Below are 96,234 nucleotides of genomic sequence, written 5' to 3' on the forward strand. Positions count from 1 at the left end.
CCGTTCCCCCCTGACAACCGCCCCCTGGCCCGAAAGTTGCAGCACAGGACCCCGCAAACACTCCTTTATGGACATGCGAGGGCCACCATGGATTGCAAATACCTGTACATCGACAACATAAAAATCAACTTCGTGCGCCGCACGATCGAAATCGACAACAAGGTCGTTGACGTCACGCCGCGCGAATTCGACGTCGTCGAATTCCTGCTCGACAACATGAACAAGATCGTGCCGCGGCAGGCAATCCAGGAAGCCGTGTGGGGCCGCGAGCTCGGCGTGTCGTCACGCACGCTCGACACCCATATCTCGCGGATCCGTTCGAAGCTGCAGCTCGAACACGACAAGAACCTGCGAATCATCCCGATCTACGCGGTCGGCTATCGGCTGGTGCTGTTCGGTGCGGCGATGACGCACGTCGAACGCCACGACGCGGCGCCGATGCTGCGCACCGCGCCGCAACCCGCGATGGCCGCCGACTACGCGTAACGCTTCACCCGCGCGCCGCCCGTTCGCGGCACGCCGGTCACGCTTGCCCCACCGCGCTGCGCGGATTCGCAGCCCCTCGCGGCCTGCCAGCCGGACGCGGCCTGCACGCCGCCCGGCCCGCCAGCCAGTCGCGCCCCAACCGCCGCCTCCGGGCGGCGGTTGCTTTCGAGGCCAGCCGTCGCGTCGCCCACTTCGGCGCACTCGGACGCACTCCACCGCACTTCGTCGCGCTTCGTAGCGCCTCGCTCCCGCCGCCTCCGCACGATGTGCGCGACTACGGATTCCGGCGCGGCACACGGCCATCGCCGTCCCTACAATCGACGCAGCAGCCGCGCGCCCCCGGCGCCGCCGGCATCAGAACAACCCGTCGAACCAACGCCGAATCCGCCCCGATCCCGCCGTGCCTGCGCTGTTCCTGACGAATGCCGACGCCGGCGACGCCGCGAACCGGGCCATGCCCGCCGCTTCCCCGCCGTCCGCCGCCGTGCCGGCCGCGGTCGCGCTCGACGCGTCGCCCTACCTGCCGCGCCTGTCCGCCGCCGCCGCGCGCGGGCTGTCGCATGCGTACGGCGCGACCGGCGCCGTCCCGGTCACGCTCGGCGAGCACGCGTACGAGGTGCGCTGGCGCGTCGACGCCGAGCCGGCCGCCGATGCGCACGCGTACCGCTTCGTCGTCGGCCCGGCCGCCGGCACGCTGTGGATCGACCCGGTCGCGGAAACCGAATGGCTCGGCGACGCGGCCGACCCCGCGGTCCCGGCCGTGATCCGCGCGGCGCTGCTCGCCGACCTGTGCGCGCCGCTCGCTGCGGTGCTGCAGGCAGCGACCCGGCAGCGCGTGGCATTGCTGCCGCCCGACGGCGCACCGGCCTGGGATGCAGCGCCGGCCGCGCTGCGGTTCGAGCTGCGACGCGCCGACGCCGCGTGGCGCTGCCACGGCGCGCTGCTGTTCGACGCGCCGGACGCGCTGGCCGTGTTCTTCGCGACCGCGCCGGCCGCGCTCGCCGACGCGCGCGCGACCTACGCGAGCCTGCCCGTGCCGCTCGTGTTCGAAATCGGCCGCACCGAGCTGACGACGGCCGAGCTGGCCGACGTCGTCGGCGGCGACATCATCGCGATCGAGCGCTGGCAGGCGCACGAGCAGAACCTGCTGTGCGTCGCGCGGCTGCCGGCCGCGCCGGCGTGGGAGATCACCGGACGGCCGTCGGGCAACCGGCTCACAGTCGAACGAATCAGGGAGATGCCTTTGGAACCGACCCGCACCGACTCCGCCCCGCCGACGACGCACGACGCGCCGCCCGGCGACGCGCCACGCTCGCTCGACGGCCTCGCGGTCGACCTGCGCTTCGAGCTGCCGCCCACGTCGATGCCGCTGGGCGAACTGAGCGCGCTGCAGCCGGGCGCCGTGATCGAGCTGCAGCAAGGGATCAACCAGAGCGTGATCCATCTCGTCGCGAACGGGATGCTGATCGGCACCGGCCACCTGATCGCGGTCGGCCAGAAGCTCGGCGTGCGCGTCGTCACGCTGACGCAACCCGCGCCGCGCGAGCGCTGAACGATGGGCAACCTGCCGAATCCGGTCGCGCTGATCGCGGTGATCGCCGCGCTCGGCATCGCGCCGTTCGCGGCGCTGATGGTGACGAGCTACACGAAGCTGGTGGTCGTGCTCGGCCTGCTGCGCTCCGCGCTCGGGATCCAGCAGGTGCCGCCGAACCTCGTGCTGAACGGCATCGCACTGATCCTGTCGCTGTTCATCATGGCGCCCGTCGGAATGTCGATCCGCGATGCGCTGCAGGCGCGCCACTTCGATGCGTCGGGGCAGTTGTCGACCTCGGACATCGGCGCGCTCGCCGATGCCGCGCTGCCGCCGATCAAGGATTTCCTCGTGTCGCATACGCGGCAGCGCGACCGCGAATTCTTCGTGCGCACCGCGACGTCGGTCTGGCCGAAGAACCGCGCGGACGGCATCAAGGACGACGACCTGCTCGTGCTGGTGCCAAGCTTCACGCTCGCCGAGCTGACGAAGGCGTTCCAGATCGGCTTCGTGATCTACATCGTGTTCATCGTCGTCGACCTGCTGGTCGCGAACATCCTGCTGGCGCTCGGGATGCAGATGATCTCGCCGACCACGATCTCGGTGCCGTTCAAGCTGCTGTTGTTCGTCGCGCTCGACGGCTGGTCGCTGCTCGTGCACGGGCTCGTGCTGTCGTACCGCGTGGCGGGGGCGGGATGAACGCGCGCCGCCTGCGCACCGCCGCCGCGTGCCTGTGCGCGCTGGCCCTGCTCGCGCTCGCGTGCCTGCCACCGCGCGTCGCGCAGGCAGCCGGCGGCGCCGGTTTCGCGCAACTGGCGCGCGCCTGCGCGCCGAACGTCGATCCCGCGACGCTCGCCGCGCTCGTGCGTACCGAGTCGGGCTTCAATCCGTATGCGATCGGCGTGGTCGGCGGGCACCTGACGCGCCAGCCCGCGTCGCTCGACGAGGCGCGCGCGACCGCGCGCGAACTGTCGTCGCGCGGCTTCAGCTACAGCGTCGGCCTCGCGCAGGTCAACGAACGCAATTTCGCGAAATACGGGCTCGACGAAGCGACGATGTTCGAGCCGTGCCGCAACCTGCAGGCCGGCGGCGCGATCCTGACCGAGTGCTTCGCGCGCTCGTCGGGCCCCGGCCGCGCGACGCAGGCCGCGTTGCGCGCGGCGCTGTCGTGCTACTACAGCGGCAACTTCACGACCGGCTTCTCGAGCGGCTACGTGAGCCGCGTCGTCGCGAGCGCGCAGCGCAATGCGCGCGAAGGCGGCGTCGAACCGATCCCCGTCGTGACCGACACGCCGCCGCCGGAACGCCAGCGGCGCATGGCCGCGGCCGCCACGACGCCGCCCGAACGCGCGCGCCGCCTGCCGTCGCCCGCCGCGTCCGCCGATGCGCCGTCGTGCCATGCGCGTCCGGTGGTGATGATGTGCCGCGGGCTGCCGGCGAACCAGGCGAAGCGGCTGTGCGTGCGGTGTCTCGATCAGTAAGCAGGCCCGTACCCTCGTTCCCGCCGCCTCGCGTCGGCGCCGTTCGTAGCGACGACCCGGCGGCACGCGCGCATCGGCGGCGCGCTACGAAACGCGCTGCGTCACCGCGGCGCATGCCTTTCTACACTCCAAGCTTGACCGTAATGGCATCGTAATGCGCGCCCCGTCGAGCGCGGCGCGACCGGGAGGAGTTTGATGCTGGATATCGACGGCGTCGGCATGGGCGCCAACTGGATGGCGTTCCTCGAGCGCACGCTCGAAGCCGAACGCGCGAAAGCGGCAAGCCAGGCCGCTCAGCAATCGGGCGACCCGTCGAAACAGCAGACCGCCACGCCCCCGCCGCCGCCGATCACGGTGCAGGTCACGCCCGATACGGACCCGTCGAAGCCGACCAATGCCGAAATCGCGTCCGCGACCTCGCTGATCAGGAGCCTCGCCGAACAGTACCGGCCCAAGCCGCCCGACATCACGGTCGACGATCCGCTGACCCAAGCCGCGCAGACCGCGATCCAGGGCGCGCAGACGCAATACGACAACGCGCTGCAGGACGAGCAGGACAAGCAGACCGCGCTGACCCACGCGAAGAACGATCCGTCCACGACGAAGGACGCGCTCGCCAGCGCGCAAACCGCCTACGACAACGCGCACCAGGCCACCGCGAAAGCGGAAAAGGAACTGGACGTCACGACCGACGCCGGCTACATGATCGCGTACGCGCAGCAGGCCGATCACGACAACGAAGCGCTCGATCCGAAACGGGCGGGCTCCGCGCAGGCCGACGCGAACGCGGCGCTCGACCGGCTGAAGGCGGCCGTCCCGGGCATCGACGATCCGGCCAAGGTGTCGCCGCGGGACGACTGGACGCCGCAGCAGAAGCAGGCCTACGACGCGTGGCAGAAGGCGGACGCGAAGCTGTCCGAAGCGAAGGCGCTTCACAACGCCGACATCGCGAATTCGAACCTCGCGTTCGCCCAGTTGCAGTCGTATGGGTCGAACGGCGATTACGCGGATGCGATGGATGCCGGCATCGCGCGTATCAACAAGCAGCTCGCGCCGCTCGATCGCGTGATCGACGTGCCGCCGGCGCTGAAGCCCGACGAGGCCCGGACGCAACTGACGCAGAGCGCCGACGACGCGAACTATGCGAACGCATGCCTGAATGCGGCGACCGACGCGGCGAAGGTCGCCGACATCCAGGGCACGTACAACGCGGTGTCCGGCAAGTACGGGCCGACCGTGATGAGCACGACGGTCGCCGCGCAGCAGGACCTGCTGAACCATGCGCAGGCCAGCGCGCGCGTGAGCGGCGGGTATCTGCAGATGCTGTATGCGAATCGCCAGGTCGACGAACAGCAGAAGAACTACGACGCCACGCAAAAGAGCGCGACGCAATGGCGCCGCGACCATCCCGGCGTCAAGCTGATGGACCCGCGCGCCGATCTCGGCGTCGAAGACGCGGCCACGCAGCTGTGGAAGGCGAAGGATGCCGCGAGCCTCGCGCACGACGGCTATGTCGCCGCGTACGGCAACGCGCTCGCGATCCACTACGACGATATCGCCGCCGGCGTGCAGAATCGGTACGACCACCGGACGATGTGCATCGCGAACGATCCGACGCCGCTCGAGATCAAGGGCCTGAAAACGATCGCGTCCGCGCTGCATCAGGCAGACGAGCGGATGACCGCGTCCGTCAACGAGCGCGCGACGAAGCAGGCGCTCACCGATGCACAGGCGAAGCAGCAGGACCTGAAGATCAAGGTCGACGGGCTGCAGGCCCAGTACGACCAGTGGAACCGCGATCACGGCATCGGGCCGACGCCGAGCGTGTTTTCCATCGCGACACCGCAGGGAACGCCGAAGAACATCCCGTTGACGGCGCCGGTGCCGTTCGTCGTCAATCAATACGCGAAGCCGCTTGCCGATGCGCTCGCGGAACTCGATCAGGCGAACCGGGACGTCCAGCACGCGCAACTGCGCAGCGAAACGTTCCATCAGCAGGTGCTGTTCAACGAATTCGACGCGCATCTCGACGAGCGGCTGCGCAATCCGAAGACCGAATCCGATCAGAAGGACTACGCGAAGGCGCTGTCCGACTTCTTCGGCGCGCACCGCAGCGAGCTGTCGCAGTCGCTGCTCGACAAGGCCGGCGACGCGACGCGGCGCGGCACGCGGATCGACTTCGGCCTGCTGGACCCCACGGAGCAGCGCAACCTCGTCGGCGTCGCGATCGGGCTGTCGCCGGACCGCGCGACCGGCGACCCGCATGCCGCGCAGTTCAGCGACGGCAAGAAGCTCGAATCGATCGACAAGGTTCGCGACGAACTGCTGAAGGTGGGCGGCGGCAAAGGCACGCGCGTCAACGTGATGCCGATCGTCTATGCGTCGAAGGACGCCGGCCTGGTCACGAGCGCGATCTTCAAGGTCACGAACGAGAACGGCGACACGCACTACGTCGACGATCAGGGCGCGAAATACTCGAGCATCGACAACTTCATCGACGACAACTCGCTGTCGTCGGACGGCACGCTCGACATCGCGACCGGCTACGACGCGAACGGCACCGCGCGGATCGACCCGCACAACACCGCGCACGACGACAGCTGGTGGGAAAGCGTGATGCACACGTTCGGTTCCGGCGACGTGAACCTCGGGATGCTGCTCGGCGGGATCGCGCTCGAAGTCGGCGGCGGCCTGCTCGACGCGACGGTATTCGGCGCGCCGCTCGGCGTCGCGCTCAACGTGGCCGGCACCGGGCTGATCTATACGTCGGCGGCGGCAGCCGTCGCGAACTCCGGCTACGACCTCGCCAATCGCATCCAGCACGATCGCACGATCAGCCCGCTCGATGCGGAAGCGCGCGCCGATTACCTGAACCTGGTGCCGGCCGGCGTCGGCGGCGTCGGCAAGATCGCCACGCTGCTGAACGATTCGAAGGGGCTCGCGACCTTCGTGCGGCGCGCGACGACGGTCACCGGTCTCGGCGGCGCGGCGGAAGCCGGCGTGCAGTTCGTGCACGATGCGGTGACGGGTCATACGGACCGGCTCGCCGGCGATGCGTCGTCGTTCATACTGAATCTCGGCCTCGCGCAAGGTCACCAGAAGCTCAAGGCCGTGACGACCGGCATCGTGCGGCGTACCGGCGGCTTCGGCGGCCGCGACCTGAACAACCAGGCCGTGCAGATCGGCGACCAGACCGTGCGCATCGGCCAGAGCCGCTACACGGCGACGAACACGCTGCGGCTCGGCCGTACGCGCGCGACCATCGACGGCCGCAGCGTGACCGTGGCCGGCGACGGCACGCTGATGGTCGGCAAGCGCGTGCTGACCTACGAAGGCGTGCCGATCCGCGTATTGAGCCGCGCGAATGCGGTGAATACCGGCGCACGCGGCAAGACCGGCACCACCGCGTTCGTCGACCACGAAGGCCGCATCACGATCGCGGAACGCGTCGACGGCTCGTGGCGCACCCTCGAGCGCACGCGCTTCAACCGCTATGGTACCGATGGCCGCATCACGGCCGGCCGGGACGGCAGCCTGACGCTGTCCGACGGCATCGAGCTGCGCGCGCCGAGCCAGGTCGGCACGCCGCGCGGCGCGGGCCCGGCGCCCGCCACGCCGACGGCCGCGCCGCCGCACGACGATGGCGCCCGCACGAACGCGGCACGCGCGACCCCGTCCACGCTGCGCGCGGCAGCGGACCCGACGGCGGCCGTGGCCGAGCCGGCCGCCGCGACGTCGCGCGCGACCGCGCAGGCAGGCCGCTCGTCCGCGCAGGTGCGCGAACGCGCCGCCGAGAACGACCAGGATGCACGCACCGCATCGCGCGCGGATCGCCGCAGCGGCGACGCGCGGACGATCCAGTACCGGCGGGTCGCCGATCCGGCCGAAACCGGCGCCGGCGGGCCGCTCGAACCGCTGACGTTTCGCCAGCGCGTCGCCTGGACCGTCCTCCATGCGATCGAATCCTCCCCGCTCGCGCCGGGCTTCGCCGCCCGCGAGGCGGACGTCGCGGTCGCGCCCGGCGGGCCGCGCGTCGAGCAGCACAGCTATGGCGGGCGCACGCTGTTCGTCGTGCGCAACGGCCGCCCGGACGCGCCGCTGACACGCCCGGACGGCACGCCGTTGTCCGGCCACGAACTCGCGCTCGACGCGCGCCACGGGCTGCCGGCGCCGTCCCGGCTCGACGAACCGATCGTGCTCGTCGCGGAAGGCGCGGAGGCCGGGCTGGCCCCCGAACTCGCGAACGTCTGGAACCGTCCGGTATTCGTCGCACCGCGCGGCGCGCTCGCGGCGGACGGCACGATCCGCGCGACCAGCGGCTTCCTGCGCTTCGATCCCGCGCCGCATCCGGAGGTCGCGCTCGGGCCGCTGCGGGCGGACGGCCTGCAGGTATTCCATGCGGACAGCGGCAAGCCGGTGGACCTGAACGAACATCTTGGCGCGCTGCTCGGCTTCGGCGCGCACAAGGGCGGCTTCGCGCTCGGCCGGGATGCGGTCGTCGCCCTCTACGAGGATTTCAGCACGCGCGCCGAACAGCAGGCCAGCGCCGGCGCCGAACGCGCGGCGCTCGCGTTGCTGCGGCGTCGCTACGATCTCCCGACCGTCGCGATGGACGGCCCGTTTTCGCACGCCGGCCGCGTCGCGGTGCTGTACCAGCCGCGCGGCGGGCTGCATACCGGCGATGCCGGGCGCGGCCTGCTGCCGACGACGCTCGACCCCGAATCGCTGCAGACCCTGCGCACGCTGCGCGACGCGATTCAGCAGGACCGGCTCTACTTCGATCCGCAAGGCGTGTATCGCGACGGCCGGCTGCTGCTCGCGGATCCCGGCCCGATCGAGACCCACAGCGACGCGTATCGTCAGACCCTCGCGGACGTCGACGATCAGATCACGCTGCTCGAACGCGGGATCGAGCGCGGCGACGTGAAGCTCAAGCGCCCGGACGTGCAGATGCGTGCCGGCGGCGCGCCGCTGCCGAACCAGGTCAGCGCGTTCGCCGAACAGTCGGGCACGCTCGCGCAGCAGATGCGCCTGCTCGGCAGCGACCGTTCGCGCGTGAACGCCGCCGGCAAGCGTCCGGGCGGCGGCCGCTACACGCGCAAGGCGCTCGAAGCCGAGGCGAGCCGGCAGCTCAATGCATTCGAGGCCCGCTACGACGTCGATCTCGGCAGTCGCGCCGACGCGCATCCGCGCGATGCGGGCGATCCGCCGAACGACCACGGCGGCCGCGACAAGCCGCGCGACGACGCGCCGCGCTCGATGCGCGAGATCCAGGCGCAGCGCGTCGCGTGGTCGCGCGCGCACGTCGAGCGCAACGCGTCGCCGTTCGGCGCCGCGACGCCGGCGCTCGACGCGCTGGGGCTCAGGCGGCGCGGCCTCGTGTCGATGGATGAAGCCGACCGTCTCGCGATCGTCCATGCCGACACGCAGCCCGACGGCACGCTGCTCGGCCCCGACGGCCGGCCGATCGATCCGCACGGCTTCTCGCTGCTGTCGGATGCGCCGTACGCCGGCCAGCGCGTGGTGATCCTGGCCGCGCGGCACGCGAACGAAGGCGCGGCCGCGCAACTGGCGAACCTGTGGCAACGCCCCGTCTACGCGGTGCATCCGGACGCCGTTGGCGCAGACGGCGGACTGACCGACCTGTCCGGCATGAACCGCTACGTGCCGGCCGCTTACGAGCAGCCGGCGCTCGGCGAGCTGTCGGTCACCGGCGGCCAGCTGCACGTCGCGGGCGATCCCGCGCGCACCGTCGATCCCGCCGACCATCTCGGCCCGCTCGTCGGCTCGGGGCTCTACAAGACGGTATTCGACGGCGGCACGGGCCAGGCGATCGGCTTCTTCCGCGACACGTCGCCGGACGGCGTGGAAGTCGCGCACGAGGAAATCGGCGCCGAACAGGGCGGCCTGCGTGAACTGAAACGGCTCGATCTGCCCGTCAGCACGGTCGACGGACCGTTCTCGCACCTGGGCCGGGTCGGCGTCGTGTACAAGCCGGCGGCACTGCTGAGCAGCGCCGCGATGGAAAAAGGGCTCGGCCTGCCCGGCGTGGTCCGGCGCAGCGGTCTCGACGATCTCGCGAACATTCGCAACGTCACGCAGCGGCACGGGCTGCTGTACGACTTCCAGGTGCTGTTCGGCCGCCATGGCGAAGTGCTGCTGCACGACCCCGGCCAGGTACTGCACAAGGCGGACCCGGAAGGCGACGTCGTCGAGCGGATCGACGGCGTCATCGACACGATCCAGCGCGGCATTGCGACGGGCCGCATTCGCCTCGCCCATCCCGCCTACGCCGAAAGCGGCGCGTACGCGCAACGCCCGGGCATGCTCGGGCGCGTCGTGCAGCGGTTCCGCGGCCGCGTGCTGCTGATGCGCGCGCACGCGATCGCGCGACAGTCGCCGACCTTCCGCGCGCAGATGCGGCTGGCCCGCAGCGACGGCTGGACGATCCGCGTCGGTACGCCGGGCGGCGGTCATTACGCGGACGCGGACACGCGCACGATCGTACTCGACGGCAATACGCGCCGCGCCGGCACGCTCGTATTCGTGTGGGGCCACGAACTGCAGCACAGCGTCGATCTCGCGACCGGCGCGCTGGCCGCCGAGCACGCCAGCCCCGAAGCCGCCGTGGCCGCGCTGCTGAAGTCGGATGCGCGCGCGGAGGTCAACGCGTACACGATCCGCAACGAAATCCTCGCCGCCGGCGGGCCCGACATCGCGACCCACGCGACGTTGCCCGACGCGCTCGCCCGGGCGACCGAGCATGTGCTGACGAGCCGCGACCCGGCCGCGCTCGACGCTCTCGCGGACACGTTCGGCGACATGCGCACGTCGACGCCCGGCAATCCGACCTATCGCGAGTACTACGGCGAACAGGTTCGCGCGGCGGCCGGACGCCCCGTCGCGGCACGGCTCGCCGGGCCGGCACGCGCCCGCCATGCGGTCGACGGCAACGCGATGAAGCACGCACGCGCGTGGCTCGACGCGCGCGACATGCGCACGCTGACGCGCGCCGAAGGCCAGCACGCGCCCACGCTCGGACACCTGGTGCAGCAGACCGGCACCGACACGGCGCTGCTGATCGCGCGGGCCGGCCAGCCGACGCCCGACGCGCCGCCGACGTTCGTCGCGACGGCGCACGTCGATGCGAATGGCGCGATCCGGCGCCTGCGCTTTCTCGGCAACGCGCTGAACGCCGAGGAGCGACAGGCGCTGAAGCAGGCGCTGTCGAGCGCGATGGAACGCAGCGATCCGGCCGGCACCGCCGCCGCGCGGCGCGCGTTCGATTTCCATGCGTCGCCCGTCACGCACCGCGAACTGGTCGCGCTCGGCGGCCCGGCGAAGGTCAAGCCCGCGCGTGAAGGCGAGACGGTCGAATTCACGCGGCACGGGCGCGTGCGCGACGCGTACGTCGATGCGATCGACGCGCTGTCGAATGCGCCGCATTTCGCACGCGCGAAACAGGCCGTCGCGGCGGCCGGCCACGCCGACACGATCTACGTCGTCGACAAGGCGACCGGCAAGATCGCCGGTCATGCGCGCTACGACTCGGCCACCGGTGTCTGGCAATACCGGGAAAACGCCCCGCATGCACGGACTCACGTGACGGAGCGGCCGCTCGCCGCCGCGTATCCGCAGCGCGGCCGCATCCGGTTGCGGCCGAACGGCAAACTGCACGGCGTGCCGCTCACGCGGGCCCGCACGCGCGGCATGACGTTCTTCGTCAGCAGCGTCGAACCGGCCACGCTGGCGCGGGTCGGCGACCGCTTCGACGCGCCGCGACCACCGAAGAAGGACAAGACGGAAGTCCTGCCGCGCCGCGGCCTGCACTATGGCGGCCATGTGGCGATCAGCGGCATGCACGGCCTGCGGCGCCGCTTCGCGTCGCTGACCGGCACGGGCGCCGCGATCGCACTGCGCCGCGCCCGCGCGATCGCGACGCTCGGCCGCGCATCGCCAGCCACGCGCCCGCTGCCCGCCGGCGGCACGCGCACGCCCGCGACCACCGCGCTGGCGCCGGCGCCCCGCGCGTTCGAAGCCGGGCTGCTGCCCGCCGCGTCCGGTCATGCGCTGGATTTCAGCGGTCACAACGTCGTGCACCTGCTCAGTCTCGCGAAAGCGCGCGGCCTCGTGCCCGGCAAGCATTTCATCTACGTGTATGGCGGCGGCGAGCGCATCGCGTACCGGCTCGGCAAGCCGCGCGCGGTGATCACGGCCAACGCGCAAGGCGAACTGACCTGGCATGACAACTGGCGCAAGCCCGACAGCCCCGGCGTGCCGCTCGACGCGTCGCCGATCGGCGGCGGCCCGTACGGCGGCGATACCCATCTGCTGCTGACCGAACTCGCGCCGGATGCGCTTGCGGAGCACGCGCGCGGCACCCGGCTCAAGACGCTCGAGACCCGCCTCGCAACCGTCGACGCATGGGCGAAAGACCCGTCGCCGCACATGTCCGACGCGCGGCGCGACTGGGGCGCGACCGAGGCGCGGCGGCTGCGGTCGCAACGCCACGCGGCGCTGCAGTCGATCCGCCGCGCGAACGCCGCGGCCGCGCGCAACGGGCAAGCGGCATCCGGCCATCCGGTGCTCGACGTGCGCACCTATCAGCCGTCGCTCGTCAGCACGACGCAGGTCGAATCGCTGCAGCGCTATGGCGACGGCAACGCGTCGGCCCTGCTCGCGCACTACGACCGGATCGACGCGCTCGTGCAGCACGCGCGCGATCCGCGCGCCGCGCCGCTCGAACTCGACGATGCGGTCAACGGCGTGCCGCCCGCGATCATGGCCGACGCCCAGGCGTTGCGCGACACCGGCATGCCGCTGTACGTCGCGCGCGACTGGTCGGGCGGCGGCTCGCGCTATGCGCCGATCCCGCTCAGAAGAAAGGTGCTGAGCCGTTTCAGCACCGCGCTCGCGACCGATCGCGCGCTGCGCCGGCGCCTCCTCGCCGCCGATCCCGCGTACCAGCAGCGCGTGGTGCCGATGAGCCGCGCGTTCCGGCTCTCCGACGATCCCGCGAAATTCGTCGCGCAGATCGAGCGGCACGGCGGCGTGATGCCGGCCGTGACGATCGTGATCGACCCGCACACGCTCGCGGCCACGCGCGGCGCGAAGCACGACCCCGCCGTCGTGCACGACGCGAAGTCGATCGGCGACCACAAGGACGCGACGATCGACTACTGGACCGGCACGATCACCGGTGCGAACGGCAAGTCGATGCGTATCGACGACCTGGCCGAGCAGTACGTGCACAACTGGCTCGATGCGTCGTCGAAGGCCGGCTTCCTGCTGCGCTTCGAAATGGCGCCGGCGCGGGCGCTGGTGTCGTCCGTCGACCACCGGCATCAGCCCGGCTCCAACACCGGCTATCACGACCACGCGCGGCTCGGCGCGCTGCTCGAATCGTGGAACCGGACGCACCTCGGCCAGCCCGCGCCGCACGTGATGGTGACGTTCCACGGCTGGGATACGGTGCCGGAGCCCGCGTCCGGCGCGAGCCACCTGGAACTCGCGAAATCGCTGCTCGACCATCCGGCGCTGCCGTGGGTGCACGTCGGCCTGTCGTACGCGACGCATGGCTCGGACTTCGTCGCGAACCAGGAACTGACGACCGCGCTCGCGACGCTGCTCGTCGAGCGCGCCAGGGCCAACGACCCGACGCTCGCGCGACTGCACGGCGCCGACGCGCTGACGCGCGTATACGACCGCGTCGACCGCACGACGCTGATGAACCAGCACGGCCTGCTGCTCGCGGAAGTCGACCGCATCGGCCGGGCGCGCGGCATGTCGCCCGCGCGGCTCGCGGCGTTGCGCCAGCAACTGTACGAAGGCAACACCACGCAACTGCTGCATCGCGCCCGCTATGCGACGTCGCGCTTCGCGGCGGACCGATGGGCCGCCGACCCGCGCCGCGCGCCCGCGGCCAGCGACGCCGCCCGGATGTTCACCGAACGATGGCTCACCGACGTCGGCGCGCGGCTCGCGGCGCCGGAACAGATCGTCACGACGGACGGCGGCGGCGCCGGTGTCGAACCGCTGCAGGCCTGGCGCGAAACCGTCCTCGCGCCCGCGCTCGTCGCGGCCGATACGCAGCCGATCAGCGAAAGCCGGCTCGTCAGCGCGCAGACGAACGAGCCGATGCGTCCCGACGATCCGCTCGCCGCGGCCGCGGAACTGCATGCGCTGCGCCTGCATCAGCCGGACAGCTGGATCGCCGCGCTGCTGAACCGCAAGAACCTGCTGTCGATCGCGATCGGCGCGGGGGCCGGCTTCGCGGTCCATCACTTCGGCCTGACGCCGGACAAGTTCAAGCAGGCCGCGAACGCGGCGTTCGTCGGCGTGCGGACCGGCCGGCTCGTGCAGGCCGTGCACCAGGACACCGTGCGCGCGCTGCAAAGCGGCGACCCGCGGCTGTTCGATCGCGTGATCGACCGCTTCGTCGACGGCCTGAACAATCAGCTCGACGCGCACCAGATGCATGCCGAGCAGCGCAACGCGTCGCTGATCCTGCTCGCCGAGAGCGCGCGGGCGAAGATTCATCTCCAGCTGGAATTGCACAAGGCCGCGTCGCTGCCGGCGGACAAGACGCTGGAATACACGAAGATGATCGCCAACGACATGCTCCAGCAGATGCAGGGCGTGCTCGCGGGCACCTCGATCCAGCAGCTGCATTACGGCAATCCGCGCCGCTTCATGGGCAAGGCCGGACGCGCCGCCGCGATCGCCGGCTATGCGAGCCTCGGCGAGCTGTCGCTGCATGCGCTGCTGCAGAATCCGTCGGTGGTGCCGGCGCTGGGCGCGGCCGGCGCGCTGCTCGGCATCACGTATACCGGCCTCGTGCAGGGCAGCGCGTTCGCGCACCTGAGCATCGAACGGCGTAGCCGCGTCGTGCGGGGCATCGACCTGATGTCGGATCTCGCGAGCATCGCCGGCGGTGCGATCGCGCCATTCGTCGGCCCGCATCCCGCGATCCAGTCGGACTTGCCGATCGCGATTTCGTCGCTGTCGTCCGCGACGCTGCTCGCGCTCGCGCGCATCGACACGCATTTCCCGAACCTGCCGAAGCGGCTCACCGGCTCGATTCCGACGTCGCTCATGGTCGCGCCGATCCTGATCTATGTCGGCAAGTGGATCTACACCGCGTTCGAGGACGACGACGGCAAGGCGCCGCCATCCGGCACGCAGCAGCCGGGCGGCGGGGCGACCCAGCACGCCGTCGCGCCGTCGTCGGCCGCCACGCCGGGACACCCGGCGCCCGCCACGCATGCGGCGCAGCCGAGCGCGCCGCCGTCGCCTTCGGCGAGCGCCGCCTCGCCGTCCCGACCGCAACCGTCGCCAGGCACGCCGTCGAACCCGCCGTCGCCGTCGAACGCTCCGCAGCCCTACATCGTCGTCGACGGCGATTCGCTATGGGTGATCGCGGACCAGCATCGCCAGTCGCTGCTGGACGCCGCGCACGTATCGCGTGCCGACCAGCAGGCGATGACACGCGGCGAACAGGATGCGCGTGCGCTGAAAGAAATCCTGCAGCTCAATCCGTCGGCCGCGCGCGATGCCACGCACTTGCCGGTCGGCACGCCGCTGGTGGTCGGATGACGGTCGGCCCGCCGCGCGTCACGGCGGCGGGCACGACGATGCCGTCACGCCGCGCGCTGCGCCTCCAGCCACGCCTGGAACATCAGCACCGTCCACAGCTGGTGCTGCCAGTTCATCCGGCCCGTCTGGTGCTGGCGCCACAGCCGCTCGACCGCCGCCGCATCGAAGAAGCCTTCTTCGCGCAGGCGCGACGGCCGCAGCAGCGCCTCGGCCCAGTCGCGCAGCGCGCCGCGCAGCCAGTGGTCGACGGGCGCGCAAAAGCCCTGCTTCGGCCGGTCGATCAGCGCGGACGGCACGTACCGGTCGAGCAGCCGGCGCAGCAGCGCCTTCGACTGCCCTTCGGGCAAGCGCACCGACGCCGGCACGCGCCACGCGAATTCGACGACGTGATGATCGAGGAACGGCATGCGCGTCTCGAGGCTCACGGCCATCGCCGCGCGATCGACCTTCGCGAGGATGTCGGTCGGCAGGTACGTGAGCGTGTCGATCGCCATCGCCTGCTCGGCGAAGCTCAGATGCGCGGGCCACGCGGACACCGTGTCGAGCGGCGTCGGCGGCTCCTGCCCCGACAGCGCGAGGCGCTCCGGATGATGCACCGACGACATCAGCAGCCGGTACAGCCCGATGCGGCTTTCGGCCGTCATCACATGGCCGAGCTTGTGCAGGCGATCGCCGATGCGCGACGTCGATTCGCGCGCCTCCACGCCGCCGCCCCACGCGCCCTGCGCGACGGCCGCCAGCTGGTCCGCGTGGTCGGGCCGCAGCGCGTGCAACGCGGCGGCGATCCGCGCGCGCACGGCGCCCGGCACGCGATGCAGCTTGCGCCACAGGCGCGGCGTCAGGAAATAGCGCGTGTAGCCGCCGAACAGCTCGTCGCCGCCGTCGCCGGACAGGCTCACCTTCACGTGCCGGCGCGTCAGTTCGGAGACGAGAAAGGTCGGGATCTGCGACGCATCGGAGAACGGCTCGTCGTAGATCGACGGCAGCTTCGGCACGACGCCGAGCGCATGGTCGGCGGTCACGTAAAGCTCGGTATGGCGCGTGCCGAGATGGCGCGCGACGGCCTTCGCGTAACCGGCTTCGTCGTAGCCGGCCTCGTGGAAGCCGATCGTAAACGTGTCGACCGGCGTCGCCGATTGCGCCTGCATCAGCGCGACGATCGCCGACGAATCGACGCCGCCCGACAGGAACGCGCCGAGCGGCACGTCGGCCTCCATCTGCCGCGCGACGGCCTGCCGCAGGATCGCGTCGAGCTGGCCGACGGCTTCGTCGGGGGTGCCTTCGAACGGCTGCGCGCGGCCCGCCTCGATCGCCTGTTCGAGCGTCCAGTACGCGCGCAGGCGCGGCGTGTCGCGCGCATGTTCGAACTGGATGTACGTGCCGGGCGGCAGCTTGCGGATGCCGCGATAGATCGTGTAAGGCGCGGGCACGCTCGACTGGCGCAGGTACAGGCACAGCGCGTCGCGGTCGACCGTGCCGTCGAAGCCCGGGTAGCCGCGCAATGCCTTCAGCTCGGACGCGAACACCAGCGCGTCGCCGATCCGGCCGTAGTAGAGCGGCTTCTCGCCGATCCGGTCGCGTGCGAGCGTCAGCACCCGCGACGCGCGATTCCACAGCGCGAACGCGAACATGCCGGTCGCGCGGCGCAACGTGGCCTCGACGCCCCACGCGACGATCGCCGCGATCAGCACCTCGCTGTCGGAGTGGCCGCGCCACGCCGGTGCGCGCCCCGCACGCTCGAGCTCCGCGCGCAGTTCGCGATGGTTGTAGATTTCGCCGTTGAAGACGAGGACGTAGCGGCCGCACGCGGAAGCCATCGGCTGCCGGCCGTGCACCGACAGGTCGACGATCGCGAGCCGCCGGTGGCCGAGCGCGATGCCGGCTTCCGGGTCGACCCAGATCCCCTGCCCGTCCGGCCCGCGATGCGCGAGGCTCGCCGTCATTCGCGCGAGCGTGCCGCGCGCTGTCTCCTCATCGAAGGCGACGCTATTCAGAAAGCCGTCGATTCCGCACATTGATTTGTCTGCCCCTGTTGACCAGTTCCGTCACGCACCGCGCAACCTCGCGGCCCGCCGTCGGGCATGACGGTCGAGCCATATTACGAAGAAATAAATCAGCAATAATTCACCAGTGAATGTCGGCACCGTCCGGAAAAAAATGGACGTCAAGTGCCGCGTGCGGATGGTCGCGCAAGGGGCCATATCGAATCCGGTGAGTTGGCCGGCAAGCGTTGCGGATGAAAAAAGGGCCGTATGCCGACGGCAACGCCGCCACGCCACGCCGCCGTCAACCGGCGCCGGTCGCCCATTTCAGCAACTGCGCGACCTCGCGGAAATGCTGAGGCTGGATCGTGCCGTTCTCGGGCGTCGTCTCGTACAGCGCCTGCGCGAGCCCGACGTTCGCGAGCGTCGGGCGCAGCGCGTCGCGGGCGAGCCGCACGATCCGCTCGGCCGCGTCGCCCTCGCCGCGCGCGAGTACCCACGGCAGCGAGCCCATCCCGCCGTAGTAGAGCGCGACCGCGACGCGCGGCGAATAGACGACCACCGACGCGTAGCCGATCCGGTCGGGCAGCGACGCAAACTGCACTTCGCGCGCGAGCTGGCGGCGCTTCGCCTGGATGTGCGGATCGCCTTCGTCCTCCTTGTGCTCGCGCCGCACTTCGTCGATCGACATCTTCATCTTCTGGTTGAACTCGTGCCGCTGGTGCACGATGTCGATCAACGCCATCACGATGTAGATCAGCGCGGCCCAGCCGAACAGCAGCATCAGCAGCTTCACGATCAGCGCGAGGATCGAGACCGGCCGCGTGAAGCCCGACTGCACCGACGGATCGAGCGACTCGACGATCAGCCAGCCGAGCGTCGCGACGAGCAGCGCCGTCTTCAGCAACATCTTCGCGAGATTGACGAGGTTGCGCAGCGACCACAGGTTCTTCATCCCCTCGGCCGGGTTGAGCCGCGACAACTGCGGCACGAGGCGGCTCCACGCCATCACGCCGCCCACCTGCACGAAGCCCGCGAGCAACCCCGCCAGCAGCCCGGCCGCGACGATCTGCGCGGACAGCATCGCCCAGTCGCGCGCGGCGCCGTCGATCAGCACCGCGAGCCGCGCGGCCGGATCGGCCGCGCCGACCGCGTCGAACACGAGCCGGAACAGCGCCTGCAACCGCGCGAACAGCGAACCGATGCCCACCGCGAGCGCCACGCACACGCCGACGAAGAACGCCGACGACACCGTTTCCGCGCTTTTCGGCACGTCGCCTTTCTCGCGCGCCTCGCGCAGGCGCTTCGCGGTCGGCTTCTGGTCCTTTTCGGCCATGTCGGCTCCCGCGCGCTCAGCCGCCGCCGTGTGCGGCGAACAACGCGCGCAGCAGCGCCATCAACCCGCTGTCGGGGCTCAGCAGCGCATGCAGCGACGCGTACACCACCGGCAGGAACAGGATCATCATCAGCATCGCGAGCGCGCTCTTCAGCGGCTGCGAGAACACGAAGATGTTGAGCTGCGGCACCGCGCGCCCGACCAGCCCGACGCCGAGCTCGACGAGCACCAGCACGATCGTGACCGGCGCGGCGAGCTTCACCATCCATTCGAAGATCGTGTCGGTCTGCCGCACGATGAAGGTCTGCAGCATCGACGAGAAATCGGGGCCGAGCGAGCCGATCGGCCACCAGGCGTACGACTGCGCGAACAGTTGCACGAGCACCTGCAGCCCGCCGGCTGTCACGAACAGCGCGATCGCGACGAAATTCAGGAATCCGGAAGTCGGGCCGCCCTCGTGGCCACCCATCGGATCGAAGAACGCGGCGCTGCCGCTGCCGGTCTGAAAATCGATCAGGTAGCCGACGCCCTGGATCGCGAACAGCACCGCGCTGAACGCGCCCGCGAGCAGCATGCCGACCATCGCCTCTTTCGCGACCAGCAGGCACCACATCAGGAACGGCAGCGCGGCCACCTGCGCGGCATCGATCGTCGGCGCGACGAACGCGGCGATCACGACCGCGATCCCGTTGCGCACGAGGCCCGTGATGATCTGCTCGTTGAACACCGGCACGATCAGCATGACCGGCAACAGACGCGGCATCACGTAGAGCAGCGGCCGCAGCATGCCGGCGACGTCGTTGAAACCCGCGGCCTGGTCTAGCATCGGCGCTCCGCGGCGGCGGACGGGACGGAATCGTCGGGCATGGCGGGTGCGTCCGATGTATCGGATGCATCGGCTTCAGCGGCAGCGGCGGCGCCCGTCTCCACGTCGGTCATCGCCGCATCGAACGCGGCGGCGGCCTCCGGCGACGTGGACCCGTGACCGGCCGCGTCGCCCGCGCCGGCCACCCAGGTGCCGCCGGTCGCGAAGCGTCGCACCGCGTAGCCGTCCGCGACGTCGTCGGCGTCGCGCTCGACCCGCGCGGCGCGCGCATGCAGCGCCTTCTCGCCGGCTTTCTCCAGCTTGTCCTCGGCGGCCTTCGCCTTGCGTGCGGCGCGCTGCAGGTCGGCGAGCGTCGCCTCGTGGCCGCGATGCACGTGCGCGGCCTCGCTCACCGACGCGTTCGCGGTGCCGATATGCCGGTCGAACGTGCGCGTATCGGCCGCCGCGTTCTGCAACGCGCGCGCTTCGCGCACGTCGTCGGCCAGGCGCGTCTGGATCGCGGCCTTCGCGGCGACCTGCTGCGCGAGCTGCGCCTGCGCGGCCGCCAGCGCGCGCCGGCTCTGCGCGGCGATGCCCTGCTGGCGCGCGGCCGCGACGCGCGCGATCTGGCTGCGCATCTCGCGCACCCGCTTCAGGCGGGCAAGCGTCGCGAGCACGAGGCGGTCGTCGGCTTCAGACATGATCGTTCGCCAGCTTCGTCAGTTTCGCGAGCAGCGCGTCGAAGCGCACGTCCTCGTCCGACGCCTGCGCGCAGAACGCGCCGATCGCGTCGCGCGCGCGCAGCGCGAGATCGCCGAGCCGGTCGCTGCCTTCGCGATACTCGCCGATCTGCACGAGCAGCTCGATCTCCTGGTACTTCGCGATCAACTCGCGCACGCGCGCGGCCGCATGCTGGTGCGCGCGGCTCGCGACGAGCGGCATCACCCGCGACAGGCTCGCGAGCACGTCGATCGCCGGATAGCGATTCGCGAGCGCGATCTTGCGCGACAGCACGATATGGCCGTCGAGGATCGAGCGCACCTCCTCGGCGATCGGGTCCGATTCCTCGTCGCCTTCGACGAGCACCGTGTAGAGCGCGGTGATCGACCCGTGCGCCCCCTGCCCCGCGCGTTCGAGCAGGCGCGGCAACACCGCGAACGTCGACGGCGGGAAGCTGCGCCGCGTCGGCGGCTCGCCGCTCGCGAGGCCGACCTCGCGCTGCGCGCGCGCAAAGCGCGTCAACGAATCGACCAGCAGCAGCACGCGCTTGCCCGCATCGCGGAAGTGCTCGGCGATCGCGGTCGCGACCAGCGCGGATTTCACGCGCTCCATCGCGGGGCGATCGGACGTCGACACGACGACGATCGACCGCGCGCGCACTTCCGGCGACAAGCTGTGCTCGATGAATTCGCGCACCTCGCGGCCGCGCTCGCCGACCAGCGCGATCACGTTCACGTCGGCCTGCGCGCCGCGCGCGATCATCCCGAGCAGCGTGCTCTTGCCGACGCCGGACGGCGCGAAGATGCCGACGCGCTGCCCGATGCCGAGCGTCATCAGCCCGTCGATCACGCGCACGCCGGTCGGAAACGGCGTGTCGATCATCTTGCGCGCGAGCGGGTTCGGCGGGTCCTGCTGCGTCGACACCCACGCGGCGCCCGTCACCGGCCCGCGATCGTCGAGCGGCCGGCCGAGCCCGTCGAGCACGCGGCCGAACAGTCCTTCGCCCACCGGAAAGACATGTTCGCGCCCGGACGGCACGACGGTCGTCTCCGGCGACAGGCCGGCCACGTCGCCGAGCGGCGTGAGCAGCGTCGTCTGCCGCGAGAAGCCGACCACCTCCGCGAGCAGCGTCGGCTGGTTCGGCGTGCGCAGCTCGCAGATCTCGCCGAGCCGCGCGCGGATGCCCGTCGCGTTCAGGATCTGCCCGACCGCGTGGTTGACGCGGCCCTGCACCGAGACCGGCGAGAAGAACGCGAGCCCCGCGTCGAGCTCGCCGACCAGGCGGCCGCGATCGAACGGCGCGTCGTCGTCGCCGAACGACGGCGGATCGTCGAGCGGTGCGCTCATCGCGCGGCCCCTTTCAGCGCGTCGCGGCGGATCGCCTGGCGCAGCGCGTCGATCTGCAGGTCGAGGCTCGCGTCGATCCGCCCGGACGGCGTCTCGACCGTGCACGCGTGGCGTTCGAGCTGCGCATCCTCGACGATGCGGATCTTCTGCCGGTTCGACTGCCCGGCGAACGCGCCGTCGAGCGCGTCGCGCATTTCGTCCGTGCGGCCGGGCGCGACGCGCACGATCAGGAACGCCTCGTCGCGCACGAGCGGCGCGATCCGCGCGAGCGCGGCCTCGTACAGCTTCTGCGTGCTCATCTCGCCGACGATCGCGCGCACGGCCTTCACGACGATATCGGCCATCGCATCCTTCATCGTTTCCATCGTGCGCGTCGCGGCGAGCGCCTGCGTGTAGGCCTGCGCGGCCTGCTCGCGCTGCGCGCGGCGCATGCCTTCGTCGTAGCCGGCCGCCTGGCGCTTGTCGAATTCGCGCTGCGCGTCGGCGACGATGCGCGCCGCTTCTTCATGCGCGGTCGCGATCACCGCGGACGCATCGAGCAGCGCCGCGTATTCGCGCTCCTTGAGCACCTTGCGCTCGGACAGCAGCTGCAGGTTGTCGCTCGTGATCAGAAAAGCCAGTCCCATGACGCAAGCCTCTCGGGAATCAGAAACAGGAACATCAGTTCGCCGAACTGGTCGCGCTGCGCGCGGTTCAGCCAGTACGGCGCTTCGTCGTCGATCGCGCGGTTGAATTTCAGGCGCACGCGCCGCGCCACCGCGTCGCCGGCCACGCCGATGAAATCGGCGAGCAGGCGCCCGCCGCGCGCGCGGATCACGACCGGCAGCGCGGCGGGATCGGCGCGCCACGGTTCGAGCGTTTCGGCGAGCGCGCCGAATTCCGGCGCGCGTTCGAGCGCGAGTTCGAGCGCATCGCCGCCGAGCCGCGCCGCGACTTCCGCGCGAATGCGCCGCCCCGCCAGCGCGTCGCGCAGCCATGCGCGATGCAGCAGCAGCCCCGCATACGCGGCCAGTTGTTCGAGCGCCGCGCCGGGCAGCAGCGCAAGCCGCGCGCACGGGCTCGCGACGTCGAAGTCGTGCCGGTCGGCCACGCCGTGCAGGTCGAGCAGGTGCCGCGCGAGCAGCTTGCGGCCGGCCGCGCCGAACGCGTCCGGCGAACGATAGCGCGCGGGCCAGTCGGCCGGCACGCGCGTCACGTGCAGATAGCGGTCGGGCCGCAGGTTGAAGTCGCAGACGAGCGCATGAAACGCGGCAGCGCGCGCGGCGGGCGGCGGCGCGAGCGGCTGCAGCCACGGCAGCGGCGCCGCCTCGCCCGCCTCGCCCGGCGGCAGCGCGTGCGGGTCGCTCATGCGCCGTCGCGCGCGCCGTCCGGCGTACGCAGCCCGCCGCCTGCCTGCTGCGCGGCCGAACCACCGCCGTTCGCGCCGCGCGGTGCGCCGACCAGGCCCGCGAGGCGCGCGCCGAACATCCCGCGCCGGGCGGCCGACAGCGCGATCACCGCGCAGGTCAGCAGGATCAGCGCGAACACCAGCCAGCCGAGCGGCGAGCGCAGCCGCAGGATGTCCGACACAGCGCTGCCGATGCCGTCCACCCGCGTCGCGCGCGCGGCGGCCGGTTGCAGGAACAGCGACACGTTGTCGTACTGCAGCCCTTCGATGCTGTGCGCGACGAGATCCTTGACCATCGGCGCCATCGCGCGCAGGTCGACGCCCGGCCGGTAGCGGATGTACACCGCGGCCGACGACGGCTTGATCTTGTCCGCGAGCGGATCGTTCTCCGGAATCACGACCTGCACGCGCGCGACCACCACGCCTTCGATGTCCTGCAGCGTGCGCGACAGGTCCTGCGACACGCCGTACAGATAGCGCACGCGCTCCTCGGCCGGGGTCGACACGAGCCCCTGCTTCTGGAACAGCTCGCCGAGGCTCGCATAGCTCGGCTTCGGCAGCCCGTTCGCCTGCAGCACCGTGAGCGCCGCCTGCATGTCGCCGTCCGCGACGCTCACGAGCCACGCGTTGCGGTCCGACGTGTCGCGTGCATCGTTGTCCTTCGACGCGCTGATGCCCGCGTCGCCGAGCACCGCGACCATCTGGTTCGCATCGCGCTCCGACAGGCCCGAGTACAGCTCCTTCTGGCACCCGGCCAACAGCACGAGCAGCCCCGCGAGCAGCGCGCGCGCCGCCCGGCTGCGCCACGCATGCATGCGCGGCGTCGAATCGATCGTCGTCATCGTTTGTCCGCTTCAGGGCGCGCGGCCGTTGCAGGCACACGCACCGGCTTTCGTCACTCCTGCGTCTTCAGCACCGTGTGCGTGAAGCCGTTCGCCGCCTGCGCAACCGACAGGCTCAACTGGTATTCCGAAATCGTGGTGGTTGCCGTCCACTGGAAATCCATCGCCTTCACCATCGTCATCAGCGGATCGCTGCGGCTGTCCGCCATCGACGTCAGCATCTCGCTGCGGTGCTTGTCGATGTTCGCGTACCGCGAATCGAGATCGTTGCCGTAGGTGCGCAACCGCTCGACGAGCGACGACTGGTTCGCCTGCGCGGGCGTCATCTGCACGACCGGCGCCGCATCCGCCGGTGCGCGCGACATCGCGACACCGGACGAAGACGGCGGTGCGGCCGACGACGCGCCCGGCTGCATCAGCGCATCGAACTGGCGCACCTGCGCCGGATCGGACGTCGCGCCCGTTTGCTGTGCGGCACTCGCGAGCGCGGCTGCGCCCGGCGGCGCCGCGCCTACGCCTGTTACCGACATGATCGTGTCCTCCTTGACCGGCAGGGCCGGAAACGGGCCGGCCGGCACGCACCCACGCCGCACCGGGCGCCCGTCACGGGCGGCCCCGGCATCCGGCGTCGCGCGGCACGGCCGGCGACCGGCATCACGCGCGGCCGGCGGAACTCAGGTGTTGCGCGACCTGGGCGTTCGCCGTCCCCTCCTGCGCGGTCACTGCGTTGCTGGTTTCGAACGTCGCAGTCGATTGCTGAACCTGGAAGTTGATCTTCGTCAGTTCGAGCTGCGTCTTGGTCAGGTCGTCGGCCTGTTGCTGGACTTGCTTCGTGTCGGTTGCGCTACCGGTGGGGGCAGTCATGTTTCGCTCCTTTACGTGACGTTCACTTGCGTTGCCGGCGGCGGCCCCATGCCCCGCCGATGACGTGACGCGCCGCCTGCCGGCGACGTGTCGCGTGATGCGCGCAGCGCGATTCGCGCTGCGCCTGATTCGTCGCGACGCTAGTGCGCCGCCTCCTTCGTCGATACACCGGCCGCCGGCTCGCGCGGCAACAGCGTCGGCCCCGGCACCGGCTGCGCGACGCCCGCCGCCGCACCGCTCGCGAGCGGCGCCACGGGCGGCGCCGGCGCCTGCTCGGGCGCACGCGCCGACGGGCCGCCGAGCGGCATCGTGATGCGCTGGCCGTTGCGTTCGAACACGACCTCGTCCGGGCCGATCGACACGACGGTCGCGCCCTCCTTCAGCCGCGCGCCTTCGAAATAGCGGCTGCCGTCGACCGTCTCGATGTAGCGCTGGTCGCCGTCGCCGGCGAACACGGTCGTGATCTCCGGAATGCCCGCCGTGCCGCCGAGTGTCGTCGCCGTGCGCGGCGCGGCCGCATCGGCATCGCGCACGTGATCGACCACCTCGAGCGCCGGGCGCGCGTCCTTCATGTAGTTGCGGATGCGCGGCTCGATCTGCGCGCGCGCGGCCGTGCCCGTCAGCTCGATCCGGCCGCGGCCGAGATACGTGACCGTCAGCGCCGTGTCGCTGAAATAGGTCTGCGCGGTCGCCACGAGATCGCTGACCACGTAGATGTTGCCGAGCGCCGCGTTGTCGACGCCCGCGACGATCTGCGCGACGCGCTCGCGCGCGGCCGGGTCGCTCACGTAGCCCGACACGATCACGCCGTCGTCGCGCGGCGCGACCGCCAGCTCCGGATACGCGTGCAGCAGTTGCTGCAGCCGGTGCGTGCGCGCGAGCACCGATTCGTGCTGCCACGGCAGCCGCCCCGACCACGCGACGAAGCCGTAGCCGAGCGCGCCGAGCAGCACGCCGACCCACAGCGCGACCAGCGCGATCACGAGCCGCCGGCTGCCCAGCCGCCGTAGCCCGCCCGTGAGCCAGCCGAGCCACGCGGCTTCGCGCGCGGCGTCCGGCGCATCGGTTTCGTCGGGCACCGCGACGCTCGCCTGCGCATGCCGTGCGATGCCGAGCCGGATCGAGCCGACCGTCACGACGTCGTTCGGCGTCAACGAGCGGCGGCCGGTGCCGAGCGGCTCGTCGTTGAACAGCACCGGCGCGCCGGCGTCGCCGCCGTGGTTCTGCACCGTCACCGCGAGCGCGCCGACCTGCAGGCACACCTGTTTCGCGCCGATCTCGCGATCGGGCAGGATCACCTCGCAGTCGGCCGCCGTGCCGACCCAGTTCGCGCCGCGCGCGAGCGACATCGTGCGGCCGTACATCGGCCCGCTCAGGAAGCACAGGTTCCACGGCGACGCGAGCGCGGCGGCCGAGCCGGCCCCGCCCGCCGCGCCGCCGGGCAATGCGCCGTCGCCGTGCGGATCAATGATGCTCGTCGACATGCGTGACCACTCCTGCGGTCGTCGCCGCGGGCTGCGACGCCGCCGTATCCTTCGGCGGCGGCAACGCGGGCGGACCGAATTTCGTGCCGGGCAGCGGCTTCGGCGTCAGCGGCACCGTGACGTCGTTGTCCGGCGGGCGATACATCGACATCCCTTCCTGGCTCGCCGGACCGTCGACGCCCGGATTCACCGGCGAGCCGTCCGGCGCATACATCGACGCGCTCGTCACGACCCGCGGCGTCAGCAGGTAGAACCGCTCCATGTGGTTGCCCGACTTGTCGGTGTACTTGAACAGGTTGCCGATCAGCGGGATGTCGGACAGCCAGGGCACGCCGCTCTTGTTCAGCCGCACCTCGTCGTCGTTGAAACCGGCGATCAGGAGGCTCTTGCCTTCGTCGATCATCGTCTTGGTGACGATGTTGCGCTGCTGGATCACCGGCACGTTCGACACCGCCTGCCCCGGCACGATGTTGCCGTCCTGGATGTCGATCGACATCATCACGCTCTGCGGGTTGCCCGACACGGCCGCCGCGTTGCGGATCGCCTCGTCGACGATCATCGGCGTCACCTTGATGCTGGTGCCGGTCGTCACGCTGTACAGCGACGAATCCTGATAGCCCGGCACCTGCACGTAGAACTGCGTGAGGTTCTCGAGGATCGCCTCGGTGTTGTCGAGCGCGAGCACCTTCGGCTTCGATCGCAGTTGCGCCTGGCCTTTCTGCGCGAGCGCGTTCACGCGCGTGAGCAGGTAGTTGCGCAGCGACCCGCCGATCGACGCGGTCAGCGCGATGCCGGTCGGCATGAAGGCGCCCGTCTGCCCGGTTTCCGACGTGCCGATGCCGAACGTCAGCGGCGGATTGCCGGCGCCGTTGTACTGCGTGTTGCCGTTCAGCGCGTTCTGGCCGTTGCCGATCTGCACGTCGCCGTGCGTCGTGTGCAGGCGCCAGTCGATCCCGAGGCTGTCGAGCGAATCCTCGTTGATGTCGATGATCGTCACGTTGATCTCGACGATGCGCGGCCGCTCGTCGAGCTGGCCGATCAGCGACTGGTAGCGGTACATGTTCTCCGGCAGGTCGCGCACGATCACCGCGTTGATCGCCGGGTCGGCGACGATCTGCGGCAGCGTGTCGCCGCCGCCGTTGTTCGAGAACGGCGAGAAGCCGCCGCCCATGCTGCCGTCCGCCCCGCCATAACCGCCCTGCCGCGGGCCGCCGGAAATGTCGGGAAAGTCGAGCCGCGGCACCGCGATCGTCAGCCCCGAGCCGAGCTTCACCTGGCGCGCGGCCTGCCCGAGCGGCGTGCTGGACGGCGCCGCGGTCGTGCCGCCGCCCTTGCCGAACAGCCGGCGCAGGATCGTCGCGACGCCCGGCACCGTCACTTCCTTGCCCGAGCGGTTGATCGTGAAGTCCGACGCCCAGCCGTATTTCAGCCGGAACGCGCGGATGTCCGCATGCGCGCCGTTCGCCGACGGATCGCCAACCGAGCCGACCGCCTGCCGCACGAGCTCGACATAGCGGCGCGGGCCGGCCACGTAGACGCTGTTCGCGCGATCGTTGATCACCAGCGTGTAGCGCTTGTCCGGAATCTGCATCGCCTGCAGCGCGCGGCCGATTTCGCCGGACGCATTCGGCGGAATCGGGATCATCTGCGTCTGCGACTGGTCGGCCGGATCGACGTACAGGAACGAGCCGTCGTAGTACCACGTGAGCCCGTAGGTCGAGCAGATCGTGTCGAGCGTCTGCTGCGGCGTGCCGGAGAAGCGGCCGCTGATCACGCCGTCGACCTTCGGGTCGACCACCGCCGTCACGCCCTGCGACGACGCGAGCTCGCGGATGAAGTCGCCGATCTTCTTGCCGTTCGCGACGATCGTGAACGGCTTGTTGCGCCAGCGCAGGTCCGCGGCGCGCGCATGCTGCGCGGGCGCCATGCACAGCGACGCCGTGAGCAGCGCGGTCGCGCACACGGCAAGCGCGGCCCGTTGCAGGCTGCGCGGTTGAAACCGGATCGAGGCGACGCGTCGACGCATCAAAGGACTCCTGTGGAAGAAACGAACATGCGTTCCAGCGCCTGCTGCGCGAAGCGCAGCACTTCGCCGCCGAGCCAGCCCGACAGCAGCACGAGCGCGACCATCACGGCGATCAGCCGCACCGCGATGCCGATATTGGCGTCCTGCACCTGCGTGACGGCCTGCAGGATCGCGACGACGAGGCCCGTGACGGTCGCGATCAGCACGATCGGCAGCGACAGCAGCAGCACGAGCATCAGCGCCTGGCGCGTCAGGTCGAGGATCGTCGAGCTCGTCATTGCACGGCCCCCGGCGCGCGCACGTCGGCGCCCGCGCCAACCGTGCCGTCGTCCGGCGGGTTCTTCACCCAGCCGACCGTATGCAACTGCACGTCCTCCTCGACTTCCTGGTACGACAGCACCGCGAGTTCGGGCAGCACCGGCTGCAGGATCGTCTTCACGTAGCGGCGCGCGCCGAGCGCGACCATCACCGCGAGCCGCGCGCCACCCTGCGCGTTGCCGTGGCCGCCGGGGCCGGCCGCCTGCGCGGCCTGCACGATCGCGCGCACCTGTTCGCCGATGTCCTGCTTGACCGCGCTCGACAGCGCGAGGAAATTGCCCTGCTTGGTGCGCATCACCGCGCTCTCGATCCGCTCCTGCAGGTTCTGCTCGAACAGCACGACCCGCAGCTGGCGCGCCGTGCCCGCATGGCGATCGGTGATCATCCGGCGCAGGTCGACGCGCACGAGCTCGACCAGCGCGATCACGTCGTCGGGCTCGTTCGGCGCCCACGTGATCAGGCTCTCGAAGATCACGCGCAGGTTCCGGATCGGCACCTGTTCGGCCAGCAGCCGGCGCAACACTTCGGTCACGCGCTGCAGCGGCACGAGCCGCGTCAGTTCGCCGACGAGCTCCGGATGATCGCGGCGCACCAGATGCACGAGCGCCTGCGTCTCCTGGATGCCGAGCAGCTCGTCCGCGTGCTGGCGCACGATCTGCTCGACGTGCGCGGCCAGCGCGCTCTCGCTCGACAGCCACTTGCCGTCCGGCGCCGCGCCGTCGGGCTTGATCCACAGCGCGGTCGCGAACGGGCCGAACGCTTCGGCCGGCTGGCGCTCCGCGCGCTCGGGCAGCGGCGCGACGCCGTCCCACAGCAGCCAGCCCGGCTTCAGCGCGCCGTGCGCGACGAGCACGTCCTGCAGGTAGATCCGGTACGTGCCGGCCGGCGCGCCTTCGTCGTCGTTCAGCGTGATACGCGGGAATACCGTGCCGATGTCCGCGTCGACGCGCGCCTTCGCGCTCGACAGCGCCGCCTGCAATTGCGCGAGGTTCAGGTTCGTGCGCAGGTCGTCGGACAGCGACACCGCGATCAGCGACGTGACGCCCGCCGCGTGCGACACCTTCGCGGGCTGGCCGTCGTCGGCCGCACCGACGCGCCCCGCGACATGAATCAGGTTGAAGCTCGGCGCGGACGTCTTGCGCTTCAGTTGCGAGAACGCGAAGGCGCCGAGGCCGAGCGCGATCAGCGCGAACGACCATTTCGGGAAACCGGGCACGACGAGAAAACCGCTCAGCACGAACGCCGCGATCAGCAACGCGCGCGGATGCGCACCCAGTTGCTCGCCGAGCTGTTCGCCGAGCTGGCGTTGCCGCGCATCGCGCGTCGCGACGCGCGTCGTCACGATGCCGGCCGCGATCGACACGAGCAGCGACGGAATCTGCGACGCCATCCCGTCGCCGACCGTCAGGATCGCGTAACGCTGCAGCGCTTCGCCGATGTCCATCCCGTGCATCAGCGTGCCGACCGCGATCCCCGCGACGATGTTGATGAACGCGATCACGAGGCCCGCGATCGCGTCGCCCTTCACGAACTTCATCGCGCCGTCCATCGCGCCGTGCATCTGCGATTCCTGCTCGAGTTTCTCGCGGCGCTCGCGCGCTTCGTCGGCGCTGATGATGCCCGCGCGCAGGTCCGCGTCGATGCTCATCTGCTTGCCGGGCATCGCGTCGAGCGAGAAGCGCGCGCCGACTTCGGCCACCCGCTCCGACCCTTTCGCGATCACGATGAACTGCACGACCGCGATCACGAGGAACACCACGCCGCCCACCACCACGTTGTTGCCGACCACCAGACGCCCGAACGCGTCGATCACGTGGCCGGCGTTCGCATGCAGCAGGATCAGCTTGCACGACGCGATGTTCAGCGCGAGCCGGAACAGCGTCGTAAACAGCAGCAGCGCCGGAAACGACGAGAAGCTGACCGCCGACGGCACGTAGGTCGACACCGTCAGCAGCACGACGCTCGCCGCCAGATTCAGCGAGATCATCCCGTCGAGCGCGGCCTGCGGCAGCGGCAGGATGAACAGCGCGACGACCGCGACGATGAAGGTCGCGAGAAACAGGTCGGCGCGCGGCGACGCGCCCCCGAGGCGCCGTCCGGACACGCCGCGGCCGGCGGAAAACAACCGCTGCCAGTCGCGGGGGAGCGCCTTCGGTTCAGCCATCGTGCCGTCGTCCTGTCGTTATCGCCGGCTGGCACGGGCAACCCTTCCCCGTGCTGCGCGGACCGTTGAATGGGACGAGTGTAGCGACGGGAAACGGCGGAAAAAGAAGCGCGCCTCGTAGCGTGAAAGCGCGTTTTCCTCAGACGATCGAATCGGACTACGAAACCCGGCGGCCGGCTCGGGCACGCGCCGCCGGAACCGCTTCCATCGCGCGCCGGGCCGCCGGCGCGCGCCTGCGGCAGGGGTCGGGTCAGGACGGCAGCCGGCGCGCGGCGAGGTACGCGAGCTGCGCGCGGTTCTGTACGTTGAAGAGTTTCTCGAGCGAGCGGATGTGGTGCCCGACCTTGTGCAGCGACGTGCGCAGCGCGCTCGCGATCTCCTGGTCGGACAGCCCGTGCACGAGCCGGTCGAGCACCTGCTGCTGCTCGTCGCCGAGCGCGAAGCCGCGCATGCGCGCGACCCGCGCCTCGAGGAACGGCAGCGCGACGCGATGCACGGCCAGACTGACCGACAGCGCGCCGCCGATCACCCGATCGTCGATCCATTCGGTGCCGTGCGTTTCCGACGTCACGTTTACCGCGACGCGCAGGTCGAGCCGCGGCGCCGACAGGCTGAAGATCACGCCGCTGTTCATTGCGTGCGCACGCAAGTGGCCGGCGAGCGCCAGCACCTTGCGGTCGCCGCTGCCGTGCGCGGCCGCCTCGATCTCGTCGAGCCGCCACGCGACCGGGAAGCCGCTTTGCCGCACCTGCGCGAAGCGCGGGTCGCTTTCGTACAGCATCCCTTCGATGAACGGCTGCATGAACGTCGCCGGCGCGAGGTCGCGCAGCAGATGCGCGCGCAGAATGCGCCGCCCGATCATTTCGTACGCGCCGTAACCGAGCGTACTGAATCCGATTTGCCGCAATCGCGCATGGCATTGCGCGAAATCGAATGACGCAAGGTCGGTTTTACCGGACGTGATTTGAATACCGGTAAAAACGTCACGCTCGATTGCGTGATATTCGTTCGAATAAGCGGCGGCGGCCGCTATATCGGCTTGTGAGAACCACTCGACGCGTGGTGCGCCGTCAGCATATGTCATGAGGAGCCCGCCCTTTCCCAATATGTGAAACTGCGCCCCGTCACGATCTGGTCTTTTCTTTATGATTTTCTGGTCGTCGTTATATGCGCACGAACATGAACCTTTCGCCGCAATTAGTATTACGGCATATTACCCACACACCGGCATTTTTGTACAATGCCCCCGCGTTTCGTCAGGGATGACGATCGGCGCATATCACAACGATGCTCGGTCGCACCGCCGCGAATGCCGTACACGATACGGCCGCCGCCAGGCGATGCGCGTCGATTCCGAGGGATGGCTCATGTCCGATATTGCATTGCATGAAGAAGCGGTCGCCCCAACCACCTTGTCCCGCTCGTCGCGCGGATTGAACGCCTGCGCGGACACGCTGCGCGAGCGCACCGTGCAGGTCGTCTGGTGCGACGACGTGAAACGCGGCGACGTCGCGCAGCCGCACGCGCCGAAGCTCGGCGTCGCCGATACGCTCGCGCACGCACAGAGCACGGCCGAGCGCAACCGGATCGTCACGAGCCTGCTGCATCTGACAGGCTTCTCGACGTTCGCGTACTTCGCCCTCGAATTCGCGCGCGAGCGCGTCGAAAGTCTCTACCTGCACGAAGCATTCACGCCGGCCACCTATCGCGGCGACTACGTGCGCCACAACCATCACGACGTCGATCCGCGCACGCTCGGCGCGCGCGTGTGCAACATGCCGATCGTGTGGGACCTGCAGCAATTGCGCCGCGAACACCGCGAGCGCGACGACGACTCGTGCGTGAGCCCGGCCGCGCTCGACGGCTTCCTGCAGACGATGCAGGACGACGGGATGTGCAGCGGCATCATGTATTCGATGGCCGTGCCCGGCACGCGGCTGCACGCGTTCATGAGCTTCACCGCGCCGCGCCGCACGCGCGAATGGATCACGCCGGCGACGATCGAGCAGGCGCTGTCGATCGGGCTGTCGGTACACAAGTTCGCGTCGCCGCAACTGATCTCGACGTCGCGCGAGCGCGCGGTCAACGGGCTCACGCCGTTCGAGCAGGAGTTGTTGCTCGGCATCGCCGAAGGCGCGTCCGACAAGGAGATCGGCCGGCGCCTCGACACCAGCGCGCACAACGTCGACTATCACCTGCGCAAGCTGCGCAAGCGCTTCGGCGTCGCGAACCGGATCCAGCTCACGTACCTGACGTCGAAGCTCGAGCTGATCTGACGCGCGGGCGACGGCGCGGCGCAGTTTCGTTTCGCCGATCGCGTAAACGCACATGCCGGCCTCGCGGGCCGGCATGTTCGGGTTGCGGCGCGGCGCCGGGCCGGCGCCGCTTCCTCGTGGACGGTCGCCGTTACTTCAGCAGCGTCATCTGCACGACCTTTACGATCACGAGCCCGACCGCAATCACCAGATAGCCGCGCAGCACGGCCATCCAGATCCGCGTCGCGAGCGTCATGTTCTGCGGCTCGAGCGTGTCGAGCGGCGGCATGCGCCACGTGTCGCGCAGCGAACGATCGACGGCCGGCTCGACGACGCGCTTGTTGCGGCGAATCAGTACCGTCGCGAGATAGCCGGCGATGGCGAGCACGGTGCCGCCCACCAGCACGTCGACGATCGCCTCCCCGCTGATGTCCGGATACATCACCGACGCGGTCAGGATGATCGACAGCAGCACCAGCACCCAGATCACCGCGCCCGTGAACACGTTGAGCTTCGTCGAGTTGACCCAGGGCCCAAGCACCTGACGGTCGTTGCACAGCACGAGCAGGAACACCGTCGCGCTCGGCAGCAGCACGCCGGCCAGCGTCTGCACGGCTTCCGTCAACAGGCCGAGCGGGCTGCCCGGAATCAGCACGAGCGTGGCCGCCGCCGCGACGATGCCGAAGTAGACGAGATAGAAGCCCTTCGCGTCGGTCACGCCGCGGTGCAGCGAGTGACGGATCTTGAACACGTCGCCGATCGCGTACGCGGTCGACAGCGACACGGCCGCCGCGCCGATGATGCACGCGTCGAGCAGCGCGATCGCGAACAGCGTCGCGCTCGTGCGGCCCGCATACTTCTCGAGGCCGGCGATGATGCCGCCCGCGTCGGTGAAGTTGCCGGCTTCCGGATGGCCGCCGAACAGCGCCGAGCTGAAGCCGATCATCGCGACCGCGCCGACCAGCACGAACGCGATGCCGATCCACAGATCGGCTTTTTCATACTTCATGAAGCGCGGCGTGATGCGCTTGTCGATCACGTAGCTCTGCTGGAAGAACAACTGCCACGGCGCGACCGTGGTGCCGACGATCCCGATCACGAGCAGCATCACGTCCGACAGCTTCGCGTGCGCGGGCCAGTTCGGCACGAAGAAATCGCGCGTCATCTGCGCGACGGGCGGGTGGATCGACACGAGCACCGGCACGAGCAGCAGGCTCAGCACGCACAGCCCGATCGCGAACCGCTCGAAGCGCCGGAAATCGCCGGTACTGACCGCGGCCATCGTCAGCGCGGCGGCGACGCACACGCCGGCCACCTTCGGCAGCCCGAAGAAATCCAGCACGAACGTGATGCCGATGAATTCGGTGACGATGGTCAGCGCGTTGAGCAGGAACAGGTCGATCACGCTGAACGCGCCCCAGAACTTGCCGAAGCGTTCGAAGATCAGCCGCGCATGGCCGACGCCCGTGACCGCGCCGAGGCGCAGCACCATTTCCTGGTTCACGTACAGCACGGGCACGAGCAGCAGCAGCGTCCACAGCAGCGTCGTGCCGTAGTTCTGGCCGGCCTGCGTATAGGTGCCGAATGCGCCGGCGTCGTTGTCGCCGACCATCACGATCAGGCCCGGGCCGATGATCGCGAGCAGCGTACGCAGGCGCGCCCACCACGTGCCGCGTGCGCCGGTGTCGTGGTGCGGGATCGTGCCGAGCGCACCGCGGATGTCGCCCAGGTGGGCGTCGTCGAGCACGGCGCTGCGGTCGACCGCGATCGGTGGAGAGACGTTGGAGGGCGTGGACATGATGTGTTCCGTACGGCTAAGGGTTATGCGATTCGATGAGCGTGCGACCTTGGCATGCGCGCGGGACGGCCGCTCGAAGGCGGCCGCACGTGCGCATGCCGAGGCGCGCTCGGCGTGTCTCTTTCAGCGGATCAACGCTTTCAACTGGTTCAGCAGGCGGGAGAACACCCGCGGACGGGCGTCGAGCGTCAGCATCGCGTCGTAGTGGGGGCGCGATTCCGTGACGTGCGGAAGGGTCGACAGCAGAAGGCCGAAGTTCATGGTCTGGCTCCGTGCGGCGACGGCAGGCGTGCCGGCCGCGTCGTGGGCGCGGGGCCAGCCAGGGGCCTGAACGACGTGTCAGGCTAGTCGGCCGGCATGTCCCCGCGACCCGGGTTCAAAAGGGTCTGCGTATGCAGCGGGCATAAGGGACAACTGTCACTGTCGTTCATGGCGGCTCCTGTACGGTGTTCCGGGGAACACGGTTGACCGCCGTCCGGCGTGCGGGCCGGCATTCGCGCGCCCGGGAAACGGATGCGCGAACACGGCCGCCTGCCAGGCGGCGGTGAAACCGGACAACGCATGCGAGAACGCATCACGCTAACCGGCGCGAATCAGGGTGCACGTAGGGAGTTGCTGCGGAAATACTGCTGCGCGCACCGTTTGCCCGGGAGACAAACGGCGGCTTCGATGAGGCGCGGACGTCGGTCGCTCAGGCGGAAATTTCGTTCGAAGATCGACTACTGCAGGCGTCCAAGGCGGCGGCCCCAAGAGTGAAGATGGCGGATTCTATGGACCGCGCGAAAGTGAAGTCAACCCCTCGAAACCCCGTTTTTCGAAATAAATTTCCCGCATGACGCAACTGAAAGATTTGCCCTTGAATTGACGTACCGAAACCTTTCAGCGGGCGATGACGCGATCGCGCGCCGATGCGTGCAAGCAACGGTGCGGCGCAACGCGCAACCACCCGCTTTGCCGTTGCCGGGCGGGCGTGTGGCGGCCCTGGGCCGCCGCGACGCGCACACCACACGGCGCAACCGTCATGCGTTTTCTACTTGCGCCGCAGCAAAAGTCGCGACTACAATCCGCCCCAATTCATCACGGGAGTCCCCTCCGTGGATACATGCTCTAGTTGCAGTTCGATGCCGGTCCAGGCCGGCCAAGCCATCGCGAGATAGCAGCCAGACGCATGTCTTTCGCCGCTAGCTCGCACTCGTCGGGTTAGCGCGCCTCCATCCGGGCCGGCCATCGCCGGTTCGTCAGTCGCACGCTCCGTTATGTTCCATCCTCCGATCGCAGGCCGCGTCACGCACCCGCGCTCGATCACGTCGTCCGGCGTCCGCCGGACGGAACGGAGGCAGCGTCATGTTCGTTCAATCGTTCGCGGTCAAGCTCAAGCGCGTCGTACACGTCGCGTGCGACCGCTCTTTTTCCGGCCGCTCGCCGCTCGCCCGGGCATTCAGCCGCTGGCGCGGCCGGGCCCTCGCCCACGTGCCGACGGCGCCCCGCCCGCTCGATTGCGTGCTGATCGCCGCGACGGCGGCCGCGCTCGCGCTCGCCGCGCTGCTGTGCTCGGTCGCGCCGCGCGTCGGCTTCGCGCAGGTCTGGCGCGTCGGCGGCTGGCTGCCGTAAGCCCTGCTCCGTGCGGGCCGCCTCGCCATGCGTCCCGCATCACGTTCCCGTTTCTTCAGCCAAACTAATCAAACTGCCAACGGAACCCAAATGAAGAATCACCTCGCACCCGTCCCGCGCAAGCGCCGCCTCGATGCGCTCACCGCGCTGCTGCTGTCGCTCGCCGCCGCGCCCGCATTCGCGCAGGCATCGTCGCCCGCCGCTGCCGAACCGGCAGCCGGCGCGAGCGATGCCGCCGCCCCCGCGCAACAGGCCGCCGATGCTGCCGCGCCCGCTCCGACCGGCTTCTGGGAGCGCTCGAACCTGCTCGGCAACATGGGTGGCCTGCGTGACGTGCTCGACGAGCACGGCGTCACGCTGAGCCTGCAGGAGACCAGCGAGTACCTGTACAACACGTCCGGCGGCACGGGTCGCGGCGGCGCATACCAGGGGCTCACGCAATTCGGTTTCAACGTCGACACCGGCAAGGCGATCGGCCTGCCGGGCGGCACGTTCAACGTGTCGGGGCTGCAGATCCACGGCACCAACCTCACGCAGCGCTACCTGCAGACGTTGCAGACCGCCACCGGCATCGAGGCGAACTCGACCACGCGCCTGTGGGAACTCTGGTACCAGCAGTCGCTGCTCGACGGCAAGGTCGACGTGAAAGTCGGCCAGCAGAGCGTCGACCAGGAATTCATGGTGAGCCAGAACGCGGCGACGTTCATGAACGCGACGTTCGGCTGGCCCGTGCTGCCGTCCACCGATCTGCCGTCCGGCGGCCCCGCGTACCCGCTGTCGTCGCTCGGCGTGCGGCTGCGCGTGAAGCCGGCCGATGCGTGGACCGCGATGGTCGGCGTGTTCGACGGCAACCCGGCCGGCCGCACCGACGGCGACGCCCAGGTGCTGAACGCACACGGCACCAACTTCAACCTGCGCAGCGGCGCATTCGTGATCGGCGAGGTGCAGTACGCGCTGAACGCGCCGCCCGCCGATCCGAAGGCCCCGCAGCCGGCCGGCCTGCCCGGCACGTACAAGCTCGGCTTCTGGTATCACTCGCAGCACGCGGACGATCCGCGCTACGGCACCGACGGGCTGTCGCTCGCCGATCCGGCGAGCAACGGCACACCGGCCACGCATCGCGGCAACTACGGCTTCTATGCGGTCGCGGACCAGATGGTGTGGCGGCCGTCCGCCGACAGCCCGCGCTCGGTCGGCGTGTTCGCGCGCCTGATGGGCTCGCCGGGCGACCGCAATGTCGTCGATTTCGCGGCCAACGCCGGCGTGACGCTGAAGGCGCCGTTCGCCGGCCGCGACAACGACGTCGCCGGCATCGCGATCGGCTACGCGAAGATCGGCTCGCATGCGCGCGGCCTCGACGGCGATACCGGCGTGTACACGACGCCCGGCTATCCGGTGCGCCGCGCGGAAACCGTCATCGAAGCGACCTACCAGTACCAGGTCGCGCCGTGGTGGCAGGTGCAGGCCGACCTGCAGCACTTCTTCCGTCCCGGCGGCGGCATCCCGAACCCGAACGCGGCCGGCGCGCGCATCGGCGACGAGACGGTGGTCGGCGTGCGCACGACGATCACGTTCTGACGCGCGCCGCATGAAAACGCGGGCCGGACGGCCGCTTGCGCGACGGTCCGGCCCGTGCGATTGCTCGCCGTGTGGGCACGCGGCCCGCGCCGCGCACCGCGCATTACTCGCCGTACAGCCCGAGCAGTTTCAGCGTGACGCCGTTGGTCCAGCCGAAGCCGTCCTGCAACGGATATTCGCCGCCGCCTCCACCGCCCGTGCCGGTACCCTCGACCACGTACTTCTCGACGAGCTTGCCTTCGGTCGCATACACATGCTTCACGTCGGACAGGAAACGCGTGCCGATGTCCTTCGCGAGCGCCGGTTCGCCATAACGGCGCAGCCCGTCGATCGCGATCCACTGCAGCGGCGCCCAGCCGTTCGGCGCATCCCATTGCTGGCCCGTGTTCTCGGTCGTCGTCGCGAGACCGCCCGGCTGCAGCAGCGTCTTGCGCACTTCGCGCGCGGTCGCCTTCGCACGCTCCGGCCACGCGACGCCTGCAAACAACGGATACAGCGCGGCCGCCGTCACGCCGTCGCGCGGCTTGCGCAACTGCCAGTCGTAGTCGCCATAGTAGCCGCGACGGTTCCACAGGTAATGATTGATCGCAGCCGCACGCTTGCCCGCGCGCGCTGAAAAATCGGCCACGCATGCGATGTCGCGCGTGACCGCACAGCCCTTCACGATCGTCGTCTCGAGATGGAACATCAGGCTGTTCAGGTCGACCGGCACGATCGACGTCGTGCGGATCGTCGCGAGCGTCTTGCCGTCGCCGAACCACCGCGAGCTGTAGTCCCAGCCGCTTTCGGCGCCCGCGCGCAGGTCGCGGTACACCTCGTTCGCCGGACGGGACGGCACCGACTTCGCGGTCGTCACGTCCTCCAGATACGACTCGTCGCGCGGCGTATCGCTCGCATCCCAGTAGCGGTTCAGCACGGCGCCGTCGGGCATCGCGACCACGTGGCGCGCCGCCTGCCCGCGCGGCGTCGTGGTCTCGCCCTGCATCCAGTACGCATGTTCCTTGCGCAGCGCCGGCAGGTATTTCTGGTAGACCTTGTCGCCCTCGACCTGCGCGGCGAGCGTGACCATGTACGCGAAGAACGGCGGCTGCGAGCGGCTCGCGTAGTACGTGCGATTGCCGTTCGGGATGTGGCCGACCGTATCGATCAGGTATGCAAAGTTGTCGAGCATGTCGTCGACGAGATCCTCGCGCCCCGACACCTGCAACCCGAGCATCGTGAAATAGGTATCCCAGTAGTACCCTTCGCGGAAACGGCCACCCGGCACGACGTACGGCTTCGGCATCGGCATCAGCGAACTGTACTGGGGCACCGTGACGCTCGTGCGCGTGAGCTGCGGCCACAGCCAGTCGATGTGCTGGCGCAGCGTCTGGTTCGGCGGCGGCGTCACGCCGCCTGCCGGGGGCGGCGTGAAATGCTGGTCGACGAACGCCTTCAGCGAGAAGCCCGGCTGCGATTTCTGTTGCTGATACAACTGCACGATCGTCGCGGGGTCGGTATCGGGCGTTGCGTCGACGAAGGTCTTCTGGTCGGGATAGAGCTGCGCGGTCTGCACCGCGACGAACAGATCGCCGTAGAGCTGGCTCGGCGGCGGCAGCGTGCCCGACGCGGGAGCGGCAGCCGCTGCGGTGGTAGCCGGTATCGCGGACTGGCCGGCCGCTTGCGCGGCGGCCTGGTTCGCATTGTCGGCCTGCGCGGCGCAGCCGGCGACGGCGAGATACGCGATGGCCAGTGCGGCGGCCCAGCGCAGACGCGGCGCGGGCGGTGACTGACGCGACGAGAAGCGAGATGCAAGCGGTGCGGCACGACGTGACGTCATGGCGTGTCCCCTCCTTTCGATGGTGAGTGGATCGGCACGAGGTCTCGTTCGCGCGCGCGTTCGTCTCGATGGCCTTCGATCGATACGCGTCATGTTGTGGTGCGAATGGGTCCGACTGTCGCACGAAACATGCATCTCAAGCAAGTTTCGATTCGCGCGATTCCCGGAGATAACCGCGCACCGCCCGCCACGCCCGCGCTTCGAGCGCGTGCGCATCGGTTTCGCCGCGCGCGCCCGCCGCATCGACGATGCCTTTCACGATCGCGAGCAGATCGTGCGCAATCACGTCGGGCGCGGCGACGCGCGGCGCATCGCGCAACCCGAGCGCATGCAGCAAGGTCGCGTGGATGCGGTCGACGACGCGCGCGTTGCGCGCACCGAGCGGCAGCCGCGCCTCCTCGAAATCGATCAGCCGCGCGAGCACCGGCCGGCGCATCTGGTGCGCGACGGCCCCGCGCACCAGCGTGCGCAGCACGTCGTCGCACGACGACAGCGCGGCCGCCCGGTCGACGTCGTCGAGCAGATGCGCACTCTCGCGCTCGACAAGCGCAGCGGTCAGCGCATCGCGGTTCGGAAAGTATTGATAGAGGGAACCGATGCTCACGCCGGCCAGCGCGGCGACCGCGTTCGTCGTGTAGCCGTCGAAGCCGTCGCGCTCCAGAATGCGCGCGGCGGCCTCGACGATCGCATCGACGGTGGCCACCGAGCGGCGCTGGCGCGGCGCCTTGCGGGGCGACAGCGGGATGCGCGAAGACGAGTCGGACATGGCGGGAATGCGAGTTTCGAATATGAGCAAACGCTCATATTCTAGAAACGCACCGCCACTCCGTCAAAAGGAATCGCCATGACCGGGCAGACGTCGGTCCCGCTCATCGTGTTCATGCGCGTCGACACGCACGACGAATGGCGAAAGCGCGGGCGACGCACCGCGCGAGAAGCCGTTCCCCGATCGCAATGTCGGGCGCGTCGACCGCCTGCCCGGCATCGAAAACGCACGCGCGCCCGGCAACGGCGATGCTGCGTCGTTCACCGGTCGGACAACGCATTCGACACGCACGAGCAATGCGCCGCTTGCCCACGCACAGTCGTTCTTTCCGCCCCAGCCACAGGAAAAGACGACTGTTGCAACATGCGGAACAACTGTTGTCGTACGTGACGCAACGGTCACATTGTGGGCATAATGACGTCTTTACCGCGCGCCCAGCCCATGTCGCCCGTCTTTCTAGCACCGCTCATCGTTGCCTGTGCGTTGTTCATGGAAAGCGTCGACGCGAACATCATCGTCACCGCGCTGCCCGCGATGGCGAGGGACTTCGGGCACAGCCCCGTCACACTGAACATCGCGATCACGGCTTACGTGGTCGGCCTCGGCGTGTTCATCCCGATCTGCGGCTGGCTCGCCGACCGCTTCAGCGCGCGCGCCGTGTTCCGCACCGCGATCGGCATCTTCGTCGTCGGCTCGCTGATGTGCGCGGCGTCCAACTCCCTCGGCGTGCTCACGTTCGCGCGCTTCATACAGGGCGTCGGCGGCGCGATGATGGTGCCGGTCGGCCGCATCATCATCTTCCGCGCGGTGCCGCGCTCCGATCTCGTGCGCGCGATGAACTACCTCGCGATTCCCGCGCTGTTCGGGCCCACGGTCGGGCCGCTCGTCGGCGGCTTCATCACGACCTATCTGCACTGGCGGATGATCTTCTTCATCAACGTGCCGATCGGCATCTACGGGATCTACCTGGCGAGCAAGCACATCGCGAACACGCACGAGCCCGATCCGGGGCCGCTCGACTGGTTCGGCTTCCTGCTGTCGGCCAGCGGCGCGGCGCTGCTGCTGATGGGCCTCACGCTGATCGACGGTTCGCTCACGTCGCGCTCGAACGCCATCCTCATGTGCGCGGCCGGCGCCGCGATGCTCGCGCTGTACGTGCCGTACGCGCGCCGCAAGGAGCGCCCCGTGCTCGACCTCAGTTTCCTGAAGATCCCGACGTACCACGCGAGCGTCGTCGGCGGGTCGCTGTTCCGCATCGGCCTCGGCGCGGTGCCGTTCCTGCTGCCGCTCGCGCTGCAGGAAGGGCTCGGCATGAGCGCGTTCCATTCCGGCCTGATCACGTGCGCGTCCGCGCTCGGCGGCGCGGTCAGCCGCTCGACGGCCACCCATACGCTGCGCCGCTTCGGCTTTCGTACCGTGCTGATCTACAACGCGGCATTCGCGGGCCTCGCGATCGCCGCGTATGGCGTGTTCCATCCCGGCATGGCCACCTGGGCGATCTGGATGATCGTGCTCGTCGGCGGCATCTTCCCCGCGCTGCAGTTCACGAGCCTGAATTCGATGATCTACGCGGACATCTCGCCGCGCGACGCAGGCCGCGCGACGAGCCTCGGCAGCGTCGTGCAGCAGATGTCGCTCGGCCTCGGCGTGACGGTGGCCGGCCTCGTGCTGCACGTGTCGCACTGGCTCCAGGGCCATCAGGCGATGGTGTGGTCGGATTTCTGGCCGGCATTCGTGGTGGTCGGGCTGTGCTCGTTCGCATCGATTCCGATCACGCGGCGGCTGCCGCCCGGCGCCGGCGACGAGGTCGCGCGCGGCAAGCGGGCATAGGCGGCCAACGGCCGACGCAGCGAAATCGTTTTCGCCGCAATCGATCGTCCGCGTATTGCATCGCTTTTATTTTTCAATTCCGAAATTTATTCAATCGCGCGAAACGCACGAGGCACTCGCCGAATCCGCATGTCGAAATAACCTCGGCCCGAAGATCGACTGCGCATCACCGCTTTCGATATCGGCAGACGCGCCGCCACGCCTGCTCGGTCGCTTGCGCTGGCGCGTTCCGATATCGGGCAGGCGAACGACTTGAAAATCCGAAATCCATTGATCAATAATGATCACTCGCATCGGCGCCAATATTGTCCCCGCGCCGAATTGCAGCAGTCGTCATAACCTCCCATCCGCTGTTTCACGTTTCGATCGCTATCTCGCCTCGAAGGGGTCTCCATGACTCAAGAGCTGATTCTGCGCGCGCCGGAAACATTCATCACCGACTCGCCCGCTGCACTGGATACGGCCCGACCGCCATTGCCGACGCATCTCGCCGTCATCCTCGACGGCAACCGGCGCTGGGCGGACCGCCTCGGCCTGCCGGCCGCCGACGGCTATCGGGCCGGCGGGCGCAACGTGCACGCGCTGCTGTCGTGGTGCGAGGAAACCGGAATCCCGTTCGTGACGCTGTGGCCGCTGTCCACCGAGAATCTCCAGCGCGACGCCGGGGAATTGCGCGACCTGCTCGCGGTGATCGGCGACGTCTTCGACGAGCTTGCCGCCTGCGGCCGCTGGCGCCTGCACGTGATTGGCGACCTGACGCAGTTGCCGCCCGCCACCGCCGAGCGCATCCGCACCGCGCAGCAACGCACGGCCCACGCGCGCGGGCTCGACGTGAACATCGCGGTCGCGTACAGCGGCCGCCTCGACCTGCTGCACGCGGTCCGCTCGCTGATCGCGGAGCATGTCGCCGCCGGCACCATCGAGCAGTTGCTCGCGCAACTCAGCCCGGAGCTGATCGCGAGCCGGCTCTACACGGCCGGCCAGCCGGAGCCGGACCTCGTGATCCGCACGTCGGGCGAGCAGCGCCTGTCGAATTTCATGCTGTGGCAAACCGCTTTCTCGGAGTTCTATTTCACGCCGACGTGCTGGCCCGATTTTGGACGCGACGATTTCGAACAGGCCATCGATGCGTACGGCAAGCGCGCGCGCCGGTTCGGCAAGTAGCGCCGGACCGTCCTTCACGACACCCGTTGTCACCCGCCATCCGCGAGGCACGCCATGTCCACCGTTGAAACCGTTACCGCCGAAGCCGCCGCGCCCGCGCTCGTGCTGCCGCACCTGTTCCACCCGTTCGACACGCCCGTGCATCCCGACGCCGACCGCGCCGAAGCCGACCTGCTCGCGTGGATGAACGGCCATGGCTTGCTCGACGATCCGCGCTGGGCCAACGGCATCCGTCACGGCAAGGTCGGCGAATACTGCTCACGCGTCTATGCGCACGCGACCTTCGAGGGCCTGTGCACGACGAGCCGCGCGTATGGCTGGATCTTCGCGATCGACGACGGCCTGTGCAGCCTGCACGGCGTCGCGCGCGCCCCGGGCGAGCTCGGCGCGCTCTACCTGTGGCTGTACGAAATGATCGCCGACCCGACCGGTCATGATCCGGCGCCGCTGCGCGCCGCGCTGGCGGGGCGCCTGCCGCACCTGGCCGCGTTCCTGCCCGCCCTGCAACGGGCGACGCAGGACATCTGCGCGCGTATCGCCGCTGCATCCACACGCGTGCAGTACGCCCGCTGGGTGGCGGGAATGATGACGTTCCTGTTCTCGACGCTATGGGAAACCGGCCGGTTCGCGACCGACGTCGTGCCCGGCGAGGCCGAGTACCTGTCCGGTCGCACCTATAACGGCTGCGGCGAAGGCGCGTTCGCGCTGATCGACATCGCCGCGGGCTACGAAGCGCCCGCCGCGTTCTACGCAGACGAAGAAATCGAGCGCCTGCGCAAGCTGTCCGGCCTGATCCTGTGCCTGTGCAACGACATCTTTTCGTATCCGAAGGAGGCCGGCGAATCGAGCAGCAATCTCGTCTGCGTCCTGATGCACGAACGCGGGCTCGCGCCGCAAGCCGCGCTCGACGCGGCGGCGGACATCCACAACGGCTATCTCGCGCGTTATCTCGATCTGGAAAAAAAGGTGCGTGCGCGCACCGACGATCGCGCGTCGCTGCGCCTGCTCGACGAGGCCCGCACATACATTCGCGGCAACTACGACTGGCACTTCGGTTCGCCGCGTTACGGTGCGGCGAAACACTACGACCTGTCCCGTGCGCTGCGGCCTGGACAGACGAGCGCTGCGACATGACCTGTCGCTCGGCGACGGATGAAAACCGGAAAAGCAAAAAAATCAGCGAACATCCACACGGGGCCGGTGCACAGCCGCGTGGATGTTCGCTCAGGGCTCCGGGTCTCCCGATGGGGGTTGAGAGTCCCGGATTCGCTTCCTGCGTGCCATGGACATATGTGCGTCGGAAGCGGAATCGTTGCGCGCACTTGTCGTCGCGCCATGAACTGCACTATAGGGAAACTTGCGAAACGCATCTGTCAACCATTGTCAGACGCGTTGCAGCCGCACGTCGCACGCGCGCGCCGCTTTCGCGCTAAAGTGGTTCCCGATCGCCACCCTCGACCGTCCTGCCGATGCTCACGCTCTCGCCCGCCGCCGCCCGCGCACTGCATCTCGCCGCACAGGGCCTGCTCACGCCGCCCCGCCGCAAGGCCACCAAGTCCGACGTGCTCGACACGATCCGCCGGATGGCGCAGTTGCAGATCGACACCATCCACGTCGTCGCGCGCAGCCCGTATCTCGTGCTGTTCAGCCGGCTCGGCGATTTCTCGCCGCAGTGGCTCGACGAACATCTCGCCGAAGCGCGCCTGTTCGAATACTGGTCGCACGAAGCGTGTTTCCTGCCGATCGAGCAGTTCGGGCTGATGCGCTACAAGATGCTCGATCCGTCGGGGATGGGCTGGAAATATGCGGCCGAATGGCATGCGCAGAATCGTCCCGAGATCGAACGGCTGCTCGCGCGGATTCGCGCGGAAGGCCCGGTGCGGTCGGCGGATTTCGCGCGCGAGGACGGCGTGAAGGGCAACGGCTGGTGGGACCGCAAGCCCGAGAAGCGTCACCTGGAAGTGCTGTTCACGACGGGCGACCTGATGGTGTCGGAGCGCCGCAATTTCCAGCGTGTGTACGACGTGCGCGAACGCGTGCTGCCCGGCTGGGACGATACGCGCGACCTGCCGCCGCGCGAAGCCGTGCTGCCCACGCTGCTCGACTACACGTGCCGCGCGCTCGGCGTCGTGCGCGCGGACTGGGTGGCCGACTACTATCGGCTGCCGCGCCGCTCGTACCGCGCGGAGCTGGAACGGCTGGCGGAGGCCGGCGACCTGATTCCGGTGCAGATCGACGACTGGAAGGAGCCGGCCTACGTGCATCGCTCGCTCGATGCGTGGCTGCCGGCCGCCGCGGCCGACACGTTGCGCTCGACGGTCACGACGCTGCTGTCGCCGTTCGATCCGGTCGTCTGGGACCGGCGGCGCGCGTCGACGCTGTTCGGTTTCGATTACACGATCGAGTGCTACACACCCGAGCACAAGCGGCGCTACGGCTATTTCTGCCTGCCCGTGCTGCATCGCGGCCGGCTGGTGGGCCGCGTCGATGCGAAAGCGCATCGCACGCTCGGCACGTTCGAACTGAAGGCCGTGCACGTCGAGCCGGGCGTGCGCTTCGGCACCGGGCTCGCGGCCGACGTCGCGAAGGCCGTGAAGAAACTCGCGGCGTGGCACGGCACGCCGGAGGTGACGGTCAGGCATGCACCGCCGGAACTGGTGAAGGCGCTGGCCGACACGTAACGCGCACAGGTTCGCGCGGCCGGCCCGCGCGGCGGCGTACGCGCCGCCGGCCGCGGATCAGTCGCGCAGCTTGCGAAAACGCGGCGTGCCGTCTTCGAGATTGCCGTTGAACATGGCTTCCGGCCGCACCCACAGCCCGCGCGCATGCGGCCACAGATGCTCGTAGACGACCACCGATTCCTCGGTTTCGGAATGGCGGGCAACGCCGATGTAGCGGTACAGGCCGCCCTTGTAGTGGCGGTGCGTCGCGAGCTGTTCGGCTTCCTGTTCGGTCATGGTGTGCTTCTCTTCGGCAAAAAGGGAAAGCGCGTATTGTATGCGCTGCGCCGCCCGTCAGCGTGTCGTGTAGATGTCGGGGCGGCGGATCTCCATCAGCCGCTCGGGGTTCGCCGGCGGACCGAAACCGACCGGCCGGTACAGCGCGTGCGCATCAGTCGTCGCGAGCATGATGCGGCGCAGCCGCCGCACCATCTCCTGCGCGAATATATGGTCGATCAGCGCGCGGCCGTAGCCGTTGCCGCGTTCGGCCGGCAGCACGAACACGTCGCACAGGTACGCGAACGTCGCCTGATCGGTGACGAGCCGCGCGAACCCGACGAACCGGTCGCCGACGTACGCGCCGAAGCACAGCGAACCGTCGATCGCGCGCTCGACCACGTCGCGCGGAATGCCCTGCGACCAGTACGCGTCGCGATGCAGGAAATCGAAGATCGCGTCGATGTCGAGTTCGCGCTTGTCGGTGGAAAATCTCAGCGTGGCGGGAGTGGCTGCGGGCACGTCTGTTCTCCGGTCGGGACGGAAGGCGGAGCATCGACGATACCGCGCTGGCGAGTGGCGGACAAGGGGCGCCACGATCCACCGCGGACGAACGGTCGTACTCTGCCGGCTTCGATTCGGTGACAATGTCATCGCCCGATAAACCTGCCACGCTGCATCATGACCTACCGCCTCATCGCCTTCGACTTCGACGGCACGCTCGCCGATTCGCTCGACAGTTTTCTCGCCGCGCTGTCGGAAGCGTCGCGCCTGCACGGCTTTCGCGATGCCACGCCCGAACTGCGCCCGGCGCTGCGCGGCATGTCGGCGCGCGACATCATCCGCGCGCTCGACGTGCCGATGTGGAAAGTGCCGCGCGTGACGATCGACATGCGCCGCCTGATGCAGCCGCGTGTCGCGCACGTGCGGCTGTTCCCCGGCGTCGACGAAACGTTCGACGCGCTCGCCGCGCGCGGCATCCGCATCGCGATCGCCACGTCGAATACCGAGGCGATCGTGCGCGACCGGCTCGGCCCGCGCGCCGGCGCGCGCGTCGACCATTTCGCATGCGGGATTCCGCTGTTCGGCAAGGCGCGTCGTCTGCGCGCGCTCGTTCGCGAGGCCGGCGTGCGCGCCGACGAAGTGCTGTACGTCGGCGACGAAATCCGCGATGCCGACGCGGCACGGCGTGCACGGATCGCGTTCCAGGGCGTCGCGTGGGGCTATACGGCGCCCGACGCGTTGCAGGCGCATTGCGCGACGCCGTTGCTGCCGCGCCTCGACGTGCTGCTCGAACGCGTGTAACGCGTTCGCCGCGCCACGCGCGCATGCAGCCACGGCAGCCGCCACGACAACATCACGTCGATGAAATGCGGATGACACGCACCTGCATCTCATGCATTGCATGCGCCACACGCGCGCAAAAATTGCCGCCACCGCACGCGCATCAGGTACGCGCTACCTGCCTGCGCGCATGCCCATCGATTCGTCTTACCAACCGTTACACAAGCCACAGCACGGTTGCACCTGCTACCCGAGCGCTCTCCTAGAATCAGTCGGGCCGGGAAACACTTCGAACGCCGCCGCGGCAGAGTGGCCATCGAATCCGGCCCGGGCGCGCCCGGTCTCTCGCACAGCGACGGATCACACGATCCGTTTTTCAACCAGAGCCCCGATCGAAAGGAGGTCCCATGAACCGCTTTCCCCCCATCTCGCGCCTTGCCTTGTCTGCCGCCGGCCTGCTTCTCGTCGCCGTGACGGCGACCGCGCAAACCGCGCAACCGGCCCCCGCCGCGTCCGCCGCGCCGGCTGCCACCGCGACGCGCATCCACGAAGCCGACCAGACCTTCATCACGGACGGCACGAAAACCGTGTCGACCCAGCACGACGCCGCGCGCATCGCCGATTCGCGCACGTCGGACAGCCAGGTCAAGGCCTTCGCGCAACGCGTGTCGACCGACGATGCGAAGATCATCCAGGCGATGCGCGCGGCGAGCCCGCGCGGCGTCGACGTGCCGGCCAACGACCCGGACACGACCGTGCTGAACAGCATCAAGAGCTTGCGCGGCGCCGACTTCGACAAGGCCTACATCGAACAGGTCGCGCTCGCCGGCCAGCAAAAGGCGATCTCGGCATTCCAGGCCGAAATCGCATCGGGCCGCGACACCAAGCTGAAGGAAGTCGCACGCCAGGCGCTGCCGATCCTGCAGGCGCACTATGCAGACGCGCAGAAGCTCGCGCAGCGTCATCACCTCGCATCGGCGCAGTAACACGATGCAGCGCCGCGCATCGTGCGCGGCGCACCGCCCCCTGTCGCGTCGCCGCCTCCCCTGCCGGCGGCGCGGCACACGTTACGTCGCCAGCTTCGCGTCGAGCCGCGCACGCACTTCCGGCCATTCGTCGTCGATGATGCTGAAGCGCACCGAATTGCGCTTGCGGCCGTCCGGCATGATCCGTTCGTGACGCACGATGCCCTCCTGTTTCGCACCGAGCCGCAGGATCGCCGCGCGCGATTTCTCGTTCAGCTCGTCCGTCGTGAACTGCACGCGTACGCATCGCATCGTGTCGAACGCATAGGTCAGCAGCAACCACTTCGCTTCGGTATTCGCCCGCGTACGCTGCGCCGATTCGCTCAACCACGTATGGCCGATCTCCAGCTTGCGATTCGTGCGATCGATCTTCCAGAAGCGTGTACTGCCGATGGCGCGACCCGATGCGCGATCGACGATCACGAACGGCATCACGGTGCCGGCCGCGCGGCCCCGCAATGCAGTATCGATGTAGGCGTCGACCGTCTGCGCGCCCGGCACGACCGTGACCTTCAGGTTCCACAACTCGCCGTCGGCTGCAGCGTCCAGCAGCGCTTGCCGGTCGGACACGTCGAGCGGACGCAGGACGACACGTTCGCCGACGAGGGTCGGTTGTTCGAGGGAAGACGATGCGTCGGTCATGACGGGATTCCGGAAAATGAGGACGATGGCGGCAAAACGCCCATCATACGGTGCCGCTAGCCGAGGTGCGCGGCGAGCCGGCGGCGGATCGCCTTCGCTTCGCCGCGCAATGCATCGGCGAACGCATCGACGAGCAGGCTCTTCGGCCGGTGCTCGGGCACGATCACGCTGACCCGGTACGGAAACGACCGCGTCAGCGGCCGCACGTGCAGATCGCGGCCGACGAAATCGAGCGCCGTGAGCGGGTTGACGATCGCGGCGCCGAGCCCTTGCCGCACGAACGCGCACACCGACACCGCCGACGGCGTATCGACCACCGAGCGCGGCGCGACACCGAGTTGCGCGAACGCCTCGTCGATCAGGATGCGGTACGGATCGTTCAGCGACAGGCTCACGAACGGGCGGTCGGCGAGATCGAGCAAATCGATCGCGTCCTGCGCGAGCAGCGGATGGCCGTCGGGCAACACGCACACTTCATCGACTTCGAGCAGCGGCGTGAGCACGGTGCCGGCCGGCGCGACATCGTGCTCGGTCAGCCCGAGGTCGTAACGCTGCGCGGTGAGCCACTCCTCGAGCACCGGCGACTCCTGCGTCGCGACCGACACGCTGACACCCGCATGCGCGTCGTGAAAGCGCCGGCACGCACCGGGCAGGATCGCGTGCGAGAACGCCGGCAGCGCGATCACCGACAGTTGCCCGTCGCGGAATTCGCGCAGGCGCGCGGCCGTCGCCGCGACGCGTTCGAGCCCCACATACGCGAGCCGCACGTCGTCGAACAGCGTGAGCGCGGCCATCGTCGGGCGCAGCCGGCCGTGCGCGCGTTCGAACAGCGCGAAGCCGACGACCTGCTCCATCCGCGCCAGCTCGCGGCTGATCGTCGGCTGCGACGTGTACAGCATCTCGGCCGCGCGCGTCGTGCTGCCGGTGACCATCAGCGCACGGAAAACCTCGATATGACGGTGCGTCAGCATGATCGTATATATCAGGAATGAATCGAATGAAGATAAATCGGCATTTTACTGTATAGCCGATCAGGCGCATCATCCCGCTATCCGTTCATTCCATCCGGTTCATCCGCCATGTCTCTCGATTCCCGCCAGCTCGCGACGCTCGCGCAGCAATACGGCACCCCGCTGTGGGTGTACGACGCCGACGTCATCCGCGACCGCATCGCCCAACTGCGCCAGTTCGACGTGATCCGTTACGCGCAGAAGGCGAATTCGAACGTCCATATCCTCAAGCTGATGCGCGAAGAAGGCGCGTGCGTCGACGCCGTGTCGCTCGGCGAGATCGAGCGCAGCCTCGCGGCGGGGTTCAGCCCGGCAGGCGAACCGGAAGGCGTCGTGTTCACGGCCGACCTGATCGACCGCCCGACGCTCGCGGCGGTGCTCAAGCATGGCGTGACCGTGAACGCCGGCTCGCTCGATATGCTCGCGCGCATCGGCGAGCACGCGCCCGGCCACCGAGTGTGGCTGCGCGTGAATCCCGGGTTCGGCCACGGCCACAGCAACAAGACCAACACCGGCGGCCCGCAGAGCAAGCACGGCATCTGGATCGACGACGTACCGCGCGCGATCGAGATCGTGCGCCAGTACGGGCTGAAGCTGGTCGGCATCCACATGCACATCGGTTCGGGCGTCGACTACGGCCACCTGTCGCAGGTGTGCGATGCGATGGTCGATCTCGTCACGTCGCTCGGCCACGACATCGATGCGATCTCGGCCGGCGGCGGCCTGTCGATCCCGTATCGCGACGGCGAACCGCGCGTCGACGTCGGTCACTACTTCAGCCAGTGGGACGCCGCGCGCAAGCGGATCGAACGGCATCTCGGCCACCCGGTGCGCATCGAGATCGAACCGGGCCGCTTTCTCGTCGCCGAAGCCGGCACGCTCGTCACCGAGGTGCAAGCCGTCAACCGTCGGCCGAAGCACGATTTCGTGCTGATCGACGCGGGCTTCAACGACCTGATGCGCCCGTCGATGTACGGCAGCTATCACGCGGTGTCGGTACACGCGCACGATGGCGCGCTGCCCGCCGGCCGGCCGCTCGTCGATCTCGCGATCGCGGGGCCGCTGTGCGAATCGGGCGACGTGTTCACGCAGGATGCAGGCGGCGTGGTCACGCACCGCAAGCTCGCGCAGCCGCAGATCGGCGACCTGCTGTTCCTGCACGACGCGGGCGCGTACGGCGCGTCGATGTCGTCGAACTACAACAGCCGGCCGCTCGCGCCGGAAGTGCTCGTCGATCGCGGCACGCCGCGACTGATCCGCCGCCGGCAGACGATCGGCGAATTGCTCGCGCTGGAAACGTTCGAGTAACCCGCGCCCGGCGTGACGAACGCCCAACGGCCAGGCTTGCCGCTACCGGCAGCCTGGCCGTTTTGCCTTGGGCCGCGTCATCGGGTGCAGGATCGGGCGCACGTCGCGATCATGCGCATCGGTGGCAACCGGCTTACGGCCAGCCTCGCACCGGAGGGCGTCGGCCTGATGCGCGCCCCACCGCTGCCCCTGCGTCACCCCGCACGCTGCACGGGCGCCATCTTCGAGAAGTACTTCGCGCCCGCCACGCAGCCGACCACGACGACCGTCACGACCACCATCGACGGCGGCACCGTCTCGTGCAGCAGCCCGGCCGCGAGCAGGAGGCCGAAGAACGGCTGCAGCAGCTGCAACTGGCCGACGCCCGCGATCCCGCCGAGCGCCAGCCCGCGATACCAGAACACGAAGCCGATCAACATGCTGAACAGCGACACGTACGCGAGCCCCCACAGCGCGGCGGCGTCTACTCCGTCGAACGACGCGGGCCAGGTCAGCCACGTGAGCGGCAGCATCAGCGGCAGCGACAACACGAGCGCCCACGAGATCACCTGCCAGCCGCCGAGCTGGCGCGACAGGCGCGCGCCTTCCGCATAACCGAGCCCGCACGCGACGATCGCGGCCAGCATCAGCGCATCGCCGAACGCCGACGCCTGCCCGCCGTTGCGCAGCGCGAACGCGGCCACCGCGCCGCTGCCGACGATCGAGAAGATCCAGAACGGCAGCCGCGGCCGTTCGCCGCCGCGCCACACGCCGAACAGCGCGGTCGCGAGCGGCAGCAGCCCGACGAACACGATCGCGTGCGCCGACGTCACGTGCTTCAACGCAAGCGCCGTCAGCAACGGGAACCCGACCACGACACCGAGCGCGACGATGGCCAGCGACACGGCCTCGGCGCGCGACGGCCGCCGCTGCTTCAGCACGACGAGCAGCAGCAGGCCCAGCGCACCGGCGATGGTCGCGCGGGCGAACGTCAGGAACAGCGGGTCGAGCCCTTGTACCGCGACACGCGTCGCGGGCAGCGAGCCACTGAAAATGATGACACCCAGCAGGCCGCTGAGCCATCCGTCGGTCGTCTTTTGCACGGTCGATCCTGAATGGGGAAATGGATGATGGATGACCGATGATCCGCCGCCGGCGAAAACGGCGTAAGCTACAACCCAATACAATTCAGACAAACTGTACTGGACAACCGGCCGTACAGTTCATCGTTCGCCATGAACCATTCCGCCCCGATTCCCGCTCCGCCCGCGCCGTCGCGCACGCGCGTGGAAACCGTCATGGATACGTTGCGCGCGCGGATCTCGAGCCGCGCGCTGATGCCCGGCGCGCGCGTGCCGTCGATCCGGATGATGGCCGATGCGCTCGGCGTATCGAAATCGACGGTCGTCGATGCGTACGAACGGCTCGCGAGCGAAGGCGTGCTCGTCGCCCGACGCGGTTCGGGCTTCTATGTATCGGGGCACGCACCGCCGCTCGCGCTCGCGGAACTCGGCCCGCGCCTCGATCGCGAGCTCGATCCGCTGTGGCTGTCGCGTCAGTCGCTCGAAGCGGCGCCGACGTCGGTGAAGCCCGGCTGCGGATGGTTGCCGTCGTCGTGGCTGCCCGACGAAAGCCTGCGGCGCGCGTTGCGCGCCGTGTCGCGCGACGAAGCCGATGCGCTGACCGACTATGCGACCCCGCTCGGCCTGCCCGCGCTGCGCCAGCAGCTTGCGTGGCGGCTCGCGCAGCACGGCGTCCACGCGGAACCCGCGCAGATCATGCTGACCGACGGCGGCACGCACGCGCTCGACCTCGTGTGCCGCCTGCTGCTGGAGCCCGGCGATACGGTCGTGCTCGACGATCCGTGCTACTTCAACTTCCAGGCGCTGCTGCGCGCGCATCGCGCACGGATCGTCAGCGTCCCGTTCACGCCGAACGGCCCCGATCTCGTGCGCTTCGAGCAGGTACTCGCCGAGCACCGGCCGCGCCTGTACATCACCAACGCCGCGCTGCACAACCCGACCGGCGCGACGCTCGCGCCGCCCGTCGCGCACCGGCTGCTGACGCTCGCGGCCGAGCACGGGCTGCTGATCGTCGAGGACGACATCTTCGCGGATTTCGAGAGCACGCCCGCACCGCGCCTCGCGGCGTTCGACGGGCTGTCGCGCGTCGTGTCGATCGGCAGCTTCTCGAAGACGCTGTCGGCCGCGATCCGCTGCGGCTATGTCGCCGCGCGTCCGGAATGGATCGACGCGCTCGTCGACCTGAAGCTCGCGACGTCGTTCGGCAATGCACAGATCGGCGCGAACGTCGTGCACCGGCTGCTGATCGACGGCACGTACCGCCGCCATCTCGACAGCCTGCGCGCGCGTCTCGCGGACGCGATGGGCGAAACGATCCGGCGCCTCGCGCGGGCCGGGCTCGGGATCTGGACGGAGCCGCGCGGCGGGTTGTTCGTGTGGGCGCAATTGCCGGACGGACTCGACGCCGCGCGCGTCGCGCGTCATGCGCTGGACCATGACGTGGTGCTCGCGCCCGGCGACGTGTTCAGCGCGTCGCGCAGCGCGACGTCGTACATGCGCTTCAACGTGTCGCGTTGCAAGGGTCCGGCGGTGTTCGATGCGCTGGCGCGGGCGATGGAGGCGGTGCGGGTGGTGGAGCGCGGCGGCGCGCTGGCGAATGCCGGCAGCCGTGTACTGGCCGGCAAGTGACGCAAACCTGCCGCGCAGCGGCGGGATGGCCCGCCGCCTGCGTCACACCTCCCCCGCATGCGCCCTCGCCCGGACCTCGGCGAACGACGTATCGACGAGCAAACGCCCGGTGTCGAACACCGTCTCGAGCGCCTCTTCCCATTCGCCTTCCAGCACGCGATCATCCCACGCGACCGGCAACGTCACCGTCCGATACTCGCCGGTGCGCCAATTGCGCAGCAACGTCAACCGCCCCTGCTTCGAGCGCTTGCCCCGATCGGTGACCGGATCCTTGCGAACGTCGTGCCATACGCCATCACGCCGGATGGCCGAACACTTCATCGCGAAGCGCTGCGTATCGCGGTTCACGCGCTGCAACAACGCACCGCCCATGCCGAACACCACGTTGCCGGCCGCATAGCCGGCATCGTCGAGCGCGGCGAGGATCGCCTCGATCGACTGCTCGTCGACACCGTCGCCCTGGATCACGCGCACGCGGTTCAGCACGCGCCGCCCCTTGCCGTTCACGGTCGAACCGAACGACGCGTCGAGCGCGCGCACGGTCTGCAACACGATCGTCACCGGGTCGCCGGAATCGGGACGCACGACGAGCGTCGCGCCCGAATCGAGCACCGCCTGCCGCAGTTCGCCACCCCACAGATCGAGCGCGGCGAACAGATCATAGGAGTCCGACACGACCGATACGATCGCACCCGGCAAACCGAAGCGCCTGATCATGTTGCGGTACGCATCGGCCTCGCCCTCGCGCCCCCACGACGTGATCGTGCTGTGCTCGGCCGCCGGCACCGAATAGGCGGCCATCGGCTCGCGATAGAAGCGGTTCGCGGCCAGCACGCCGAGCACCGTGTCCGAGCCCATGAAGTTCACGAGGTGCGCGGCGCCGCCGATCGCGGCCGATTCCGCGCTCGACACGCCGCGCGCGCCGAAGTCGTGCAGCTTGAACGGCAGTTGCGCGAGATCGTCGTCGGTCCGTTCGAGGAAGCGGCGAATCGTCTGCCGCAGGTGCCAGCTGCGGGTCGCCACCGTCACCGGATACCAGATGCGCAACAGCATCGTCTCGAGATACGACGCGAGCCAGAACACCTGCGGATCGTCGCATTCGACCGTCATCAGCACGTTGTTCACCGGCACGATCGAGCCTTCCGGCACCGCGCGGATCCTCACCGGCAGGTAACCGTCGTAGTGCTCGACGACATAGCGCCATCCTGCTTCGTTGAACGGCTCGCCGTGCACCGTGAAGAAATCGCGCGCGTCGTCGATCATCGCGTGCGTGACCGGCTTGCACAGGTACTGCTTCAACAGCATCTGCAGGCCGAAGAACAGCGTGCGGTCGTAACGGCCGCCGCGCGATTCGACGTACGAGAACATCGCCGATGCGTCCGGCGGATACTGCAGGAAGTGGGAAGCCTTGTACGAATCCGTGTTGAGAATCGGATTGGCGAGAACCGCGGCAAAGCCGCCGGGATCGTTTTGCATGGCTAGAGCTCCTCTAGGCCGTTGAAGTGCCGCCGCGTCTGTCGCGGCGGACCGATGCAGGGAATCAGCGCGTCACAGCTTCCCCAGGAAGTGATACGCGATGTCGAAGTGATCCTCGAACATCACGTTGCGCATCTGCGCGAATTCGTTGAGCGGGACCCAGCGCGCCTTGTCGGCGTCGTCGCTGCCCTTCACGCGCGGCAACTCGCCGGTCGGGAAGTTGAACAGGCACGCATGCGTGATCGTGCGGCCACGCAGCGAACGCGTCGGGTGATCGAACACCTGGCGATCCTTGATCGAGCCGCGCAGCACGGGTTCCGGCAGCTTGAGGCCGGTTTCCTCGCGCAGCTCGCGGATGCACGCCGCATCGAGCCGCTCGTCCTGGTTCACGAAGCCGCCCGGCAGCGCCCACAGGCCGCGGCCCGGTTCGCTGCGGCGGCGCACGAGCAGGATATGCCCCGAGTGCACGACCACCGCGTCGACCGTCACGAACGTGACGGGATACGGCGCGGCCGCCCACGCCTTGCGATACGCGGCGATGAATTCGGCTTCCGACTTCAGTTGCGCGAATTCCGGCTGCGTGCGAAAACGCTCGAGCCAGCCGAACACGGGTTCCGGCACGGCCCACTGCACGAAGCTGTTGGTGCGTTCGGCGAAATACTGGTCGCGGATCTCGGTGGCGGAAATGTCTTCCGTCGCATCGACGTCGACGAGCTCCCATTGCGGGAACATCCGCAGGTAATACGAGGTGGCGTCCTTCTCGTGGCCGATCAGCCCGACCTTGCGTTGCGCGACGTCGCCGAGCGCGACGGCCACCGCATCCTGCACCCAGCGCACCCAGTCGCCGTCGTTGTAGGTCGAATCCTGCAGCGGGGCAATCGTCACGCGATCGCGCTCGGACGCATCGAGCAGCGAAGCCAGCATCTGGCGACGCTCGTCGAACGAGAACGGATCCTTGATGGTGCGGGGCTTGTCGGTCGATCCGATCAGCACGCACACGCGCTCGGCCCGGCTCAGTGCCGACTTCAGCACGTTCAGGTGACCACGATGCGGAGGCTGTAAACGACCAATGAAAACGAGCGCGTCGAAGCGCCGGTTCTGTTGCGTACTCATGAGGCTCCCTCAAGAGATTGAAACGCTCCGGGTCTGTCCCGAAGGGTTGAGATGAATCCTAGGGGAATTCCCGAGGGAGGTCAATCGAGCCGATTCGAGCCCGCGCTCGACTTGACGAAGTCTGACGAAACACGCGTTATTGGCGAGTTACACTCGATTTCATCCCAATCCGCGCCACGGCGCCCGCCCTCATGAGGATCTCCGTCAGCCGGACCGTCGGCGTCGATCGCAGACGCCTGTTCACGTGGTCGCAGGACTACGGGCGGCGGCTCGTCTGGGACAACTTCCTCATCGATGCCTATCTGCTCGACGGCACGACCGCCGACGTCGGCGTCGACGCGTTCTGCCGCAGCCAGTCGGGCGCGACGATGGTGTCGCGCTACATCTCGTACCGTCCGCCGCAGGTCGCCGCCGTCGAAATGGTCGAAGGGCCGAAGGTGCTCGAACGCTTCAGCGGCAGCTGGAACTTCACCGAGCGCACGGCCGGATCGACCGAGGTGAAGTTCACGTACCACTTCCGCGCCCAGCCGTCCTGGCTGCGCTGGCTGCTCGAACCGCTGATCGGCGCGTTCTATCTCGTGCAGACGCGCCGGCGTCTCGATTCGTTCAAGCGCTGGGCCGAAGCCGAAGCACTGCCGCGCTGACCGGCGTAAGCCGGCTGCGCCATCGGCTATTTGCCAGATTCGCCGAAGCCGGGGAAACGACAGGCGGCCGCCATCCCGCCGCGCGCCACCTGCTGCCGGACCTGCGCGTGCGTGCCGAGCGCCGCGGCGATCGCATCGACCGCGTCGGCGGCACGCGCCGCGCCGCACATGAACGCATCGACGGCCGCGAAGCGATGCTCGGGCCACGTGTGGATCGTGATGTGCGACTCCGCCAGCAGCACGACGCCCGTCACGCCATGCTCGCCGCCGAAATGATGGAAATGCGCGCCGATCACGCGCGCGCCGGCCCGTTGCGCCGCATCGGTGAGGATTGCTTCGAGCCGCGCGGCGTCGCGCAGCAGCGCCGCATCGATGCCGGCCAGGTCGGCCAGCACGTGCGAGCCGAGCGTCGCGTCCGGCGACACGCTCCCGTCGCGTGCGGTCATTTGTGCGACCCGTACGACGAGTAGCCGCTGCGCGCCGACGAACTGCCCCACCCGCCGCCGCCCGAACCGCTGCCGCCGATCGAAGAACAACTGAACAGCGTGACGACGATCAGGCCGTAGATGCCGTAGAGAATGTACCGGATCACGCGTTGCCCCCGTCCGGCGCAAACCGCTTCCACAGCCATTCCGGCAGCCACAGCACCAGCAGGCCGACCAGCACGTAGACGGAGCGGCCGGTGAACGAGAACAGCGAGCCCATGTTGAAGATCACGAGCAACGCGCTGAACATGAACGGCAGCGGCGCGAAACTGTGCGGCCCCTTTCGGCCGAACAGGCCCATCGATTCGGTGGCGCCGGCGGCCGCCGGCGTGGCCGCCGCGAGCGCGGGCGTGCCGAAGCGCTCGGCGAGCGCGCCGCCCGACAGCGGGCGCGCGCGCGACCAGACGATCTCCGCGTCACTGCGCTCGCGCGTGAGCTTGTCCTTCTGCCAGCCGTAGTCGATGATCGACGTGCGATCGCCCGCCTGCACGCGCCAGTTGAATGCACCGACCACGTAGACGACCTCCGATTCGTATTCCTCGCGCAGCCGGTAGGTCTTGCCGTCGTCGGTCACGTTGCCGGATTCGCCGCCGATCGTCGGCCAATGGTCGAGCACCTGCACACGTTCCCAGCGCCCCTCGCTCTGCACGAGCCACAGGAAGCCGCGTTTCGGGTTCAGCAACAGGTACTCGTCCCACGTCTCGTCGTCGCCCGGCACGCGGCAGCGCATCATGCCGATCACCGTGTACTTCACGCCGTCGAACGTGCCGATCGCGCCGAGTTCGAGCGCGCCCTTCACCGATTCGAGCTTGCGCCGCGCCGCGAACACGGTCTGCTGCTCCGCCGTGCACTGCACGCCCGCGTGACAACTGCCGCACACGACGTAGTCGGCCACGTTCGGTGCATATGACAGCGGCGCGCCACAGCTCGGGCACGCGAACGGCACCAGCTCCGCGCCGCGCTTGTCGCGCGTATCGTTTTCGGTGTCGCGCAGCCCGGTGAACGCGAGCGCGTCGAATTCCAGCGCCTCGCCCGCATAGACGGCCGGGATGCCGCCGTTCGGTTCGGCGTCGGAATAGTCGTAGGTCGCGAATGCATTGCCCGTGCGCAGGTCGGCGACGCGCGCCTCCCAGCCGGCATCGACGCGAAACGGCAGCTCGCCGTCGCCGCCCGTGCAGCGCGCGGTGCGCACGTCGGACACCAGATACGCGCGCCCGCCGTGGTCGATCCGCATGCCCGGTTCGAGCGTGTCGAATGCTGGCCATGCGCGGCCCGACGCATCGTCGGGTTCGCGCACCGTGATCGCGTACTGGCCCGACGCATCCGACAGCCAGCCGAACGCGCCGTCGTCGAACACGACGTACCACTCGCTCCATGCACCGGCGTCGTAGGTCATCTGGATACGCCCGAGCACCGTGAATGCGCGCTTGTCGTAGCGGCCGGCCGTGCCGATCTGGATCGGCGACGCATCGTCGAGCACCGTGGCCAGTTCGCCGATGCGCTCGACGTCGGCGCCGCGCTTGAGCAGCGTGCTGCGACAGAACGCGCAGACGGCCATTACCGCCGCGGCCGAGCGAAACTCGACCGGCGCGCCGCACTGGGGGCACGAGGTACGGAACATGCGCGACGCTTACCGGGTGAGCTTCGCGAGAATCTCGGCCTTCGCACGCGAATATTCGTCTTCGGTCACGAGGCCCTTGTCGAACAGCGCCTTCAATTGCTCGAGCCGCTGCACGTAATCGGTGCTCTCGGTCGGCGCGGCGGCCACCGGCGCGGCAACGGGCGCGGGCGGTGCGGCCTGTGCCGGTTGCGCGGCGCCCGCGATCTGGCCGGCCATCGCCTGCCCGATCGCCGCGCCCGCGGCGAGCCCCGCGCCGACCCCGGCGATGCCGCCCGGGTTTTGCGCGGCGAGCGGAATCGCCTGCGCGGTCTGGTATTGCGTGGCGCGCGCGAGATCGCCGGCCATCCCGGCACCGATCCGCAGGTCGAGCGCCTTCTGCAGTTCGGCCGGCAGCGACACGCTCTCGACCGCGAACGCGTCGAGCGCCAGCCCGTAGCGCGTGAACACCGGCACCAATGCCTCGGCGACACGCTGCGACAGCAGCGACTGGTTCGCGGCCATGTCGACGAACGGCACGTCGGCCGAGCCGAACGTGGTGCTCATCGCGGTGACGACCAGGTTGCGCAGTTGCTGCTCGAGATCGTCGACCGTGTATGCCGCGCGCGTGCCGCTGACCTCGCGATGGAACGCCGCCGCATCGACGATCCGATACGAGTAGATGCCGAACGCGCGCAGCTGCACGAAACCGAATTCGCGGTCGCGGATCGTCACCGGCTGCGCGGTGCCCCAGCGCCGGCCCAGCTGCAGCCGCGTGCTGAAAAAGTAGACGTCCGACTTGAAAGGCGATTGAAAGAATTTGTCCCAGTTCTTCAGGTTCGTGAGCACCGGCAGCGTGCGCGTTTCCAGCGTGTAGAGGCCCGGCTGGAACACGTCGGCGACCTTGCCTTCGTTGACGAAGATCGCGACCTGCGTTTCGCGCACGGTCAGCTTGCCGCCGTACTGGATTTCCTGGTCTTCCATCGGATAGCGCCAGGCCAGCACGCCGTCGGTGTCTTCCGTCCATTGCAGGACGTCGATGAACTGCTTGCGGATGAATGAACCCAGACTCATGTCGGTCTCCTCGGAACGCGTGGCGCGTCAGGTCAGGCAGGCGGCATTGATGATGCCGACGACGAGCGACGCGGTGCCCATCAGGCCGCCCATCGCGACGTTGCGATCCTCGATCGCATGATTCATGCCGGGCATCACGCGCGTCAGCACCGCGTAGGCGATCAGTTGCACGATCATCGCGCCGATGGCCCAGATCACGACTTCGCCGAGCGTCGCGTTGTGCGCGATGCTGGACGCGAGCGTCAGGCAGAAACCGATCAGTGCGCCGCCGAACGACAGCGTCGCGGCCGCGTTGCCGTCGCGGATCAGCGCCAGTTCGTCGAACGGGGTGACCTTCAGGTACACTGCCGCGAACACGAGAAGCAGCACGAACGCCGACAGTAAATGAACCGCATAAAGATAGGCACTATTCATTCTTTTCCTCGGATTTTGTGCTCGGTTCGCCGCCCCGTCGCCGGCCGGCCCGCACGGGGCCGCCAGACGAAAATCCGCGCCAGTATATCCACATTGCCGAACACTGCACAACGGATGCGCGATGCTGCATAAGCGCGCGCTCGTCCTGTCGATTCTCGTGCTCGCGTCCTGCGGGCTCGGCTACGAACTGATCAGCAGCGCGCTGTCGAGCTACCTGCTCGGCGACTCGATCCTGCAGTTCTCGTCGGTGATCGGCTGCTACCTGTTCGCGATGGGGATCGGCTCGTGGCTCGCGAAGTTCGTCGAGGACGACGACGTGCTCGACCGCTTCGTCGACATCGAGCTGCTCGTCGGCCTGCTCGGCGGCGTGTCGGCCGCGCTGCTGTTCGTCGTGTTCGCCTGGCTCGCCGCGCCGTTTCGTGCGGCGCTTTACGCACTGGTGCTCGCGCTCGGCCTGCTGATCGGGATGGAGATTCCGCTCGTGATGCGCGCGTTCCAGCAGCGACGCCAGGCGTTCCGCCATACCGTCAGCGAGGTGCTGACCTTCGACTATCTCGGCTCGCTGGCCGTGTCGCTGATCTTCCCGCTCGTGCTCGCGCCGCGTCTCGGCCTGCTGCGCACGAGCTTCCTGTTCGGGCTCCTGAACGCACTCGTCGCACTGTGGACCACGCACCTGTTCCGCGACGAGATCCGCAACGTGCGCGGCAAGCTGATGCGCGCATCGCTCGTGATCGGGCTGCTGGTCGCCGGATTCGCGCTGTCGGACCGCATCACGCACTGGGCCGAGCACGGCGTGTACGGCGACGAGACGATCTATTCGGAAACGACGCCGTACCAGCGCATCGTGCTCACGCAATGGCACGACGACATGCGGCTGTACCTGAACGGCAACCTGCAATTCTCGTCGCGCGACGAGCACCGCTATCACGAAGCGCTGATCCACCCGACGATCGAGGCGCTGCCGTGGGCGAAGCGCGTGCTCGTGCTCGGCGGCGGCGACGGCCTCGCAGTGCGCGAACTGCTCAAGCACCGCAACCTCGAACAAATCACGCTCGTCGATCTCGACCCCGCGATGACGAAGCTGTTCTCGACGTCCGTGCCGCTCGTCAAGCTGAACCAGGGCGCGCTGAAGGACCCGCGCGTGCACGTGATCAACGACGACGCGGTGCGCTGGCTCGAATCGAATGCCGACGTGTACGACGCGATCGTCGTCGATTTCCCCGATCCGACCAACTTCGGGCTCGGCCGCCTGTACTCGGTGCCGGTATTCCGGCTGCTGGCGCGCCACCTGTCGGAGAACGGCTACACGGTGATCCAGTCGACCTCGCCGTACTTCGCGCCGCACGCGTACTGGACCATCATCGCGACGCTGCACGAAGCCGGGCTCAACACGTGGCCATACCACTGCTACGTGCCATCGTTCGGCGACTGGGGCTTCGTGATCGCCGGCAAGCGCCGCGACTTCACGGTGCCGACGCATTACTCGGTGCCGACGCGCTGGCTCGATGCGCAAACGGCCACCGAGATGTTCCACTTCCCGGCCGACATGCCGGCGCTGTCGATGTCGCCGAACGAACTCAACGACCAGCCGCTCGTGCGCCGCTTCGACGACGACTGGAAGCACGTGCTGCGCTGATGGATCGCCGCACGTTCCTCGTCGCATCGGCGGCCGCGTCGCTCGCCGCATGCGGCCGCACCGGCTGGATCGAGACGACGCCGCGCGTCGACTACCCCGGCATGCGCGAAGGCCATGCGCTGCGCGACCATGCCGCGCTGCCCGCGCCGTCCGGCACGATCGAGACGGATGTCGCGATTCTCGGCGCCGGCGCGGCCGGGCTGTCGTGCGCATGGCAGCTCGCGCGCGCGGGCCATACGCGCTTCACGGTGCTCGCCGGCCCCGAATTCGGCGGCAACGCGGCCGGCGGGCGTTTCGGCGCGCTCGGCTATCCGAAGGGCGCACACTACCTGCCGCTGCCGTCGCTCGAATCCGCGCATCTGCGCGACATGCTCGCCGATCTCGGCGTGATCGAATCCGCGCCGTTCTCCGCGCGCCCCGTGTACGACGAGCGTGCACTCGTCCACGCACCGGATGAACGCCTGTTCATCGATGGACAGTGGCAGGACGGCATCGTGCCGGCCACCGGCCTCGACGCCGACGCGCTCGCGCAGCAGGCGCGCTTCTTCGCGTACACGGACGGGCTGCGCACCGCACGCGGCGCCGACGGCCGCAAGGTGTTCTGCATCCCGATCGCGGAATCGTCGCGCGACCCGCGCTGGCGCGCACTCGACCGGCGCTCGTTTCGCCAGTGGCTGCACGACGAGGGTTACACCGCGAAGGCGCTGCACTGGTATCTGAACTACTGCTGCCGCGACGATTACGGCGCCGGCTACGAGCATGTCTCCGCCTGGGCCGGCCTGCACTATTTCTCGTCACGCGGCGGCCATGCGGGCGATGCGAGCGACGGCGCGGTGCTGACCTGGCCCGACGGGCTGCACACGATGGTGACGAAGCTGAGCGAGTCGATCGCCGCGCGCACCGGCTCGAACGCGTGGTCGCGCGATGGCTTCGCGGTGCGCGCGACCGAACGCGCGGGCGGCGTCGACGTGCTGTGCGCACGCGTCGGTCACGACGGCACGCTGTCGACGTTCACGCTGAAGGCGCGCCGTGTCGTATGTGCGATGCCGCTGTTCGTCGCGGCGCGCGTATTCCCGCAACTGCTTGCCGCGTATGGCTTCGAGCCCGCGCGCGACTTGCCGCCGCGCGCGCCGTGGCTCGTGTCCAACTTCCTGCTCGACGGCATGCCGGCCGAGGAAGCGGGCGTGCCGCTCGCGTGGGACAACGTCGTCTACGACGGCGCCGGGCTCGGCTACGTCGTGTCGACGCACCAGTTGATCCGGATGTCGCCGCCGACGCGCTCGGTGTTCTCCGCCTATCAGGCATTGAGCACGCAAACGCCGGACGATACGCGCCGCTGGCTCGCGCAGGCGAAGCCCGACGCATTGCGCGAGCAGGCGGCGATCGACCTGCAGGCCGTGTACGGACGCGAGCTGTGGAAGCATGCGACCGCGCTCGAGATCACCGTCCGCGGCCACGCGATGGCCACGCCCGACGTCGGCTTCCTGAGCCGGCCGGGGCTGCTCGCGCTGCGTGATGCCGACGGCCCCGTCGTGTTCGCGCATGCCGACCTGTCCGGACTGTCGCTGTTCGAGGAAGCGTCGTACTGGGGCATGCTGGCGGCACATCGCGTGCTCGCCTGACAACCGTCGCGCGTCATTGCGGCGTCGCCGCCACCCGCTATAATCGCGCGACATTCCGACTGCATTGAGCAGGCCGACGGCGGCGCGCCGTTCGACGCGCCGTCCGCCCTCTCGACAACAACAATGACGAACCGAACCTTCCGACGCCTTCGCCCGCTCGTGCGCGCCGCCGCGCGCGTGCTCGCGTGCGCCCCGCTGCTCGGCGCGCCGCTGGCGCTGCACGCGGCCGACACCGCCGCCACGACCGTTACCGAGCCCGCGTCCGGCCGCTACATCGTCGTCGACACCGGCCATACGCCCGCGCATCCGGGCTCCACCGGCGCCAGCGGCCGCGTCGAATATCTGTACAACCTCGACCTGTCCGGCGCCGTCGCCGACAAACTCGCCGCGCACGGCGACCGCGTGCTGCGCACGTCGGCGGACGGTCGCGAGATCGCGCTCAATCAGCGCTCGACGCAGGCGCCCGACGCGAACCTGTTCGTGTCGATCCATCACGACTCGATGCAGCAGCAGTTCATCGACGCGGGCCGGCAGCGCGAATTCCGCGGCTTCTCGGTGTTCGTGTCGGAGCGCAATCCGGACTATGCGGAGAGCCTGCGTTGTGCGAAGGCGATCGCCGAGCGGCTGGTCGCGGCCGGCGAACGGCCGTCGCTGTATCACGCGCAGCCGATCCGCGGCGAGAATCGTCCGCTGATCGACCCGCAACTCGGCATCCACCGCTTCGACGATCTCGTCGTGCTGCGCACCGCGCCGATTCCGGCCGTGCTCGTCGAAGCCGGCGTGATCGTCAATCCGGACGAAGAAGCGCGGCTCGCGCGCCGCGAGACGATCCAGCGCCTGTCCGCCGCGATCGCGGGCGGCATCGACGCGTGCACGACGCCCCAATAACGACGGTCTCGCCTGTCGCGTTCAACGGTTTTCACCCAATCAGGAGCATCACCATGAAGAAAAAGAATCTGCTCGCAGCCTGCGCGTTGCTCGCGCTCGCCGTTCCGTTCGCCGCGCACGCGGCCGGCTGCGGAAAGCCGCGCAGCGCGTTCGACCAGGTCTATTGCACGAGCACGCAGTTCTCGCAGTCCGACCGCGATCTCAACGACGAATACGGCCGGTTGCGCAAGCAACTGAGCGGCGACCAGCAGGCGACGCTGAAGGCCGGCCAGCTCGCGTGGCTGAAGCAACGCGATGCGCAGTGCAGCGAAACGCGCGGCAGCAGCTACCTCGTCGACATCCAGTGCGCGAACGACATGACGCAATCGCGACTGTCGTTCCTGCGCGAGCGTGAGCGCGAATGCTCGAGCACCGGCTGCGTGACGTCGAAGCTCGGCGAATAAGGTCGCCACGCGTGCCGTGCCGCAAAGCACGTCGCGGCACGGCACGCTGCTCGAAAGGAACGACGATGCGGCATCAATTCGCCGAAGTCCTCAACGATCTGATCGACTACTTTCTCGTCGGCGATCTTCTGCTGCTGAAACGCTACAAGGACGAACACGGGCTGCCGGACGACGTCGCATCGGCGTTCACGACCGGCGACAGCGGCGACCACGCGGTGCTCGAAGGCATCGTCATTCCGCTGGCCGGCATCGAGAATCATCCATATACGGTCATCTTCACGCTGGACGACGGCACGCCCGAATTGCTGAAAGCAGGCAGTCGTCTGCAGCATCGGTGCGGTGGATACGTATTGCGCGTCGCGCATCGTGCGGTGATGCTCTACACGTGGCGCATTCTCGAACGCTTCACCGACGACACGGTGAATGCGCTGCTTGCGCGCTATCGCGAACCAGGCAGGCCCGTCATTGAAATCGACAACGGCTGGTACGACGTCGAGATCCTCGGCGGAGAAATCGCACGCGACGGCTGGTTCGAACCCGCGTTCGAGTTCGTGCTGAAGAAAACCGACGCACCGGGCAACGCATCACACGTGGACATCCACTACCGTTTCGCCATCGACGCCAGCCTGGATCCGGCGACGTGAATCCGGCAGGCGGCAGCGCGGCGACCGGCAACCGGCCACACGGAGGGCGCATGCCATCGAATACGACGACGATCGACATCCGCGCGGCCACCACCGCCGATGCACCGGCCATCGCCGGCATCCACGTCGCGTCGTGGCAAGCGACCTACACGGACATCATGCCGGCCCCGTTCCTCGCCGGCCTGTCGGTCGAAAAGCGCACGGCCGCGTGGCGCGCGGTACTCGACGCGGGCCGGCCATGCGTCGCGCTCGCGTTCGCGAACCGCGCACCGACCGGCTGGATCGCGTACGGCCCGACGCGCGACGCCGACAAGGACCGGGCGTGGGGCGAAATCGAAGCGATCTATCTGCATCCTGCGCATTGCGGGCAAGGGATCGGTGCGCGGCTGGTCGACCATGCATGCCGGGCGCTGCACGACGCGGGTCATGCATGGGTGTCGCTGTGGGTGCTGGTCAAAAACCGTCGGGCAAGAGCATTCTACGAACGCGAAGGTTTCGTCGCCGAAGCCGACATCAAGACCTTCGAGATCGACGGTACGCCGATCGAGGAAGTGCGCTACTGGCGCGCCCTACCAAAGCGGTCGCGATGACGGCAGCGCCTCCTCCGTCGCCAATCGTTCCTGCATCAGCTGCAGCAGCGCGCGAATCTTCGCGTTGACCGAATTCCGGCTCGCGTAAGCGGCATGCAGCTGCAGCGGCGCCGGCGCCATCTCCAGCGGCACGCGCACCAGCCGCCCTTCGGCAAGCTCCACCGCGCACGCGCGTTCGACCAGAATCGCGAAGCCGATCCCGTTCACCGCCGCGAGGCCCGCCATCTCGCCGCTATTGACGCGATACCGGCTCGCCACCGGAATCTTGTGAATCCGTCCGTCGCGATCGGCGAACTGCCACGGCTGCCCTTTCAGCGTGCTCAACGTCGTGATGCACGGCAACTGCCGGAGCTGCTCCGTCAGGCCAGGCATCCCGACCCGCGCGACCAGTGACGGCGCGGCCACGACGACGCTCGGCAAACTCGCGAGCGGCCTGACGACGAACGCGCTGTCGTCCAGCTTGCCGCGATTGACGATGATCGACAGGTCGATATCGTCGCGCAGCGTCGACATGCCCGCGAGGCTGGTGTCGCAGTCGATCTCGACACGTGGATGGCGGCTCGCGAATTCCGCGACGATCGGCCCCAGCATGCGCGGCCCGATTTCGCCCGGGACGCAAAGCTTCAACACGCCGCGCAATTCCGTTTGCTGCGACGTCAGCTCGCATTCGGCCTGCGTCAGCGCGTCGAGCATCGGCCGCGCACGCTCGTGCAGCAACCGCCCGGCCTCGGTCATCCGCAGGTGCCGCGTGCTGCGCTCGAGCAAACGTACGCCGAGCCGCGACTCCAGTTGCGCCACATGACGGCTCACGTTGGAACCCGGCAGCGCGAGCATGCGCGCGGCGCCGGCAAAGCTGCCTTCATCGACGACCGTCACGAACACACGCACCGCATTCAGATCCAGCTTGCTACGCATCATTATCCCGTTTTAGGTATCAAAGCCTGCCGATTTCGATGACTTATCCCGCCAGAAACCATAATTTACGATGCTTATCCCGTCAATGCGACGCCCGGGCACGCACCCGCGGCCAGCGAGCGTTCGCACGACACAGGCAAGGAGCGTCATGAACATTGCAATCCTGGGCGCCGGCGTGGCCGGCATGAGCACCGCACTCGCGCTCGCCGGGCGCGGCCACGAGATCCGGCTGTACGAACGCAGGCCGGCGGAATCGACGATGGGCGCAGGCGTGGTGCTGTGGCCGAATGCCGGCTTCGTCCTCACCCAGCTCGGCCTGCTGCCGGACATCGTCGAGGCCGGCGGCCGCCTGCATGCGATGCGGCGCATCGACCGGCACGGCACCCTGCTCAAGGCCACCGAGATCGGCGCGCTCGACCGCCGCATGGGCTTCCCGACGGTGTCGATCCTGCGGCGCGACCTGCAGGCCGTGCTGACCCGGCACCTCGCCGCGCGCGGCATCGAGGTCCGCTTCGGCCACGGCGCAACGGCCATCGATACCGGCGCGGACGGTCGCGCCGTCGTTCGCTTCGACAACGGCACGACGATCGCCCCCGATCTCGTGATCGGCGCGGACGGCCGCATGAACTCCGTCGCGCGACGTCATGTGGTCGGCGACAACACCCCCGTCTATCAGGGCTTCGTCAACTGGATCGGCGTCGCGCAAAGCAATGCGCCGCTGGTCGACGAAGTGTCGATATTCGATTACTGGGGCACGCGCGAACGCTTCGGCATCGTCGCGCTGGACCGGCATCGCGTGTACTGGGCGGCGGCATGGCCGGAAGCCGACAGGTGCGATACGGCGGAAGACGATCCGCGCGGGATGCTGGAACGGCGCTTCGCGCCGTGGCCGGCGCCCGTCACGGACGTGATACGTGCGACGCCAGCGGACACGCTCACGAAGATCCGCGTGCACGATCTGGACCCGGTCGACGCATGGCACCGCGGCAACGTACTGCTGATCGGCGACGCCGCGCACGCGCCGCTCCCGACCTCCGGACAAGGCGCCTGCCAGGCGCTCGAAGATGCGTGGCATCTTGCCCGGTGCCTCGACAAATACGATTCAGCCAACGGCGGCGATCTCGATGCGGCGCTTACGGCGTTCACGCTGCGGCGCAGCGGGAAAACCGCCGCGATCACCGAGCGTGCGCGTGAATTCGCGCACCTGTTATTCAGCGACGACGTAAGCGACAGCGCTCGACAACGGATCGATCCGGTCGCCGAAATCGAAGCGCTGACGAACGCGTGGGGCGCGCACCTGCCGATGGAACAGGCGCGCGGACGATAAGCCGTGCGGACGGCGGCATCGGCTCACAGAAACCACCGATACTCCCGCGCGCCGATCTCGTTGCGGAAATCCAGCTCCTCCTGCCGCTTGTTCTCGCAATACACCATCACGAACTCGCTGCCGAGCCCGTCGCGCACGGCCGGATGATCCTGCATCGCGGCGACCGACGACAGCATCTCCTTCGGAAAGTCGATCCCGCTGCCGCGATCCTCATTGAGCGGCGCGATCGGCTCGAGGCGCGCATCGAGCCCGTGCTCCATCCCGCTGAGGATCGCCGCGAGCACCAGGTACGGGTTCGCATCCGCACTCGCGAGCCGGTGCTCGATCCGCAGGTTGCGGGCGTCCGACTCGGGAATGCGGATGCACGCGTCGCGATCCTCGAAACCCCAGCTCGCGCGGCTCGCCGCGTTCACCATCGACCCGTAGCGGCGGAATGCATTGTGATTCGGCGCGAACACGGGCATGCAATGCGGCAGCAGCGCGAGGCAGCCGGCCACCGCGTGACGCAACGGCCGCTGCCCGTCCGCCGCAAGCAGGTTGCGCCCCGCGTCGTCATACAGGCTCACGTGCACGTGCATGCCGCTGCCCGGCGCATGCAAATACGGCTTGCCCATGAAACTCGCGCGATAGCCATGCCGCAACGCGACGCCGCGCGTGCTGCGACAGAACAGCGCCGACCAGTCGGCCGCGCGCAGCGCGTCGTCGGTATGCCCGAAATTGATCTCGAACTGGCCGGGCCCGAGCTCCGCGGTGATCACCGTTGCATCGACGCCTTGCTCGCACGCGGCTTCGACCATCTCGTGCAGCACGTCGGAGAAGCGCGACAGGCGCTCGATATGCATGTTCGGCTGATCGTCGCGGTCGTCGCTCAGGCGGTCGCGCGGATACTGCGGCATCCCGTCCGCGAGCTGCGCGGCGAACAGGTAGAACTCGAGCTCGAATGCGACGACCGGCCGGATGCCGCGCGCCGCGAAGCGCCGCAGCACGCGTGCGAGCACCTCGCGCGGCTCGAATTCGATCGGGGAATCGGTGCCATCGGAACTGATTAGCATCTGCGCGAGCGGTTGCCGCTCCCAGCGCACGGGCTTCAGCGTGCCGGGGATCAGGCGGCGCGGCGCATCGGGATCGCCGTCGTTGAAGCAGTAGTCGCCGATCTTGTAGAGGCCGCCCTGCGTGCCGAGCAGCACGCAGTTCTGCGGCAGCTTCAGCAGCGAGCCCGATGCGACTTTCTCGAGCGCATCGATCGGATAGCGCTTGCCGTAGAAGTGCCCGGGCAGGTCGAGGCAGATCAGGTCGACATAACGGATCTCGGGGTGCGCCTGCCGGAATGCGCGGACTTCACTGACCAGCGCGGGAACGACGTCAGCCATGTCTCATCCTTTCCATGTCTTGTATGGCGGTGCCGCAACGCGGCGAACCGGATTCGGGCGGCGCACGGCGCAACGCACGCCGCATGTCGATCAGTACTGCAAACAGGCTGCGCGGCGGGGCCGCCTCCAACACCGCCCGCCCCGCCGACCACTCAGGTGAATACCCAGATCACGCGCGTCGGCGCGTCGGTCAGGTTCGCGTAGCGGAAGCGCTTGTGCGCGGGCAGCTGGAACGCATCGTTCGGGCCGAGCGTGACCGGCGTGTCGTCGCCGTCGATCCAGATCGTCAGTTCTCCTTCGAGCACGAAGCCGCCCTGCTCGTCGCTGTCGTCGACCGGCCGCTCGCCGCTGCTCGCGCCGGGCCCGAGATGGCTTTCGAGGATCGAGAAACGCGACCGCATGTTCGGCGACACGAGGATGTCGGTAATACCGGCCGCGTAATACACGGTGCGGCGTTCGTCGGGCCGCGTGACCCACGGCACGCTGCGCGGCTTGCTCAGGCTGTAGAAATAGGTGGTCGGCACGCCGAGCGCCTCGCCGATCGCGGTGAGATCCGCGACCGTCGGACGCGACAGCCCGCGCTCGACCTGCGACAGAAAGCCGACCGAGCGGCCGATCCGTTCGGCGAGATCGTTCAGCGTGACCTTGCGATGCTTGCGCAGGTCGCGGATCAGGATCGCCAGACTTTCTATCTCTTCCTGTTCGTTCATGATGGATTCCGGTGCAATCAAACGGTATCGCGCAAACGGTACCAGGCCTTGCCGATCGCTTCGAGCGGCGCGGCCAGCCGGCCGCCGCCGGGAAAGCGCGGGTTGCGGATGCGCTGGTACTGCGCGAGCAGACGGGTGTCGCCGAGCACGGCGTCGGCCACCGCGCGCGCGCCGGCGAGCGTCGGCAGCACGCCGTGCCCCGAAAAACCCTGCAGCCAGAAGCGCTGCCCGTGGCGGCCGATGTCCGGCGTGCGGCGCATGCTGATGTCGATGTGACCGCCCCACGCGTAGTCGAGCGGCACGCCGGCCAGGTGCGGAAACACGCGCTCGAGGTGCGGGCGCGTCGCCGCCGCGATATCGGCCGGGATGCCGCCGAGATACGTGCAGCCGCCGCCGAACAGCAGCCGGTTGTCGGGGCTCAGGCGGAAGTAGTCGGGCACGAACTGGTTGTCGATCACGCAACTGTTGCGCGGCAGCAGCGCACGCGCGACGTCGGGTGCGAGCGGCGCCGTTGCGACCTGATACGTGCCGACCGGCAGCAGCCGGCGCGCGAGATCGCGGTCGAGGCGGTCGACGTACGCATTGCAGGCGAGCACCAGCACGTCCGCGCGCACTTCGCCACGCGTCGTGCGGGCGACGTGGCCGCCGGCCGTCTCGCGGCAGTCGAGCACGCGGCTCTGTTCGAAGATGCGGCCACCCGCGCGCTCGATCGTCTGCGCGAGGCCGAGCGCGAGCTTCAGCGGGTTCAGGTGGCCGGCCTCCGGATCGTGAAGCGCGGCCAGATAGCGCGTGCCGCCGATCCATTCAGGCATCTCGTCGCGCCCGATCACGCGCAACCGATCGTAGCCCCAGCGCTCGGCCGCCTCGTCGCGCGCCTGCGCCAGCATCGCGACGCGCCGCGGCCGCACCGCGGCCCACAGGCTGCCGGGCCGGTAGTCGATGTCGAACCCGTGCCGCGCCGGCAGTTCGCGCACCTCGGCCGCCGCCCAGCGCATGCTGTTCCACAGCAGCCGCGCGCCGTCGCGGCCGAGCGCATCCTCGAGGGGCTGCATGTCGCACGACCAGCCGAGCAGCGCCTGTCCGCCGTTGCGGCCCGATGCGGCCCACGCGACGCGGCTCGCTTCCAGCATGACGACGCGCTTGCCGGCAAGCGCGAGCCGCAGCGCCGTATGCAGCCCGCTGAAACCCGCGCCAACGACCAGCACGTCGGCGTCGACGCGTTCGTCCAGCATCGGACGATGCGGGATCGGCGCCGGGTAGGTGCCCGCGTAGTAGCTTGCGACGTGACGGTCGGACTGCACGAACATGCGGACTCCCGTGAAAATTACGCCTAGAAATTTCATGAAAAACTAGCATGACAATTTCACGAGAGCAAGCGTGAGACCGACGGTCTATTAGTCCGACCCGACTGTCGAGATGCGTCCAACTTGGAATTTTTTCGTTCAAGTTGAAACCGACCCTAGCCTGGGTCCACAAGACTGTCCCGTTTGGAAGTGGAAAATTCCGGCATGACGTTGTCATCGAGACCAGGAGAGCATGCCGGCACGCCGGCATGGGCGCTGCAACCTAGGAGACCAGGTCGTGGCAGGTATGAAGAAAGACGCGACATCTTCATCACCGATAAGATGCAACAGTTGCTTTGCTCTCGACAGCCCGACGTAACGCAGTTGCGATTCCCCGTGGGTCCGTTAATGCCGCGAGCTTCGTGTGTAGCGTCCTAGGCCTTCAATCAGCGGCGAACCACGTTGAAAACTCACTCAGACACCCGTGGTTAGCAGACTGCTTCGGCAAGCTCGACGTTCTTCGAGCTTGCCCAAAACCTCCACAGTGCCTTGCCTCGCGAATTTCTGACCTACACCATCGGCAACTGCCGCACCGACTTGCCGGTGAGTTGCGCGACGGCGTGCGCCACGGCTGGCGCGACCGGAGGCACGGCAATTTCACCGACCCCGGTCGGTTCGGCCGTGCTCGGCACGACGTGGATTTCGATCGCTGGCGCCTCCGCCATCTTCAAGACCGGATAGTCGGGGAAGTTGGATTGAATGACCCGTCCGTCCTTGATCTGAATCTGGCCGTACAACGCAGCGCTCAGCCCGAAGATGATCCCGCCTTCCATCTGCTGCGCGACGATGCCGGGGTTGACCACCGTTCCACAGTCCGCCACGCAGACGACGCGATGCACACGTGGCTTGCCATCCTTGAGCGACACCTCCACCACCTGTGCCACCACGGAGCCGAATGCGTTGTGCAGCGCCAGCCCGCGCGCACGCGGTGCGCCATCGGCGGCGGGCGCGAGCGGCTGGCCCCAGCCTGCCGTCTGCGCCGCGATGTCGAGCACCTTCCGCTCACGCGGATGCGCTTTGAGCAAGTCTCGCCGCATCGCCAGCGGATCGAGCTTGGCGGCGGCAGCCACATCGTTCAGGAAACTTTCGAGGAAGAACCCCGTGTACGAGTGGCCGACGCTGCGCCAGAACCCGATGGGTACCGGTAAGTCGACCACCAGATGCGCAATGTGTTCGTGCTCGATCTCATACGGTTGGTCGAACAAACCTTCGGCCGTATAGCGGTCAATGTCGAGCGACGGCGCACCGAACAGGCGCTCCAACTCGCCTGCCAGGATCGACTGGCCCGCACTGCGCGAGGCGATGGCCGTCACCCTGCCGTTCTCGACGCGAGCCTTCAGCCGTGCGATGGCCTGGGGGCGGTAGAAGTCGTGCTTGATGTCATCTTCGCGCGACCAGATCACCTGCACCGGGCGGCCTTCCGTCCTGGCGGCGATCGTCACCGCCTGCCCGACAAAGTCCGACTCCAACCGTCGCCCGAAGCCGCCTCCGATGAGCGGGATTTCGATGTGTACCTGGTCGCGGCTCACGCCTGCCGCGCGGGCTGCGACCAGTTGGGCCAGCGTGGCGACCTGCGTGGGTGCCCAAAGCTGCACTCGATTCTTGGTCACCTGCGCCGTGCAGTTGATAGGCTCCATCGTGGCATGCGCAAGATACGGCGCACTGTATTCGGCCTCGACAATGGTCGCACCCTGTGCATTCTCAAAGGCCTTCAGCCCATCACCCGTCGAACGGTAGGTGAAGCTCCCCTTGTCGCTGTTCAGCGCGCCGACGAGTTGTTGATGGATGTCAGCCGAATCCAGGGTGGCATGTGGGCCATTGTCCCACTCGGGTTCGAGTGCCCCAAGGGCTTGGCGTGCCTGCCAGTAATGGTCTGCCACCACGGCGACGCCCGGAGCGCCGCCCGTCGAGCCGTCGAACGGCACGACATACCGCACGCCGGGCATCACAAGGGCCGCTTTCGCGTTGAAGGTCTTGAGCTTGCCGCCCAATACCGGGCACATAACGACAGCGGCATACAGCATGCCGGGCGGCCTCACGTCGATGGCGAAGCGCGCGCTGCCATCGGTCTTGGCGGCGATGTCGTTGCGCGGCGCAGGCTTGCCCACCAGTTGATATTGCGAAGCGGGCTTGAGCGTGACATTGGACGGCGGAGCAATCTCGCGTGCCTTCTGCGCGACCGCGCTGAAAGGCATCTGCTTTCCGCCCGGCCCGATGAGTTGCCCTTCCCGCACCGTCACCAGCGTCGACTGCACGCCCCATTCGCGCGCGGCTGCCTCCACCAGCGTGGCGCGCGCGGTTGCGGCGGCCTCGCGCACGGGTTGCCGCCCGTCGGCCATGCTGCTGCTGCCGCCGGTGATGATGAGACCGATTTCGCGCGCGCTCTTGGCCATGATCCAATGCAGTGCGCGCGCCCAGAGCTTGTCCGCGTCGTCCGGATGCAGCGGCAGCGAGCTGTCGCCCATTGCGACGACATTACCGTAGATGCGTTCGATCGGCGATGACTCGATGCTCACCCGCGTCAGCGGAATATCCAGTTCCTCCGCGGCCAACATCGACAGCCCAGTGTGGATTCCCTGCCCCATCTCGACACGCGGCATGGCCAGGATCGCATTGCCTTCCGAGGTGATCTTGATCCAGCCATTCAGGGCAATCTGACCGGACGTTTCGGGAAACACCGCGGGATCACCGAGCCGGCTGCGTGGAGGCATCACGCCCCAGCCCACCACCAGCGCACCGCCAAGGCCAACCGCCCCCAGCAGAAATCGGCGCCGCCCAGGGCGTGCAATCCTGGTGTCGGCGCTCATGCGTGGCCGTCCCGCAGCACTTTCGCCGCACGCTTGATCGCTATGCGCACGCGCGGATAGGTCCCGCAACGGCACAGGTTGGTGATCGCAGTGTCGATATCGGCGTCACTCGGATCGGGCTGTCTCGTCAACAGATCTGCCGCCGCCATCAGCATGCCGGACTGGCAATAGCCGCACTGAGGTACCTGTTCGTCGACCCACGCCTGCTGTAACGCATGGCGTTTCTCCGGCGATTCCGCCAGCCCTTCGATCGTGGTGATACGCTTGCCGGCGACCGCTGCCACGGGCAGGACACAAGATCGTACCGCCGTACCATCCAGATGCACGGTACACGCGCCGCAGGCAGCGACGCCGCAGCCGAATTTCGTGCCCGTCAGGTTCAGGTGGTCACGCAGAACCCACAGCAACGGGGTAGCCGGGTCGCAGTCGACGTTGACCCGTTGGTGGTTGACGTCAAGATCCATGTATCGCTTCCTTGCCTCGTATCACAATGGCCCAGCCTACTACCCGCACCTTAAGGTCAAACCAAACTTTAATGTCAAGCGCCCGGACGCAAATAACTTTTGGTTGGTCGCACGGTGACCGGCCAGAATACGCAATCCACAAGGACGCCAGCCGAGCAGACTGCGGCTCCTGATAACGGCAGACCCAGGCGGGCACCGCGTACTCCGGAAGGCGACTGTTGCCGTCCAGTGCCCGTCCATCGACCGCATTGCAGTTTGCACCGACGCTATCTGAATCGCACTTCCGCGTCGGCGCCTACGCATGATCGCCTTCATCGGTGCGTTCATCGTCATTTCGTCCGTGATGAACGACCTGGTGTGACGTCGCGGAACGAAGCTCCCTGGACTCCTCAGCTCGCCCTCGACCGATAACGTGCACGTGAGAGTCACATGCTTGCATCGATACCGCCGAATGATGTGGTCAGCGCGAAGCACTGCTCAGAAGGAACGCAAAAAAAGCTTGACCATAGACTTAACTTGAAGGTTATGGTTTGCCATGGCATGCGCTTCGAGCCCATGGTCACGCTTGTGGCATCAGGCAAAGGGCGACATGTCCGCGGCTATCGCCTGTGACCGATGAAGGGGAGACTCACCATGACCAAACGCATACTTCACGTTGTCAGCAATGTCGCCAACTACGCGGATCAATCCGAGCCGACCGGCCTGTGGTTGTCGGAACTGACCCATGCGTGGCACGTCTTCGCCGAACACGGGTACGACCAGCGTCTCGTCAGCCCCAGGGGTGGCGAGTCCCCGCTGGAACCTCGCTCGCTGAAATGGCCGCTCGCCGACGCCTCGGTAAAGGAGTGGCTGAACGACAAGGACCGCCAGAAGCTTTTGGCGACGACGGCAAGCCCCGATCAGATCGATCCGGCGGATTTCGATGCGATCTATTTCACGGGCGGGCACGCCGTCATGTGGGACTTTCCCGACGATGCCGGACTTCAACGGCTCACGCGAGACATCTACGAGCGCGGCGGTATCGTGTCGTCCGTATGCCATGGCTACTGCGGCTTGCTGAATACGAGACTCGCCAACGGCACACTGCTCGTCGCCGGCCGCCGCCTCACCGGCTACTCGTGGGTGGAGGAGGTGCTTGCGGGCGTCGCGAAGAAAGTGCCCTACAACGCCGAGGAAGAGATGGTGAGGCGCGGTGCACTTTACGAAAAAGCGTTGCTGCCGTTCACGTCGAAAGTCGTTACAGATGGCCGCTTGGTAACAGGGCAGAATCCCCAATCGGCAAAAGCAACGGCCGAGCAGGTCGCGGCTCTCCTGTAACGGCAGGCAGCCCGGGACGCCAGCGGACATCCTCGCCTAGCCTTTTCCGGACGGTCGGCGGCGTCCGGCCTTGCCGGCGCCCTTCGTTCGGGCCGCACCGTCCAGTTCCCTCGACTGCATCTGCGACAACAGGCGCGTTGCATTGGCGCTGCAATCGATCTCGTCGGGCTTGGCCTCGATCTCGGCCATCAACGACACGAGATGCACCTTGTTCTGCGCCAGCTTCACCTGCATGGTCTCGATATCCCGCACCTTATGACGGAGCGCCTCGAGCAGCGCACCGCGCTGCCACTGCACGAGGTCGGGCGGCAACAACATGCGGATCTCGTCCAGGCTGAAGCCGGCCTTTTGTGCTGCCGTGACCAGACCGAGCACGACCACAGCGTCCGGCGAATAGATCCGATAGCCGTTGGGTTGCCGCTCGACGGCCATCAACAGGCCGATGCGTTCATAGAAGCGGATGCGCGACGGCGTCAGGCCAGTACGCTCCGCCAGATCCCCTATCTTCATGTCTTGGGTGCGAAAGTGCCCAGACGGGTGGGCATGTTCAGGACCAGTTGCGCGTCCTTGACGACGTCCATACGAAGCACGGTGGACGCTCCGAGTCCGTCAAGCAGCTGACTCAACGGCCCGCCGTGCCGCGACAGTTCGACGTCGCGCGGAAAGAGTCGCTGCGCGAACGACAGCATGTTGGTCTGCACCAGTGTCTGGTGCCACTCGCCATCGATCCGGTTGATCATGGTTGCCGTCGCCATATGCGACTGCGACGGGACATTGCGCAACTCGGGAAGCGGCGCACGCAAGGTCAGGTCCGGCTTGCCGCCGGGACCGGCGATGCTGGCTTTTACGTCGGCGCCGATGTGCACGCCGATTTCCGTGCGCCATTTTGGCAACTGATATCCATACAGTCCGCGCACCCGCGCGATTTCCGTGGTCACCGGCAGCGCAAGAACATGCGCGTGGAAGCTGCGGCGTCGCATGGAAGCGAGCAGTTCCGGCGCATGGGGCCCCCGCGCCCCCGGCCGGCGGATCACCACCGCTACGGAAACTTCGTCGTAGGGATCGTTATCGCAAACGGAATACGAGAAGAAGGTCAACGCCACGAGTCCATGGCCCGGATAGGCGCGCAGTGGCTCGAGAGGCGTCGGCAACATTGCACGCAATCGATCGGCAGGCGCCAGGAACAGCAGCTGAACGTTACTTGAGCGGTAGTAGAAGTTCGGCGCCCACGTCGGACCAACCGTGGATGTGACGAGCCGCTTCGGGATCCTGCGAAAAAAATCGATGTTTCCTGCGGCAGGGTCTCTCGCCACCTCGTCGAGATCCGGGTTCATCCGGTAACGGTCATAGTAGCCGCCGGCAGGCACCTCGACCTTGTGCTCGCCAAACTCGACCTGAATGAACCGCTTATCCATATTCGTTGACCTTTCTCGGTGATTGAACCGGCAGGCGAGCCTGAAGAGGCATACCGATTAACAGCCGGCAACAATCACTCTAAGATTGAATATGACTTTAAGGTCAAGTACTTCGCAACGAATCGGAATGAATCGATATGCTTGGTCTACGCCGCAGCCGCTGGCTTATGCGAATCCCGAACCGAACGGACGACGGGGACCTCCGGCTGCGGCGTTTGGTCAGTCACTGACGGATCCGGAACGGATATCCCAGTCGGCGCTCTGGAAGGCAAGGCGCTCGCCGCACGGCGCGCTTGCTCGGCAGGTGTGGGGATCAGCCGGTGGTGGAACCGTCGGGCTTGCCTAAATCAGGCGTAATTCCTGCTTCGCGGAGACGGTCCAGCACGCGCTTCTTGTTGTCGACACATTCAATTCCGTCCGGCCTGTCCTCGATACTCGCGATCGCGACGACAAGTTGGGCCCGGGTATGGTCGAGACGCTTGCGGATGCCATCGATCTCCTCCACCTTCTGCTTGAGTGCATCGAGCAATGCGCGATGATCCCATGCGCCCGGGCCGACCGGTAGCAGTTGTCGAATCTGCTCGAGCGTAAACCCCGCCTGCTGCGCGATCGAGATCAACCCCAGGAGAATTTCCGCCTCCGGGGGATACTCCCGATAGCCATTCGCTTGGCGCTCCACCACCCTGATCAATCCCTCTGCCTCGTAGAAACGAATACGTGAGGCCGTCAGACCACTGCGCTTCGCCAACTCTCCGATTTTCACGCCACACCCCAAAAAACTATTGACATTAACGTTGACTTTAATCCTAAAGTTGACCGGCGACTACATGGTGAAGCCCGACTGACTCGGGGGCAAGCGACCGCCTCGCGGCCTACCGAGTATTTCGAATTGTCTCAACAAACGGAGCGCATTGTCTCACCCAGGCCGCAAATGGTGATGTCGGCCTGCGCGTCGCCGGCAGAGTGACTGGATCCCAGCGCCATCGTCACGTTGCCGTTTCGTCAGTCACCGTCACAAAAGGAGTCGCCCGCTACCAAGCAGCAACGATCGCCGTACACGTCACTGGTTGTCAACTTGAATATCGAAAAGGAGTGCTGATCATGGGATACGTCACAACAAAGGATGGCGTTCAGATCTTCTACAAGGACTGGGGTCCGCGCGACGCGCAGGTCATCTTCTTCCATCACGGTTGGCCGCTCAGCGCGGACGACTGGGATGCCCAGATGCTCTTTTTCCTGTCGCACGGGTACCGGGTCATCGCGCATGACCGCCGCGGTCACGGACGCTCCAGCCAGGTGTGGGACGGTCATGACATGGATCATTACGCGGACGACGTCGCCGCTGTCGTGAACCATCTCGGCGTGCAAGGCGCCGTTCATGTCGGCCACTCCACCGGCGGTGGCGAAGTCATCCACTACGTCGCCCGTCATGGCGAAGATCGCGTCTCGAAGGCCGTGCTGATCAGCGCTGTGCCGCCGCTGATGGTCAAGACAGACAAGAACCCGGGCGGCCTGCCGAAGGACGTGTTCGATAACCTGCAGGCGCAACTGGCCGCGAACCGTGCTCAGTTTTATTACGACGTTCCGGCCGGCCCGTTCTACGGCTACAACCGTGCCGGCGCGAAACCGTCGCAAGGCGTGATCTGGAACTGGTGGCGCCAAGGCATGATGGGCAGCGCCAAGGCGCATTACGACGGCATCGTCGCGTTCTCGCAGACCGACTTTACCGAGGACCTGAAGAGCACCACGATTCCCGTGCTCGTGATGCATGGTGATGACGATCAGATCGTCCCCTATGCCGATTCCGGCTTGCTGTCGGCGAAGCTCGCTCGGAACAGCACGCTGAAGACCTACAAGGGCTTCCCGCACGGCATGCCTACGTCCAACGCCGACACGATCAACGCCGATCTGCTCGCGTTCCTGCGAGGGTAATCGCGACGGGTGCCGGAAAAGAAACATGCCCGGCATCCGCCTGCCTCCTTCCGGGAAAGCACACTGCCTCCCCGAGAAACACTCACACATTATTCAAGTGTCCGTTCGCGCGGCTCACAGCACGCGGGAGCATTGCTCCCGGCGACCGCTCCGTGCATAGCGATACACCCACACGTCCTCATACAGAGGTGCTTATGTCGAACGAAGGGCAGTGCCCATTCAACCATGCCAACGGCGGCGGCACGACCAATCGCGATTGGTGGCCAAACGAATTGCGCCTGGATCTGCTCAGCCAGCACTCGAGTAAAACCGACCCGCTCGACCCTGGCTTCAACTATGCCGAAGCCTTCAACAGCCTCGACCTCGACGCGCTCAGGAAAGATCTGGCTGCCCTGATGACCGACTCCCAGGACTGGTGGCCGGCGGACTTCGGCCACTACGGTCCGTTATTCGTACGGATGGCCTGGCACAGTGCCGGCACCTATCGCATGGGCGACGGGCGCGGCGGCGCCGGGCGCGGCCAGCAGCGCTTCGCGCCGCTCAACAGCTGGCCGGACAACGTGAGTCTCGACAAAGCTCGCCGCCTGCTGTGGCCGATCAAGCAGAAGTACGGTCAGAAGATCTCGTGGGCCGATCTGCTGATTCTCACGGGTGACGTTGCGCTTACCACGATGGGATTCAAGACCTTCGGCTACGCCGGTGGCCGCGAGGACACGTGGGAGCCGGATCGCGACGTCTACTGGGGCAGCGAGACGACCTGGCTTGGCGGCGACCTGCGCTACGGCAAGGGCGGCGCCTGCGAATCGCAACACGGTGGCAACGCCGGGCGCAACCTCGAAAATCCGCTTGCCGCGGTACAGATGGGCCTCATCTACGTGAATCCGGAAGGTCCGGACGGCAATCCCGATCCCGTCGCGGCAGCGTACGACATCCGGGAGGTCTTCGGACGCATGGCGATGAACGACGAAGAAACCGTGGCGCTGATTGCCGGTGGTCATGCCTTCGGCAAGACGCACGGCGCGGGTCCGGCCGACAACGTCGGTCTGGAACCCGAGGCTGCCGGTCTCGAGCAGCAAGGGCTTGGCTGGAAGAACAGCTTTGGCACCGGCAAAGGCGCGGACACGATCACGAGCGGCCTCGAAGTCACGTGGAGCGACACGCCGACTCAATGGGGCATGGGCTTTTTCAAGAACCTGTTCGGATACGAATGGGAACTCACGAAGAGCCCCGCAGGCGCTCACCAGTGGGTGGCGAAAAACGCCGAACCGACGATCCCGCATGCACACGATCCGTCGAAAAAGCTGCTGCCCACCATGCTGACCACCGATCTCTCGCTGCGCTTCGACCCCGTCTACGAGAAGATCTCGCGTCATTTCATGGACAACCCCGACGTGTTCGCCGACGCGTTCGCGCGCGCGTGGTTCAAGCTCACGCACCGCGACATGGGACCGCGCGCCCGCTACCTCGGGCCGGACGTGCCGACCGAAGAGCTGATCTGGCAGGACCCGATTCCTGCGGTCGATCATGTGCTCGTCGACGACACGGACGTTGCCTCGCTCAAGGAGACGATCCTTGCCTCGGGGCTTTCCGTGGCCGAGCTCGTGTCCACCGCATGGGCGTCGGCATCGACATTCCGCGGCTCGGACAAGCGCGGCGGCGCCAACGGCGCGCGTATCCGCCTCGCGCCGCAGAAGGACTGGGCCGTCAACGAGCCCGCACGATTGGCCAAGGTTCTGAAAGTTCTCGAGCGCATTCAGGGCGAGTTCAACAGCACGCAGCCTGGCGGCAAGAAGATTTCGCTGGCCGATCTGATCGTACTGGCCGGCGGCGCCGGCATCGAGCAGGCGGCGAAGCGCGCTGGCCACGACGTGGTTGTGCCGTTCGCGCCCGGCCGGATGGACGCCTCTCAGGAACAGACCGACGCGCACTCCTTCGCGGTGCTCGAACCGGTCGCAGACGGTTTCCGTAATTTCGTCAAGGGCAAATTCGCGGTGCCGGCCGAAGCGCTGCTGATCGACAAGGCGCAACTGTTGACGCTGACCGCCCCACAGATGACGGCGCTCGTCGGCGGATTCCGCGTGTTGAACGTCCAAACCGGCGACGAAAAACACGGCGTTTTTACCGACCAGCCCGAAACGCTGACCGTCGATTTCTTCCGCAACCTGCTCGACATGGCGACCGAATGGAAGCCGATCGCCGGCGAAGACACCTATGAAGGACGTGACCGTCGGACCGGTGAGCTGAAGTGGACCGGTACGCGCGTGGATCTGGTGTTTGGTTCGAATGCCGTGCTGCGGGCATTGTCCGAAGTCTATGCGAGTGCAGACGGCGAGGCGAAGTTCATTCGTGACTTCGTGGCGGCCTGGGTCAAGGTGATGAATCTCGATCGATTCGATCTCGCCTGACAAAAAGCGGTGGTACATCGATGCGAGCGGGCTGCCGGGGGAACCGGCCCTGTCCGCTCGCATCCGGTGGCGATGACTATCGCTGTTCGGCCCGACATGGCAAGTGCCGGGCCGTGAAGCTCGTACGCGGAGGTACGACGCGACAATGCCGCTGTTCCGAATCGTACTACTGCTTCCGGCCCGGAGTCGGGCCGGCACGCAGTCGTCACTCCAAATCTATCCGAGAAACGCAATGCCTGCTGACGCTTTCACACCTCCTACCGAAATGACCGCGATCGAAATCGTCCATCCCGGCGGTCCCGACGTACTCGTTCCAGCCCGACGTCCGGTGCCGCGCCCCACCGACGAACAGGTCCTGATCCGCGTTCACGCCGCTGGCGTCAACGGTCCCGATGTCTTCCAGCGCAAGGGCTTCTACAATCCGCCACCGGGCGCATCGGACATCCCGGGCCTCGAGATCGCGGGCGAGGTCATCGACGTGGGGAGCGCAGTGAAGCGCTTCAAGCGCGGCGATGTCGTGTGCGCGCTCGTTACCGGTGGTGGTTATGCCGAATATGCAGTGGCCGATCACCGGGTCACCATGACGCTCCCGAAGGGACTTGGTGTCGTCGAAGCCGCGGCAATGCCGGAGACGTTCATGACGGTCTGGCTCAATCTGTTTCAGCGCGGCAAACTACAAGCCGGCGAGTCGGTTCTCATCCATGGCGGCGCTTCAGGTATCGGCACCACGGCGACAATGCTGGCCAAAGCATTCGGTGCGTCGAAGGTCATGACCACCGTCGGATCGGAGGTTCATCGCGAGGCCAGCCTGCGTCTTGGGGCCAATCACGCGATCAATTACCGGGGCGAGGATTTCGTCGAAAAGGTCAGCGAGTTCACGAATGGGAACGGTGTCGACGTCATTCTCGACATCATCGCCGGGGATTACGTCGCACGTAACTACACGGTCGCTGCAATGAACGGCCGCATCCTGCAGGTGAGTGTATTGAAAGGCCCCGCCAAAGACCTCGATCTGTGGCCGATGATGACGAAACGCCTGACGCATATCGGTTCGACGCTGCGCTCCCGAACACCCAACGAGAAAGCGGAAATTATTCGTGAACTGGAGATGCATGTCTGGCCGTTGATCCAGGCGGGAATGGTCAAACCCCAGGTTTACAAGACCTTCCCGTTGAAGGACGCGCGCGGGGCTCACGAGTTGATCGATTCCGGCGTGCACATTGGCAAGATCGTTCTCGTCACCGACGCGCTCCCGGCAGAGTGAGCCCCCGATCGACAGATCGGCGCGGTATCGGAAACAGGCGGCCTCTTGCTGGAGAGGCCGCCTTGACCTTTAGCTCTTGATGAACTTCAGAATGTCCGCGTTGATGACATCCGCATTGGTCGTCAGCATCCCGTGCGGGTAGCCCGGATAGATTCTCAACGTCGCGTTCTTGAGCAGCTTTGCGGACAGCACGCCGGCATCCTTGTATGGCACGACCTGGTCGTCGTCACCATGCAGGACCAGCGCCGGTTGCGTGATTTTCTTCAAGTCTTCGGTGAAATCCGTTTCCGAGAAGGCCTTGATGCAATCGTATTGAGCCTTGATTCCACCCATCATGCCCTGACGCCACCAATTGCGGATGACGCCTTCGGACACCTTCGCGCCCGCCCGGTTGAAGCCGTAAAACGGTCCCGACGGCACGTCGAGGTAGAACTGCGCCCGGTTGGCGGCAAGCTGCTTCCTGAAGCCGTCGAAGACTTCAATCGGCGTTCCGCCGGGGTTGCGCTCGCTCTTCACCATGACCGGTGGCACTGCGCTGACCAGAACGATCTTTGAAGTCCGCTTCATGCCATGACGCGCTACGTAGGCAGCAACTTCCCCGCCCCCGGTCGAGTGCCCGATGTGGACGGCATTCCTGATATCGAGCGCCTCGGTCAGGGCCGCGAGATCGGCAGCGTAGTGATTCATGTCATTGCCGTCGGCTGTTTGCGTGGATCGCCCATGCCCACGACGATCATGGGCGATGACGCGATAACCATGCTCGACGAAGAACAGCATTTGAGCGTCCCAGTCATCCGCCGACAGCGGCCAACCGTGACTGAAGACGATCGGCTGGCCTTTGCCCCAATCCTTGTAGAAGATCTCGACGCCGTCCTTCGTCACGATCTTGTTACCACGGTCAGCCTCTCCTGCCGACGGATAAATCGGATGCTTGGCTGATGCGGCACCGGCCGTGCCACTCGAAGAAAACAAGGGCAGCGCCATCGAGGCAGCCGCTACTGCACCCGCTCCGATCATCAGTTCGCGACGAGATTTGCTGATGACGTCGACTTCATCCTTACCGCTCATGACAGCCTCCTTTGGTAATCGAAAAGCGGCTACACCTGACCACCCGATACCCGAACCGCGTACGATCACGCTCCCGGTACCCCCGTTGCGCAAACTCGATGACCACGCGCCCCGTTTCCTGCTACTTGCTCTGCCGGCATCGGCAGCCAGTCAATTCGTTTCCCTGAGCCGCTTGACGACCGCCTCGGCAATTTCCTTGCTCGATTGCGGGTTTTGCCCGGTGATGATCCGGTCGTCACTGACGACATAGGATGTAAAGGGAAGAAACGCCTTCTTGTAGCGCGCACCACGGCTCACAAGTGCATCCTGCAAGAAGAGCGGAACCTGTGACTTCATGCCGGACAGCGTCTCCTCCATGTCGGAGAAGCCCGTCACCGGCACGCCCGCGAGGAGAGACTTGCCTTCGGCGTCCTGGAGCGGCAACAACGCGGATACGCCATGGCAAACGGCCGAGACGACACCCCCCTGACGATAAATCTGCTCGCTGACGGCCTTCAGCGCCGCGTTGTCGGGAAAGTCCCACAACGTACCGTGCCCGCCAGTGAAGTAGATCGCCTTGTAGTCGGCGGGATCGACGGCCGCGGCCGGCAAAGTCGCCTTCAATCGCGCCATGAAAGCAGGATCGGCCAAATGTGCGCGTGCCGAATCATCCAGGTAGAAAGACTTCAGGCTGCGCTCGTCGATCGGGACTTCACCCCCCGCCGGACTCGCAAAATCCATTTGCAGCCCGGCTGCCTGGGCGACGTCATAGAAATGCGTCAACTCGGTGAACCAGAGGCCGGTCGTATCCGATCGAGACGGATACTTCGAGTGATTGGTCATCACGACCAGAACCTTGCCGTTCAGCTGTGGCACGCCCTCGTTCCGCGCAACGTCGGCTGCATACGCGTATCCGCCCGTCAGCACGGAAATCATGATGGCCAGGAGCCAATGCCTCAAAAGCCAACGCTTGAACATTCTCGATTCCTCATATAAGTCGGCGCGACTTCGGGTCATGACTCGATCGCACCGCACTGAAGCAACGACGTGAAAGGATGCAGACGAAATCCTAGGATTGAAGTTAAGTTGAATGTCAAGTGATCACGGCGCGCCATCGCCACACCGCCACGCGTCCGGATGCCGTGGCGCTCGGCGGCGTCCGTCTCGAGAATCAGCATCGCCACCGATCGATACGACGTTGTCGTGTCACCGATCCGGTCGCATGCCCGCACCAACCCGGCCTCGAACCGACTGAGCATCCATGGCCGTGGATCGCGTTAGCTGATGCAGGCAGGTGCCTCACCGACGTAACTTCTATTTATTTTGTTTGCCTAAATATATTTCCGGGGCGAACGAGGAATGCCTTTTCCCCGTCGCGGATGGTGCCGGGCATCGAGCCGTCGGAAGACCGGATGCTGCAGGGTCGGATGTTCTCGCACACCGATACGCAGATGTACCGCCTCGGCGCGAACTTCAATCAGTCGTCGATCAACCGTCCGCGCGTGCGCGTCACGAACAACAACCAGGACGGTGCGCTGAACTTCGGCGACCGCAACGGCGAAGTGAACTACGAGTCGTCAACGCTGAACGAACTCGCGCAGAACCCGCGTGACAAGTCAGAACAGCGCTGTCGTTCGCCGCGCTGTTCGGCCGCCTCGACCTGCTGCCGGGACTCGTCGCACATGGCGCGAACTCGGATCACGTCGATGCGCTCGGTCGTACCGCGCTACAGAACGCGATCCTGCAAGGCAACGACGCCGCGGTTGCCGCGCTCGAAAAGGTTGGCTCCGCACCGAGTGCGGATGTAACGTTGCGATCGTTTCCGTAACCGCTTGACTTTGAACTTGCCTTCAAGGTTAGCCTAGTGTCCCTCGTCATTCGACACAAGGTCACGAAGGTATCCGACATGCAAACGATACTGGGAGCGAACGGTCAGATCGCCACGGAACTGGCGCGGGAATTGCGCCGCCTCAACACCGGCGAAATCCGCCTCGTCAGCCGCAATCCGCGCAAGGTCAACGACACCGATAGCTTGGTGTCGGCCAATCTGCTTGATGCGCGACAGACCGCCCAGGCGGTGAAAGGCAGTGACATCGTCTACTTCACGGCGGGCCTGCCCCCGGACACGGAGCTGTGGGAAACGCAGTTTCCGGTGATGTTGAAGAACGCGCTGGATGCGTGCCGCGCGGAAGGTGCTCGATTCGCCTATTTCGACAACACCTACATGTACCCGCAGAACAACCGGCTGCAGACCGAGGCGACACAGTTCGCGCCGGTAGGCCGCAAGGGCAAGGTGCGCGCGGCAATGGCGTCGATGGTGCTCGAAGAGATGGCGCGTGGCGACATCCCGGTGCTGATCGGCCGGGCACCCGAGTTCTATGGCCCCGGCAAGACGCAGAGCTTCACGAATGCGTTGGTCATCGACAAGCTGAAGGAAGGCAAGAAGCCGAAGGTGCCGTTGCGTGACGACACGCGGCGCACTCTTATCTGGACGCCCGACGCGAGCCGTGCGCTCGCGACGCTCGGCAACTCGCCGGACGCGTTCGGGCAGACCTGGCATCTGCCGTGCTGCGACGACCGGCCGACCTACCGGGAGTTCGTCGACATGGCCAGCGCCGCGTTTGGACGACCGCCCGCCTATTCGATCATCGGGAAAGGGGCGTTTTGGGTCGCGGGCCTCTTCTCCCCGCAGGTACGTGAGATCAGGGAGCTTCTACCTCGCTACGAGCAGGACAATCTCTTCGATTCCACGAAGTTCAAGCGCCGATTCCCCGAGTTTGAGGTGACAACTTACCGTCAGGGCCTTGAACTGATTCGACGGGAATTCTAAACGTTTGGGGCGCGCGGACACCGTCTTCCCCTCGTTGCGCGATCCAGCAGGCTTGGCGGGCTCCCCGGGCTTAGTCGTGGGGCAGCGTCACACCCGCTTCAAATTGGGGAACACGTTTTCTTGCCGCGCATTTGCGAGAAATTGCAACGCGTTGCACCGGAGGTGCGGCTAGCGGCCGAGCAAGTGCCGCTGCGCGAGGTCGAGGAGAAACTGCGACTTGGGCAGATCGATCTCGCTATCGGCAACCTTCCGTCGCTCATGCCGGTCACAAACCACGCGCTGTTGTTTCGCGACGAGTTCGCGTGCATGACGCGAAAGCGCGCCGGGCTACCGGCCGGGCCATTCGAACCGCATGCTCGACGCATTCGTCGACCTGCTCGATGCGGTCGAGATCACGCTGCTCGCGGACATCCGCAAGATGACGCGCTCGCCGCCGCCGACATCGCGTACGAACACATCGCCGAGCTCGGCGGCCTGCGCGGCAAGTCGCGCGGCGTACCCGACGACGTCAACGGTTTCTGGACCAACCGCAGCTTTCACCGCTACGCGGACTATGCGCTGTCGCCGGCGTTTCATGCGGGCCTCGACCGGCTGATCGCGCAGGGGCACGAGCAGCGCTGCGCGATCATGTGTTCGGAAGCCGTGTGGTGGCGCTGCCACCGGCGCATCGTGTCCGACTACCTGATCGCGCGCGGCGAAACGGTGCTGCACATCATGGGCCGCAACCGCGTGGAGCCCGCGCGGCTCACGGCCGGCGCCGTGATCCGGGACGACGGCACGATCGTGTATCCGGATGCCGAACGCAGCGACTCGGCGTCGCACCCATGATCGTGCCGCGCCGGCGCGTTAGCGTTCGCGCAACGCCTCGGCTGCGCGGTTCAGCGGCTTGACCAGGTAGTCGAACACGGTGCGGCGCCCGGTGCGGATCTCCGCGGTGGCGACCATGCCCGGCAGGATCGGATGCCGCTTGCCGTCGCGGGTTTCCAGATACGCGTGCTGCGTGAGCACGTAGACGCGGTAGTAATACACGCGCCGGTCGACCTGGTCTTCGATCGTGTCGGGCGAAATCCGCTCGACCTTCGCCGGCAGCGACCCGTAGATCGACGACTCGAACGCCGTGATCTTCACGGTCGCCTCCTGCCCCGGATGAATGAATGCGATGTCGCGCGGGCTGAGGCGCGCCTCGATCAACAACTGGTCGTCGAGCGGCACGATCTCCATCAGCATGCCGCCCGGCGGAATCACCCCGCCGACCGTCGACACCCGGATGTCCTTCACGATGCCGCGCGCCGGCGCGCGAATCACGGTTCGCCGCAATTGATCGGCACGCCCTTCGCGAACCTTGAGCAGCGGTTCGAGATCGGCCATCGTCTTCGAATAGTCGGCTTTCAGCGCGACGTAGTATTCGCTCTGCGCCGCTGCGAGCTTCGTCGAGAATTCGGCGGCCTTCTGACGCAACCGGAGCACCTCGACCTCGTTGGTCGCGCCGGTTTTCAACAGCGGCAACGCAATCCGGAGCTCGTCCTCGGCGAGCCGCAACTGTTCGCGCAGGTTGGCGACGTTCTCGCGAAACGCGCGCCGGTTTGCGACGAACAGCTGACGCTCACGCCCGGTCACGGCCTTCTCGTTCGCCAGTTCCGCCGGGAATTCAATGCCGGTCAGGTCGTTCATCTCCGCATACAGCCGCGCGGCACGCCCCTGCAATGCGGTGATCCGTTCCAGCGTTTCCTCCATCGACGAGCGCGCGAGCACCGGATCGAGCGTTGCGAGCCGCTGGCCCGCGTCGACGACATCGCCTTCGCGCACCGCCAGTTCCAGCAGGATGCCGCCTTCGAGACTCTGGATGACCTGCCCTTTCGATGCCGGCGTGACCTTGGCTTCGCCGACCGCGACTTCGTCGAGGTTCGCGAACGCGGACCACACGAGGAAGATCGCCAGCGCAGCAACGATCAGCCACAGCATCCGCCGGGCGGGTGCCGCTTCGCGTGCGCGATGCGCCGACCACGGAAAATCGCTCATCGTGCCTCTCCCGCCATCTGCGCCGGCAACGGGCTCGACTCGCCAGCCGGCGCGCGCGAAGCCGCCGCCGGCTCCGGCGTGCCGGCGCCGCGCAACGCTGCCAGCACCTCGTCTTTCGGACCGTCACGCACCACGCGCCCGCCATCGAGCACGATGATGCGATCGACGATCGACAGCACCGGATAACGATGCGTCGCGACGATCAACGTGCGATGGCCGAGCCACTGCCGCAGGCGCTCGACGATCGCGCGCTCGGTCGCCTCGTCGAGCGAGGCGGTCGGCTCGTCGAGCAGCAACACGTTCGGCGCGCGCAGAATCACGCGGGCCAGCATCAGCGCCTGCTTCTGGCCGCCGGACAGGCCGAGGCCGCTTTCGCGCAGTTTCAGGTCGAGGCCGTGCGGCTGCCGCAACAGCAACTGGTCCGCGCAGGCGACCTTCATCGCCGCGAGCATCGCATCGTCGGTAGCGAGCGGATTCGCGATCAGCAGGTTCTCTCGCAGCGTGCCGTAGAAGAGACTCGATTCCTGCAGCAGCATCCCGACGTCGCGACGGACGTCAGCGACGTCGATCAGCGGCAGTGGCGTGTCGTTGAACAGGATGCGCCCCTGCACCGGCGTCGCGAGTCCGCCGAGCAGCCGCAGCAGCGTCGATTTGCCCGCACCGACCCGGCCGAGAATCGCGATCCGCTCGCCCGGCTCGATCGACAGATTCGGAATACCGAGCACCGGCTTTGCCTGCGGATCGAAGCTGTATCCGACCTGCTCGAAGCGATATCGGCCGACGAGCGCCGGCTTGTGATACGCATCGACCGCCGGATCATGATCGACCGGCAGCGCGAGCAGGTTGTCGAGCCCCTTCTTGCCCGCGCGTACGTTCTGGATGCGCGACAGCACGGCGGGAATCTGGCCCAGCGGGGCGATCGTGCGGCTCGTCAGGATGGAACAGGCCAGCACGGCGCCGAACGACAGGCTCGCGTCCAGGATGCCGTACACGCCGGCGACCAGTACGCCGGCATACGCAAGCTGCTGCACCGTCTGCGCGAGATTGACCAGCAGACCGGCCAGCCGGCGTTGTTGCAAGCCGATATCGGCATTCACGCGATTCGTCTGCGCCCACAGCTGCCGGAATCGCGGCTCCGCCTGCAACGCCTTGATGTCCTCCGCGCGATAGATGGCCTCCATCAGGATCGCGTTGCGCAGCGCCGATTCCTCGAGCCCCTGGTTCGACAGCTTCGCCAGCGGGATTTGCGCGAGCACGCCCGGCAGGATCAGCAGCGGGATCGCCGCGAGCGGCACGAACGCGAGCGGCCCGCCGAGCAGCCAGATGATGAACAGGAACGTGATGACGAACGGGATGTCGATCAGCACGCCCATCGTGCTCGACGTCAGCAGCTCGCGCAGCTGTTCGAGGTCGCGAAGCTGGGCGACCAGCGTGCCCGGCGAGCGCGGCCGCGCGTCGTTGCGGATGTCGAGCACGCGCGCGAAGAACATCGCGGACAGCTTGAGATCCGCCTGCTTGCCGAAATGATCGGCGATCGATACGCGCGCGGTACGCAGCAGCAGTTCCAGCGCGAGCGCGAGCACGACGCCTGAAGCCAGCACCCACAGCGTGTGCGTCGCCCGCGCCGGGACCACACGATCCCACACCTGCATCGCGAACAGCGACGTCGCGATCGCGAGCAGATTGCCGAACAGCGAGCCGGCGCCGAGATCGAGCAATACCTTCCATTGCGCCGAGAACAGATCGTGCAGCCAGGTGTCGGGTTTGGCGGACAGGTAGCCGTCGACGCGTTCGTCACGCCGCGCGACCCGCTCGTGGACGATCAACATGCGGGCCGGCCACGCCGGCGCCGGCGCGCCCAGATCGATCGCGCGTTCGACCGGCTTGCCGTCGAAGACGAACTGGACGACCGCACGCTCCGCCGCGACCGATACGATCACGCCGACATGCGCATCGTCGAACACGGCGAGCGCCGGCAGCATCGCCGGCGTGAGCCGTGCCGGCGGCAACGCGACGAACTGCGCGGCCAGGCCCGCGGACGCGGCGACTTCGATGACGGCGGCGTCCGGCTCCGCGACGCTCGCCCACGACGCCGCGCCACGGACCTGCTCGGGCGAAACGGCGAGACCGAGATGCCGTGCCGCGAAAATCAGCGGGTCGGTCCAGCGCGCGATATCGGCGCCGGCATCGCGCCCGGCGCGAAACGCATCATTCATGACGACTCCCCTCGTGTTCGCGCAGCAATTCGACGAATTTGCCGACTGCCACGTATGCCTTGATGCGCGCGATCGCGCCGTCGGCCAGTGCGTTGATCGCCTCGACTTCCGATTCGAAGATGTCGCGCTCCGGATTCACGACGTCGGTCAACGTACGCTTGTTCAGGATGTATTCCTGCCAGTACAGGTCGCGCGACGCGCGCGACAGCGCGGTCACTTTCTCGTAGCTGTTCAGGCGCGCGGCCGCGCCGGACGCTTCGATTTCCGCCGACTTGAGCGCGCTGCGCGTGACGAGCCGCCGGTTCTCGAGGCTTTCGCGGTTCGCGCGCAGTTCGGCTTCGGCGGCCGCGATCTGGTGTTTCGCCAGGCCGCCGAGCGAGTAGTTGCCGCTCACCGCGAAACCGATCCATGTGTCGTTGGTCGCGTTCGGGCGGCCGCTCGATATCGAACGGCTCGCGCCGATACCGATCGACGGAAAGCGTTCCGCCTGCGCGACCCGCACGCGCGCATCGGCCGCATCGACGGCCGCCGCCGCGGCAAGCACCGACGGCGTGCGTTCGATGTCGCCGCCGGCGTGGCCGAGATCGCCGACGAAATCGACCGTGCCGCCGAGGGGCGCCACGCGCCGCGGGCGGGCGCCGATCAGTTCGGTGAGCTTCGCGGCGGCGACGTCGAAGCGCGTGTTGGCCTTCAGCACTTCCGCCTGTGCATGCAGGATCGCCAGTTCGACCAGATTGCGGTCCGACGAAACCGACAGTCCGGCCCGCACGCGATCGAGAATCTTCGTGCGCGTGTCGCTCAGCGCGGCGACCTGGCGCCGCGCGGCGGCGACGACGTCCTGGCTCGCGGCCAGTTCGATGAACGTCGACGCCGTCTGATACGCGACCGTCTCGATCGTGTCGGCCAGCTGGTACTGCTTCTGGCTGCGCGTCGAGTCCGCCGCGGAAATCCGGCCCGACGTACGGCCGAAGTCGTACAGCAACTGCGACACGCCGATCGAGGCGCGCGTGCCGGTGCGGTTGCCGTTGCTGCCGAAACTGCCGCCATAGCCGGGGCGCACGCCATAGTCGATCTTCGGGTACCAGGCCGCTTTCGCGACCTCGACCTCCGACAGGCTTTGCGCCACTTCCGCATGCGCGCGACCGATGTCCGGATGGCGCGCGATCGCGACGCCGACCGCGTCGCGCAGCGTCAGGCGATCGAGCGCGATGCGCAGCGTTTCGCCCGATGCGCCGGCGGAATCCTCTGCATCCTCGGGATCCGCTGCGTGCGCGGCGGCGGGCGTGTCGAATGCGTCCGGCAGATCCGGCGTGATCGTCGTCACCCCGTCGTGCGGCAACGGCACCGGTGATGGCAGGTCGCCCGGCGCCATCGCACGGGACAGGTTCGCGAGGACGATGCGCCGTGCCGGGTCCGCAGGCGGCAATGGCGGCGCCAGGTGCCGGCGCGGGGCGGCAGCGGCGGCGGCGGGCATGCCGGCCGGCAACGGCACGAACGACGGCGCCATCGCGGTGTGCATCGCCGGAGCGGCACCCCGGGGAGACCCCGGCGGCAACGAACGCGGGGGAGATGCCGCGGCAGCCTGGGCCGCAGGAGCCGGCACGCGGACCGCGGTCTCGAACGAATCGGTCAGTCGGCCGCTCGGCAGCGGCGACGACGATGACGCGAACGCCACCGAGGCGGTATCGAACAGCGCGATCGCGAACAACACATGGCCTGGATGAAAAACGGCACGCGCCGCGCGAGCGGCGCGACGCACTGTGAATCTGGAGCAAGCGGTTGTCTTGAGCATCATCGGGACGCCGGCGGCGAGCCGTCCGGCAAAGCTGGCCCCGCGCATGACGCGGGAACGGATATGCGTCGGGCGGGCCCGCGTCGCGATGCGAACGGGCCTGCCGTGTCGGGGAGGCAGGCCGGCCTCCCCGGGGCGCTGCGGTCAGACGATGATCTGGTGGTTCGCGAGCAGGCTCTCCAGGTTGGTCGTCACGTTGTTCAGCGTGACGAGGGTTTCGGAACCGAACGCCGTCCCGGCGCCGTCGCGGTCGATGCTGATCACCGTATCGGCGCCGACGTTCGTCACCGACAGGAACTGCCCGATCGTGTCGCCCGCATCGATCGTGGGCACGCCGTCCACGTAGTGCGCGGGCCCGTCCGCGTCGGCCGTGTAGCCGACCAGCAGCTTCGACAGATCGATCTTGTCGCCGCTCGTATCGGTGGGGCCGCTTGCCAGCTGGAAGTCGGTGATGACGTCGTGGCCGTTGCCGCCGGTGTTGTCCGCGCCGACGACTTCCCACAGGAACACGTCGGTGCCGGCGCCGCCCGTCAGCGTGTCGTTACCTGCGCCGCCGATCAGGATATCGTTGCCGTTGCCACCGTTCAGCGTGTCGTTGCCGGCGCCGCCGCGCAGCAGGTCATTGCCGTCGCCGCCGTTCAGCACGTCGTCGCCGCCATAGCCGTACAGTCGGTCGTTGCCGGACGTGCCCGTGACGGTGTCGCTGCCCGACGTCCCCTCGATGATCGACGCCGACTGCGTCGAGCCGAGCAGGCTCGCGTTCAGCAACTGACCGGCGGTGGCCGATGCGGACAGCCCTGTCTTGTCGGTCGCGGAGATCGTCACGCTGTCGAGCGCGCTGATGCTGATCAGCCCGCCGTTCAGCGTGATCGAACCGAGAAACTCGTTGAGCCTCAGGTTGTCGATCGGGCCGCCGTCGGTCGCCGTGATCGTCAGGTCGGACGACGGCCCGATGATGCCGAGGATCCCGGGGTTGTTGACGACGTTGAAGTGCAGCCCCAGTTCGTTCGCCAGCGCCTGGTTCGCGTTGAATTGCAGCGCGCCGAGGCCGAGCAATCCGCCGTAGTGCAGCGTCACGTGATCGAGGTTGTTGTTGTAGTCCGATGCGGAGAACGCCTGCTGCGTGCTGAAATCGATCAGGTTGAGCAGGTTCGCGCCGATGATCCCGAGCAGGTTCCCCGACGCCTGCGCCGATACGACCGGTGCGACATTCGGATCGATCGTGAAAAGCTGCGACGTCGTCGGGCCGAGGTTGCCGGCGGCATCGACCACGCGCACCGTCGCCGTGTAGTTCGCCGCGGACAACACGCCCGGCGTGTACCAGGTCCAGTTCGTGCCGTTGACGGTCGCGTTGGTCCAGTGGGCGCCGCCGTCGAGGCTGACCTGGACGACCTCGCCCGCACCGAGCGCAGCATTCAGCGTGCCGCTCAGGGTCGGGGTCGTGTCGCCGGTGATCCAGTCGTTGGGCACGCCGGTGTTGTCGGTCAGGGTCGTCAGCGTGGCCGTCGCAGTCGGTGCGGTCGTATCGACCGTGATCGCGAATGCCGCGCTCGGGGGGCTCACGTTGCCGGCCGTGTCCGTGGCAGTCACCGTGATCGAATGCGCGCCTTCACCCAAGCCTGTGGCCGGCGTGAACGTCCAGTTTCCGGATGGGTCCGCTGTCGTCGTACCCAACAACGTCGTGCCGTCATAGACGCTCACCGTGCTGCCTGCTTCCGCCGTACCGGCAAGCGTCGGGGTCGTGTCGTCCGTCGTCGCGCCAGTCGTCAGCAGGCCAACGATCGAGCCAACGTCGTCGGTCACGGTGCCGATGATCGGCGCGGCCGGCGCCGTCAGGTCTGAAACCGTTACCGACGCGGACGGGCCGGTGTTGCCAGCCGCGTCCGTGGCGGTCACGCCGATCACCGTGCCGATCGGCAGCGGGGTCGACGGCGTGTACGTCCACGCGCCACTCGGGTCGGCCGTCACGGTGGCGTCCGGCGTGCCGTCACCGTTCGTATCGATATTGACCGTCGCGCCCGCTTCCGCCGTACCCGACAGCGACGTACCATCGGTCGCGTTCACAGTCGGTAATGCAGGAGCCGTCGTATCGATCGTCAGGTTGAAGGCCGTGCTCGGGGGGCTCACGTTGCCGGCCGTGTCCGTGGCAGTCACCGTAATCGAGTGCGCGCCCTCTCCCAAACCCGTGGTCGGCGTGAACGTCCAGTTTCCGGACGGGTCTGCTGTCGTCGTGCCCAGCAACGTCGTGCCGTCATACACGCTCACCGTGCTGCCTGCTTCCGCTGTACCGCTCAATGTCGGCGTCGCGTCATCAGTACTGCCTCCGGAAATGATCGCACCAACAACAGAGC

The 96,234-nt window shown here is 67.7% G+C and carries 75 protein-coding genes and 4 pseudogenes; 33 read left to right on the forward strand and 46 right to left on the reverse strand.

Translation table 11 applies throughout. The features are described 5' to 3' along the window. Positions 1–87 precede the first annotated feature (87 nt). The 5 genes from H0X95_RS25345 (at position 88) to H0X95_RS25365 (ending at position 15,093) form a co-directional block, all read left to right on the forward strand. Positions 88–486 (forward strand): winged helix-turn-helix domain-containing protein, encoded by a 399-nt coding sequence (locus H0X95_RS25345; RefSeq protein WP_006485803.1) that lies wholly within the window; start codon positions 88–90, stop codon positions 484–486. A gap of 400 nt (positions 487–886) precedes the next feature. Next, entirely contained in the window at positions 887–2,038 is a 1,152-nt protein-coding gene (gene sctQ, locus H0X95_RS25350) for a type III secretion system cytoplasmic ring protein SctQ (RefSeq protein ID WP_196446258.1), read from the forward strand. 3 nt (positions 2,039–2,041) lie between these two features. Beyond that, on the forward strand, positions 2,042–2,716 hold the full coding sequence (gene sctR, locus H0X95_RS25355) for a type III secretion system export apparatus subunit SctR (RefSeq protein ID WP_006480865.1): 675 nt from the start codon (positions 2,042–2,044) through the stop codon (positions 2,714–2,716). After that, a complete protein-coding gene (locus tag H0X95_RS25360) occupies positions 2,713–3,498 on the forward strand; it encodes a lytic transglycosylase domain-containing protein (protein WP_059722006.1) in 786 nt (261 codons plus the stop codon). Before sctR ends, H0X95_RS25360 begins: the two co-directional genes overlap by 4 nt. A gap of 195 nt (positions 3,499–3,693) precedes the next feature. Then, complete coding sequence (locus H0X95_RS25365) at positions 3,694–15,093, forward strand: LWXIA domain-containing protein (RefSeq protein ID WP_059722004.1); 11,400 nt, start codon at positions 3,694–3,696, stop codon at positions 15,091–15,093. 44 nt (positions 15,094–15,137) lie between these two features. Here the strand turns inward: H0X95_RS25365 and asnB are convergent, their stop codons facing one another. From asnB to H0X95_RS25440, 15 genes are all read right to left on the reverse strand, one after another. After that, positions 15,138–17,108: an asparagine synthase (glutamine-hydrolyzing) gene (gene asnB / locus H0X95_RS25370; RefSeq protein ID WP_059722002.1), complete on the reverse strand. Its 1,971-nt coding sequence runs from the start codon at positions 17,106–17,108 to the stop codon at positions 15,138–15,140. A gap of 271 nt (positions 17,109–17,379) precedes the next feature. Continuing rightward, entirely contained in the window at positions 17,380–18,411 is a 1,032-nt protein-coding gene (locus H0X95_RS25375; protein WP_006495898.1) for an EscU/YscU/HrcU family type III secretion system export apparatus switch protein, read from the reverse strand. A gap of 16 nt (positions 18,412–18,427) precedes the next feature. Continuing rightward, positions 18,428–19,237, reverse strand: a complete 810-nt coding sequence (gene sctT, locus H0X95_RS25380) for a type III secretion system export apparatus subunit SctT (protein WP_006489708.1) — start codon at positions 19,235–19,237, stop codon at positions 18,428–18,430. Continuing rightward, positions 19,231–19,917 (reverse strand): hypothetical protein, encoded by a 687-nt coding sequence (locus H0X95_RS25385; protein ID WP_006495896.1) that lies wholly within the window; start codon positions 19,915–19,917, stop codon positions 19,231–19,233. The genes sctT and H0X95_RS25385 overlap by 7 nt, the downstream gene beginning before the upstream one ends. Then, positions 19,910–21,283, reverse strand: a complete 1,374-nt coding sequence (gene sctN, locus H0X95_RS25390) for a type III secretion system ATPase SctN (protein WP_006487564.1) — start codon at positions 21,281–21,283, stop codon at positions 19,910–19,912. The genes H0X95_RS25385 and sctN overlap by 8 nt, the downstream gene beginning before the upstream one ends. Continuing rightward, positions 21,280–21,909, reverse strand: coding sequence for a type III secretion system stator protein SctL (gene sctL, locus H0X95_RS25395; protein WP_006487566.1), 630 nt, complete (start codon positions 21,907–21,909; stop codon positions 21,280–21,282). Before sctL ends, sctN begins: the two co-directional genes overlap by 4 nt. Continuing rightward, on the reverse strand, positions 21,891–22,631 hold the full coding sequence (locus H0X95_RS25400; RefSeq protein WP_048989439.1) for a SctK family type III secretion system sorting platform protein: 741 nt from the start codon (positions 22,629–22,631) through the stop codon (positions 21,891–21,893). Before H0X95_RS25400 ends, sctL begins: the two co-directional genes overlap by 19 nt. Beyond that, positions 22,628–23,512 (reverse strand): type III secretion system inner membrane ring lipoprotein SctJ, encoded by an 885-nt coding sequence (sctJ, locus tag H0X95_RS25405; RefSeq protein WP_059722001.1) that lies wholly within the window; start codon positions 23,510–23,512, stop codon positions 22,628–22,630. The genes H0X95_RS25400 and sctJ overlap by 4 nt, the downstream gene beginning before the upstream one ends. 53 nt (positions 23,513–23,565) lie before the next feature. Beyond that, on the reverse strand, positions 23,566–24,042 hold the full coding sequence (locus H0X95_RS25410) for a hypothetical protein (protein WP_059722073.1): 477 nt from the start codon (positions 24,040–24,042) through the stop codon (positions 23,566–23,568). A 124-nt stretch (positions 24,043–24,166) separates the two neighbouring features. Further along, positions 24,167–24,376 (reverse strand): hypothetical protein, encoded by a 210-nt coding sequence (locus H0X95_RS25415; protein WP_006486267.1) that lies wholly within the window; start codon positions 24,374–24,376, stop codon positions 24,167–24,169. Between the two features lie 140 nt (positions 24,377–24,516). After that, on the reverse strand, positions 24,517–25,860 hold the full coding sequence (gene sctD / locus H0X95_RS25420; protein WP_059721999.1) for a type III secretion system inner membrane ring subunit SctD: 1,344 nt from the start codon (positions 25,858–25,860) through the stop codon (positions 24,517–24,519). Continuing rightward, positions 25,841–27,886: a type III secretion system outer membrane ring subunit SctC gene (gene sctC, locus H0X95_RS25425; protein WP_059721997.1), complete on the reverse strand. Its 2,046-nt coding sequence runs from the start codon at positions 27,884–27,886 to the stop codon at positions 25,841–25,843. The genes sctD and sctC overlap by 20 nt, the downstream gene beginning before the upstream one ends. Further along, positions 27,886–28,164 carry a type III secretion system export apparatus subunit SctS gene (gene sctS, locus H0X95_RS25430; protein WP_006480854.1) on the reverse strand — a complete coding sequence of 93 codons (279 nt, stop codon included), beginning with the start codon at positions 28,162–28,164 and terminating at the stop codon, positions 27,886–27,888. The genes sctC and sctS overlap by 1 nt, the downstream gene beginning before the upstream one ends. Then, the gene (sctV, locus tag H0X95_RS25435; RefSeq protein WP_006487865.1) at positions 28,161–30,368 is read right to left on the reverse strand and encodes a type III secretion system export apparatus subunit SctV; all 2,208 of its coding nucleotides are present in this window, start codon (positions 30,366–30,368) and stop codon (positions 28,161–28,163) included. Before sctV ends, sctS begins: the two co-directional genes overlap by 4 nt. A 250-nt stretch (positions 30,369–30,618) precedes the next feature. Continuing rightward, on the reverse strand, positions 30,619–31,452 hold the full coding sequence (locus H0X95_RS25440; protein ID WP_006487859.1) for a helix-turn-helix transcriptional regulator: 834 nt from the start codon (positions 31,450–31,452) through the stop codon (positions 30,619–30,621). 283 nt (positions 31,453–31,735) lie between these two features. Here H0X95_RS25440 and H0X95_RS25445 point away from each other — a divergent pair, with 283 nt between their 5' ends. Further along, positions 31,736–32,644: a helix-turn-helix transcriptional regulator gene (locus tag H0X95_RS25445; protein WP_034178602.1), complete on the forward strand. Its 909-nt coding sequence runs from the start codon at positions 31,736–31,738 to the stop codon at positions 32,642–32,644. Positions 32,645–32,774: 130 nt separating this feature from the next. On the opposite strand, the gene H0X95_RS25450 is transcribed toward H0X95_RS25445, so the two are convergent. Continuing rightward, entirely contained in the window at positions 32,775–34,421 is a 1,647-nt protein-coding gene (locus H0X95_RS25450) for an Nramp family divalent metal transporter (protein WP_006487872.1), read from the reverse strand. 123 nt (positions 34,422–34,544) lie between these two features. Beyond that, positions 34,545–34,682: a hypothetical protein gene (locus H0X95_RS25455; protein ID WP_006487867.1), complete on the reverse strand. Its 138-nt coding sequence runs from the start codon at positions 34,680–34,682 to the stop codon at positions 34,545–34,547. A 1,083-nt stretch (positions 34,683–35,765) separates the two neighbouring features. On the opposite strand from H0X95_RS25455, the gene H0X95_RS25460 reads away from it, so the two are divergent. Both H0X95_RS25460 and H0X95_RS25465 read left to right on the forward strand, forming a co-directional pair. Then, positions 35,766–36,032, forward strand: coding sequence for a hypothetical protein (locus H0X95_RS25460; protein WP_006487869.1), 267 nt, complete (start codon positions 35,766–35,768; stop codon positions 36,030–36,032). A 90-nt stretch (positions 36,033–36,122) separates the two neighbouring features. After that, on the forward strand, positions 36,123–37,610 hold the full coding sequence (locus H0X95_RS25465) for a carbohydrate porin (RefSeq protein ID WP_196446259.1): 1,488 nt from the start codon (positions 36,123–36,125) through the stop codon (positions 37,608–37,610). Between the two features lie 103 nt (positions 37,611–37,713). Here H0X95_RS25465 and treA read toward each other — a convergent pair whose 3' ends face one another. Together treA and H0X95_RS25475 are read right to left on the reverse strand one after the other, a co-directional pair. Further along, entirely contained in the window at positions 37,714–39,429 is a 1,716-nt protein-coding gene (gene treA, locus H0X95_RS25470) for an alpha,alpha-trehalase TreA (RefSeq protein ID WP_196446260.1), read from the reverse strand. A 136-nt stretch (positions 39,430–39,565) separates the two neighbouring features. Further along, a complete protein-coding gene (locus H0X95_RS25475; protein ID WP_062910360.1) occupies positions 39,566–40,195 on the reverse strand; it encodes a TetR/AcrR family transcriptional regulator in 630 nt (209 codons plus the stop codon). 441 nt (positions 40,196–40,636) lie between these two features. Here H0X95_RS25475 and H0X95_RS25480 point away from each other — a divergent pair, with 441 nt between their 5' ends. The 4 genes from H0X95_RS25480 (at position 40,637) to H0X95_RS25495 (ending at position 45,870) form a co-directional block, all read left to right on the forward strand. Beyond that, positions 40,637–42,025 (forward strand): MFS transporter, encoded by a 1,389-nt coding sequence (locus H0X95_RS25480; protein WP_006491205.1) that lies wholly within the window; start codon positions 40,637–40,639, stop codon positions 42,023–42,025. A 393-nt stretch (positions 42,026–42,418) separates the two neighbouring features. Beyond that, positions 42,419–43,189 (forward strand): polyprenyl diphosphate synthase, encoded by a 771-nt coding sequence (gene uppS, locus H0X95_RS25485; RefSeq protein WP_196446261.1) that lies wholly within the window; start codon positions 42,419–42,421, stop codon positions 43,187–43,189. A gap of 54 nt (positions 43,190–43,243) precedes the next feature. Beyond that, positions 43,244–44,323: a terpene synthase family protein gene (locus H0X95_RS25490; protein WP_196446262.1), complete on the forward strand. Its 1,080-nt coding sequence runs from the start codon at positions 43,244–43,246 to the stop codon at positions 44,321–44,323. Positions 44,324–44,658: 335 nt separating this feature from the next. Next, entirely contained in the window at positions 44,659–45,870 is a 1,212-nt protein-coding gene (locus tag H0X95_RS25495; RefSeq protein WP_006498979.1) for a winged helix-turn-helix domain-containing protein, read from the forward strand. A 57-nt stretch (positions 45,871–45,927) separates the two neighbouring features. Here the strand turns inward: H0X95_RS25495 and H0X95_RS36035 are convergent, their stop codons facing one another. Both H0X95_RS36035 and H0X95_RS36040 read right to left on the reverse strand, forming a co-directional pair. Continuing rightward, positions 45,928–46,146 (reverse strand): DUF1653 domain-containing protein, encoded by a 219-nt coding sequence (locus tag H0X95_RS36035; protein ID WP_006480837.1) that lies wholly within the window; start codon positions 46,144–46,146, stop codon positions 45,928–45,930. Positions 46,147–46,203: 57 nt separating this feature from the next. Next, positions 46,204–46,647, reverse strand: coding sequence for a GNAT family N-acetyltransferase (locus H0X95_RS36040; RefSeq protein WP_006491201.1), 444 nt, complete (start codon positions 46,645–46,647; stop codon positions 46,204–46,206). A 159-nt stretch (positions 46,648–46,806) separates the two neighbouring features. Here H0X95_RS36040 and H0X95_RS25505 point away from each other — a divergent pair, with 159 nt between their 5' ends. Both H0X95_RS25505 and H0X95_RS25510 read left to right on the forward strand, forming a co-directional pair. Next, entirely contained in the window at positions 46,807–47,430 is a 624-nt protein-coding gene (locus H0X95_RS25505; protein ID WP_060266289.1) for an HAD hydrolase-like protein, read from the forward strand. A 386-nt stretch (positions 47,431–47,816) separates the two neighbouring features. After that, entirely contained in the window at positions 47,817–48,395 is a 579-nt protein-coding gene (locus tag H0X95_RS25510) for a DUF4142 domain-containing protein (RefSeq protein WP_006491198.1), read from the forward strand. Positions 48,396–48,476: 81 nt separating this feature from the next. On the opposite strand, the gene H0X95_RS25515 is transcribed toward H0X95_RS25510, so the two are convergent. Together H0X95_RS25515 and H0X95_RS25520 are read right to left on the reverse strand one after the other, a co-directional pair. Then, positions 48,477–49,076 (reverse strand): GNAT family N-acetyltransferase, encoded by a 600-nt coding sequence (locus H0X95_RS25515; protein ID WP_034202103.1) that lies wholly within the window; start codon positions 49,074–49,076, stop codon positions 48,477–48,479. 56 nt (positions 49,077–49,132) lie between these two features. Next, a complete protein-coding gene (locus tag H0X95_RS25520) occupies positions 49,133–50,047 on the reverse strand; it encodes a LysR family transcriptional regulator (RefSeq protein ID WP_012493476.1) in 915 nt (304 codons plus the stop codon). A 108-nt stretch (positions 50,048–50,155) separates the two neighbouring features. Here H0X95_RS25520 and lysA point away from each other — a divergent pair, with 108 nt between their 5' ends. Then, entirely contained in the window at positions 50,156–51,394 is a 1,239-nt protein-coding gene (gene lysA, locus H0X95_RS25525) for a diaminopimelate decarboxylase (protein ID WP_006491202.1), read from the forward strand. A gap of 194 nt (positions 51,395–51,588) precedes the next feature. On the opposite strand, the gene H0X95_RS25530 is transcribed toward lysA, so the two are convergent. Continuing rightward, positions 51,589–52,476, reverse strand: coding sequence for a DMT family transporter (locus H0X95_RS25530; protein ID WP_196446263.1), 888 nt, complete (start codon positions 52,474–52,476; stop codon positions 51,589–51,591). A gap of 132 nt (positions 52,477–52,608) precedes the next feature. Between H0X95_RS25530 and H0X95_RS25535 the strand changes: the two genes are divergently transcribed. Beyond that, positions 52,609–54,084, forward strand: coding sequence for an aminotransferase-like domain-containing protein (locus H0X95_RS25535; protein WP_196446264.1), 1,476 nt, complete (start codon positions 52,609–52,611; stop codon positions 54,082–54,084). 42 nt (positions 54,085–54,126) lie between these two features. Here H0X95_RS25535 and H0X95_RS25540 read toward each other — a convergent pair whose 3' ends face one another. Beyond that, positions 54,127–55,560, reverse strand: a complete 1,434-nt coding sequence (locus tag H0X95_RS25540; RefSeq protein ID WP_006491207.1) for a nicotinate phosphoribosyltransferase — start codon at positions 55,558–55,560, stop codon at positions 54,127–54,129. A gap of 72 nt (positions 55,561–55,632) precedes the next feature. Then, a complete protein-coding gene (locus tag H0X95_RS25545) occupies positions 55,633–56,673 on the reverse strand; it encodes a bifunctional nicotinamide-nucleotide adenylyltransferase/Nudix hydroxylase (protein ID WP_059721987.1) in 1,041 nt (346 codons plus the stop codon). Between the two features lie 191 nt (positions 56,674–56,864). Between H0X95_RS25545 and H0X95_RS25550 the strand changes: the two genes are divergently transcribed. Continuing rightward, the gene (locus tag H0X95_RS25550; RefSeq protein ID WP_006491214.1) at positions 56,865–57,317 is read left to right on the forward strand and encodes an SRPBCC family protein; all 453 of its coding nucleotides are present in this window, start codon (positions 56,865–56,867) and stop codon (positions 57,315–57,317) included. A 26-nt stretch (positions 57,318–57,343) separates the two neighbouring features. Here the strand turns inward: H0X95_RS25550 and speD are convergent, their stop codons facing one another. From speD to H0X95_RS25575, 5 genes are read right to left on the reverse strand one after another with little or no spacing between them, the layout of a single operon-like run. After that, a complete protein-coding gene (speD, locus tag H0X95_RS25555; RefSeq protein ID WP_006491200.1) occupies positions 57,344–57,763 on the reverse strand; it encodes an adenosylmethionine decarboxylase in 420 nt (139 codons plus the stop codon). Continuing rightward, complete coding sequence (locus tag H0X95_RS25560) at positions 57,760–57,909, reverse strand: hypothetical protein (RefSeq protein ID WP_006491192.1); 150 nt, start codon at positions 57,907–57,909, stop codon at positions 57,760–57,762. The genes speD and H0X95_RS25560 overlap by 4 nt, the downstream gene beginning before the upstream one ends. After that, the gene (locus H0X95_RS25565; protein ID WP_196446265.1) at positions 57,906–59,423 is read right to left on the reverse strand and encodes a DUF4178 domain-containing protein; all 1,518 of its coding nucleotides are present in this window, start codon (positions 59,421–59,423) and stop codon (positions 57,906–57,908) included. The genes H0X95_RS25560 and H0X95_RS25565 overlap by 4 nt, the downstream gene beginning before the upstream one ends. Before the next feature lie 9 nt (positions 59,424–59,432). Further along, complete coding sequence (locus H0X95_RS25570; protein ID WP_069353523.1) at positions 59,433–60,473, reverse strand: SPFH domain-containing protein; 1,041 nt, start codon at positions 60,471–60,473, stop codon at positions 59,433–59,435. 27 nt (positions 60,474–60,500) lie between these two features. Continuing rightward, entirely contained in the window at positions 60,501–60,887 is a 387-nt protein-coding gene (locus tag H0X95_RS25575) for a DUF350 domain-containing protein (RefSeq protein WP_006490342.1), read from the reverse strand. 121 nt (positions 60,888–61,008) lie between these two features. On the opposite strand from H0X95_RS25575, the gene H0X95_RS25580 reads away from it, so the two are divergent. From H0X95_RS25580 to H0X95_RS25605, 6 genes are all read left to right on the forward strand, one after another. Further along, on the forward strand, positions 61,009–62,523 hold the full coding sequence (locus tag H0X95_RS25580; RefSeq protein WP_048992739.1) for a polyamine aminopropyltransferase: 1,515 nt from the start codon (positions 61,009–61,011) through the stop codon (positions 62,521–62,523). Then, positions 62,523–64,145 carry an NAD(P)/FAD-dependent oxidoreductase gene (locus tag H0X95_RS25585; protein ID WP_196446266.1) on the forward strand — a complete coding sequence of 541 codons (1,623 nt, stop codon included), beginning with the start codon at positions 62,523–62,525 and terminating at the stop codon, positions 64,143–64,145. The genes H0X95_RS25580 and H0X95_RS25585 overlap by 1 nt, the downstream gene beginning before the upstream one ends. 123 nt (positions 64,146–64,268) lie before the next feature. After that, the gene (locus tag H0X95_RS25590; protein WP_196446267.1) at positions 64,269–65,033 is read left to right on the forward strand and encodes an N-acetylmuramoyl-L-alanine amidase family protein; all 765 of its coding nucleotides are present in this window, start codon (positions 64,269–64,271) and stop codon (positions 65,031–65,033) included. Positions 65,034–65,086: 53 nt separating this feature from the next. Then, positions 65,087–65,476: a lysozyme inhibitor LprI family protein gene (locus H0X95_RS25595; RefSeq protein ID WP_006490376.1), complete on the forward strand. Its 390-nt coding sequence runs from the start codon at positions 65,087–65,089 to the stop codon at positions 65,474–65,476. A gap of 65 nt (positions 65,477–65,541) precedes the next feature. Then, positions 65,542–66,120: a hypothetical protein gene (locus H0X95_RS25600; protein WP_125332638.1), complete on the forward strand. Its 579-nt coding sequence runs from the start codon at positions 65,542–65,544 to the stop codon at positions 66,118–66,120. Between the two features lie 50 nt (positions 66,121–66,170). After that, complete coding sequence (locus H0X95_RS25605; protein WP_196446268.1) at positions 66,171–66,710, forward strand: GNAT family N-acetyltransferase; 540 nt, start codon at positions 66,171–66,173, stop codon at positions 66,708–66,710. Here the strand turns inward: H0X95_RS25605 and H0X95_RS25610 are convergent. Continuing rightward, complete coding sequence (locus tag H0X95_RS25610; RefSeq protein ID WP_125331666.1) at positions 66,690–67,625, reverse strand: LysR family transcriptional regulator; 936 nt, start codon at positions 67,623–67,625, stop codon at positions 66,690–66,692. The two genes, H0X95_RS25605 and H0X95_RS25610, sit on opposite strands and share 21 nt — an antisense overlap. A 148-nt stretch (positions 67,626–67,773) precedes the next feature. Between H0X95_RS25610 and H0X95_RS25615 the strand changes: the two genes are divergently transcribed. Continuing rightward, a complete protein-coding gene (locus H0X95_RS25615; protein WP_125331664.1) occupies positions 67,774–68,952 on the forward strand; it encodes an FAD-dependent oxidoreductase in 1,179 nt (392 codons plus the stop codon). Between the two features lie 23 nt (positions 68,953–68,975). On the opposite strand, the gene H0X95_RS25620 is transcribed toward H0X95_RS25615, so the two are convergent. The 5 genes from H0X95_RS25620 to H0X95_RS25640 all read right to left on the reverse strand — a co-directional run bounded on the left by H0X95_RS25620 (position 68,976) and on the right by H0X95_RS25640 (position 75,646). Then, complete coding sequence (locus H0X95_RS25620; RefSeq protein WP_006490374.1) at positions 68,976–70,322, reverse strand: glutamine synthetase family protein; 1,347 nt, start codon at positions 70,320–70,322, stop codon at positions 68,976–68,978. A gap of 152 nt (positions 70,323–70,474) precedes the next feature. Beyond that, positions 70,475–71,032 carry a helix-turn-helix domain-containing protein gene (locus tag H0X95_RS25625; protein WP_006490367.1) on the reverse strand — a complete coding sequence of 186 codons (558 nt, stop codon included), beginning with the start codon at positions 71,030–71,032 and terminating at the stop codon, positions 70,475–70,477. 17 nt (positions 71,033–71,049) lie between these two features. Next, positions 71,050–72,339: an NAD(P)/FAD-dependent oxidoreductase gene (locus H0X95_RS25630; protein ID WP_125331662.1), complete on the reverse strand. Its 1,290-nt coding sequence runs from the start codon at positions 72,337–72,339 to the stop codon at positions 71,050–71,052. A 545-nt stretch (positions 72,340–72,884) separates the two neighbouring features. Next, positions 72,885–75,182, reverse strand: coding sequence for a xanthine dehydrogenase family protein molybdopterin-binding subunit (locus H0X95_RS25635; RefSeq protein ID WP_196446269.1), 2,298 nt, complete (start codon positions 75,180–75,182; stop codon positions 72,885–72,887). Continuing rightward, positions 75,179–75,646: a (2Fe-2S)-binding protein gene (locus tag H0X95_RS25640; protein ID WP_048989390.1), complete on the reverse strand. Its 468-nt coding sequence runs from the start codon at positions 75,644–75,646 to the stop codon at positions 75,179–75,181. The genes H0X95_RS25635 and H0X95_RS25640 overlap by 4 nt, the downstream gene beginning before the upstream one ends. A gap of 633 nt (positions 75,647–76,279) precedes the next feature. Between H0X95_RS25640 and H0X95_RS25645 the strand changes: the two genes are divergently transcribed. Further along, on the forward strand, positions 76,280–76,963 hold the full coding sequence (locus H0X95_RS25645) for a type 1 glutamine amidotransferase domain-containing protein (protein WP_006490335.1): 684 nt from the start codon (positions 76,280–76,282) through the stop codon (positions 76,961–76,963). A 36-nt stretch (positions 76,964–76,999) separates the two neighbouring features. Here H0X95_RS25645 and H0X95_RS25650 read toward each other — a convergent pair whose 3' ends face one another. From H0X95_RS25650 to H0X95_RS25660, 3 genes are all read right to left on the reverse strand, one after another. Continuing rightward, positions 77,000–77,473 carry a MerR family transcriptional regulator gene (locus tag H0X95_RS25650; protein ID WP_124675267.1) on the reverse strand — a complete coding sequence of 158 codons (474 nt, stop codon included), beginning with the start codon at positions 77,471–77,473 and terminating at the stop codon, positions 77,000–77,002. Further along, a complete protein-coding gene (locus H0X95_RS25655; RefSeq protein ID WP_124675268.1) occupies positions 77,470–78,378 on the reverse strand; it encodes an acetoacetate decarboxylase family protein in 909 nt (302 codons plus the stop codon). The genes H0X95_RS25650 and H0X95_RS25655 overlap by 4 nt, the downstream gene beginning before the upstream one ends. A gap of 313 nt (positions 78,379–78,691) precedes the next feature. Next, the gene (locus tag H0X95_RS25660) at positions 78,692–79,141 is read right to left on the reverse strand and encodes a MerR family transcriptional regulator (protein WP_012493480.1); all 450 of its coding nucleotides are present in this window, start codon (positions 79,139–79,141) and stop codon (positions 78,692–78,694) included. A gap of 338 nt (positions 79,142–79,479) precedes the next feature. On the opposite strand from H0X95_RS25660, the gene H0X95_RS25665 reads away from it, so the two are divergent. From H0X95_RS25665 to H0X95_RS25675, 3 genes are all read left to right on the forward strand, one after another. Beyond that, the gene (locus tag H0X95_RS25665; RefSeq protein WP_012493481.1) at positions 79,480–80,310 is read left to right on the forward strand and encodes an alpha/beta fold hydrolase; all 831 of its coding nucleotides are present in this window, start codon (positions 79,480–79,482) and stop codon (positions 80,308–80,310) included. 194 nt (positions 80,311–80,504) lie between these two features. After that, the gene (gene katG / locus H0X95_RS25670; protein WP_196446270.1) at positions 80,505–82,715 is read left to right on the forward strand and encodes a catalase/peroxidase HPI; all 2,211 of its coding nucleotides are present in this window, start codon (positions 80,505–80,507) and stop codon (positions 82,713–82,715) included. Positions 82,716–82,947: 232 nt separating this feature from the next. Further along, positions 82,948–83,979 (forward strand): NAD(P)H-quinone oxidoreductase, encoded by a 1,032-nt coding sequence (locus H0X95_RS25675; RefSeq protein ID WP_330165502.1) that lies wholly within the window; start codon positions 82,948–82,950, stop codon positions 83,977–83,979. A gap of 69 nt (positions 83,980–84,048) precedes the next feature. On the opposite strand, the gene H0X95_RS25680 is transcribed toward H0X95_RS25675, so the two are convergent. Both H0X95_RS25680 and H0X95_RS25685 read right to left on the reverse strand, forming a co-directional pair. Continuing rightward, positions 84,049–85,047, reverse strand: a complete 999-nt coding sequence (locus H0X95_RS25680; protein ID WP_124675271.1) for an alpha/beta fold hydrolase — start codon at positions 85,045–85,047, stop codon at positions 84,049–84,051. A gap of 150 nt (positions 85,048–85,197) precedes the next feature. Then, complete coding sequence (locus H0X95_RS25685) at positions 85,198–86,004, reverse strand: type 1 glutamine amidotransferase domain-containing protein (protein ID WP_012493484.1); 807 nt, start codon at positions 86,002–86,004, stop codon at positions 85,198–85,200. A gap of 383 nt (positions 86,005–86,387) precedes the next feature. Here H0X95_RS25685 and H0X95_RS36045 point away from each other — a divergent pair. From H0X95_RS36045 to H0X95_RS25705, 5 genes and pseudogenes are all read left to right on the forward strand, one after another. Beyond that, positions 86,388–86,645, forward strand: a pseudogene (locus H0X95_RS36045) (catalase); the annotation flags it as partial. Between the two features lie 2 nt (positions 86,646–86,647). Continuing rightward, positions 86,648–86,854 (forward strand): annotated as a pseudogene (locus H0X95_RS36050) (ankyrin repeat domain-containing protein); the annotation flags it as partial. A 78-nt stretch (positions 86,855–86,932) separates the two neighbouring features. Beyond that, positions 86,933–87,856 carry an SDR family oxidoreductase gene (locus H0X95_RS25695; protein WP_196446271.1) on the forward strand — a complete coding sequence of 308 codons (924 nt, stop codon included), beginning with the start codon at positions 86,933–86,935 and terminating at the stop codon, positions 87,854–87,856. Positions 87,857–88,018: 162 nt separating this feature from the next. Next, positions 88,019–88,126, forward strand: a pseudogene (locus H0X95_RS36395) (LysR family transcriptional regulator); the annotation flags it as partial. Between the two features lie 82 nt (positions 88,127–88,208). Next, positions 88,209–88,684, forward strand: a pseudogene (locus H0X95_RS25705) (DUF488 domain-containing protein). Between the two features lie 18 nt (positions 88,685–88,702). Here H0X95_RS25705 and H0X95_RS25710 read toward each other — a convergent pair. The 4 genes from H0X95_RS25710 to H0X95_RS25725 form a co-directional block, all read right to left on the reverse strand. After that, positions 88,703–89,875 carry an HlyD family efflux transporter periplasmic adaptor subunit gene (locus H0X95_RS25710; protein WP_125331660.1) on the reverse strand — a complete coding sequence of 391 codons (1,173 nt, stop codon included), beginning with the start codon at positions 89,873–89,875 and terminating at the stop codon, positions 88,703–88,705. Further along, entirely contained in the window at positions 89,872–92,091 is a 2,220-nt protein-coding gene (locus tag H0X95_RS25715; protein ID WP_196446272.1) for a type I secretion system permease/ATPase, read from the reverse strand. The genes H0X95_RS25710 and H0X95_RS25715 overlap by 4 nt, the downstream gene beginning before the upstream one ends. After that, positions 92,084–93,883: a TolC family protein gene (locus H0X95_RS25720; protein ID WP_012493492.1), complete on the reverse strand. Its 1,800-nt coding sequence runs from the start codon at positions 93,881–93,883 to the stop codon at positions 92,084–92,086. The genes H0X95_RS25715 and H0X95_RS25720 overlap by 8 nt, the downstream gene beginning before the upstream one ends. A 144-nt stretch (positions 93,884–94,027) precedes the next feature. Further along, positions 94,028–96,234, reverse strand: a 2,207-nt coding sequence (locus H0X95_RS25725; protein ID WP_196446273.1) for an Ig-like domain-containing protein, incomplete at its 5' end; no start/stop codon positions are given.

The organism is Burkholderia sp. 9779_493 (assembly GCF_015712215.1).
GTDB lineage: Bacteria > Pseudomonadota > Gammaproteobacteria > Burkholderiales > Burkholderiaceae > Burkholderia > Burkholderia cenocepacia.

What these genes read in the sequence shown, in the direction of transcription:
- treA (WP_196446260.1), bottom strand. Translation starts at nt 39,429, where the DNA reads ATGACGTCACGTCGTGCCGCACCGCTTGCATCTCGCTTCTCGTCGCGT.
- H0X95_RS25495 (WP_006498979.1), top strand. Translation starts at nt 44,659, where the DNA reads ATGCTCACGCTCTCGCCCGCCGCCGCCCGCGCACTGCATCTCGCCGCA.
- H0X95_RS25440 (WP_006487859.1), bottom strand. Translation starts at nt 31,452, where the DNA reads ATGACATATGCTGACGGCGCACCACGCGTCGAGTGGTTCTCACAAGCC.
- H0X95_RS25545 (WP_059721987.1), bottom strand. Translation starts at nt 56,673, where the DNA reads ATGAGTACGCAACAGAACCGGCGCTTCGACGCGCTCGTTTTCATTGGT.
- H0X95_RS25455 (WP_006487867.1), bottom strand. Translation starts at nt 34,682, where the DNA reads ATGAACTTCGGCCTTCTGCTGTCGACCCTTCCGCACGTCACGGAATCG.
- sctL (WP_006487566.1), bottom strand. Translation starts at nt 21,909, where the DNA reads ATGGGACTGGCTTTTCTGATCACGAGCGACAACCTGCAGCTGCTGTCC.
- H0X95_RS25715 (WP_196446272.1), bottom strand. Translation starts at nt 92,091, where the DNA reads ATGAATGATGCGTTTCGCGCCGGGCGCGATGCCGGCGCCGATATCGCG.
- H0X95_RS25475 (WP_062910360.1), bottom strand. Translation starts at nt 40,195, where the DNA reads ATGTCCGACTCGTCTTCGCGCATCCCGCTGTCGCCCCGCAAGGCGCCG.
- H0X95_RS25375 (WP_006495898.1), bottom strand. Translation starts at nt 18,411, where the DNA reads ATGGCCGAAAAGGACCAGAAGCCGACCGCGAAGCGCCTGCGCGAGGCG.
- H0X95_RS25585 (WP_196446266.1), top strand. Translation starts at nt 62,523, where the DNA reads ATGGATCGCCGCACGTTCCTCGTCGCATCGGCGGCCGCGTCGCTCGCC.
- H0X95_RS25600 (WP_125332638.1), top strand. Translation starts at nt 65,542, where the DNA reads ATGCGGCATCAATTCGCCGAAGTCCTCAACGATCTGATCGACTACTTT.
- H0X95_RS25580 (WP_048992739.1), top strand. Translation starts at nt 61,009, where the DNA reads ATGCTGCATAAGCGCGCGCTCGTCCTGTCGATTCTCGTGCTCGCGTCC.
- H0X95_RS25385 (WP_006495896.1), bottom strand. Translation starts at nt 19,917, where the DNA reads ATGTCTGAAGCCGACGACCGCCTCGTGCTCGCGACGCTTGCCCGCCTG.
- H0X95_RS25605 (WP_196446268.1), top strand. Translation starts at nt 66,171, where the DNA reads ATGCCATCGAATACGACGACGATCGACATCCGCGCGGCCACCACCGCC.
- H0X95_RS25680 (WP_124675271.1), bottom strand. Translation starts at nt 85,047, where the DNA reads ATGAGCGGTAAGGATGAAGTCGACGTCATCAGCAAATCTCGTCGCGAA.
- H0X95_RS25515 (WP_034202103.1), bottom strand. Translation starts at nt 49,076, where the DNA reads ATGACCGACGCATCGTCTTCCCTCGAACAACCGACCCTCGTCGGCGAA.
- H0X95_RS36035 (WP_006480837.1), bottom strand. Translation starts at nt 46,146, where the DNA reads ATGACCGAACAGGAAGCCGAACAGCTCGCGACGCACCGCCACTACAAG.
- H0X95_RS25415 (WP_006486267.1), bottom strand. Translation starts at nt 24,376, where the DNA reads ATGACTGCCCCCACCGGTAGCGCAACCGACACGAAGCAAGTCCAGCAA.
- H0X95_RS25490 (WP_196446262.1), top strand. Translation starts at nt 43,244, where the DNA reads ATGTCCACCGTTGAAACCGTTACCGCCGAAGCCGCCGCGCCCGCGCTC.
- sctD (WP_059721999.1), bottom strand. Translation starts at nt 25,860, where the DNA reads ATGTCGACGAGCATCATTGATCCGCACGGCGACGGCGCATTGCCCGGC.
- H0X95_RS25590 (WP_196446267.1), top strand. Translation starts at nt 64,269, where the DNA reads ATGACGAACCGAACCTTCCGACGCCTTCGCCCGCTCGTGCGCGCCGCC.
- sctV (WP_006487865.1), bottom strand. Translation starts at nt 30,368, where the DNA reads ATGGCTGAACCGAAGGCGCTCCCCCGCGACTGGCAGCGGTTGTTTTCC.
- H0X95_RS25635 (WP_196446269.1), bottom strand. Translation starts at nt 75,182, where the DNA reads ATGAGCGCCGACACCAGGATTGCACGCCCTGGGCGGCGCCGATTTCTG.
- H0X95_RS25365 (WP_059722004.1), top strand. Translation starts at nt 3,694, where the DNA reads ATGCTGGATATCGACGGCGTCGGCATGGGCGCCAACTGGATGGCGTTC.
- H0X95_RS25520 (WP_012493476.1), bottom strand. Translation starts at nt 50,047, where the DNA reads ATGCTGACGCACCGTCATATCGAGGTTTTCCGTGCGCTGATGGTCACC.
- lysA (WP_006491202.1), top strand. Translation starts at nt 50,156, where the DNA reads ATGTCTCTCGATTCCCGCCAGCTCGCGACGCTCGCGCAGCAATACGGC.
- uppS (WP_196446261.1), top strand. Translation starts at nt 42,419, where the DNA reads ATGACTCAAGAGCTGATTCTGCGCGCGCCGGAAACATTCATCACCGAC.
- speD (WP_006491200.1), bottom strand. Translation starts at nt 57,763, where the DNA reads ATGACCGCACGCGACGGGAGCGTGTCGCCGGACGCGACGCTCGGCTCG.
- sctC (WP_059721997.1), bottom strand. Translation starts at nt 27,886, where the DNA reads ATGCGTCGACGCGTCGCCTCGATCCGGTTTCAACCGCGCAGCCTGCAA.
- H0X95_RS25610 (WP_125331666.1), bottom strand. Translation starts at nt 67,625, where the DNA reads ATGCGTAGCAAGCTGGATCTGAATGCGGTGCGTGTGTTCGTGACGGTC.
- H0X95_RS25710 (WP_125331660.1), bottom strand. Translation starts at nt 89,875, where the DNA reads ATGAGCGATTTTCCGTGGTCGGCGCATCGCGCACGCGAAGCGGCACCC.
- sctJ (WP_059722001.1), bottom strand. Translation starts at nt 23,512, where the DNA reads ATGACGACGATCGATTCGACGCCGCGCATGCATGCGTGGCGCAGCCGG.
- sctT (WP_006489708.1), bottom strand. Translation starts at nt 19,237, where the DNA reads ATGCTAGACCAGGCCGCGGGTTTCAACGACGTCGCCGGCATGCTGCGG.
- H0X95_RS25665 (WP_012493481.1), top strand. Translation starts at nt 79,480, where the DNA reads ATGGGATACGTCACAACAAAGGATGGCGTTCAGATCTTCTACAAGGAC.
- H0X95_RS25445 (WP_034178602.1), top strand. Translation starts at nt 31,736, where the DNA reads ATGTCCGATATTGCATTGCATGAAGAAGCGGTCGCCCCAACCACCTTG.
- H0X95_RS25360 (WP_059722006.1), top strand. Translation starts at nt 2,713, where the DNA reads ATGAACGCGCGCCGCCTGCGCACCGCCGCCGCGTGCCTGTGCGCGCTG.
- H0X95_RS25655 (WP_124675268.1), bottom strand. Translation starts at nt 78,378, where the DNA reads ATGGATAAGCGGTTCATTCAGGTCGAGTTTGGCGAGCACAAGGTCGAG.
- H0X95_RS25480 (WP_006491205.1), top strand. Translation starts at nt 40,637, where the DNA reads ATGTCGCCCGTCTTTCTAGCACCGCTCATCGTTGCCTGTGCGTTGTTC.
- H0X95_RS25400 (WP_048989439.1), bottom strand. Translation starts at nt 22,631, where the DNA reads ATGAGCGACCCGCACGCGCTGCCGCCGGGCGAGGCGGGCGAGGCGGCG.
- sctN (WP_006487564.1), bottom strand. Translation starts at nt 21,283, where the DNA reads ATGAGCGCACCGCTCGACGATCCGCCGTCGTTCGGCGACGACGACGCG.
- H0X95_RS25640 (WP_048989390.1), bottom strand. Translation starts at nt 75,646, where the DNA reads ATGGATCTTGACGTCAACCACCAACGGGTCAACGTCGACTGCGACCCG.
- H0X95_RS25685 (WP_012493484.1), bottom strand. Translation starts at nt 86,004, where the DNA reads ATGTTCAAGCGTTGGCTTTTGAGGCATTGGCTCCTGGCCATCATGATT.
- H0X95_RS25645 (WP_006490335.1), top strand. Translation starts at nt 76,280, where the DNA reads ATGACCAAACGCATACTTCACGTTGTCAGCAATGTCGCCAACTACGCG.
- H0X95_RS25550 (WP_006491214.1), top strand. Translation starts at nt 56,865, where the DNA reads ATGAGGATCTCCGTCAGCCGGACCGTCGGCGTCGATCGCAGACGCCTG.
- H0X95_RS25720 (WP_012493492.1), bottom strand. Translation starts at nt 93,883, where the DNA reads ATGCTCAAGACAACCGCTTGCTCCAGATTCACAGTGCGTCGCGCCGCT.
- H0X95_RS25620 (WP_006490374.1), bottom strand. Translation starts at nt 70,322, where the DNA reads ATGGCTGACGTCGTTCCCGCGCTGGTCAGTGAAGTCCGCGCATTCCGG.
- H0X95_RS25615 (WP_125331664.1), top strand. Translation starts at nt 67,774, where the DNA reads ATGAACATTGCAATCCTGGGCGCCGGCGTGGCCGGCATGAGCACCGCA.
- H0X95_RS25650 (WP_124675267.1), bottom strand. Translation starts at nt 77,473, where the DNA reads ATGAAGATAGGGGATCTGGCGGAGCGTACTGGCCTGACGCCGTCGCGC.
- H0X95_RS25460 (WP_006487869.1), top strand. Translation starts at nt 35,766, where the DNA reads ATGTTCGTTCAATCGTTCGCGGTCAAGCTCAAGCGCGTCGTACACGTC.
- H0X95_RS25465 (WP_196446259.1), top strand. Translation starts at nt 36,123, where the DNA reads ATGAAGAATCACCTCGCACCCGTCCCGCGCAAGCGCCGCCTCGATGCG.
- sctS (WP_006480854.1), bottom strand. Translation starts at nt 28,164, where the DNA reads ATGACGAGCTCGACGATCCTCGACCTGACGCGCCAGGCGCTGATGCTC.
- H0X95_RS25505 (WP_060266289.1), top strand. Translation starts at nt 46,807, where the DNA reads ATGACCTACCGCCTCATCGCCTTCGACTTCGACGGCACGCTCGCCGAT.
- H0X95_RS25450 (WP_006487872.1), bottom strand. Translation starts at nt 34,421, where the DNA reads ATGTCCACGCCCTCCAACGTCTCTCCACCGATCGCGGTCGACCGCAGC.
- H0X95_RS25535 (WP_196446264.1), top strand. Translation starts at nt 52,609, where the DNA reads ATGAACCATTCCGCCCCGATTCCCGCTCCGCCCGCGCCGTCGCGCACG.
- H0X95_RS25345 (WP_006485803.1), top strand. Translation starts at nt 88, where the DNA reads ATGGATTGCAAATACCTGTACATCGACAACATAAAAATCAACTTCGTG.
- H0X95_RS25575 (WP_006490342.1), bottom strand. Translation starts at nt 60,887, where the DNA reads ATGAATAGTGCCTATCTTTATGCGGTTCATTTACTGTCGGCGTTCGTG.
- H0X95_RS25510 (WP_006491198.1), top strand. Translation starts at nt 47,817, where the DNA reads ATGAACCGCTTTCCCCCCATCTCGCGCCTTGCCTTGTCTGCCGCCGGC.
- H0X95_RS25630 (WP_125331662.1), bottom strand. Translation starts at nt 72,339, where the DNA reads ATGTTCGTGCAGTCCGACCGTCACGTCGCAAGCTACTACGCGGGCACC.
- H0X95_RS25565 (WP_196446265.1), bottom strand. Translation starts at nt 59,423, where the DNA reads ATGTTCCGTACCTCGTGCCCCCAGTGCGGCGCGCCGGTCGAGTTTCGC.
- sctR (WP_006480865.1), top strand. Translation starts at nt 2,042, where the DNA reads ATGGGCAACCTGCCGAATCCGGTCGCGCTGATCGCGGTGATCGCCGCG.
- H0X95_RS25625 (WP_006490367.1), bottom strand. Translation starts at nt 71,032, where the DNA reads ATGAACGAACAGGAAGAGATAGAAAGTCTGGCGATCCTGATCCGCGAC.
- katG (WP_196446270.1), top strand. Translation starts at nt 80,505, where the DNA reads ATGTCGAACGAAGGGCAGTGCCCATTCAACCATGCCAACGGCGGCGGC.
- H0X95_RS25675 (WP_330165502.1), top strand. Translation starts at nt 82,948, where the DNA reads ATGCCTGCTGACGCTTTCACACCTCCTACCGAAATGACCGCGATCGAA.
- H0X95_RS25695 (WP_196446271.1), top strand. Translation starts at nt 86,933, where the DNA reads ATGCAAACGATACTGGGAGCGAACGGTCAGATCGCCACGGAACTGGCG.
- H0X95_RS25570 (WP_069353523.1), bottom strand. Translation starts at nt 60,473, where the DNA reads ATGAGTCTGGGTTCATTCATCCGCAAGCAGTTCATCGACGTCCTGCAA.
- asnB (WP_059722002.1), bottom strand. Translation starts at nt 17,108, where the DNA reads ATGTGCGGAATCGACGGCTTTCTGAATAGCGTCGCCTTCGATGAGGAG.
- H0X95_RS25410 (WP_059722073.1), bottom strand. Translation starts at nt 24,042, where the DNA reads ATGTCGGTAACAGGCGTAGGCGCGGCGCCGCCGGGCGCAGCCGCGCTC.
- H0X95_RS25540 (WP_006491207.1), bottom strand. Translation starts at nt 55,560, where the DNA reads ATGCAAAACGATCCCGGCGGCTTTGCCGCGGTTCTCGCCAATCCGATT.
- H0X95_RS25595 (WP_006490376.1), top strand. Translation starts at nt 65,087, where the DNA reads ATGAAGAAAAAGAATCTGCTCGCAGCCTGCGCGTTGCTCGCGCTCGCC.